General features: G+C 72.1%; 93 protein-coding genes (1 of these 93 cut by a window edge). 44 read left to right on the top strand and 49 right to left on the bottom strand.

Annotation, left to right across the window (positions count from 1 at the left end):
* The 11 genes from ACLBYB_RS22175 to ACLBYB_RS22125 all read right to left on the bottom strand — a co-directional run.
* Window positions 1-370: 1-deoxy-D-xylulose-5-phosphate synthase N-terminal domain-containing protein (locus ACLBYB_RS22175; protein WP_447700067.1), on the bottom strand; the 370-nt coding region annotated here is incomplete at its 3' end.
* A gap of 43 nt (window positions 371-413) precedes the next feature.
* Window positions 414-674 carry an exodeoxyribonuclease VII small subunit gene (locus tag ACLBYB_RS22170; protein ID WP_192711363.1) on the bottom strand — a complete coding sequence of 87 codons (261 nt, stop codon included), beginning with the start codon at window positions 672-674 and terminating at the stop codon, window positions 414-416.
* A gap of 139 nt (window positions 675-813) precedes the next feature.
* On the bottom strand, window positions 814-1,326 hold the full coding sequence (locus ACLBYB_RS22165; protein ID WP_020093937.1) for a tyrosine phosphatase family protein: 513 nt from the start codon (window positions 1,324-1,326) through the stop codon (window positions 814-816).
* Window positions 1,327-1,376: 50 nt separating this feature from the next.
* Window positions 1,377-1,937 carry a hydrolase gene (locus ACLBYB_RS22160; protein WP_447700066.1) on the bottom strand — a complete coding sequence of 187 codons (561 nt, stop codon included), beginning with the start codon at window positions 1,935-1,937 and terminating at the stop codon, window positions 1,377-1,379.
* A gap of 26 nt (window positions 1,938-1,963) precedes the next feature.
* Window positions 1,964-2,578, bottom strand: coding sequence for a DNA-3-methyladenine glycosylase I (locus ACLBYB_RS22155; RefSeq protein WP_091927309.1), 615 nt, complete (start codon window positions 2,576-2,578; stop codon window positions 1,964-1,966).
* Window positions 2,579-2,708: 130 nt separating this feature from the next.
* On the bottom strand, window positions 2,709-3,560 hold the full coding sequence (gene ygfZ / locus ACLBYB_RS22150; RefSeq protein WP_091927310.1) for a CAF17-like 4Fe-4S cluster assembly/insertion protein YgfZ: 852 nt from the start codon (window positions 3,558-3,560) through the stop codon (window positions 2,709-2,711).
* A 101-nt stretch (window positions 3,561-3,661) separates the two neighbouring features.
* Window positions 3,662-3,916 carry a hypothetical protein gene (locus ACLBYB_RS22145; RefSeq protein WP_012320917.1) on the bottom strand — a complete coding sequence of 85 codons (255 nt, stop codon included), beginning with the start codon at window positions 3,914-3,916 and terminating at the stop codon, window positions 3,662-3,664.
* A 159-nt stretch (window positions 3,917-4,075) separates the two neighbouring features.
* Window positions 4,076-4,534, bottom strand: coding sequence for a TIGR02301 family protein (locus ACLBYB_RS22140; protein ID WP_447700065.1), 459 nt, complete (start codon window positions 4,532-4,534; stop codon window positions 4,076-4,078).
* Window positions 4,531-5,067: an NUDIX hydrolase gene (locus ACLBYB_RS22135; protein WP_447700064.1), complete on the bottom strand. Its 537-nt coding sequence runs from the start codon at window positions 5,065-5,067 to the stop codon at window positions 4,531-4,533. Before ACLBYB_RS22135 ends, ACLBYB_RS22140 begins: the two co-directional genes overlap by 4 nt.
* Window positions 5,064-6,248 carry a hypothetical protein gene (locus ACLBYB_RS22130; RefSeq protein WP_447700063.1) on the bottom strand — a complete coding sequence of 395 codons (1,185 nt, stop codon included), beginning with the start codon at window positions 6,246-6,248 and terminating at the stop codon, window positions 5,064-5,066. The genes ACLBYB_RS22135 and ACLBYB_RS22130 overlap by 4 nt, the downstream gene beginning before the upstream one ends.
* Window positions 6,245-6,967 (bottom strand): SDR family NAD(P)-dependent oxidoreductase, encoded by a 723-nt coding sequence (locus ACLBYB_RS22125; RefSeq protein WP_041372745.1) that lies wholly within the window; start codon window positions 6,965-6,967, stop codon window positions 6,245-6,247. Before ACLBYB_RS22125 ends, ACLBYB_RS22130 begins: the two co-directional genes overlap by 4 nt.
* Window positions 6,968-7,141: 174 nt before the next feature.
* Between ACLBYB_RS22125 and ACLBYB_RS22120 the strand changes: the two genes are divergently transcribed.
* The 4 genes from ACLBYB_RS22120 (at window position 7,142) to thiL (ending at window position 9,983) form a co-directional block, all read left to right on the top strand.
* Window positions 7,142-7,729, top strand: a complete 588-nt coding sequence (locus ACLBYB_RS22120) for a carboxymuconolactone decarboxylase family protein (protein ID WP_447700062.1) — start codon at window positions 7,142-7,144, stop codon at window positions 7,727-7,729.
* A gap of 143 nt (window positions 7,730-7,872) precedes the next feature.
* Window positions 7,873-8,367 (top strand): 6,7-dimethyl-8-ribityllumazine synthase, encoded by a 495-nt coding sequence (gene ribH, locus ACLBYB_RS22115; RefSeq protein WP_020093929.1) that lies wholly within the window; start codon window positions 7,873-7,875, stop codon window positions 8,365-8,367.
* Between the two features lie 11 nt (window positions 8,368-8,378).
* Entirely contained in the window at window positions 8,379-8,984 is a 606-nt protein-coding gene (nusB, locus tag ACLBYB_RS22110) for a transcription antitermination factor NusB (protein WP_447700061.1), read from the top strand.
* A 3-nt stretch (window positions 8,985-8,987) separates the two neighbouring features.
* Window positions 8,988-9,983 (top strand): thiamine-phosphate kinase, encoded by a 996-nt coding sequence (gene thiL / locus ACLBYB_RS22105; RefSeq protein ID WP_447700060.1) that lies wholly within the window; start codon window positions 8,988-8,990, stop codon window positions 9,981-9,983.
* Here the strand turns inward: thiL and ACLBYB_RS22100 are convergent.
* The gene (locus tag ACLBYB_RS22100) at window positions 9,903-10,274 is read right to left on the bottom strand and encodes a hypothetical protein (protein ID WP_447700059.1); all 372 of its coding nucleotides are present in this window, start codon (window positions 10,272-10,274) and stop codon (window positions 9,903-9,905) included. The two genes, thiL and ACLBYB_RS22100, sit on opposite strands and share 81 nt — an antisense overlap.
* Before the next feature lie 448 nt (window positions 10,275-10,722).
* Here ACLBYB_RS22100 and ACLBYB_RS22095 point away from each other — a divergent pair, with 448 nt between their 5' ends.
* The 4 genes from ACLBYB_RS22095 (at window position 10,723) to ACLBYB_RS22080 (ending at window position 16,903) form a co-directional block, all read left to right on the top strand.
* Window positions 10,723-12,867, top strand: a complete 2,145-nt coding sequence (locus ACLBYB_RS22095; RefSeq protein WP_447700058.1) for a sodium-translocating pyrophosphatase — start codon at window positions 10,723-10,725, stop codon at window positions 12,865-12,867.
* 194 nt (window positions 12,868-13,061) lie between these two features.
* Complete coding sequence (locus ACLBYB_RS22090; RefSeq protein ID WP_447682529.1) at window positions 13,062-14,153, top strand: alkene reductase; 1,092 nt, start codon at window positions 13,062-13,064, stop codon at window positions 14,151-14,153.
* A gap of 103 nt (window positions 14,154-14,256) precedes the next feature.
* A complete protein-coding gene (locus ACLBYB_RS22085) occupies window positions 14,257-16,170 on the top strand; it encodes a PAS domain S-box protein (RefSeq protein ID WP_132367009.1) in 1,914 nt (637 codons plus the stop codon).
* A 22-nt stretch (window positions 16,171-16,192) separates the two neighbouring features.
* Window positions 16,193-16,903 carry an HAD hydrolase-like protein gene (locus ACLBYB_RS22080; protein ID WP_447700057.1) on the top strand — a complete coding sequence of 237 codons (711 nt, stop codon included), beginning with the start codon at window positions 16,193-16,195 and terminating at the stop codon, window positions 16,901-16,903.
* Here the strand turns inward: ACLBYB_RS22080 and ACLBYB_RS22075 are convergent.
* A complete protein-coding gene (locus ACLBYB_RS22075; protein WP_020093881.1) occupies window positions 16,840-17,337 on the bottom strand; it encodes an outer membrane protein assembly factor BamE in 498 nt (165 codons plus the stop codon). The genes ACLBYB_RS22080 and ACLBYB_RS22075 overlap by 64 nt on opposite strands.
* Window positions 17,338-17,492: 155 nt before the next feature.
* Between ACLBYB_RS22075 and ACLBYB_RS22070 the strand changes: the two genes are divergently transcribed.
* The 12 genes from ACLBYB_RS22070 (at window position 17,493) to ACLBYB_RS22015 (ending at window position 29,008) form a co-directional block, all read left to right on the top strand.
* Window positions 17,493-18,062: a ubiquinol-cytochrome C chaperone family protein gene (locus tag ACLBYB_RS22070; RefSeq protein WP_447700056.1), complete on the top strand. Its 570-nt coding sequence runs from the start codon at window positions 17,493-17,495 to the stop codon at window positions 18,060-18,062.
* A complete protein-coding gene (locus ACLBYB_RS22065) occupies window positions 18,059-18,589 on the top strand; it encodes a YceD family protein (RefSeq protein WP_020093879.1) in 531 nt (176 codons plus the stop codon). Before ACLBYB_RS22070 ends, ACLBYB_RS22065 begins: the two co-directional genes overlap by 4 nt.
* A gap of 144 nt (window positions 18,590-18,733) precedes the next feature.
* Window positions 18,734-19,768, top strand: coding sequence for a phosphate acyltransferase PlsX (gene plsX / locus ACLBYB_RS22060; protein ID WP_091927318.1), 1,035 nt, complete (start codon window positions 18,734-18,736; stop codon window positions 19,766-19,768).
* 99 nt (window positions 19,769-19,867) lie between these two features.
* Window positions 19,868-20,875, top strand: coding sequence for a beta-ketoacyl-ACP synthase III (locus ACLBYB_RS22055; protein WP_056531284.1), 1,008 nt, complete (start codon window positions 19,868-19,870; stop codon window positions 20,873-20,875).
* Between the two features lie 167 nt (window positions 20,876-21,042).
* Complete coding sequence (locus tag ACLBYB_RS22050; protein WP_012320898.1) at window positions 21,043-21,363, top strand: integration host factor subunit alpha; 321 nt, start codon at window positions 21,043-21,045, stop codon at window positions 21,361-21,363.
* 113 nt (window positions 21,364-21,476) lie between these two features.
* Complete coding sequence (locus ACLBYB_RS22045; RefSeq protein WP_447700055.1) at window positions 21,477-21,977, top strand: MerR family transcriptional regulator; 501 nt, start codon at window positions 21,477-21,479, stop codon at window positions 21,975-21,977.
* 79 nt (window positions 21,978-22,056) lie between these two features.
* Window positions 22,057-22,476: a hypothetical protein gene (locus ACLBYB_RS22040; protein ID WP_447700054.1), complete on the top strand. Its 420-nt coding sequence runs from the start codon at window positions 22,057-22,059 to the stop codon at window positions 22,474-22,476.
* 120 nt (window positions 22,477-22,596) lie between these two features.
* Entirely contained in the window at window positions 22,597-23,040 is a 444-nt protein-coding gene (locus ACLBYB_RS22035) for an Ig-like domain-containing protein (protein ID WP_026605036.1), read from the top strand.
* A 218-nt stretch (window positions 23,041-23,258) separates the two neighbouring features.
* Window positions 23,259-25,211: a PrkA family serine protein kinase gene (locus ACLBYB_RS22030; protein WP_091979915.1), complete on the top strand. Its 1,953-nt coding sequence runs from the start codon at window positions 23,259-23,261 to the stop codon at window positions 25,209-25,211.
* Window positions 25,212-25,404: 193 nt separating this feature from the next.
* Complete coding sequence (locus ACLBYB_RS22025; RefSeq protein ID WP_447693683.1) at window positions 25,405-26,706, top strand: YeaH/YhbH family protein; 1,302 nt, start codon at window positions 25,405-25,407, stop codon at window positions 26,704-26,706.
* A gap of 34 nt (window positions 26,707-26,740) precedes the next feature.
* A complete protein-coding gene (locus ACLBYB_RS22020) occupies window positions 26,741-28,312 on the top strand; it encodes a SpoVR family protein (RefSeq protein ID WP_091681862.1) in 1,572 nt (523 codons plus the stop codon).
* Between the two features lie 267 nt (window positions 28,313-28,579).
* Window positions 28,580-29,008: a PaaI family thioesterase gene (locus ACLBYB_RS22015; protein ID WP_447700053.1), complete on the top strand. Its 429-nt coding sequence runs from the start codon at window positions 28,580-28,582 to the stop codon at window positions 29,006-29,008.
* A gap of 106 nt (window positions 29,009-29,114) precedes the next feature.
* Here the strand turns inward: ACLBYB_RS22015 and ACLBYB_RS22010 are convergent, their stop codons facing one another.
* The 4 genes from ACLBYB_RS22010 to glyA form a co-directional block, all read right to left on the bottom strand.
* Window positions 29,115-29,744: a riboflavin synthase gene (locus ACLBYB_RS22010; protein ID WP_447700052.1), complete on the bottom strand. Its 630-nt coding sequence runs from the start codon at window positions 29,742-29,744 to the stop codon at window positions 29,115-29,117.
* Between the two features lie 3 nt (window positions 29,745-29,747).
* Window positions 29,748-30,857, bottom strand: a complete 1,110-nt coding sequence (gene ribD, locus ACLBYB_RS22005; RefSeq protein ID WP_447700051.1) for a bifunctional diaminohydroxyphosphoribosylaminopyrimidine deaminase/5-amino-6-(5-phosphoribosylamino)uracil reductase RibD — start codon at window positions 30,855-30,857, stop codon at window positions 29,748-29,750.
* A complete protein-coding gene (nrdR, locus tag ACLBYB_RS22000; RefSeq protein WP_447700050.1) occupies window positions 30,854-31,387 on the bottom strand; it encodes a transcriptional regulator NrdR in 534 nt (177 codons plus the stop codon). Before nrdR ends, ribD begins: the two co-directional genes overlap by 4 nt.
* Window positions 31,388-31,502: 115 nt before the next feature.
* Window positions 31,503-32,807: a serine hydroxymethyltransferase gene (gene glyA / locus ACLBYB_RS21995; protein WP_012320887.1), complete on the bottom strand. Its 1,305-nt coding sequence runs from the start codon at window positions 32,805-32,807 to the stop codon at window positions 31,503-31,505.
* 541 nt (window positions 32,808-33,348) lie between these two features.
* On the opposite strand from glyA, the gene ACLBYB_RS21990 reads away from it, so the two are divergent.
* Window positions 33,349-33,798, top strand: a complete 450-nt coding sequence (locus ACLBYB_RS21990; RefSeq protein ID WP_447700049.1) for a hypothetical protein — start codon at window positions 33,349-33,351, stop codon at window positions 33,796-33,798.
* A 33-nt stretch (window positions 33,799-33,831) separates the two neighbouring features.
* Here ACLBYB_RS21990 and ACLBYB_RS21985 read toward each other — a convergent pair whose 3' ends face one another.
* From ACLBYB_RS21985 to ACLBYB_RS21965, 5 genes are all read right to left on the bottom strand, one after another.
* On the bottom strand, window positions 33,832-34,149 hold the full coding sequence (locus ACLBYB_RS21985; RefSeq protein WP_447700048.1) for a cupin domain-containing protein: 318 nt from the start codon (window positions 34,147-34,149) through the stop codon (window positions 33,832-33,834).
* 72 nt (window positions 34,150-34,221) lie between these two features.
* Entirely contained in the window at window positions 34,222-35,010 is a 789-nt protein-coding gene (locus ACLBYB_RS21980) for a DUF937 domain-containing protein (RefSeq protein WP_447700047.1), read from the bottom strand.
* 110 nt (window positions 35,011-35,120) lie between these two features.
* A complete protein-coding gene (locus ACLBYB_RS21975; RefSeq protein ID WP_447700046.1) occupies window positions 35,121-36,557 on the bottom strand; it encodes an MATE family efflux transporter in 1,437 nt (478 codons plus the stop codon).
* A gap of 17 nt (window positions 36,558-36,574) precedes the next feature.
* Window positions 36,575-38,548: a monovalent cation:proton antiporter-2 (CPA2) family protein gene (locus ACLBYB_RS21970; protein WP_091681850.1), complete on the bottom strand. Its 1,974-nt coding sequence runs from the start codon at window positions 38,546-38,548 to the stop codon at window positions 36,575-36,577.
* 169 nt (window positions 38,549-38,717) lie between these two features.
* Entirely contained in the window at window positions 38,718-40,334 is a 1,617-nt protein-coding gene (locus ACLBYB_RS21965; protein ID WP_447700045.1) for a glucosamine inositolphosphorylceramide transferase family protein, read from the bottom strand.
* 343 nt (window positions 40,335-40,677) lie between these two features.
* On the opposite strand from ACLBYB_RS21965, the gene ACLBYB_RS21960 reads away from it, so the two are divergent.
* Window positions 40,678-40,977, top strand: coding sequence for a hypothetical protein (locus ACLBYB_RS21960; RefSeq protein WP_020093859.1), 300 nt, complete (start codon window positions 40,678-40,680; stop codon window positions 40,975-40,977).
* A 52-nt stretch (window positions 40,978-41,029) separates the two neighbouring features.
* Here ACLBYB_RS21960 and ACLBYB_RS21955 read toward each other — a convergent pair whose 3' ends face one another.
* Window positions 41,030-41,530, bottom strand: coding sequence for an RT0821/Lpp0805 family surface protein (locus ACLBYB_RS21955; RefSeq protein ID WP_447700044.1), 501 nt, complete (start codon window positions 41,528-41,530; stop codon window positions 41,030-41,032).
* 92 nt (window positions 41,531-41,622) lie between these two features.
* Here ACLBYB_RS21955 and pdxH point away from each other — a divergent pair, with 92 nt between their 5' ends.
* Window positions 41,623-42,246: a pyridoxamine 5'-phosphate oxidase gene (gene pdxH / locus ACLBYB_RS21950; protein ID WP_447700043.1), complete on the top strand. Its 624-nt coding sequence runs from the start codon at window positions 41,623-41,625 to the stop codon at window positions 42,244-42,246.
* Window positions 42,247-42,317: 71 nt separating this feature from the next.
* Here the strand turns inward: pdxH and ACLBYB_RS21945 are convergent, their stop codons facing one another.
* From ACLBYB_RS21945 to ACLBYB_RS21910, 8 genes are all read right to left on the bottom strand, one after another.
* Entirely contained in the window at window positions 42,318-43,001 is a 684-nt protein-coding gene (locus ACLBYB_RS21945; RefSeq protein ID WP_020093856.1) for a 50S ribosomal protein L25/general stress protein Ctc, read from the bottom strand.
* A 189-nt stretch (window positions 43,002-43,190) separates the two neighbouring features.
* Window positions 43,191-44,078 (bottom strand): ABC transporter permease, encoded by an 888-nt coding sequence (locus ACLBYB_RS21940; RefSeq protein WP_056523607.1) that lies wholly within the window; start codon window positions 44,076-44,078, stop codon window positions 43,191-43,193.
* Between the two features lie 2 nt (window positions 44,079-44,080).
* Window positions 44,081-45,016, bottom strand: coding sequence for an ABC transporter permease (locus tag ACLBYB_RS21935; protein ID WP_447700042.1), 936 nt, complete (start codon window positions 45,014-45,016; stop codon window positions 44,081-44,083).
* A 184-nt stretch (window positions 45,017-45,200) separates the two neighbouring features.
* Complete coding sequence (locus ACLBYB_RS21930) at window positions 45,201-46,463, bottom strand: ABC transporter substrate-binding protein (protein WP_447700041.1); 1,263 nt, start codon at window positions 46,461-46,463, stop codon at window positions 45,201-45,203.
* A gap of 17 nt (window positions 46,464-46,480) precedes the next feature.
* On the bottom strand, window positions 46,481-47,476 hold the full coding sequence (locus ACLBYB_RS21925; RefSeq protein ID WP_447700040.1) for an ABC transporter ATP-binding protein: 996 nt from the start codon (window positions 47,474-47,476) through the stop codon (window positions 46,481-46,483).
* Between the two features lie 49 nt (window positions 47,477-47,525).
* Window positions 47,526-48,953 (bottom strand): dihydropyrimidinase, encoded by a 1,428-nt coding sequence (hydA, locus tag ACLBYB_RS21920; protein WP_447700039.1) that lies wholly within the window; start codon window positions 48,951-48,953, stop codon window positions 47,526-47,528.
* A 235-nt stretch (window positions 48,954-49,188) separates the two neighbouring features.
* Complete coding sequence (locus ACLBYB_RS21915; RefSeq protein WP_447700038.1) at window positions 49,189-50,259, bottom strand: GlxA family transcriptional regulator; 1,071 nt, start codon at window positions 50,257-50,259, stop codon at window positions 49,189-49,191.
* The gene (locus ACLBYB_RS21910; protein ID WP_447700037.1) at window positions 50,256-50,816 is read right to left on the bottom strand and encodes an isochorismatase family protein; all 561 of its coding nucleotides are present in this window, start codon (window positions 50,814-50,816) and stop codon (window positions 50,256-50,258) included. Before ACLBYB_RS21910 ends, ACLBYB_RS21915 begins: the two co-directional genes overlap by 4 nt.
* Window positions 50,817-50,935: 119 nt before the next feature.
* On the opposite strand from ACLBYB_RS21910, the gene ACLBYB_RS21905 reads away from it, so the two are divergent.
* From ACLBYB_RS21905 to ACLBYB_RS21895, 3 genes are all read left to right on the top strand, one after another.
* A complete protein-coding gene (locus ACLBYB_RS21905) occupies window positions 50,936-51,649 on the top strand; it encodes an SIR2 family NAD-dependent protein deacylase (protein ID WP_447700036.1) in 714 nt (237 codons plus the stop codon).
* Window positions 51,650-51,931: 282 nt separating this feature from the next.
* Window positions 51,932-52,156 (top strand): hypothetical protein, encoded by a 225-nt coding sequence (locus ACLBYB_RS21900; protein WP_012320868.1) that lies wholly within the window; start codon window positions 51,932-51,934, stop codon window positions 52,154-52,156.
* Between the two features lie 313 nt (window positions 52,157-52,469).
* Window positions 52,470-53,264, top strand: coding sequence for a DUF1194 domain-containing protein (locus tag ACLBYB_RS21895; protein ID WP_447700069.1), 795 nt, complete (start codon window positions 52,470-52,472; stop codon window positions 53,262-53,264).
* Window positions 53,265-53,501: 237 nt separating this feature from the next.
* Here the strand turns inward: ACLBYB_RS21895 and ACLBYB_RS21890 are convergent, their stop codons facing one another.
* The 7 genes from ACLBYB_RS21890 to ispG form a co-directional block, all read right to left on the bottom strand.
* Entirely contained in the window at window positions 53,502-53,885 is a 384-nt protein-coding gene (locus tag ACLBYB_RS21890) for a hypothetical protein (RefSeq protein WP_020093846.1), read from the bottom strand.
* A gap of 74 nt (window positions 53,886-53,959) precedes the next feature.
* Window positions 53,960-56,290, bottom strand: coding sequence for a molybdopterin cofactor-binding domain-containing protein (locus ACLBYB_RS21885; RefSeq protein ID WP_447700035.1), 2,331 nt, complete (start codon window positions 56,288-56,290; stop codon window positions 53,960-53,962).
* Window positions 56,287-56,766 carry a (2Fe-2S)-binding protein gene (locus ACLBYB_RS21880; RefSeq protein WP_447700034.1) on the bottom strand — a complete coding sequence of 160 codons (480 nt, stop codon included), beginning with the start codon at window positions 56,764-56,766 and terminating at the stop codon, window positions 56,287-56,289. Before ACLBYB_RS21880 ends, ACLBYB_RS21885 begins: the two co-directional genes overlap by 4 nt.
* 462 nt (window positions 56,767-57,228) lie before the next feature.
* Window positions 57,229-57,633: a type II toxin-antitoxin system VapC family toxin gene (locus tag ACLBYB_RS21875; RefSeq protein WP_447700033.1), complete on the bottom strand. Its 405-nt coding sequence runs from the start codon at window positions 57,631-57,633 to the stop codon at window positions 57,229-57,231.
* Complete coding sequence (locus tag ACLBYB_RS21870) at window positions 57,633-57,878, bottom strand: type II toxin-antitoxin system VapB family antitoxin (protein WP_447700032.1); 246 nt, start codon at window positions 57,876-57,878, stop codon at window positions 57,633-57,635. Before ACLBYB_RS21870 ends, ACLBYB_RS21875 begins: the two co-directional genes overlap by 1 nt.
* 63 nt (window positions 57,879-57,941) lie before the next feature.
* A complete protein-coding gene (locus tag ACLBYB_RS21865) occupies window positions 57,942-59,960 on the bottom strand; it encodes a potassium transporter Kup (protein WP_447700031.1) in 2,019 nt (672 codons plus the stop codon).
* A gap of 312 nt (window positions 59,961-60,272) precedes the next feature.
* Window positions 60,273-61,598 (bottom strand): flavodoxin-dependent (E)-4-hydroxy-3-methylbut-2-enyl-diphosphate synthase, encoded by a 1,326-nt coding sequence (gene ispG / locus ACLBYB_RS21860; protein WP_447700030.1) that lies wholly within the window; start codon window positions 61,596-61,598, stop codon window positions 60,273-60,275.
* A 384-nt stretch (window positions 61,599-61,982) separates the two neighbouring features.
* Here ispG and ACLBYB_RS21855 point away from each other — a divergent pair, with 384 nt between their 5' ends.
* From ACLBYB_RS21855 to deoA, 9 genes are all read left to right on the top strand, one after another.
* Window positions 61,983-63,110, top strand: a complete 1,128-nt coding sequence (locus ACLBYB_RS21855; protein WP_091681822.1) for a patatin-like phospholipase family protein — start codon at window positions 61,983-61,985, stop codon at window positions 63,108-63,110.
* A gap of 245 nt (window positions 63,111-63,355) precedes the next feature.
* On the top strand, window positions 63,356-65,047 hold the full coding sequence (locus ACLBYB_RS21850) for a methyl-accepting chemotaxis protein (protein ID WP_447700029.1): 1,692 nt from the start codon (window positions 63,356-63,358) through the stop codon (window positions 65,045-65,047).
* Between the two features lie 148 nt (window positions 65,048-65,195).
* On the top strand, window positions 65,196-65,762 hold the full coding sequence (locus ACLBYB_RS21845) for a glutathione peroxidase (RefSeq protein WP_447700028.1): 567 nt from the start codon (window positions 65,196-65,198) through the stop codon (window positions 65,760-65,762).
* Between the two features lie 56 nt (window positions 65,763-65,818).
* Window positions 65,819-66,454, top strand: coding sequence for a sigma-70 family RNA polymerase sigma factor (locus ACLBYB_RS21840; protein WP_447700027.1), 636 nt, complete (start codon window positions 65,819-65,821; stop codon window positions 66,452-66,454).
* 101 nt (window positions 66,455-66,555) lie between these two features.
* Entirely contained in the window at window positions 66,556-67,323 is a 768-nt protein-coding gene (locus ACLBYB_RS21835; protein ID WP_026605029.1) for an anti-sigma factor, read from the top strand.
* Window positions 67,324-67,387: 64 nt separating this feature from the next.
* Window positions 67,388-67,828 carry a cytidine deaminase gene (locus ACLBYB_RS21830; RefSeq protein WP_447700026.1) on the top strand — a complete coding sequence of 147 codons (441 nt, stop codon included), beginning with the start codon at window positions 67,388-67,390 and terminating at the stop codon, window positions 67,826-67,828.
* Window positions 67,821-68,645, top strand: a complete 825-nt coding sequence (locus tag ACLBYB_RS21825) for a purine-nucleoside phosphorylase (RefSeq protein ID WP_447700025.1) — start codon at window positions 67,821-67,823, stop codon at window positions 68,643-68,645. The genes ACLBYB_RS21830 and ACLBYB_RS21825 overlap by 8 nt, the downstream gene beginning before the upstream one ends.
* A complete protein-coding gene (gene deoC, locus ACLBYB_RS21820) occupies window positions 68,638-69,369 on the top strand; it encodes a deoxyribose-phosphate aldolase (protein ID WP_447682559.1) in 732 nt (243 codons plus the stop codon). Before ACLBYB_RS21825 ends, deoC begins: the two co-directional genes overlap by 8 nt.
* Before the next feature lie 2 nt (window positions 69,370-69,371).
* Window positions 69,372-70,670, top strand: a complete 1,299-nt coding sequence (gene deoA / locus ACLBYB_RS21815) for a thymidine phosphorylase (protein WP_447700024.1) — start codon at window positions 69,372-69,374, stop codon at window positions 70,668-70,670.
* Between the two features lie 54 nt (window positions 70,671-70,724).
* On the opposite strand, the gene ACLBYB_RS21810 is transcribed toward deoA, so the two are convergent.
* The 4 genes from ACLBYB_RS21810 to dnaK all read right to left on the bottom strand — a co-directional run bounded on the left by ACLBYB_RS21810 (window position 70,725) and on the right by dnaK (window position 75,246).
* Entirely contained in the window at window positions 70,725-71,042 is a 318-nt protein-coding gene (locus tag ACLBYB_RS21810) for a hypothetical protein (RefSeq protein WP_447700023.1), read from the bottom strand.
* Between the two features lie 109 nt (window positions 71,043-71,151).
* Window positions 71,152-71,790, bottom strand: a complete 639-nt coding sequence (locus ACLBYB_RS21805) for a class I SAM-dependent methyltransferase (RefSeq protein WP_447700022.1) — start codon at window positions 71,788-71,790, stop codon at window positions 71,152-71,154.
* 139 nt (window positions 71,791-71,929) lie between these two features.
* Complete coding sequence (gene dnaJ / locus ACLBYB_RS21800) at window positions 71,930-73,078, bottom strand: molecular chaperone DnaJ (RefSeq protein WP_020093829.1); 1,149 nt, start codon at window positions 73,076-73,078, stop codon at window positions 71,930-71,932.
* A 251-nt stretch (window positions 73,079-73,329) separates the two neighbouring features.
* The gene (gene dnaK / locus ACLBYB_RS21795; RefSeq protein WP_029359089.1) at window positions 73,330-75,246 is read right to left on the bottom strand and encodes a molecular chaperone DnaK; all 1,917 of its coding nucleotides are present in this window, start codon (window positions 75,244-75,246) and stop codon (window positions 73,330-73,332) included.
* A gap of 392 nt (window positions 75,247-75,638) precedes the next feature.
* Here dnaK and ACLBYB_RS21790 point away from each other — a divergent pair, with 392 nt between their 5' ends.
* Window positions 75,639-76,625 carry a hypothetical protein gene (locus ACLBYB_RS21790; protein ID WP_447700021.1) on the top strand — a complete coding sequence of 329 codons (987 nt, stop codon included), beginning with the start codon at window positions 75,639-75,641 and terminating at the stop codon, window positions 76,623-76,625.
* 145 nt (window positions 76,626-76,770) lie between these two features.
* On the opposite strand, the gene ACLBYB_RS21785 is transcribed toward ACLBYB_RS21790, so the two are convergent.
* Window positions 76,771-77,409 carry a YqgE/AlgH family protein gene (locus ACLBYB_RS21785; protein ID WP_091979976.1) on the bottom strand — a complete coding sequence of 213 codons (639 nt, stop codon included), beginning with the start codon at window positions 77,407-77,409 and terminating at the stop codon, window positions 76,771-76,773.
* 186 nt (window positions 77,410-77,595) lie between these two features.
* On the opposite strand from ACLBYB_RS21785, the gene ACLBYB_RS21780 reads away from it, so the two are divergent.
* The 3 genes from ACLBYB_RS21780 (at window position 77,596) to ACLBYB_RS21770 (ending at window position 79,177) form a co-directional block, all read left to right on the top strand.
* Window positions 77,596-77,853, top strand: a complete 258-nt coding sequence (locus ACLBYB_RS21780) for a hypothetical protein (RefSeq protein ID WP_447682562.1) — start codon at window positions 77,596-77,598, stop codon at window positions 77,851-77,853.
* A gap of 111 nt (window positions 77,854-77,964) precedes the next feature.
* On the top strand, window positions 77,965-78,444 hold the full coding sequence (locus tag ACLBYB_RS21775; protein WP_020093824.1) for a peroxiredoxin: 480 nt from the start codon (window positions 77,965-77,967) through the stop codon (window positions 78,442-78,444).
* Between the two features lie 91 nt (window positions 78,445-78,535).
* Complete coding sequence (locus ACLBYB_RS21770; RefSeq protein WP_447700020.1) at window positions 78,536-79,177, top strand: DedA family protein; 642 nt, start codon at window positions 78,536-78,538, stop codon at window positions 79,175-79,177.
* Between the two features lie 6 nt (window positions 79,178-79,183).
* Here the strand turns inward: ACLBYB_RS21770 and ACLBYB_RS21765 are convergent, their stop codons facing one another.
* Together ACLBYB_RS21765 and ACLBYB_RS21760 are read right to left on the bottom strand one after the other, a co-directional pair.
* The gene (locus ACLBYB_RS21765) at window positions 79,184-79,942 is read right to left on the bottom strand and encodes a restriction endonuclease (protein ID WP_020093822.1); all 759 of its coding nucleotides are present in this window, start codon (window positions 79,940-79,942) and stop codon (window positions 79,184-79,186) included.
* A 110-nt stretch (window positions 79,943-80,052) separates the two neighbouring features.
* Window positions 80,053-80,466 (bottom strand): MucR family transcriptional regulator, encoded by a 414-nt coding sequence (locus tag ACLBYB_RS21760; protein WP_020093821.1) that lies wholly within the window; start codon window positions 80,464-80,466, stop codon window positions 80,053-80,055.
* Window positions 80,467-80,860: 394 nt separating this feature from the next.
* Between ACLBYB_RS21760 and ACLBYB_RS21755 the strand changes: the two genes are divergently transcribed.
* Entirely contained in the window at window positions 80,861-83,548 is a 2,688-nt protein-coding gene (locus ACLBYB_RS21755) for a bifunctional acetate--CoA ligase family protein/GNAT family N-acetyltransferase (protein ID WP_447700019.1), read from the top strand.
* A 54-nt stretch (window positions 83,549-83,602) separates the two neighbouring features.
* Here the strand turns inward: ACLBYB_RS21755 and ACLBYB_RS21750 are convergent, their stop codons facing one another.
* Both ACLBYB_RS21750 and ACLBYB_RS21745 read right to left on the bottom strand, forming a co-directional pair.
* Entirely contained in the window at window positions 83,603-84,136 is a 534-nt protein-coding gene (locus tag ACLBYB_RS21750) for a Dps family protein (RefSeq protein WP_020093819.1), read from the bottom strand.
* Window positions 84,137-84,272: 136 nt separating this feature from the next.
* Window positions 84,273-86,138 carry a L,D-transpeptidase family protein gene (locus tag ACLBYB_RS21745; protein ID WP_447700018.1) on the bottom strand — a complete coding sequence of 622 codons (1,866 nt, stop codon included), beginning with the start codon at window positions 86,136-86,138 and terminating at the stop codon, window positions 84,273-84,275.
* Window positions 86,139-86,521: 383 nt separating this feature from the next.
* On the opposite strand from ACLBYB_RS21745, the gene ACLBYB_RS21740 reads away from it, so the two are divergent.
* Window positions 86,522-87,640, top strand: coding sequence for an acyltransferase family protein (locus ACLBYB_RS21740; RefSeq protein ID WP_447700017.1), 1,119 nt, complete (start codon window positions 86,522-86,524; stop codon window positions 87,638-87,640).
* On the opposite strand, the gene ACLBYB_RS21735 is transcribed toward ACLBYB_RS21740, so the two are convergent.
* Window positions 87,627-88,805, bottom strand: coding sequence for an endo-1,4-beta-xylanase (locus ACLBYB_RS21735; RefSeq protein WP_447700016.1), 1,179 nt, complete (start codon window positions 88,803-88,805; stop codon window positions 87,627-87,629). The genes ACLBYB_RS21740 and ACLBYB_RS21735 overlap by 14 nt on opposite strands.
* A 156-nt stretch (window positions 88,806-88,961) precedes the next feature.
* Here ACLBYB_RS21735 and ACLBYB_RS21730 point away from each other — a divergent pair, with 156 nt between their 5' ends.
* Window positions 88,962-89,804: an SDR family NAD(P)-dependent oxidoreductase gene (locus ACLBYB_RS21730; RefSeq protein WP_447700015.1), complete on the top strand. Its 843-nt coding sequence runs from the start codon at window positions 88,962-88,964 to the stop codon at window positions 89,802-89,804.
* A 148-nt stretch (window positions 89,805-89,952) separates the two neighbouring features.
* Here ACLBYB_RS21730 and ACLBYB_RS21725 read toward each other — a convergent pair whose 3' ends face one another.
* Window positions 89,953-90,240 (bottom strand): GIY-YIG nuclease family protein, encoded by a 288-nt coding sequence (locus ACLBYB_RS21725; protein WP_447700014.1) that lies wholly within the window; start codon window positions 90,238-90,240, stop codon window positions 89,953-89,955.
* A 219-nt stretch (window positions 90,241-90,459) separates the two neighbouring features.
* Between ACLBYB_RS21725 and zwf the strand changes: the two genes are divergently transcribed.
* Both zwf and ACLBYB_RS21715 read left to right on the top strand, forming a co-directional pair.
* Window positions 90,460-91,932: a glucose-6-phosphate dehydrogenase gene (gene zwf / locus ACLBYB_RS21720; RefSeq protein ID WP_020093813.1), complete on the top strand. Its 1,473-nt coding sequence runs from the start codon at window positions 90,460-90,462 to the stop codon at window positions 91,930-91,932.
* 122 nt (window positions 91,933-92,054) lie between these two features.
* Window positions 92,055-92,093, top strand: the beginning of a protein-coding gene (locus tag ACLBYB_RS21715) for a hypothetical protein (RefSeq protein ID WP_020093812.1). Its footprint extends 162 nt past the window's final position; only the first 39 of its 201 coding nucleotides appear in the window; it begins with the start codon at window positions 92,055-92,057; the stop codon falls past the right edge of the window.

The raw sequence follows: 92,093 nt of genomic DNA, 5'->3' as shown, positions 1-92,093 counted from the left end.
AGGAGTGGGCGGCGCCGAAGGGGTCGTAGACGCTCTCGGAGCGCTTGGTGAAGCCGGACAGGCCGCCGCCCTGGCGGAGCGTCCGGATGCGGTCGCGGCGCTCGGTGAGGATCTTGTGGGGGTAGCACTGGTGTCCGACGTCCCAGACGATGCGGTCGTCGGGGGTGTCGAACACGTGGTGCAGCGCCACGGTCAGCTCGACGACGCCGAGCCCCGAGCCGAGATGGCCGCCGGTGATCGAGACCGCGTCGATCATCTCGGCGCGCACCGCGTCCGCCACCGCCGGAAGCTCCGACTCCGGAAGACGCCGCAGCGCCGAAGGAGACGGAACGCGGTCGAGAAGTGCACTCTGCTCGGGGGTAATCGCCACGGCATCAACCTCTAACGGATGGGATCGGTTCGACCGCCGAGCCTCAGGACATGTCGAGTGGGGCGACGCCCTCGGGCCGCCCGTCGGCGCCCAGCGTGATCCGCTGGATCCGCGCCTCGGCCCGCTTCAGCAGCGCCTCGCAATGCTTCTTCAGCACCTCGCCGCGCTCGTAGATCGCCACCGACTCGTCGAGCGGCACGTCGCCGCGCTCGAGCCGGCGGACGATTTCTTCGAGCTGTTCCAGCGCCTTCTCGAAGGGCAGGTCGCCGGCGGCGGGGGCCACCTCGGGTCTGCTCGCACTCATCCCAGATACTTCCTTTGGGGGTGTTTGTACGGCGCGATCCCCGGTCGCCACAACCCTGGGGGCCAGTCCGCCGGCCGGGTCCGCACCGTTTTGGACGGCCGCGGCGGCGTTTGCGCCACACTTCGCACCTGCGTTCGGTTCACGCCAGCGCGAGGGTGAACGGCGTGCCCTCGAAGGCGTCGGCGCCGCGCCCGATGCGGGCGATCGCCGCGACCATGCGGCCGTCGCGATCCAGCATCCGGTCGGCGATCGCCACGAAAAGGGCGTTGGGCGTCGCCGAGGGCGAGGCGGACCGCAGGGCGTCGGCGATCGCCGCCTCGTCGCGCTCGGGCGCCAGCGCGCAGGCCGCGATGTAGGCGGCGGCCGTCGAGCGGCTGATCCCGGCGTAGCAGTGGATCACCAGCGGCTTCTCCCGCGGCCAGGTCCGGACGAAGTCGAGAAGCCGGGCCACGTGTTCTTCAGCCGGCAAAACGTGTCCGTCCCGGGCCGCCGCGATGTCGCTGACCCAGATGATGGCGTGGTTCGCGGCGTCGATCACGGCCGGCCGCTCCAGCGGCGTGCCGACATTGATCAGCGTGAGCACGTGGCTCGCGCCCGTGGCGGCGACGGTCTCGGGCAGGCGCGAGAGCGGACAGACGTGGAGGGTCGGCATGGTGGGGCGCCAGTGACCTGCGATCGTGACGGATCGAGGGCGAAGATCCGTCAGGGCGGGGACAGGGCGGTGAAGCGCGCGAGAAATCGCGCCTCGGCCTCGGCGGTCGGCCACGGCTCGGCCAGGGCCGGCACCGGCTCGGGCAGGTCGACCGAGGGGCCGAAATAGCGCTCGGCCTCCTCCGGCGCGAAGCCGGCGAGGCGCACCGCCTCGACGTGGGCGGCGATCCGGTCGGCTCGCTTCACGAGCCGGGCGAGCGCGGGCGAGGGAGCGGCCAGCCCGAAGCGGCGGCGCACCGCCGCGAGCAGGCGCAGCTCGACGCCGCGATAGGCGTCGCCGATGGCGGCCTTGAGCGGCGAGATGATGTCCCCGACCACGTATTCCGGCGCGTCGTGCAGGAGCAGCTCGAGCCCGTCCCGGTCGGTGCAGCCGGGCGCGAGGTGGCGGCCCACCGCCTCGACCAGCAGGCTGTGCTGCGCCACCGAGAAGACGTGCGGCCCGCGGGTCTGGCCGTTCCAGCGCGCGACCCGGGCAAGGCCGTGGGCGATGTCGGCGATCTCGATGTCCCCGGGCGCCGGGTCGAGGAGGTCGAGGCGGCGGCCAGAGAGCATGCGCTGCCACGCGCGCGGCGGCGCGCTCACCGGGACCCGCCGAGCGCAGCGCAGGGCCCGTGCCGGTGGCAGCCGACGAGGTGATCGTTGACCATGCCCACCGCCTGCATGAACGCGTGCACGATGGTCGGCCCGCAGAAGGAGAAGCCCTCGGCCTTCAGGGCCTTGCCGATCGCCCGGGAGACCGGCGTCTCGGTGGCGATCTCCGCGCGGGTCCGGGCCGTGCCCTGGACCGGCCGGCCGTCGACGAAGTCCCACAGGAAGTGCGCGAAGCCGGGGCCGCGCTCCTCGATCCGCAGCCACGCCCGGGCGCCCGCGACGGTGCCCTGGATCTTGGCGCGGTTGCGGATGATGCGGGTGTCGGCCATCAGCCGCGCGACGTCCGCCTCGGTGAAGCGGGCGATCCGCTCGGGATCGAAATCCGCGAAGGCGTCGCGGAACCCGTCCCGGCGGCGCAGGATGGTGATCCACGACAGGCCGGCCTGGAAGCCGTCGAGGATCAGCTTCTCGTAGAGAGCGCGGCCGTCATGCTCGGGCACGCCCCACTCGGTGTCGTGATAGGCGACGTAGAGCGGGTCGAGCCCGGCCCACCAGCAGCGTGGGCAGCCGTCGGGATGGGCGATGAGGCCGGTCTCGGACATACGGCGATGGTAACGAGAACAGGAGCGGAACGCCACCGTCGCGGCGGCGGCCGCACGGCCACCTCGACGGTCCCTTCCGCCGGTGCAAGACGCGCCGCGGTCACGCGGCCCGATCCCGCGCGTCGCGATCCTACCCGGCCGCGCTCGCCGCCGCGTCCGGCATGGCGAAGGTCGCGCAGGCGGGGCGCGCCAGCGTCACGGGCTGGTCGCCCGCGCGCGGGGTCTCGCCGGAGGCGAGTGCGTCGCCCAGTCGGTCGAGGCGGACCGTGGCGAGGCCGCGGTTCCCCGCGGCGCTGCCCGTGGTGCCGAGCACCTTGCCGCCCGCTGTGATCTCGGTGCCGGGCGCGGGCGCGGCGTCCGCGTAGGCGGCCGCCAGGATGCGGGTCCGGGCCGTGCCCCGGTGCTGCATCCGCGAGACCACCTCCTGGCCGACGTAGCAGCCCTTGCGGAAGTCGACACCGCCGAGCTGATCCATCAGCGCCTCGTGCGGGAAAGCGTCGCCGAAGGCGAAGTCGCGTCCGCCCTCGGGCACGCCGAGGGCGATCCGGTGCGCGTGGTACTCGGCCTCGGCGGCGTCCGCCGAGAAGGCGCCCGCTTCGGCGTAGAGACGGGCGCCGAGATCGGCCGCGCGGGAATCGGCCAGCGCCTCCGCGGCGGGCGGGGCCGCGCCGGCCCAGGCCGCCGCGACCGCGACGGTTGGGTCGGCCGCGATGGTCGCTTGCGCGCGCAGGCGATAGAGCGTCAGGCGCTTGGCGAGGTCCGCGGCCCTGTCGGCCAGCACGTCGAACCGGAAGCCGTCGGGGATCCGCGAGACCAGGAAATCGAAGAGGATCTTGCCCTGCGGCGTGAGCAGGGCGCCGAGGCGCGCCTCACCGGGCTGGAGCGTCTCGACGTTGCAGGTCAGGACGCCCTGGAGCAGCGTCGTGGCGTCCGGTCCGGTGACGGTGACCAGGGCGCGGTCCGGCAGCAGGGCGACGGGCATGGGCGGCGATTCCTCGGGGCGCGGACGGTCCGGCTGGCCGGACCGCGGACCCGGGACGTAGTCGCTGACCGCCCGCGCCTCAACCGTCCGCGCTCACGCGCTCAATGCTGGAGCGTCGTGGTGAACGCGCCCCCGCGGATGCGCTCCGGGAATCCCTCCGCGTAGCGGGCCGTGGCTTCTTCGCCGTACGTCGTCACGAGTTCCTGAAAGGCCGCGAACAGGGCGGCCTGGGCCATGCAGTCACCGTCGAGACCATCGAGGCAGCCTTCCGCGAACGCTTCCGAGACGTAACTCAGCGCGACGCGTTTCTCCTCGACATCGACCTCGATGGGGGCGGTGTGAGAGCTGTGCTGCATGGCCGGATACTTCCATTGCGCCGGACACGGGGCCCGGCGGACGCAATGGATGATAAGCAGGTCCCGGCGGCTCGGCCAGCCGAGAATTTCGGATCGGTTAACGCGAGCGCTCAAATCCGATGTTTCGCCGGCATCGCCGGTATGTGTGCTGTACCTGCATCACCCCCCGAAACGCCCGGCCAGAGCGTGCGACAGCCGGTCGCCCTCCGCGACGTACCGGGCGGCCGCCTCGTGGGCCGCGGGCGTGCAGACCCGGTAGGTCAGCGCGTAGCCGCGGTAGCCGCGGTTGTAGGCGCCGGCCAGCCGGTCGCGGCGGGCCGGGGTCACGCCCTCGGAGTCGATCAGCGCCTTCATGCGGGCCGGCCAGTCGGCCGCGTCCGGGGCCGCGCAGAGGTTCCGCAGGAACGCCAGGGCCCCGATGATCTCGGACATGCGCAGCAGGTCGCGGTCGTAGGGCGCGGGCACGTCCGCGGGGGCGGTTGGCTCCTTGGACGGCTCCTTCGCGGCTTCCTTGGCGGGCGCGCCGCTCCGGCCGGAGCGCTGCTGCGCCAGCGCCGGCGCGGAGACCGGGCCTGCCAGGAGCGCCAGCAGGCACAGGAGGGTCGCGGGGCGCCTCACGCCGTCGGCTCCCCGCCTGGCATTCCCGCGCGGTTCGCGTGCCGATCCGCGCTCCCGTCCGTGGTTCCATCCGTGCCCCGGGCCGCCACCCGCGCGAAGGCCTCGCGCAGGGTGTCGACCAGGCCGGGGGTGGTCGGAAGGGTCGCGACCTCCGCGAGCGTCGCCCACCGGGTGCCCAGGGCCTCGGGCCCGGCCACGGGCTCGCCGCCGCACCACAGGGCGGCGTGCGGGTGGACGACGTAGTGGTGGCGGGCCCGTCCGGCCTCGTCCCGGACGATGATCTCGGTGGGCGAGAGCACGCCGACCACCTCGGCGGGCAGGCCGACCTCCTCGGACAGTTCGCGCAGGGCCGCCTCTGCCAGGGACTCGCCCGCCTCCACGAGGCCGCCCGGCAGGGTCCAGACGCCGCGCATCGGCTCGTTGGCCCGCGCCGCCAGCAGGGCCCGCTCGCCGCGGATCACCGCGATCGACGCGCCCACGAAGGGCCGGGCCGGGAACAGCCGGCTGTCGGGATCCGGTGCGCCCGCGGTCACGGCTTGCCCCCGTCCGGTGCCACGACGGCCACCCGGCCGTCGGCGAGGCCGACGAGCAGCCGCGCCGCCGCGCCCTCGCCGAGGACGACGATGCCGGTCTCCGCGGGGGCCGGTAGCGGCACGCGCGCCCGCTCGCGCAGGCCGCCCTTGGCCGCCACGAAGGCGATCTCCGGCCGGCCCGCCACCGGCAGGACGAGCTCGGGGCTGCCGCCGGTCGGAACGGTCACGGCGAGATCCGAATCGCCGTCGCCGGCCGCGTAGCCCGCGGCCTCGCCGGCGGGCTCGATCGCGTCGGGACGCAGCGTCCAGAGCTGGAGCCGGCCCTTGGCGCTGACCGTCGCGGCCTGGGTGGCGCCCGATCCGGAGAAATCCGCGATGCCGGCGATCTTGAGGGGCGGGCCCGGCTGGGCGGGCGTGCGGGCGGCGACGGCCCAGGCCGCGCCCGGATCGCCGGCGGGCCGGTCGATCAGCACGAGGCCGCCGGCATCCGCGCCGGACAGCGTCGCCGCCAGCAGCGCCGGGCGGTCCCCGAGGCGCAACAGGCGCGGCCGCAGCGGCGCGAACACGGCCTCGCCCCCCGCCGGCACCGTCACGGTGGCCACGGGGACGGGCTTCGGATCGGTGCTCACCGCCATCGGCTGGCGCTCGCGGATCGTCAGCACCGCGGCGGCCGCGCCGCCGTCGGGGGAGCGCGTGCGCCCGGTGAGATAGGCGCTCAGGGGGCCCGAGAGGGCGCGGCGCGAGCCCGGCAGGGCCCCGCGCGGCGTCTCGGCGGCGGTCAGCCCCTCGACCGCGTCCCGGCCGATCGGCCGCACGGTGACGCCGCCCTCTGCGAGGGCGAGCACGGCGCCGCCGTCGTCGCCCCAGACCACGGCGATCGGCGCGCTCTCCTCGTCGCCGGCCTGCTGTCCGCCGCCCTGCGCGCCGGCCTTTGCCCCTGCCGTGCCGCCGGTGATCGGCAGGAGCCCGGAGGTCGCCACCGAGACCGCGGCCTCGCTGCGCGAGCCGCGCAGCGCCCGCACCTTGAAGGGCAGGTCGAGGATCCGGATCCCGGGCTCGGCCCGCGCACCCGCGACGGGCGCGGCGCACGCGAGGAGGCCCAGGACGAGCGCGACCCGCCCGCGGCAAGCCGCCGGGTGCCGGCGCGCGGAAGCGCCCCAGGAAGCGACCGATCTGGTCAAACGTGCTGGCCGCCGTTGATGTGGAGCTCGGCGCCGTTCACGTAGGAGGAGGCCTCGGTGCACAGGAAGTAGATCGCCTTGGCGACCTCGTCCGGCGTGCCGAGCCGGCGCTGCGGGATCTGCTCGACGAGCTTCTCGGTGCCGGGCGACAGGATCGACGTGTCAATCTCGCCCGGCGAGATCGCGTTCACCCGCACGCCGAGCGGCCCGAAATCGGCGGCCATCTCGCGGGTCAGGCCAGCCAGCGCCGCCTTGGAGGTGCCGTACGCCGCCCCCGCGAAGGGGTGGACGCGCGAGCCGGCGATCGACGTCACGTTGACGACCGAGCCCTTGGCCCGGGCCAGTTCCTCGCGCAGGCCCCGGGCCAGCAGGATCGTGGCGAAGAGGTTGACCTGGAAGACCCGCTGCCAGGTGTCGAACTCGGTGGCCAGCGCGCCGAGGCGCTCGCCCTCCGGCCCCTTCGGCGAGATCCCGGCATTGTTGACCAGCGCGTGCAGCACCCCGCCCTCGGCGGCGAGCCGGCCCCGCACCTCCTCGACGGCGCGGACCGTGTCCTGCGCGTCGGCGAGGTCGACCTGCAGGTGGTCCTCGGGCCCCATCTCCCAGGGGCAGTTCTCCGGGAAGGCGTGGCGCGAGCAGGTGATCACGCGCCAGCCCGCGGCCGAGAAGCGCTTGACGGTGGCGTGGCCGATGCCCCGGCTCGCGCCCGTGAGCAGCATGATGCGCCGGCGTTCGTTGACGGGGAGGGCCAAAGCCGTAAGCCTCGCTGGCGTTCAGGGATCGCCGCCCGGTCGGGCGCGGTGCGTGCCGGTGAGCCCCAATGGTCTAGGCGCACGGGCACCGGAAATCCAGAGCGGGCCGCGCGTCGGCGCCGGAGCACGGAGGGGAAACGCATGGCCAGCGGGCAGACCAGCGCGGAGCGCATGCCGGAGATCCGGGCCGGCGGCCTGTCCCCGGCGCAGGAAGAGGCGGCGGCCGCGTTCCGGGCCGAGCGCGGCGTCCCGGTCTTCGGGCCGTTCGTGCCACTCCTGCGCAGCCCCGAGCTGATGCTGTGCGCGAGCCGGATGGGCCAGTACCTGCGCTACGGCAGCGTCCTGCCGCTGCGGATCAGCGAGTTCGCGATCCTGGTGGTCGCGCGGGAGTGGAGCCAGCCGGTCGAGTGGGCGATCCACCACCCGATCGCCCTCGAGGCCGGGGTCGCCCCCGAGACCGCGCGGGCGCTGGCCGAGGGGCGCCGCCCCGACACGATGAGCGCCGACGAGGCCCTCGCCTACGCTTTCTCGACCGAGCTGATGCGCAACCGCGCGGTGAGCGACGCGACCTACGCGGCCCTGGTCGCGCGCTTCGGCGAGCAGGGGGCGATCGATCTGACCGGCATCAACGGCTACTACGCGCTGCTCGCCATGACGATGAACGTCGCCCGCACGGCCCTGCCGGAGGGCGGCCCCGCGGCCCCGCCGCTGCCGCCGCTGGTCGGGTAGGGCGCGCCGCCGCGGCCGCGGCGCGGGCCGGGGGCGATCCCGCGCGGCTTGTGGCGCCGGCCGCTTCGGTCTAACCGTCCTCCCCCGTGCGGGTGCCCGATGTGCCGCCCGCCCGTTCCCGAAAACCCGGCCGGACGAGAGCCATGGTCGCCCATACCCGCGCCGATTCGGCGCCCAAGCCCACCGACCCGGCGCTCGCCGGCGCCCGGATCCTCGTGGTCGAGGCGCGCTACTACGACGCGATCGCCGACGAACTCCTGGCTGGCGCCCTGGCGGCGATCGCGGCCGCCGACGCGCAGGCCACCGTGGTCACCGTGCCGGGGGCCCTGGAGATCCCCGCCGCCGTGGCGATCCTGCTCGACACGGGCGCCTACGACGCCGTGGTGGCGCTCGGCTGCGTGATCCGCGGCGAGACCGGCCACTACGACATCGTCGCCGGCGAGAGCGCCCGGGCGCTCATGGACCTGTCGGTGCAGCGCCGCGTGCCGCTGGGCAACGGCATCCTCACGGTCGAGACCGAGGCGCAGGCGCTCGCCCGCGCCCGGGTCGCCGAGATGAACAAGGGCGGCGGCGCCGCCGAGGCGGCGCTCGGCGTGCTCGCCCTGAAGCGTGCGGCCGAAGGCGCGCGCCCGCGATGACGGATACACCCATGACCGGGACCCCCGAGACCCAGCCGGAGACCGGCGCGGAGAATGGCACCGGCACCGCCGGCGCCGCCGCAAAGATCAGCCTGCGCAGCGGCGCCCGCCTCGCGGTGGTGCAGGCGCTCTACGAGATGGACGTCTCCGGCAAGGGCGTGCTCGACGCCCTCGCCGAGTTCGAGGCCTTCTGGATCGGCCAGGAGGTCGACGGGATCGCCCATCCCCCGGCCGAGACCGCGTTCTTCCGCGACCTGCTGCGCGGCACGGTCGAGGAGCAGCGCGCCATCGACCCCAAGCTCGACCAGGCCCTCGCGCAGGGCTGGCCGCTGCGCCGCATCGAGATCGTGCTCCGGGCGATCCTGCGGGCGGGCGCCTACGAGCTGATGTTCCGCCGCGACGTGCCGGCGGCCGCGGCGATCTCGGAATACGTCGACGTCGCCCACAGCTTCTACACCGCCGACGAGCCGGGCCTCGTCAACGCCGTCCTCGACCGGGTCGCCCGGGAGGTCCGGCCGGGCGAGGTCGGGGCCCCGAAGGCCTCGGGCAAGCCGGGCTCGTCCAAGCCGCTCCCCGGCAAAGCTGCGGCTGGGAAACCGTCGGCCGGGAAGGCCTGAGTCTTGGCCGGGCCGGCCCGCGCCTCCGAGGAGGGGCTGATCGCCCGCTACTTCGCCCCGCTCGCGGGGCCGGGCGCCGACGGGCTCCGGGACGACGCCGCCACGCTGACGCCCGCGCCGGGCCACGACCTCGTCCTCACCGCCGACGCCGTGGTGGCGGGCGTCCACTACTTCGCGGAGGATCCGCCGGCCTCGATCGCCCGCAAGGCGCTCGGCGTGAACCTCTCCGACATCGCCGCCAAGGGCGCGGTCCCGCGCGGCTTCCTGCTGACCCTCGCGCTGCCCGACGACTGGACGGAGGCCTGGCTCGCCGGATTCGCGCAGGGGCTCGGCGCGGCGGCCGAGGCGGCCGGCTGCCCGCTGCTGGGCGGCGACACGGTGCGCTCCGGCGGCCCCGCGCTGATCTCCGTGAGCGCGTTCGGCGAGCTGCCGACCGGCACCATCGTGCGGCGCACCACCGCGCGGGTCGGCGACCGGATCTGCGTTACCGGCACGATCGGCGACGCCGCCCTCGGCCTGCGGATGCGCCTGGAGGGCGACGCCCCCTGGGCGGCCAGCCTCGATCCGGCGCTGCGGGCCGAACTCGCCGACCGCTACCTGCACCCGCGCCCGCGGCTCGCCGCCGCGCCGGCCATCCGCCGCCACGCCTCGGCGGCCATGGACGTGTCCGACGGCCTCGCGGGCGATCTCGCCAAGATGCTGGGCGCGGGCCGCACCGCCCGGGTGGCGACGGCGGACGTGCCGCTCTCGGAGGCGGCCCGGTGCGCCTGCGCGGCGGACCCCGCCCTGATCGAGGCGGTCCTGACCGGCGGCGACGATTACGAGATCCTCTGCACCGTCGCGCCGGAGCGCCTGGCGGATTTCCGGGCCGAGGCCGCGGCGGCCGGGATCGCCGTCGCCGCCATCGGCACCGTCACCTCAGGCGACGGCCCGCCGCGCTTCGAAATGCGCGATGGCGCCGAGCGCGTGTTCGCGACCGGAGCCTTCAGCCACTTCTGACGCCCAGATCGCGTCCAGTCCCGAGATCATCGGGCCGGCGGAATCCCCGGCCGGGTGGCCGATCTGGCGCCGGACCTCGCCGATCATCGCGGCGGCGACCACCGGGATCCAGCGGCCGGCCGGGTCCCCGCCCGCGCCCGGCGCCCGGGACAGGGCGCGCTGCAGCACGCAGAGCAGGTCGTCCTGGATCGTGACCGGCTGCGCCGCGACCCGCTCTGCGATCAGGAAGCCGACCGCGCCGCTCAACACCTCGATGGTCGCCGCCAACCTGGCGGCCTGGTCGCTGCTCATGGCGAGTCCCTCGTCCGAATACAACCAAAAATAGAATATCGGTTGGTTAAGGCGACGTTAACGGCCGCTCGAGCCGCTCGCGTTCTTGATGTTCCGGTTCGGGGGACGGGCATCTCCGCTCGCGGGAGCCGCGCTCGGCCCCCTCTCCCGCACGGAAGAGGGGCCTCGCGCCCATGGAACCGGGTGCAGCGGCCGGCGGGAAACCAGATCTGCAACATAATGCAGCATTGCGGGTTCGAGGGCTTTTTAGCCCTCGGGTCGTGAGACCCGATTCCCGGCGTCGCCCGCCGACGCGGCGTTTGCGCTCCCCGGCGAAGTTTGGCAATCAAGGCATTGTTCTGGGAAGGAAAGCCCCGAATCCGAGCGCCGCGTCCCATGGCCGTCGTCCGGCGGCCAAGCTCGACAATCACAAGCCAACGCCAGGCACGATAATAACAAGGACGGTCGAATGATTCCCTTGGTCCTGATCATCGCGGGCGGGCTCTGCGCCGTCGCCTACGGCATCGTCACGATCCTCGACGTGATGCGGCGCGACGCCGGCACGCAGCGCATGCAGGAGATCGCCGCCGCCATCGCCGAGGGCGCGCAGGCCTATCTCCGGCGGCAATACACGACGATCGGCCTCGTCGGCGTCGTCCTGTTCGTCCTCCTCGCCGTCTTCCTCGGGATCAAGGTCGCGGTCGGCTTCCTGATCGGCGCCGTGCTGTCGGGCGCGGCCGGCTTCATCGGCATGAACGTCTCGGTGCGGGCCAACGTCCGCACGGCCCAGGCCGCCTCGACCTCGCTGGGCGGCGGCCTCGACGTCGCCTTCAAGTCGGGGGCGGTGACCGGCATGCTGGTGGCGGGCCTCGCGCTGCTGGGCGTGGCCCTCTACTACCTGTTCCTCACCCGCGCCGCCCATCTCGAGCCGTCGAGCCGCGAGGTGATCGACGCCCTCGTGGCGCTCGGCTTCGGCGCCTCGCTGATCTCGATCTTCGCCCGCCTCGGCGGCGGCATCTTCACCAAGGGCGCCGATGTCGGCGGAGACCTCGTCGGCAAGGTCGAGGCCGGCATCCCGGAGGACGATCCGCGCAACCCCGCCACCATCGCCGACAACGTCGGCGACAATGTCGGCGACTGCGCCGGCATGGCGGCCGACCTGTTCGAGACCTACGCGGTCACGGTCGTCGCCACGATGGTGCTGGCCGCGATCTTCTTCTCCGGCGCGGGCGGGAGCAACCGCGACGTCCTCGAGCCGATGATGCTGTACCCGCTCGCCATCGGGTCGGCCTGCATCCTCACCTCCATCGCCGGCACCTACGCGGTGCGGCTCGGCGCGAACCAGTCGATCATGGGGGCGCTCTACAAGGGGCTGATCGCCGCCGGCGTGCTCTCCATCGCGGCGATCGCGGCGGTCAACATGACCCTGCTCGGCGGCTTCTCGACGAGCTTCACCACCTCGACCGGCCTGACCTTCACGTCGGCCGCGCTGTTCGGCTGCGCGGTGATCGGGCTCGCCATCACGGCGCTGATCGTCGTGATCACCGAGTACTACACGGGCACCAACTTCCGCCCGGTGAAGTCGATCGCCGACGCGTCGGTGACCGGCCACGGCACCAACGTGATCCAGGGGCTGGCGATCTCGCTCGAATCGACCGCGCTGCCGGCCATCGTGATCGTGGCGGGCATCATCAGCACCTACGCGCTCGCCGGCCTGTTCGGCATCGCCATCGCGGTCACCGCCATGCTGGCGCTCGCGGGCTTCATCGTGGCGCTGGACGCCTTCGGGCCGGTCACCGACAATGCCGGCGGCATCGCCGAGATGGCGGGCCTGCCCTCGGAGGTGCGCAAGTCGACCGACGCCCTCGACGCGGTCGGCAACACCACCAAGGCGGTGACCAAGGGCTACGCGATCGGCTCGGCGGGTCTCGGCGCGCTGGTGCTGTTTGCCGCCTACACGTCGGACCTGAACTACTTCATCGCCCATGCGAGCCCGACGCAGTACCGCTTCTTCCAGGGCGTCAGCGTCGATTTCTCGCTCTCCAACCCCTACGTCGTGGTCGGGCTGCTGCTCGGCGGCCTGATCCCGTTCCTGTTCGCCGGCATCGCCATGACGGCGGTCGGGCGCGCGGCGGGCGCGGTGGTCGAGGAGGTCCGGCGCCAGTTCCGGGCCAAGCCCGGCATCATGCAGGGCACGGACCGGCCGGATTACGGGCGGGCGGTGGACATGCTCACCCGCGCGGCGATCAAGGAGATGATCATCCCGTCGCTGCTGCCGGTCTTGTCGCCGGTGGTGCTGTTCTTCGTGATCCAGTTCATCGCCGGGAAGAGCCAGGCCTTCGCCACCGTGGGCGCGAGCCTGCTCGGCGTGATCCTCACCGGGCTCTACGTGGCGATCTCGATGACCTCGGGCGGCGGCGCCTGGGACAACGCCAAGAAGTACATCGAGGACGGCCACCACGGCGGCAAGGGCTCCGACGCCCACAAGGCGGCGGTGACCGGCGACACGGTCGGCGACCCCTACAAGGACACCGCCGGTCCGGCCGTGAACCCGGCGATCAAGATCACCAACATCATCGCCCTGCTGCTGCTCGCCGTGCTGGCGCACAGCTGAGTTCCGCGAAGACCGGATCGGCCGACGGGGCCGGGCTCTCCGCGAGCCCGGCCCTTCCCGTTTCGCCGTGTGCGCCCCCGCACGCGACGGCCAGTCCCGCGGCGCAGCACCTTGGCATCGCGGCGCCGCAGCGCCACCTCGGCGTCGAATTAAAACCCGGACGCGGCCCCCGCCGCACCAGCACGAGGTAACCCATGCCGTCCCTGCTCGACCCGATCCGCATCGGCGCCATCGAGGCGAAGAACCGGATCTTCATGGCGCCGCTGACCCGCGGCCGCGGCACCCGCGAGCACGTTCCGACCCCGATCATGGCCGAGTACTACGCCCAGCGCGCCGGCGCCGGCCTGATCCTCACCGAGGCCACCGGAATCAGCCAGGAGGGCCTCGGCTGGCCCTACGCGCCGGGCATCTGGTCCGACGCCCAGGTCGATGCGTGGCGGCCGATCGTGAAGGCCGTTCACGACCGGGGCGGCAAGATCGTCTGCCAGATCTGGCACATGGGCCGGATGGTCCATTCGGACTTCCTCGGCGGCGCCAAGCCGGTCTCGTCCTCGCCCACCACGGCCCCCGACCAGGCCCACACCTATTCCGGCAAGAAGCCCTACAGCGAGGCCCGCGCCCTGGAGGTGTCCGAGATCCCGCGCCTGCTCGCCGATTACGAGCGGGCCACCGCCAACGCCCTGGCGGCCGGGTTCGACGGGGTGCAGATCCACGCCGCGAACGGCTACCTGATCGACGAGTTCCTCCGCGACGGCACCAACCACCGCACCGACCAGTACGGCGGCTCCATCGAGAACCGGGTGCGGCTCCTGCGCGAGGTGACCGAGGCGGTGGCGAAGGTCGCCGGACCCGAGCGCACGGGCGTCCGCCTCTCGCCGAACGGCGCGATCCAGGGCTGCAACGACTCGAACCCGGAGCCGCTCTTCGTCGCCGCCGCCCAGGCGCTCGCCGATGCCGGGATCGCCTTCTTGGAGATGCGCGAGCCGGGGCCGAACGGCACCTTCGGCAAGGCCGACCACCCGCCGATCGCCCCGGCGATGCGGCGCGTGTTCCGCAACCCGATGATCCTGAACGCCGACTACGACGGGGTCAGCGGCCAGAAGGCGCTGGATGCCGGCGAGGCCGACGCCATCGCGTTCGGCCGGACCTTCATCGCCAACCCGGACCTCGCCGAGCGGATCGCCAGGAAGGCGCCGCTCGCCAAGGACGACGCCGCGACGTGGTACAGCCAGGGCCCCGAGGGCTACGTCGACTACCCGACCCTGACCGAGTCCCGCGCCGCCTGACGCGCCGCCGTCGCGCGCCCTGCCGCGGCCCGGAGGGCTGCGGCAGGAAACCGCGGCAATTCCTTGGCAGCGGGCCGTCGCGCGCCTATGTGAGGGCAGGACCATGGATGTGCCTGCACCTCACGCGCTCGCGGAAGCCGGACCGACCGACGGGCGCTGGCGCGCCGCCGACCGGATCGCCGAACTGCGCGATCTCGCGATCCTCGATTCCGAGCCCGAGCCGCTCTACGACGACCTCGTGCGGGTCGCCGCCTATGTCTGCCGGGCGCCGGTCGCGCTCGTCAGCCTCGTCGATGCCGAGCGGCAGTGGTTCAAATCGGAGGTGGGCCTCGGCAAGCGCGAGCTGCCGATCAATTGCTCGGTCTGCGCCCACACGATCGAGGCCGGCGACCTTCTCGTCATCCCGGACCTGACCACGGACCCCCGGACCACCGAGAATCCCCTCGTGACCGGGGCACCGGCCTTCCGGTTCTACGCGGGTGCGGTGATCCGCGGCAGCCACGGCATCCCGCTGGGCGCGCTGTGCGTGCTGGACCGCGTCCCGCGGCCGGAGGGGCTCGATTCGGAGCAGACCGCGACCCTGCTGGCGCTGGCGCGCCAGATCTCCAGCCTGCTGGAGCACCGCCGGACGCTGGCGCAGGTCGCCGCCCGCGAGGCGGAGATCGCCGCGAGCGAGCGCCGCTTCCGCGTGATGACCTCGGCGATGCCCCAGATGGTCTGGACCACGCGGCCGGACGGGTTCCACGACTACTACAACGACCGCTGGTACGAGTTCACCGGCGTCCCCTACGGCTCCACCGACGGCGAGGGCTGGAACGGTGTGTTCCACGCCGAGGACCAGGACAGGGCCTGGGCGCGGTGGCGCCACTGCCTCGCGACCGGCGAGCCCTACGAGATCGAGTATCGCCTGCGCCACCACAGCGGCGACTACCGCTGGACCCTGGGGCGGGCCATGCCGATCCGGGACGCCGAGGGGCGGATCGAGCGGTGGTTCGGGACCTGCACCGACATCGACGATTTGAAGCGCGCCGAGGCCGAGGCCCGCAAGCTCGCGGCGATCGTCGAGACGTCCAAGGACTTCATCGGGCTCAGCACCCTTGAGGGCGCGATCACCCATCTCAACGAGGCGGCCATGGCCCTGGTCGGCCTGCCCGATCTCGCCGCCGCCCGCGCCAAGAAGGTGCCCGACTTCTTCACCGACGACAGCCGCCGGATCTTGGCCGAGACCGTGATGCCGGCGGTGCGCCGGGACGGGTTCTGGGAGGGCGAACTCGCCTTCCGACACTTCGTCACCGGCGAGCCCCTGGCCGTGCTCTACAACATCTTCCCGGTGCGCGACCCGACCGGGACCGAGCTCGGCTACGCCACCGTCACCCGCGACCTGCGCGAGGCCAAGCGCGCCGAGGAGGCCCGCGACCTGCTGATCCGCGAGCTGTCGCACCGGATCAAGAACATCTTCGCGGTGGTGGGCGGCCTCGCCGCCCTGACCGCGCGGACCGACCCCGCGGCCAAGCCCTTCGTGGCCGCGTTCCGCGAGCGGCTCGGCGCCCTGGCCCGGGCCCACGAATACGTCCGCCCGCACTCCCCCGACAGCGCCCCGCCGGTCGCTGGCCAGACGGTGCTCGGGCTGATGCGCCTGATCATGGCCGCCTACGAGGAGAACGGACGCGCCCGCGTGGTGATCTCGGGGGACGATGCCGAGATCGGCGAGCGCACCGCCACGGCCCTCGCGCTGATCATGCACGAGCAGGCGACGAACGCGGTCAAGTACGGCGGCCTGTCGACGCGGGAGGGCGGCGTCTCGCTGAGCGGGACCCGCGAGGCGGGCCGCTACACCCTGACCTGGCGCGAGGAGGGCGGCCCGCAGATCGCCGGCGCGCCGTCCCGGAAGGGATTCGGCACGGTGCTGGCCGAGCGCAGCGTCGCCGGCCAGCTCGACGGGGCGCTGGAGCACGACTGGGCGCCGGGCGGTCTCCTGATGCGGCTCAGCGTCCCGCTCGAGAACCTGCGGACCTGACGTGGCTCGGATGCCGGCCCGGATGCCGGCCGCGCCCGGGCCGGGTCTCGTCGTCCTCGACTTCGACGGCACGCTGGCCGACAGTTTCGGGTGGTTCTGCTCGGTGCTGAACGGCGTCGCCGACCGCTACCGCTTCCGCCGGGTCGAGGCCCACGAGGTGGAGGAGCTCCGGCTCCAGGGCGCCCGGGCGATCGTCGCCCATCTCGGCATCCCGCGCTGGAAGCTGCCGCTCATCGCCCGCCACATGCACGCGCTGGCCGCCCGCGACGCCGCGCAGATCCCCCTGTTTCCCGGCGTCCCGGCGATGCTGGCCGCGATCGCGGCGGCGGGCGTGCCGCTGGCGATCCTGTCGTCGAATCGCGCCGACACGGTGCGGCGGGTGCTCGGACCGGACAATGCCGCCCGCATCGGCAGCTACGCCTGCGGGGCGTCGATCTTCGGGAAGGCGCGCCGGCTCCGGGCGCTGCTCGCGCGGGCCGGGGTGCCGCCGCACCGGGCCCTCTGCGTCGGCGACGAGATCCGGGACCTCGAGGCGGCGCGGGCGCTGGGCTGCCCGTTCGGCGCCGTGGCCTGGGGCTACACCGACCCGCGGGCCCTCGCGTCCCACGGCCCCGAGCACCTGTTCCCGGAGCCCGGGGCGATCGCCCGCCTCGTGGCGGGCGAGGCCGGTCACATGCCGCGATTCGCGCCCGGCACGACGCTGGTGCCGCTGCCGCTGCCGAACGGCTCGTAGCGGGTCAGGCCGCGGAACAGCTGGCTGAGGAAGGCGCGGTCGGCGCCGCTCGTCGGCGTGGTGCGCTCGATGAAGTCGAAGATCCGGCCGTCCTGCAGGCCGTAGAGCGCCACGCGCTCGACCTTGAAGGCGGGGGTGAAGTACACGGCCGTGACCTTCTGGTCCTCGACCTGCTCGCCCAGGAACATGATCGTCCGGCGGGTGTTCTGCGAGATGTAGTACCAGGACTTGTTGCCGACCGTGGACACGGTCGAGGGCGTGCCCAGGATCTGCAGCACCTGCTCGGGGCCCATGCCGGGCTTGATCGTGGCGAGCGCCGCCTGATCGACCTGGTAGCCGTGGCGCAGCTCCTCGCCGATGCAGCCCGACAGACCGGTTGCCGCGAGGCCGAGCAGGGCGAGGCGCGCGAAGGACTGGACGAAACGGCGCCGCATCGGGCCCCCAGAGAGCGTGTTGACGGACGGGGCGCGACCGTCGCCGCCGGCACGGGGCTCCGACGGCGCTTGCGCCCTGGGCGTGGGTTGCCGTACCGCGGGGTTATGGCTTTGACAAGGCAAGCTTGGCCACAGAGGGCCGGGGTTCGACACCGATGATCGCCGGGCTGTTCCGCCGCGCGGGCGCGCGCCGCCGCGCCGTCGAGGGGCTGCACGTCGCCCTGAGCGAGGCCGCGCGCCGGCCGGGCCTCTACACGGATCTCGGCGTGCCCGACACCGTGGAGGGCCGGTTCGAATCCCTGTGCCTGCACGCGATCCTGGTCCTGCGCCGGCTGAACCGGCTGCCGCCGCCGGCCGCCGAGGTGGCGCAGGATCTGGTGAACTCGGTCTTCACCCAGCTCGACGCCTCCCTGCGCGAACTCGGCGTCGGCGACATGGGCGTGTCCAAGCGGATGAAGAAGCTCGGCGCCGCCTTCTACGGCCGGGCCGAGGGCTACGACGCGGCCCTGGAGGCCGGCGACGCCGCGGCCCTGGCGGCCACCCTCGTCCGCAACGTGCTCGGCGGCGAGGGGGACGGGCGCGGTCTCGCCGCCTACGTGCGGGCGGCCGACGCCGCCCTCGCCGGGGCCGATCTCGACGGGCTGCTCGCGGCCGGGCCGCCCTTCCCGGAGCCCGACGGCTTCGCGCCGGTACCGGCCGGCCCTGACCACGGAGGACGCGCATGAGCCGCGATGCCAGCAGCCGCGATGCCGGCCAGGACGCTTTCCCGCTCGCGCGCTGGGTCAATGTCGAGCGCCTGCCCCAGGGGCGCGGCGCCGTCACCGTGGAGGCGAGCCCGGCCGAGTGCGCGGCGCTGGCCGCCGATTTCGGCATCCCGGGGATCCGCGACCTCGTCGGGCGCTTCGCCATCGAGGGGGCGACCAGCCGCCTCACCGTGACCGGCACCGTGGAGGCCCTGGTGACCCAGGTCTGCACCGTCAGCCTCGAACCCTTCGAGGCGCCGGTCCGGGAGCCGGTCGAGGTGGTGTTCACCGACACCGACCGGCTCGCCGGCACCGATGCCGAGGACGCCGACATCCCCGACCCCCTGGTCGGCGGCCGCATCGATTTCGGCGCGCTCACCGCCGAGTTCCTGGCGCTGGGCCTCGACCCGTACCCGCGCAAGCCCGGCATCGCCTTCGAGCCGGTCGTGGCGGGCGACGAGGCCGGACCCCTCGACGGCCTGCGCAAGCTCCGCGACCGCGACGGCTGAGGCCGCCGCGTCCGGCCGGAACCGCCGGCCGCCCGATTTCATTTGCCCGCCGGGCCGGTATCGCTATGGTCCGCCGCGCCCGGCGAGCCCCGTCCCGCCGCCGTCCGACCCCTTTCCCGCCGAGACCCGCGACCCGCTACCGACATGTCCCAACGCGTGTGCATCTCGCTCGACGCCATGGGTGGCGACCACGGGCCCACCACGGTCGTGCCCGGCGCGGCGCTGGCCCGGGAGCGCCATCCCGGCACCACCTTCCTCATGTTCGGCGACGAGGCGGTGATCGCGCCGCTGGTCGCCAAGGAGCCCCGGCTCAAGGACTGCGTGGAGATCCGCCACACCAGCGTGGCCGTGGCCATGGACGACAAGCCGAGCCAGGCGGTGCGCCAGGGCCGGGGCAAGTCGTCCATGTGGCAGGCGATCCAGGCGGTCCGCGACGGGCAGGCCGATGCCTGCGTGTCGGCCGGCAACACCGGCGCCCTGATGGCGATGTCCAAGATCTGCCTGAAGACCATGTCGGGCATCGAGCGCCCGGCCATCGCCTGCCTGTGGCCGACCGTGCGCGGCGAGAGCGTCGTGCTCGACGTCGGCGCCACGATCGGCACGGATGCCGAGCACCTCGTCGAGATGGCCGTGATGGGCTCGGCCATGGCGCGCATCGTGTTCGACCTCGAGCGTCCGACCGTCGGCCTGCTCAACGTCGGCACCGAGGAGATGAAGGGCAACGAGGCGGTCAAGGAGGCTGCCCGGATCCTGCGCGAGATGGAGAGCCCCGGCCTGACCTATCACGGCTTCGTCGAGGGCACGGATCTCGGGCGCGGCACGGTCGACGTGGTGGTGACGGAGGGGTTCACCGGCAACATCGCCCTCAAGACCGCCGAGGGCACCGCCAAGCAGATCGGCACGTATCTCCGCGCCGCCATGACCCGGACGCTGGCCGCCAAGATCGGCGCCCTGTTCGCGCGGCAGGCCTTCAAGGCCCTCAAGGACAAGATGAACCCCAGCCGGGCCAACGGCGGGGTGTTCCTCGGCCTCGAGGGCATCGTCATCAAGAGCCACGGCTCGGAGAACGCGCAGGGCTTCGCCGCGGCGATCGATCTGGCGCACGACATGGCGCGCCACGACATGATCCGCACGATCCGCGAGATGCTCGACCAGACGGCGGCGCTGGCGCCGGCCTGACGCCGGCCCCGGGCCTCCGTCGACGGACGGGATGGAAATCGGACGCCCGCGGCTTCACAACCGGCGATTGTGAAGCTGGGTCGTCCGGGAAGGACAATGATGGCAACCCTCCGCACTGACCCCGAGCAGCACCGGCGCGTCCCCCCTCTGCGCTCGGTGGTGGTCGGGACCGGCTCGAGCCTGCCCGCGCGGGTGGTGACGAACGCCGACCTCGCCGAGCGGGTGGACACGTCCGACGAGTGGATCGTCCAGCGGACCGGGATCCGCCAGCGCCATCTCGCAGGGCCCGACGAGACCACCTCGGTCCTCGGCACGCGCGCCGCCAGGGCGGCCCTCGACGATGCCGGGCTGAGCGCGGACGACATCGACCTCGTGATCTGCGCCACCTCGACGCCGGATCACACCTTCCCGGCGACCGCGACCCAGATCCAGTCAGCTCTGGGCATCCATCAGGGCGCGGCCTTCGACCTGCAGGCGGTGTGCGCCGGCTTCGTCTTCGCGGTCTCGACCGCCGACAAGTTCCTGACCACGGGGGCCGCCCGCCGGGCCCTCGTGATCGGCGCCGAGACCTTCTCGCGGATCGTCGACTGGGAGGACCGCACCACCTGCGTGCTGTTCGGCGACGGGGCCGGCGCCGTCGTGCTGGAGGCGCAGGAGGGGGCCGGGGACCGCGGCGTCCTCAGCGCGAGCCTGCGGTCGGACGGCCGCCACCGGGAGAAGCTCTACGTCGACGGCGGCCCCGGCTCCACCGGCACCACCGGCCACCTGCGCATGGAGGGCCGCGACGTGTTCCGATTCGCCGTCGGGCAGGTCACCGACGTGATCGTCGAGGCCTTCGCGCAGGCGGGCATCACCGCGGAGGAACTCGATTGGTTCGTGCCGCATCAGGCCAACCGCCGGATCATCGAGGCCTCGGCCGACAAGCTCGGTGTCGCCCGGGACAAGATCGTCCTGACGGTGGACCGCCACGGCAACACCTCGGCGGCCTCGATACCCCTGGCCCTCGACGTGGCGCGGCGGGACGGCCGCATCCGGGCGGGCGACCTCGTGATGATCGAGGCGATCGGCGGCGGGTTCAGCTGGGGCGCCGCGCTGATCCGCTGGTAGCGTTTCGGGCGGCGCGCCCGAAACGATTCGCTGTCCCGGCGCGGTTGACCGGGGGCGGAGCGCCGATTAGCGTGCCGGATCATAGGGATACGCCTTCAGCGTTCGGCGCGGCCAAGGGTGCTGCGCCATGCGTCATGGGGCGAGCGACGCGGGCGAGGGGACACGGCATGGCAGGCAAGACGGTGACGCGCGCCGACTTGAGCGAGGCCGTCTACCACCAGGTGGGCCTGTCGCGGACCGAGTCGGCCGCCCTCGTCGAGACCGTGCTGTCCGAGATCTGCAGCTGCCTCGCGAGCGGCGAGACGGTGAAGCTGTCCTCGTTCGGCTCCTTCGTGGTCCGCAGCAAGGGCAAGCGCGTCGGCCGCAATCCCAAGACCGGGGTCGAGGTCGCGATCGAGCCGCGGCAGGTGATGGTGTTCAAGCCCTCCAACGTGCTCAAGGCCAAGATCAACGGCCTGAACGGCGCGGGCGAACACGACGACGACTGAGCGCGCCGCATTGCGGCCGCGTCGGCGAGCGCTTCGGGCGGGCTCTTCAGGCTTGAGTGCGGCCCCGCGAGCCGGCAAGATCGGGCCGCTTCGCCCCGCTCCGTAAGACGCCCATGCCGCCAGCCCTCGCCGCCTCGATTGACGAACCGCCGACCGGGATCGGCGAGAAGAGCGCCCACGCGTTCCGGACGATCAGCGAGGTGGCCGAGGAACTCGACGTGCCCCAGCACGTCCTGCGGTTCTGGGAAACCCGCTTCGGCCAGATCCGCCCCGTGAAGCGGGCGGGGGGGCGCCGCTACTACCGGCCCCAGGACATCGAGCTCGTCGCCGGCATCCGCCACCTCCTGCACGTGCAGCGCTACACCATCGCGGGGGCTCAGCGGGTGCTCAAGGAGAACGGCGTCCGCTTCGTGCAGGCCGTCGGCCGCGGCGAGGCCGTGGCGGCCGAGCCGCTGCTTCAGGAGGTCGAGACCGAGGCGGGAGCCCGGAGCGGGACCGGGGGCGCGACGTTCGGCGCGTCGGACCGGGCGGCCCTGGCCGGGGCCCTGGACGAGCTGCGCGCCTGCCGCGCCCTGCTCGACGGGCTGCGCGACCTGCCCGACATGGAGGCCTGAGCGGGCCTGCCAGGCTCGACGACCCCGGCCCCGCGCGCGGCGGGCGAACTTTCCGGCAACACGTCGCGTTGTCGCCCGCATGGCCGCGCCCAAACCCAAGTTGACGCCCAGCCAGGAACTGATGGCCCGCATCATGCGGATCGTCCGCTCCTGCCCGGAGGCGGCGTCCGAAGTCCTGGAGCTGATGTTCCTCGTCAGCCAGATCGAGGCGGCCACCGGGGTCGACCGGGACTATCGCGACGCCAAGCGGGTGATCAGCCGCCTGCGCAACCCGCTCTGGGAGATGGGTCCCACCGACCGGGAGAAACTCCTGGCGGCCGCCGAGACGATTCGCCGGGCCTGCCGGCTGGCCGAGGACGAGATTCCCCCCGTGCCGGTGGCCGATGCCGGGGAGCGGGCGCGGGTTGAGGGGCGGCTCGCCGCCGCCCTGGCCGGCGAGTTCGACGCGGCGCAGATCGCCCGCATCACCGGGATCGTCGCGGCGGCCCTCCAGAATTAACCCGCCGCCCGAGCCCTCGACGCCCGTGCGCGGCGTCCCCACATGGTCTCCACCGATGAACGGGACATCCGGACGCGTGTCCGGGGAGAGGTCCCGGGTCGGCACTGGAGAGACGCTGCCATGATTGCCCTACGTCCGCTCGCCGCGCTGCTCGCAGGGAGCATGGCACTGGCCGGGCCCGCCCTGGCCCAGACGCCGTCCAGCCGAACCAAGACGGTGGCGCCCGGCAAGACGGTCCGCATCGAGATCGCGCCCAACCTCAAGAAGGATTGTTCTCCTGGGCCGATGCCGGAGTTCAAGGTCTCGGGCCCGCCGAAGAACGGGTCGGTGATCACCAAGGTCGGCAAGCTGAAGACGCCGGCGAGCTACCGCTGCCCCAACAAGGAAGCGGCCGTCCAGGCGCTGTTCTACCAGCCCAACAACGGATTCACCGGCACCGACGAAGTGACGTTCGAGGTCAAGAGCTCCGACGGCCAAGTCCAGACGCAGACCGTCAAGATCACGGTCGGGGGCGCGGGGACCAAATCAGGAGACGACGGCAAGAAAGAGGGCACGGATTTGTGAGCAGGCTCCGGCCGAAACGGTATCTGCCCAGTCCTGCCGCCCGGGCAGCCGTCCGGGGGCGTCACGGAGTCTCGTCCGTGACGCCTTCAGCGCTCCTGAGTGTTGCATGCAATCGACATGCCGGGCGCCATGCTCGCCGCACTGCGACAAAAGCGGGCCTGTCGGTTGCATCCGAGCCGAGACAGGATGAAGCTGTCACGGTCTGAGAGGGTTATCGAATGCCGATGCATGCGACGAACGACCTTTTCCAGAGCTTCGCCCGAGGGTACGAGGCCCGCCGCGACACGGAGATGACGCTCTCCGAGTATCTCGAGGCCTGTCGCGACGAGCCCCTGATGTACGCCTCGGCCGCCGAGCGCATCCTCGCGGCGATCGGCGAGCCGGAATTCGTGGACACCGCCAGGGATTCGCGCCTCGGCCGGATCTTCATGAACCGGACGATCCGGACCTACCCGGCCTTCCGCGAGTTCTTCGGCATGGAGGAGACGATCGAGCGGATCGTCTCGTTCTTCCGCCACGCCGCGCAGGGGCTGGAGGAGCGCAAGCAGATCCTCTACCTGCTCGGGCCGGTGGGCGGCGGTAAGTCGTCGCTGGCCGAGCGGCTGAAGCTCCTGATGGAGGTTCACCCCGTCTACGTACTCAAGGCTGGGGACGAGGTGTCGCCGGTCTTCGAGAGCCCGCTGGGCCTGTTCGACCCCGAGACGATGGGCGAGGAGATCCAGCGCCGCTACGGCATCCCGCGCCGCCGCCTGACCGGCCTGATGAGCCCCTGGGCGCTCAAGCGCCTCGACGAGTTCAACGGCGACATCTCGCGCTTCAAGGTGATCAAGGTCCGGCCGTCGCGCCTGCGCCAGATCGCCATCGCCAAGACCGAGCCGGGCGACGAGAACAACCAAGACATCTCCTCCCTCGTTGGCAAGGTCGACATCCGGCGGCTGGAGACGCTGTCGCAGGCCGATCCCGACGCCTACTCGTACTCGGGCGGCCTGAACCGGGCGAACCAGGGCATCCTCGAGTTCGTCGAGATGTTCAAGGCGCCGATCAAGATGCTGCACCCGCTGCTCACCGCGACGCAGGAGGGTAACTACGTCGGAACCGAGAATATCGGCGCGATCCCGTTCACCGGCGTGATCCTGGCGCACTCGAACGAGGCCGAGTGGCAGACCTTCAAGACCAACAAGAACAACGAGGCCTTCATCGACCGGATCTACGTGATCAAGGTCCCGTACTGCCTGCGCGTCACCGAGGAGCAGCGGATCTACGAGAAGCTGATCTCCGGCTCGGAGCTGTCGGACGCGGCCTGCGCGCCCGGCACGCTGGAGATGCTGGCGCGGTTCTCGGTGCTGTCCCGGCTCCGCGAGCACGCCAACTCCAACGTCTTCTCCAAGATGCGGGTCTACGACGGCGAGTCCCTGCGCGAGGTCGATCCCCGCGCCCGCTCGATGCAGGAGTACAAGGACACGGCCGGCGTCGACGAGGGCATGGACGGGATCTCGACCCGCTTCGCCTTCAAGGTGCTGGCCGCGACCTTCAACCACGACACCACCGAGGTCTCGGCCGACCCGGTGCACCTGATGTACGTTCTGGAGCAGTCGCTGCGCCGCGAGCAGCTCCCGCCCGAGACCGAGAAGAAGTACCTGGAATTCATCAAGACCGAACTGGCCCCGCGCTACGCGGAGTTCATCGGCCACGAGATCCAGAAGGCCTACCTCGAATCGTACCACGATTACGGGCAGAACCTGTTCGACCGGTACATCGACTACGCCGACGCCTGGATCGAGGACCAGGACTTCAAGGACGCCGAGACCGGCCAGCTGATGAACCGGGAGCTGCTGAACCAGGAGCTGACCAAGATCGAGAAGCCCGCCGGGATCGCCAACCCGAAGGACTTCCGCAACGAGGTCGTGAAGTTCGCCCTGCGCTCCCGGGCGCAGCACGGCGGCCGCAACCCGAGCTGGACCAGCTACGAGAAGCTGCGCGAGGTGATCGAGCGGCGGATGTTCTCCCAGGTGGAGGAGCTGCTGCCGGTGATCTCCTTCGGCTCGAAGAAGGACGGCGAGACCGAGAAGAAGCACGGCGAGTTCGTCGAGCGCATGGTCGCGCGCGGCTACACCGAGCGGCAGGTCCGCCGCCTGGTGGAGTGGTACATGCGGGTGAAGCAGGCCGGCTGAGGGGCGACGGGGCCCGGCCCGTCCGATGGATCGGCCGGGCCCCGTACCGACCCTCCGCCGCCACAGTTTCGGACGACCGGCCGGCGAAGATCGCGGCCCTGCTGCCAAAGAGGGATCCTTCCCTCCGGTGACGGCATGGTACGACAAGGGTCCGGACCCGGCCGGAGCACGCGGACGAGGGTTTTCGCAGCGGATGCACATCGTCGACCGACGTTTGAACCCGGGCGGCAAGAGCCTCCCGAACCGCCAGCGCTTCCTGAGGCGCGTGAAGGACGTGGCCCAGCGCGCGGTGCGCGAATCCGCCCGCGAGAAGGACATCAAGGATCTTGGCAAGGACGGCCGCGTCACCGTGCCGGCGGACGGCGTCCGGGAGCCCCGCTTCTCGCGCCAGCCCGGCACCGGCCTGCAGGACCACATCCTGCCCGGCAACAAGACCTACGTGGAGGGCGACACGATCGAGCGCCCGCCGGGCAGCGGCGGCGGTCGCGGGGCCGGCGAGGGCGGGGAGGGCGGCGAGAACAGCGAGGACGCGTTCCGCTTCGTGCTCACCCGCGAGGAGTTCCTGGAGCTCTTCCTCGAGGATCTGGAATTGCCGGACCTCGCCAAGCGTCGCCTCGCCATCGTCGAGACGGAAGGGTTGCGCCGGGCGGGCTACACGGTCACCGGCTCGCCGGCGAACCTCGCGCTCACCCGCACCCTGCGCAACTCGATGTCGCGGCGGATCGCCCTCAAGCGCCCGAAGCCCGACGAGGTCGCGGCCCTGGAGGCCCGGCTCGACGCCCTCGCCGAGGGGCATCCGGAGCGGCCGGACCTGGAGCAGGCGCTGTTCCGGCTGCGCGAGCGCGCGAAGCGCATCCCCTACGTCGACCCGATCGACCTGCGATTCCGCCGGTTCGAGCCCTATCCGCGGCCGATCGCGCAGGCGGTGATGTTCTGCCTGATGGACGTGTCCGGCTCGATGACCGAGCACATGAAGGACCTCGCCAAACGGTTCTACATCCTGCTGCACATCTTCCTGACGCGCCGCTACCGGCACGTCGAGATCGTGTTCATCCGCCACACCGACCGGGCGACCGAGGTGGACGAGGAGACCTTCTTCGGCTCCCGCGAGACCGGCGGCACCCTGGTCTCGTCGGCGCTCGTGGAGATGAAGCGCGTCATCGCCGAGCGCTACGACCCGAACGACTGGAACATCTACGCGGCCCAGGCCTCGGACGGCGACAACGTCTCCTCCGACGGGCCGACCTCCACGGAGCTGCTGCGGTCGCACATCCTGCCGGCCTGCCAGCACTTCGCCTATCTGGAGGTGGGCGACGAGAATGGTCCCCGCGCCGGCTTCGTCGAGCACCGCACCACCCTGTGGCGGACCTACGAGGCCATCGCCAAGGCCGGCGGCCCGATCGCCATGCGCAAGGTCAACCACCGCCGGGAGATCTACCCGGTCTTCCGCGAGCTGTTCGGGCGCAAGGAAGGCCGCGCCGAGGCGGAGGCGTGATGCCGTCGCACGCATCGACCGATCGGGAGGCCGCATGACGCTCGTCAAGGCACGCACGCCCCAGATCATCGCGGGCAACCAGAAGCCGCTGTTCACCGGCAACGACTGGGATTTCGACACGATCCGGCGGATCCACGACGCCTGCGAGGCGGTGGCCGGGCCGCAGCTGGGACTGTCGTGGTACCCGAACCAGATCGAGATCATCACGGCCGAGCAGATGCTCGACGCCTACGCGTCGATCGGCATGCCGCTGTTCTACAAGCACTGGTCGTTCGGCAAGCACTTCGCCCAGCACGAGGCCGGCTACCGCCGCGGCCTGATGGGGCTCGCCTACGAGATCGTCATCAACTCGGACCCGTGCATCTCCTACGTCATGGAGGAGAACACGGCGACGATGCAGACGCTGGTCATCGCGCACGCCGCCTTCGGCCACAACCACTTCTTCAAGAACAATTATCTGTTCCGGCAGTGGACCGACGCCGAGGGCATCCTCGACTACCTCGACTTCGCCAAGGGCTTCATCGCCCGCTGCGAGGAGCGCTACGGCCACCAGGCGGTGGAGCAGGTGCTCGACGCCGCCCACGCGCTGATGAGCCAGGGCGTCCACCGCTACCCGCGCAAGAAGCGGCCGGACCTCGCCTCCGAGCAGCGGCGCGAGCGCGAGCGGATCGAGCACGGCGAGCAGATCTACAACGATCTCTGGCGCACCCTGCCGCAGAAGATCGGCACGGCGCGTCCGGACGCGGCCGCCGAGCGGCGCAAGGCGCTGCTCGAACTGCCGCAGGAGAACATCCTGTATTTCCTGGAGAAGGCCGCGCCCCGCCTGCGCCCCTGGCAGCGCGAGATCCTGCGCATCGTCCGCCTGGTGGCCCAGTACTTCTATCCGCAGCGCCAGACCAAGGTGATGAACGAGGGCTGCGCCACCTACTGCCACTACCGGATCATGAACGCCCTGTCGGAATCCGGGCAGATCACCGAGGCGGCCTATCTCGAGTTCCTGCAGTCGCACACCAACGTCATCCGGCAGCCGAACTACGACGACCGCTCCTACGGCGGCCACAATCCCTACGCGATCGGTTTCGCGATGATGCAGGACATCGCCCGCATCGCCGAGCAGCCGACCGAGGAGGATCGGGCGTGGTTCCCCGACATCGCGGGGGTCGGCGACGCCATGGCGGTCCTGCGCGACTGCTGGGAGAATTACCGGGACGAGAGCTTCATCCAGCAGTTCCTGTCGCCCAAGCTGATGCGCGACCTGCGCCTGTTCCACGTGGTCGACGATCCCGACGAGCCGGAGCTGCGGGTGGAGGCGATCCACGACGAGCGCGGCTATCGCAAGCTGCGCCGCTCCTTCGCGCGGCAGTACGACGTGGCGTGGCTCGATCCCGACATCGAGGTGGTGGACGTGGATCTGGAGGGCGACCGGCGCCTGATCCTGCACCACAAGGCGATCAACAAGATCACCCTGCAGAAGGACGACGCCAAGCGCGTGCTTCAGCACCTCGCCGACCTCTGGGGCTACGACGTGGTGCTCAAGGAGGTCGAGCCGGCCACCGGCGCGGTGCTCGGCGAGATCACCGCCAGCGCGCGGCCGATCTTCTTCTGAGCGGGACGGCGGGAGGGCGCCTCCCGCCCCGGTTCCCCGTCCTGATGTGGCGTCCGGCCGAAACCCTCGATGGCGGCAGCCCTCCGTCATCACGGGCGCAGCGAAGTGACCCAGGGTTGCGCGACTTCCGTGTGTGTAGCGCCGACTGGATCGCTTCGCGCCGCTCGCCAAGACGGCACCGGCCGATCGACCGGGACCTTCCGATGGGGACGGCGATTCCGAAGGCCTCGTGATTGCCTCGGCGGTACCGCCGTGCTGCATGGGGCGATGACCGCCACGATCCTCACCCTCGCCGAGACCAGCGACTTCCTCGACCGCGAATTCCCGCAGATGCAGGCGGGCGGGCGTGCCTACCACCTCGAGGCCGTGGGACCGCTCTCGGCGCGGATGCGGCTCGAAGCCCACGAGCGCTTCCTGCGTCCCGGCGCGACCGTGTCGGGGCCGGCCATGATGGCGCTCGCCGACTACGCCCTCTACGCGGCGATCCTGGCCAATATCGGTCCGGTGGCGCTCGCGGTGACGACGAGCCTCACCTTCAACTTCCTGCGCAGGCCCGCCATCGGGGATCTTGTGGCCGAATGCCGGCTGCTCAAGCTCGGCCGGCGCCTCGCCGTCGGCGAGGTGTCGATCACCGCCGCGGGCAACCCCGACCTCGTCTGCCACGCCACCGGCACCTACTCGATCCCGCCGCGCTGACGCGCCGTCTTCGCGAGCGCAGCGAAGCAACCTAGGGCAGCGCGTGATTGCCAGACGGGGCGTGTCGCTGGGTTGCTTCGCCGCGCTCGCAATGACGGGGGCCGGCTCAGCCGGCACGCGCCTCGGCGAGCCGGGCGGCGTAGCGGGCGATCAGGTCGACCTCGAGGTTGAGCCGGTCCCCCTGCCGCCGCTCGCCCCAGGTGGTGACCTGGAGCGTGTGCGGGATTAGCAGCACCGAGAACAGGTCGTCCGCGACCGCATTCACGGTGAGCGAGGTGCCGTCGAGGCAGACCGAGCCCTTCTCGGCGATGAACTTCTTCACGGCGGCCGGGGCCCGCAGGGTGAAGCGCTCGCTGGCGCCCCAGGCATCGGCCGTCACGCTCACGCGCTCCACGATCTCGGCGAGGCCGTCGACGTGGCCGGTGACGAGATGGCCGCCGAGCTCGTCGCCGATCTTCAGGGAGCGTTCGAGGTTGATCCGCGTGCCCGCCACCCAGCTGCCGACGGTGGTGCGCGCCAGCGTCTCGGCGGCGGCGTCGACCGCGAAGACGCAGCCGCCCGCGGCGGGCTCCACCGACACGGCGGTGAGGCACGGTCCGGCGCAGGCGATCGAGGCACCGAGCGCGATCGTCGCCGGATCGTAGGCGGCGCGGATCGCGATCCGGCGCAGGTCACCGTCGCCCGAGACCGAGACCGAGACGACCGTGCCGATGGCGCTGACCAAGCCCGTGAACATCGCTTACGTCCTGTTGCGTTCGTAGGTCACGGCCGTGTCGGGCCCGAGCTGCAGCCGCTCGGCCTCCCGGAACCGGTCGCCCGCCAGGGCTTCCGCCAGGGCCGGGCCCAGGGCCGGCAGGCCGCCCGCTGCGCCCAGCTCCGCCGGCCCGGTGACCAGCGTGCAGGCATCGATCAGATCGGCCCGGGCCAGCGCCTCCGCAAGGCGGGGGCCGCCCTCGCTGCACAGGCGGGTCAGGCCGCGCTCGCCGAGACGCGCCAGGGCCGCCGGGAGGTCGATCCCGCCGGCCGCGTCCGCCGCTACGGTGGCGACTTCGACGCCGAGGGCCTCCAGGGCCCGCCGCGCGTGGGCCGGGGCCGAGCGGGTCGTGAGCACCAAAGTCGGCGTGTCGCGGGCGGTGCGGGCGAGGACGCTCGCCGGGGAGAGCCGCAGATGCGTGTCGAGCACGACCCGCAGGGGCGAGCGCGTGCCGAGGCCCGGCAGCCGCACGGTCAGCGACGGGTCGTCGGCCCGGGCGGTGCCGATGCCGATCAGGATTGCGTCGGCGTGGGCCCGCCACAGGTGGACCGCCCCGTCCGCCACCGGCCCGGTGATCCGCAGGCGCTCCGGCCCGGCGGAAGCGCAGAAGCCGTCGCGGGTGCGGGCGAGCTTGAGGTGCAGGGCCGGGCGGCCGCGGGTCACCCGGGTGACGTGGCCGACATGGTCGCGCGCCGCCTCCTCCCGCATCAGCCCGGTCTCGACCGCGACGCCGCCCCGCCGCAGGAGGTCGTGGCCGCGCCCGGCCACCCGCGGGTCGGGATCCTCCAGGGCGCTGACCACCCGGGCGATCCCGGCAGCCAGGATGGCGTCGGTGCAGGGCGGCGTGCGGCCGTGATGGGAGCAGGGCTCCAGGGTGACGTAGAGGGTCGCGCCGCGGGCGGCCTCGCCGGCGGCGGCGAGCGCCACGGGCTCCCCGTGCGGGCGCCCGCCCGGCGCCGTGGCTGCCGTCCCGAGGATGCGGCCGGTTTCGGGCTCGACCACGACGGCGCCGACCGACGGGTTCGGCCAGGTGGTGCCGAGCCCGCGTCGGCCCAGCGCCAGGGCGAGGCGCATGAAGTTCGGGTCGCCGCTCATAGACGCCCGGCGCGGCGCCGCCCCGACGCCTCGGGCTCCGGGTCGCCCTCCGGACCCGGCGCGGCCGCCGGTACCGGCGTGCCGTCGCTCAGCGTGCCGAGCAGCTCCTCGAAGTCCCGGGCCTCGCGGAAGTTCTTGTAGACGGAGGCGAAGCGCACGTAGGCGACGTCGTCGAGGCCCTTCAGCCCCGCCATCACCAGCTCGCCGATCGCCTCGGAGGTCACCTCGGGCTCGCCGGCGCTCTCGAGCTGCCGGGTGATGCCGCTGACCAGCCGCTCGATCCGCTCCGGATCGACGGCGCGCTTGCGCAGCGCCACGTCGATGGAGCGCTGGAGCTTGTCGCGGTCGAACGGCACGCGCTTGCCCGAGCGCTTGAGCACCACGACTTCGCGGAGCTGCACGCGCTCGAAGGTGGTGAAGCGGCCGGCGCAGTCCGGGCAGACCCGGCGGCGCCGGATCGCGGCGCCGTCCTCGGAGGGCCGCGAGTCCTTCACCTGGGTCTCGGAGCCGCCGCAGTAGGGACAGCGCATGGATCTCGCTACTCGGGCATGAAAACGGCCGCGGACCGGTCGGATCCGCGGCCGTTTCCTAATCCACCGCGGGCCGGCCCGGAAGACCGGCCCCGCCTCAAGCGGCCCTCTTGCCTCAGCCGTAGATCGGGAACCGGTCCGTCAGCGCGTGGACGCGGGTCTTGACGTCGGCCTCGACCGCGCTGTCGCCGGCCTCACCCTTGGCGGCGAGCCCGTCCAGCACCTCGACGATGAAGCCGCCGATCTGCTTGAACTCGGCGACGCCGAAGCCGCGCGAGGTGCCGGCCGGGGTGCCGAGCCGGATGCCCGAGGTGATGGTCGGCTTCTGCGTGTCGAAGGGGACGCCGTTCTTGTTGCAGGTGATGTGCGCCCGCGACAGGGCCGCCTCGGCGGCCTTGCCGGTGAGGCCCTTCCGCTGGAGGTCGACCAGCATCAGGTGGTTGTCGGTACCGCCCGAGGTGATGTCGTAGCCGCCCGAGATCAGCGTGTCGGCGAGCGCCCGGGCGTTCTCCACCACCTGGCGGGCGTAGATCTTGAACTCGGGCTTCAGCGCCTCGCCGAAGGCCACCGCCTTGCCGGCGATGACGTGCATGAGCGGGCCGCCCTGGAGACCGGGGAAGATCGCCGAGTTGAACTTCTTGGCGAGCGCCTCGTCGTTCGTCAGGATCATGCCGCCGCGCGGGCCGCGGAGGGTCTTGTGGGTCGTCGTGGTGGCGACGTGGGCGTGCGGGAACGGCGACGGGTGGACGCCGGCCGCCACGAGGCCCGCGAAGTGGGCCATGTCGACCATGAAGTAGGCGCCGACCGAGTCGGCGATCTCGCGGAACTTGGCGAAGTCCCAGTGGCGCGGGTAGCCCGAGCCGCCGGCGATGATCACCTTCGGCTTGTGCTCCTGGGCGAGCTGGGCGACCTGCTCCATGTCGATCCGCTGGTCCTCGCGGCGCACCGTGTAGGAGACCGGCTTGAACCACTTGCCCGAGACGTTCGGCGGGGCGCCGTGCGTCAGGTGGCCGCCGGCGGCGAGGTCGAGGCCCAGGAAGGTATCGCCGGGCTGCATGAGCGCCAGGAACACACCCTGGTTGGCCTGGGAGCCGGAATTCGGCTGCACGTTGGCGAAGCCGCAGTCGAACAGGCGCTTGGCGCGCTCGATGGCGAGATCCTCGGCGATGTCCACGAACTGGCAGCCGCCGTAGTAGCGCCGGCCCGGATAGCCCTCGGCGTACTTGTTGGTGAGCACCGAGCCCTGAGCCTCCAGCACGGCGCGGGAGACGATGTTCTCCGAGGCGATCAGCTCGATCTCGTGCTGCTGGCGGCCGAGCTCCTTGGCCACCGCCTCGGCGATCTCGGGGTCGGCTTCCGTCAGCGGGGCGGCGAAGAAGCTGTTGGAGAAGTGCTTGTCGGCGGCGGTACCGGCGCTCATGGTCTGCCTCTGTTCTGGTAGGGGCGATGCCCGGCCTTTCGTCGGCGTGCACGGGCGGGCGTTGAAGGTGGGATTCCTACACGCGCCGAGGGCTCAGGCCAAGCACAGGCATTTTGCTCGCGCGCCAAGAATAATTTGTCGCAGCCTGCCGCGGCGACCTCGAGAGTGATGCCGGCATATTTTCCTTCTCTGCCACCAACGGCTCGATAAAAGGAAAAAAGTCATGGAATAAATCATGAACGTTTCGAGGGTCAGAGACGCGATGCGGTACTGTGATCTGCCGGATGTCCTGGATTATTCCATCGCTGAGCTTCGGCTCGGCCTGGCCTTCATCGCGCGACGGCAGGACCAGCGCTGCCCCGGTTCAAGCGATCTGGGATATCAAGACCGGCAAGGCGCAGTAGACGCCGGCTCGCGCGCGCGAACTGCGCAGAGATGTCGGCGTCGATGACAGTTTTCCCGTCATAGAGGTTCACTTGAGACGAGGAAACTCGGTCAAGGGACTGTCAATATCCGCGATCCTACTCGGAGAGAGGTTGCCATGAGCATGGAAGCCTACGCGCTCTGCGCGGGCGCGATGCCTGGCGTGGCGGAATGGCAGGCGGCCATCCACGAAAACGGGTTCGATCTGAAACTCGACGCCGCGCGCATACCGCCGGCCACGCAAGGGCATCTGCCCGCGACTTGGCGGCGCCGCGAGGCCGGCTTCGAGTGCCAGATCATTCCGCTGTCGGATCTGACGGACACCTATACCGACATCGACTTCGGCGGGCCGTGGACGTGCGTCTATGCCTTCTACTTCGCCACGCTCCCGGCTTGCGTCGGGGCGTGGATGGCTGTCGCGGCCTGCGCGGCCCAGTCGGACGGTATCGTCTTCAATCCGCAAGAGGGGCAGCTGCTCACCGCCGAGGGCGCGATCCGCTACGCGCGCGACACGGTGGCGCGCATCGTCAGTCTGGAGGCGCAGTTCGACGCCTCGGCGGGCGGCTGAGGCCTGACGGCGTGTCGCGCTGCGGCGGCGCCGTCAGGCCCGCGGGGCGAGGTTCGTCTCGATCAGGACCGTCTCGGTCTCGAACGCGGCCGCGTGCCACGCCCCGGCCGGGAAGTGGAACACGCTGCCGGCCGAGAACGGCTCGCGGCCCCGCTCGGTCTCCAGGATCCCCGAGCCCGAGAGCACCTGCACGAACTGCTCGTGATCGTGGCTGTGCGCCAGCGCCGAGACGCCGGCCGGGACGACCACGCGCACGAGGCTGGCGCCCGAGCCCGGGATCGTGCGCTTGGCGACGCCGTTCCCGCCGAGGCTCTCGGCGCGGTCGTCCCAGGCGGTCAGGTAATCGCTCATCACGGGTCTCCTCGCCGGCAGGGTGCCGCTCCGATCGGTCGGGTCAACGCCCGCCCGGACCCCGCCCCCGCGTCAACCGGTCCCGCCGGGCTGGCGGCCGCGCCGGCCCTTGCCGGCCGCGGGGTCGGCCGGCGCCGGATCCGGCCGGGCCGGGCTGCCCGACGGCGCCGGAGGCACGGCGCTCGCGGACGGCGTGCCGGAGGTGGGCCAGAAGGTCTCGAACAGCTCCTGCATCGCCCGGATGTTGTTGCCCTGAACCTCGGCCCCGGTGCGCAGCATCTGCTGGAACATGTCGGAGCCGGCCTCGCCCGCGCTCGCCTGCGGATTGGCGGCCGGCTTGGCGGCGGGTCTGGCGGCCGGCTTCGGCGGAGCCGGCGGCTCGACCGCCGGCATCATCGCCCTGGCCATCTCGGCCCAGGCCGGGCCGAACGGGAACGGCACGGGCGGCGGCGGCGCGCTCGGTCGCGCCGGCTCGGCCTGCGGCTGGTTCAGCATGACGTGGACGATGCTCGCCACCACGGCGCCCGCCATCATCGGCAACATCTGGCGCAGGACCTGCGCGCCGACGCCGCTCGTTGCCGAGGCCTGCCGCAGCACCGCCTGCATCAGCTGCGCCGAGCCGAACATCTGGCCGAGGGCCTCGAACCCCTGCGCCGGCGCCGGCTTGGCGGCCTCCAGACCGAACATCCGCGCGAAGCCGGTCGGGTCCAGGCCGACGCTGCGCTGGAGGCCGAGCGTCAGGGCCGGCATCAGCGCCTCGAAGGCGCGGGCCGTCTGCTCGGTCGTCAGGCCGAACGGCTGGCCCATGGCCTGAAGCCCGGCCTCGCCCTGGGCCTGGAACATCTCGAGCGGGTTGAACATGACGCCTCGATCCTGTCCCGGCCGGGACCGCCCGGGACAGGGCATCGTGACCCTTTGCGCGGGGAAATACCAGTTCCCACCCGCGGAACTTGTGCCTCCGCGCCGCCGTGTCAGCTCAACGGCTCGGGATGAGCGTGGCCCGGCGGCAGCGGCGCCGCCCGGTGGGGCGCCTCGGCGGCGACGTCCGGCTCCGGCCGGCGCGGGCCGACCCCCTCCAGCCGGTCGACCGTGCGTCGGGCGAGCAGGATGCCGAGCGCGCCGAAGACCAGGGAGCCGACCCCCATCCCGGCCACCACGCCGCGGGGGCCGTAGAGCGACGCGCCGAGCATGGCCGGCGGGATCGTTCCGAGCGTCGCCCGGCCCCAGTTCAGCAGCGTCGAGCGCAGCGGGAAGCCGAGATTGTTGAAGGCGGCGTTGCCGAGGAACAGGAGCCCGTTGAAGAACCAGATCGCGCCGCCGACGAGGCAGAAGAAGCCGAACAGCTCGGCCGCCACCCCCTGCAGGCCGAACAGGCCGGCGAGCCATCCCCGGGCCAGCGCCAGGAGGAGCCAGACCGCGGCGCAGTAGGCCAGAGTCACGCGGATCGCCGCGCCGAGCACGCCGCGCATCCGATCGAACAGGCCCGCGCCCCAGTTCTGCGCCAGGATCGGGCCGATCGCCCCCGACAGCGCGAACAGGCCGCCGAAGGCCACCGGCGTCAGCCGGTCGATCACCGACGCGGCCGCGACCGCGTCCGCTCCATAGCCGGCGAACAGACGCGCCAGGAAGGCGCTCGCCACCGAGGGGGCGAGGTTCGTGAGCACGGCCGGGCCCGCGACACCCGCCAGGGCGGCCGCGTCGGCCGGCAGGTCGGGCAGGCGCGGCCGGCCGAGGAGACCGTGCCGGGCGACGCCGCGGACGCCCACCGCCACGAAGGTCGCACGCGCCGCGCAGACCGTGATCGCCGCGCCCGTGACGCCGAGGCCGGCCCCGAAGATCAGCAGCGGATCGAGGAGCGCGGTGATCACGGCGCCGGCCAGGGTGACCGACATCGCCTGCCGCGCCTCGCCGACCGCGCGCAGCAGCCCGGTGAACAGCATGCCGGCGGCGAGCAGAAGGTTCGACGGCAGGGTGATGTAGAGGAACAGGACGGCCACCCGCAGCGCCTCGCCCTGCGCGCCGATCAGGGCCAGGAGCGGGCCGGCCAGCAGCGCGATCAGCCCCGCGATGAGGGCGGCCACGAGGCTGCCGAGGACCAGCGCCGAGGTCGCGAGGCGCCGCGCCGCCGCGCGGTCGCGCGCGCCGACGGCCTTCCCGACCAGGGCGCCGGCGGCGATCATCAGGCCGATATTCACCGCCGTGGCGAAGAACTGGACGATGCCGGCGAAGCCGACCGCCGCCGTGAGGTTCGGGTCGCCCAGCGTCGAGACGTAGAGCAGCGACAGGAGATCGACGACGAAGATCGCCATCAGCCCCACCGAGCCGGTGGCCGCCATCACCACGACGTGGCGGAGGATCGAGCCGGTGACGAAGCGGCCCGCCTCCGCCGGGGGCGGCCCGTCGGACATGTCAGACATCCCGCCCGTCACGCATCCCGGGCGCTGCCTTCCGCCTCGAGCTCGGCCTCCGGATCGGACTCCTCGGCGGCTTCCGTCTCCTGCGGGGCCAGGGCGGGCTTCTCCAAGAGCCGCTCGGCGGCCTCGCGCCGGTCGCTGCCCACGAGGTCGCGGGTCTCGGTGCTGAGCGCCCGGGCCGGCCGGACCGGGGCGGTCAGCGGCTCGGGCTTCAGCCCGGCCGCGGCGCCGCGCATCCAGCTGGACCCGTCCGGCAGGGCGCCCGCCTGCTGCAGGACCAGCCGCGCGATGTCGCGCTTGCGCACGTCGTCGGTCCGGGCCGTGGCGGCCTCCGGCGACAGGCCGAGCCCCTCCAGAGCCGCCCGCCCGAAGGCGAGGGCGGATTCGGCGGTCTCGCGGATCTGGTAGTCGACGTCCCGGTTCATCAGCTCCACCGCGTGCAGGCGGTCGTAGGCCCGCACGAAGGTCCGCACGCTCGAGAATTCCTCGTGGACGATGTCGACGATCTTGAGGGCGCCCTCCCGGTCGTCGACGCAGATGCAGACCAGCTCGACCCGCCCGATCCCGGCGGCGCGGAGCACGTCGAGGCGCGTGCCGTCGCCGTAGTAGATGCGGAAGCCGAAGCGCGAGGCGGCGCGCAACTGCTCCACGTCCTTGTCGATCACCGTGACCGGGATGCCCTCGGCCATCAGCACGTGCGTCAGCACCTGCCCGAACCGGCCGAAGCCGATCACCAGCACCCGCGCGTCGCCGCTCTCGGACAGCTCGGTGGAGGGCTCCTCCAGCGCGAAGGTGCTGCGCGCGTTGCGCCGCTCGATCAGCTTGTCGAGACCCTTGGCGGCGATGGGGCCGATCAGCATGGTCAGCGCGGCGAGCGCCACCGCGAAGCGCGTCGCCGTGACGCCGGTGAGGCCGAGATCCTGGGCCTGCGGCAGCAGCACGAAGGCGAACTCGCCCGCGGGCGCCAGGACCGCGGCCCCCCGCAGGGCCCCGAGGGTGTCCGAGCCGAACAGCCGGAACAGGCCGGCCACGATGGCGACCTTGACCAGGATCGCCGCCAGGGTCGCGCCGAACAGGGCCGGCCAGACCTCGCGCACGAGCGCGCCGTCGATCGACATGCCGACGCTCATGAAGAACAGGCCGAGCAGCATGCCGCGGAACGGCTCGATGTCGGCCTCCAGCTGGTGGCGGAAGTTCGACTCGGCGAGCAGGATGCCGGCGAGGAACGCGCCCATCGCCATCGACAGGCCGACCTGCTCCATGAGCAGCGCGGTGCCGAGCACCACCAGGAGCGCCGCGGCGGTCATCACCTCCCGGGCGCCGCTCGCCGCGAGCAGCCGGAAGAACGGGTTCAGGCCGTAGCGGCCGACCAGCACCACCGCGAGGATCGCCGCGAGCGCCTTGCCGGTGGAGACCGCGGCCTCCCCGAGCCAGGAGACGTCGGTCGCCTCGCCGGCCGAGGCCAGCAGCGGCATCAGCGCCAGGATGCCGACCACCGACAGGTCTTGGAACAGCAGGACCGCGAAGGCGCGCGCGCCGTAGGCGCTGCCGAGATCGCCCCGCTCCTCCAGGAGCTGCAGGGCCACCGCGGTGGCCGAGAGGGCGAGCGCGAGGCCGATCACCGCGGCGGCGCCGAAGCTGAGGCCAGCCACGAGGCCGGCGCCGCCGAGCACGAGCGCGCAGACGACGAGCTGCGCGGCGCCGAGGCCGAAGATGTCGCGGCGCATCGAGACGAGCTGCGACAGGTGCAGCTCTAGCCCGACGATGAAGAGCAGGAGCACCACGCCGATCTCGGCGACGCTCGCGGCCGTGTCGGGCTCGGCGATCAGCGACAGGCCGGAGGGCCCGATCAGCACGCCGGCCACGAGGTAACCGAGCACGGCGCTCTGCCCGATCAGCCGGAAGATCGGCACGCCGATCACGGCCGCCGTGAGGAAGGTCAGGACCGGCGGCAGGAAGCTCGCATGTTCGACGGGGCTCGCCATGGTGATCGTCCCGGCGGTTCTGCTGGATCGGCGCGGCTGAAGCTCCCGCTTAGCGCGCACGGGGCCGGGATGCGAGCCGTAAGCGGGTGCCGTTCGGCACCGACGGGCCCGCGCGGGGCGGTTCGGCCCCGGCTCGGCCCGAGAGGCGCGCTCAGCCCGAGAGCCGCGCTCAGCCCAGCAGGCGGGGGCGCGCCCGGTGCGATCCGTCGATGAACTCGAAGCCGCCGGCGGCGCTCAGCATGTGCAGGCGCGTGCCCGGCCAGGCCGCACCCGGGCAGAGGCGCGTCTCGACCCGCTGGGCGTAGGCGTCCTCGTCGAGGCGCAGGATCCGGGCGAGGCCGAGCGCCGCGCCGTAGCCCTGCCGGCAATCCTGGACGGGCCGGATCAGGCCGCCGTCGCGCGCCACGATCGGCCCCGCGGCCCGGGCGGAGCCGATGTCGATCAGCACCGGGTTGTGCCGGTGGGGAGTCCAGGGCCCGCGGAAATGCGGCGCGTGCCAGAGATGGAGCGTGTCGGAGTAGCTGCCGCCGCCGGCCCGGACCGTGGCGAACATCCACCAGCGGCCGCCGTGCTGCAGCAGGGTCGCGTCCCCGGCCACGACCCCGTCGAGGAGCACCGCCTCGTGCACCCAGCCGCGCGGGAAGTCGGTGGCCCGGTAGAGGTCGATCGTCCCGGAGGCGTGGGATTCCGGGATCATCCAGACCTGCCCGTCCGCCTCGAACACGAACGGGTAGGAGAGGTGGGTCTCCAGCTCGAGCACCGGCTCCGGGCGGCCGCGGGGGCCGTTCGCCCCGAAATCCACCGCGGCGATCACGCCCTTGCCGCGGCGGTAGTCGAATTCCTCCACGAACAGGGTCACGGCGCCGTCCCGGGCGATCGCGAAGGGGTCGGCGTAGAAGCGGCGCCCGTCGTCGGGAAGGACCTGCCAGCCGCCTTCGGGATGCCGGCGCAGGTCGATCAGGTCGGGGCCGACGATCCGCCGCCAGCCCACCCGCCAGTGCGGGCCGTGGAAGCAGAGGGCGTAGAGCCGGCGGGCGATCTGCCGAGCGAGCCCCCCGGCGGCCCGGCGGCGTGCGCCCAGGCCGCCGAGGTCGTAGGCGGCCGCGGGCCGCAGGGGTGCTCCGGCGCCGTCAGGGAGCGCCGTCGAGGCGGCGCCGTCCAGGGCGGCGAGGATCAGCGTGATGGTCCGCGCGAGGTAGCCCTCGAAGGCCGTGAGCATCACCGTGTGCGATTCCGTGCCGAGGCGGCCGACCGCCACCGGCGCGCCGTCCGGCCCGCGCAGGGCCGCCACCGGCGCCCCGTGGGCGAACAGGGCGGCGAGGAGGCCGGCCTCGCCCGGCATCCCGTCGTAATCGAGCCGCCAGGCCGGCGCCGGGCCCGAATCCGCGGGGCTGTCCGAGAGGTCGAGGACGAGGTCGGCGGCGCTCCAGACGGGCTCCGCGCCGTCGGGGCTCGCCTCGTAGGGGGCGAGGGCCACCGGCTCCGCCGCGGTCGCCAGGCCCGGCCGCGGCAGGCCGTGGATGGCGGCCTCCAGGCGGAACAGGAGCTCCGCGTTCGGCGGCAGGCCCTCCGCGTGCTCGACCCAGGCGACGCGGATCCGATGGTCGGGCCGCTGCCCGAGCTGGTCGAGGAGCCGGATGTGCCAGCCGCGCAGGGACCGGCGGTCGAGCCGCACGACGATGGTCCGGGTGCGGGCGCGCGTCCCGGAGGGCGACGGCTCCGCCCGGGCGGGAGCCCGGCCACCGGTCGCCGACGGCCGGTCCGTGCCTCCGATCACCCGCTCCATCAGCCGGTCGGCCCCACGCCCCGCGTGCCGGATTTCGTATCGACGCTCACGGCGGCCAGACCCGGGATGCGCCCGGCTTCGACCCTCGATACGGTCGAGCCAGGCTCGAATGCTGTTACGCCGCGCCACGATCAAGCACGGCCGAGTGGTTGTCTACCGGTTCAAGCTTAACGCACGGGACGATTTCTGGACGGTGAACCGAAAAAATCGAAACGCAGTCCATCAAATAAACGCGTGTTGCCGGGTCGTGATACAGTGTCGCGAGGCCGTGGCGGTTCGCCGAGGGGAACCCCACCTCCAGCTGGACCGTTCGCCAGTCAAGGACGTGGTGCGGAGACAGGACATGACGCGCAAGACGCTGACGATGCCCCTCGCGGCGATGCTCCTCGCCGCCATTCCGGGAACGGCCTTCGCCTGGGGCGGTGGCGGCGGTGGCGGCGGCGACAGCGGGAGCGGCCTCTCCCCCTACGCGGCGCTGAGCGGCAACGACCGCTCGGCCGGGGTCAACAACGGCAATTATCGCGACCCGGCCCTCGACCCCTACATCCGGACCTACGATCCGGAGGCTGCGGCCCGCTACGCGGCGCCGCCGGCCGCGCAGCCGCGCCTGCGCGTGCGGCCGTACTACGGCTACCCTTACTGAGGCGATCTGCCTGAGGCGATCCGCGGAGGCCGTCGCGCGACGGCCTCGTCGTTCAGGAGCGTCCGAGGCCGCTCGCGGCCCGGACGCGCTTGAGCGTCCACGGTCCGCCCGAGAGCTTGCAGCCGGTGCCGCGGACGAAGCGGCTGCGGGTCGGCGCGATCACCGATGCCAGGAAGTTGCGGCAGATCAGCTCGTCCGAGACGTACGGGAGCCCGGTCGGATTGACCGACCCGTGAAGCCCGGTCTCCGGGTTGTCCCACTTGACCGGCCGCCCGTTGCCCTGCGGATCCAGCGCGACGCCGAGGGCGGCCCGCGCCCGGCGCCAATCCTCCTCGGCGAGGTCGTCCCCGAAGCTCACAGGCCGCTTCTCGATGCTGCCGGTGACGGTCGGCTCCTCGACGACGCGCGGTGGCGCCGCCGGCGGATCGCCCCGGAAGACCAGCAGGGGCTGGCTGCAGCCGCACAGGGCCATCGCCACCGCCATCGACACCACCGACACGGACGCGCAGATGCGCGAACGCCGGCTTGGCCCTTTACACGCGCATCCCCGCATTACACCTGACTCACGACGGGCTATTCGCTCGACCGAACATGCCGATGTCGGTGCCCCCTCAGGCCCTGGACGCGGCAGGCAGGAGTCTTGGCGTGGATCAGTTAAGGACCGATGACCCGAAGAGCGCGGACTTCACGCTGAGCGAGGATCCCGTCGGGCTGTTCGCCGCCTGGATGAAGGAGGCCGAGGCCTCCGAGCCCGAGGACGCGAACGCGATGGCGCTCGCCACCGCCGGATCGGACGGGCTGCCGGATGTGCGGATGGTCCTGCTGAAGGGCTTCGACGCCCGAGGCTTCGTCTTCTACACCAACACGCAGTCCACCAAGGGGGAGGAGCTGGCGCAGAACCCCCAGGCGGCCCTGGTGCTGCACTGGAAGAGCCTGCGCCGGCAGGTGCGGGCCCGCGGGCCGATCACGCCGGTCACGGCCGCGGAGGCCGACGCGTATTTCCAGAGCCGCCGCCGCGAGAGCCGGCTCGGGGCGATCGCCAGCCAGCAATCCCGCCCGCTGGCCGACCGCGCCACGCTGATGAACGCGGTGGCGGAGCTGTCCGAGCGGTACGGCGACGGGCCGATCCCCCGGCCGGAGCACTGGACCGGATTCCGGATCGCGCCGGTGAGCGTCGAGTTCTGGCAGAACGGCGATTTCCGCCTGCACGACCGGGTCCGCTTCACCCGGACGGGCGCGGGCTGGAGCCGGGCGCGGCTCTATCCCTGACATCAAGCCGAAACGCAGAGAGCCTCGGCAGGGCCGGGGCTCTCGCGTCGCGTGACGGGTGGCGCTGAGGCTCAGGCCTCCTCGCCGTCCTTCTTCTCGTCCTCGGCGGACTCCTCGGCCTTCTCCTCGGCGGCCTCGGCCGACTGCGCCTCGGCGATGGCGGCCTCCTCGGCCTCCACCTCGGCACCCAGCACGGTCGGCGGCACGATGTTGGCCACCGGGTCGGTCTGCTCGCCGGTGTAGGTGCCGGCCGGGATCTTGATGTCGGAGACGTGGATGACGTCGCCGATCGCGCGGCCGGTCAGGTCGACCTCGATCGCGTCCGGGATCTGGTCGGGGGCGACGTCGAGGCTCAGCGTGTGGGCCACGATGTTGAGGGTGCCGCCGAGCTTCTTGATGCCGGGGGCCGCGTCCTCGTTGACGAAGTGCACTGGCACCTCGACCGTGACGGTCTGGCCCGAGACGACGCGCAGGAAGTCGACGTGCAGCGGCACGCCGGTCACCGGGTCGAGCTGGAAGTCGCGCGGGATCGCGCGGACCTTCTTGCCGCCGGCGTTGATCTCGAACAGCGTGGTCTTGAAGCCGCCGGCGTAGATCAGGGTGCGGGTGCGGATGAGGTCGACCGCGATGGATTGCGGCGGCTGGCCACCCCCGTAGATGACGGCGGGAACTTGGCCCTGGCGACGAACGGCCCGGGCGGCCCCCTTGCCGACCCGGTCGCGTGCCACGGCCTCAAGCGTCTTCACAGCGCTCATGGCGTGATCCTTTACGATTGCTGGAGCCGGAAAACGAAAAGGCCGCCCCTGGCGGACGGCCACATCCTTCCCGGCGCGCCCCTGCCTCCAAGGGTGTCTCGGGGGCGCGCCGTGCGCATACACGGGCGGGGGCGGATTGGCAATGCGGCGGCGCCGCCGACCCGCGGCGGCCCGGCCGTCCGGCATCGATCACAGGCCCGCCAGCGCCCGCCGCGCCCGGCGCTTCTGCAGCCACAGGGTCAGGCCGAGCGCGGTCCCGATCACCAGCGCCGAGACGGCCGTGGTGACCGTGCCGAGGGCGTAGATCTCCGGCGTCGTCACCGTGGTGGTCAGGCCCTGCAACTCCAGCGGCAGGGTGTTGCGGCCGCCGATCGCCTGGCTGGTGCGGGCGAGCTCGTCGAACGACAGGGTGAAGCCGAACAGCGCGACGCCGACGAGCGCGGGCGCGAGGATCGGCACCACCACGTGCCGGAGCGTCTGCGGGCCGCTGGCGCCCAGGTCGCGGGCGGCCTCCTCGTAGGCGGGGTCGAACCGGTTGAACACCGCGAACATGATCAGCAGGCCGAAGGGCAGCGTCCAGGTGAGGTGCGCGCCCAGCGCCGAGCTGTAGAGGCCCATCAGCGTGCCGTGGTCCTGCAGGAACCCCCAGCCGGTGGCGGCGGCGAGCGCCTTCACGGCGTCGTCGAGGAGCCGGAACTCCAGGCCGATGCCCAGCGAGACCACGATCGAGGGCACGATCAGGCTCGAGACCGCCAGGGCGAAGACGAGGCCGGCCCCGCGAAACCCCTTCCGGAAGGCGAGGCCCGCGTAGAACGCGATTCCCACGGTGAGCGCCATGACCACGAGGCCGAGGGCCAGCGAGCGCCGCAGCGCTGCCCAGATGTCGATCACGCCGACGCCTTCCCACAGCTTGGCGAACCAGTGGGTCGAGACGCCGTTCATCGGGAAGGTCAGGCCGCCGGACGGGCCCTGGAAGCTCAGCGCCAGGATCGTCAGAGTCGGCCCGTAGAGGAACAGGACGTAGAGGGCGAAGACCGCCGCCAGCAGGTAGAAGGCGCGGCCGCGGGGCTGGTCCATCGCTACAATTCCCGCCGGAGGTCGATCATCCGGGTGAGCCCGAGGATCATCAGCAGCACGGCGGCGAGCAGCACAACGGCGTTGGCGGCGGCGGCCGGGAACTGCAGGTAGGACATCTGCACCTGGATCACCTTGCCGACGCTGGCGATCTGCTGGCCGCCCATCACGCCCACGGTGACGAAGTCGCCCATCACCAGGGTCGTCACGAAGATCGTCCCGATGGCGATGCCGGGCTTGGCGAGCGGCAGGATCACGTTCCACAGGATCTGCGCGCCGGACGCGCCGCCGTCGCGCGCCGCCTCGATCAGCCGCCGGTCGATGCGCGCGAGGCTGTTGAAGATCGGCACGATCATGAACACCGTGTCGAGGTGCACGAAGGCCAGCACCACCGCGAAGTCGGAGTAGAGCAGGCCGTCGATCGGCTGCCGGATCAGCCCGAGGGTGCGGAGCGTGTCGTTGACGAGGCCGTTGCGGCCGAGCAGCGGGATCCACGAGATCATGCGGATCACGTTCGAGGTCCAGAACGGGATCGTGCAGAGCAGGAACAGGCCCATCCGCACCGTGCCGGAGCGGATGTGTAAGGCCAGGAAATACGCGATGGCGAAGCCCAGCGGCAGGGTGATCGCCAGCGTCAGCGCGACGAACTTCACCGTGGAGAGGTAGGTGCGCAACGTCGTGCAGAGGTCGGCCGACAGGCAGCCGTCGAACACGTCGGCGTAGTTCTGCAGGGTCAGGGCCGGGATGATCTCGTACTCGTTGTACTCCCAGAGGGAGACGATCCCTGTGAGCACCAGCGGCACCACCAGGAAGACCAGGAAGACGAGGGCCAGCGGCGCGGCCTGGAGGTAGGCGAGGGCGCGGCCGCGCGGGCGCGCCGCGACGGCGGGCGCCGCGGTCCGCTCGGCAGTCGCGGCGGCGGGCAGGGCGAGATCGGTCATCGGATTTGCCCGCCGCGCGCCGGCGCAGCCGGTCCCCTTCGCGGACCCCGCGAGGCGCGAAGCGCCCCCTCTCCCGGGCGGGAGAGGGGACCCGCGTTCCATCCGGCGACCGCGTCGATGCGCCGGGCGGGCGTCTCCGAGGCCCCGTACAGGGAGGAGGGTGGGGAGGCGGCGCCCACCGCCCTCACGCCGCGATGAACTCGTTCCACTTGCGCACCATGTAGGTGTTCTCGTCCATCACGGCGTTCCAGCAGGCGACGGCGCCCATCCGCGCGTCGAAGGAGCCGCCATCGCGGGTGGCGCCGGCCTTCTCGATCAGGGTGCCGTCGGGGCCGAGGATGTCCTTCTCGGCGGGCTTCCCCTCCATCCAGAAGGCCCACTCGTAGGGCTGCATGTTCGCCTGGGCGGTCTCCAGCACGGCCGAGTAGTAGCCCTGCCGGTTGAGGTAGGCCCCGGCCCAGCCGGACAGGAACCAGTTGATGAAGTCGTAGGCCGCGTCGAGCTTCCTGCCGCTCAGGGTCTTGGGGATGCCGAAGCCCGAGGCCCAGGCCCGGTAGCCCTCCTTCAACGGCTGGTAGGTGCAGGGCACGCCCTGCGCCCGCACCTTGGTGACGGCGGGCGACCACATCGACTGGATCACCGTCTCGCCCGAGGCCATCAGGTTCACGGATTCGTTGAAGTCCTGCCAGAAGGCGCGGAACTGGCCGGCGCGCTTGGCCTCGATCAGCACCTTGATGGTGCGGTCGATCTCGGGCTTCGTCATGTTGCCCTTGTCGCCGTAGGTGTAGTCGCCGGTCGCCTCCACCACCATGGCGGCGTCCATGATGCCGATCGACGGGATGTTGAGGATCGAGGCCTTGCCCTTGAAGGCCGGGTTCAGGAGTTCCTTCCAGCTCGTGACGGGCACCTTGATCAGGTCCGGCCGGATGCCCAGCGTGTCGGCGTTGTAGACGGTCGGGATCAGCGAGATCCACTGGGTCTGTTCGCCGGCAAATTTTTTGGAGTCGATGCCCTCCAGGTAGAAGACCTTCTTGGGCGCCGTGCCCTGGTCGCCGATCTTCTTGCCCGCCACTTCCCCCTTCGTGAAAACGGAAGAGATCTTGTCGGCAAGCTTGATCCGCTTGGCGTCCATGCCCTGCAGGTTGCCGGCGGGCAGGATCTTCTTGAGGCTGAAATACTCGGTGTCGATCAGGTCGAAGGAGTTCGGCTGGGTGACCGCGCGCTTGGTCACCTCGTCGGTGACCACGGGGATGTACTCGATGGTGAGGCCGAGATCCTCCTTCACCTTCCGGGCGATGTCGGCGGACTGATTCACCGCGGTGCCGAGGTAGCGCAGGGTGACGGGCTCGGCGGCGTGGACCGCCGGGAAGCCGGTCACCGGCGTCGCGGCGAGCGCGGCGGCCCCCTTCAGGAGCGTGCGCCGGCTCGGCTTCTGTGGCAGGTCCATGGTCGTCTCCGGGGCTGTCAGGCGTCGAGGCGGTGGGCGGCGGAAACGTCCCAGCCGACCGGGATCGTGTCGCCGAGGCGGAGCGGGCGGGCCGCGAACGCCGCGTCGCTGAGGATCGCCGTGAGGGCGGCGGGGCTCTCGGGCGCGCGCTCCAGCCCGTCGGCGTCGAGGCCGACATGGACGCTGGTGCCCTGGTACTCGACCGCTACCACCCGGGCCGGCAGCGCGCCGGGGCCGGCCGCGGCGCCGAGCCGCATCCGGTCGGCCCGCACGGCGACGAGACCCTCCGGCAGCCGGATCACGTTGTGGCCGCCGATGAACCGGGCCACGAAGGCGGTGGCCGGACGCTCGAACACGGTGCGCGGGTCGGCGGCCTGCTCGATCCGGCCGGCATTCATCACGACCACGAGGTCGGAGAGCGCCATCGCCTCCTCCTGGCTGTGGGTGACGTGGATGAAGGTGAGCCCCAGCTCGGTCTGGATCCGCTTCAGCTCCACCCGCATCCGCACCCGCAGGAACGGGTCGAGGGCCGAGAGCGGCTCGTCGAGCAGCAGCACCTTCGGGCCGGTGACCAGGGCGCGGGCGAGCGCCACGCGCTGCTGCTGGCCGCCCGAGAGCTGGGCCGGCAGGCGCTCGGCGAGGTGGCTCATCTGCACGAGGTCGAGCATCGCCATCGCCTTGGCGCGGCGCTCCGCCCTGCCGATGCCGCGCATCTTGAGGCTGAAGGCGACGTTGTCGCGCGCGTCGAGATGCGGGAACAGCGCGTAGCTCTGGAACATCATGGCGGTGCCGCGCGCGGCCGGGGCCGCATCGCCGACCGCCTTCGGGCCGATCACCACGTCGCCGGCGCTGGCGCGCTCGTGGCCGCCGATCATCCGCAGCGTCGTGGTCTTGCCGCAGCCGGAGGGGCCGAGCAGGCAGCAATAGGCGCCGGACGGCACCTTCAGGTCGATGCCGTCAACCGCAATGGCCGCGCCGTAGCGCTTGGTCAGGCCGATCAGTTCGACATCCATGCGGTGCTCTCCCCGGAGGTTGCAGGCAAGCCGCGGGCCAGCGTCGCCCTCAGGTGCCCCGCCGCTCGGCCGGATCGACGGCCCGGTCGAGCACCCGCCCGCGCCCCGGCTCGGACAGGACCCGGCCGTCCTCGGCGATGACCTGCCCGCCCGCGATGGTCATGACCGGCCAGCCGGTTACGTCGAAGCCTTCCCAGGGCGTGTAGTCGGAGCCGTGGTGCAGGTTCGCCTGGCGGATGGTCTCGCGCCGGTTCGGGTCCCACAGGGTCAGGTCGGCGTCGAAGCCCGGGGCGATCGAGCCCTTGCGCGGGTAGAGCCCGTACAGCTTGGCGTGGTTCGTGGCGGTGAGCGCGGCGAACTGGTTGAGGCTGATCCGCCCCTTCGAGACGCCCTCCGAGAAGAATACCGGCAGCCGCGTCTCGATGCCGGGAATGCCGTTCGGGATCCAGCGGAAGGAGGTCTTCCCCCGCGGGTTCCGCTTGCCCTGCGGGTCGTCGTAGCGGAACGGGCAATGGTCGGATGAGACCACGTCGAAGATCCCGCGGCGGATCCCCGACCACACCGCCTCCTGGCTCTCGACGTCCCGCGTCGGCGGCGAGCAGACGTACTTCGCCCCCGCCATGAGATCCTCCTGGCCGAGACCCTTCATGTCCTCGGCCGTGAGGGTGAGGTATTGCGGGCAGGTCTCGGCCCGGATCTTCAGGCCCCGCGCCTGCGCCCAGGCGATCTGCTCGGTGGCCTCGCGGCCCGAGACGTGGACGATGACGATCGGCAGGTCGATCAGCTCCGCGTGGCTGATCGCCCGGTGGGCCGCCTCCCGCTCGACGATCTCCGGGCGCGACAGGGCGTGGCCGTAGGGCCGGGTCTCGCCCGCTCGCTCCAGCCGCTCGCTCAGGTAGCGGATCGCGTCGTAGCCCTCGGCGTGGACCATGACCCGGGCGCCCTGCCGCCGCGCGACGTGGAACACGTCGAGGAGCTGGCGGTCGTTCAGCACGAGGTCGTCGTAGGTCATGAAGACCTTGAAAGAGGTGTAGCCGTCGGCCACCAGGGCCGGCAGCTCCTGGCCGAGCACCGCCTCGGTCGGGTCCGAGATAATCATGTGGATCGCCACGTCGACGTGGCACTGGCCCTCGGCGCTGGCCCGGTAGGCGTCGACGGCGCCGCGCAGCGAGGCGCCCCGGGGCTGGAGCGCGAAGGGCATCACGCAGGTGGTGCCGCCGGCCGCCGCCGCCCGGGTGGCGCTGGCGAAGTCGTCGGCCATGACGATGCCGGGGCCGGAATCCTGGGCGATGTGGACGTGGCTGTCGATGCCGCCGGGCAGGACCAGCAGGCCGGAGGCGTCGATCACCCGGGCGGCGTCGGCGATGCCCTCGGCCACCGCGACGATCCGGCCGCCGCGCACGCCGATATCGGCCCGGACCGTGTCGCTCGCCGTGACCACCGTGCCGCCCCGGATGGCAAGGTCGAATTCGGGCATGCCGCTCACTCCTCCGCGCCAGCGGGCGCGCCGGGCCGATGCACGGTCCGCGCCGATTCGGGCTGACCGGTTCGGCACGGCAGGACGTCACAGGCTGCTGTTCGGGTCCAGCGGGCCGCGAGCGGCACGGCCTGACGCACGCGGTTCCAGCCGAAGCCTTCGGCCGTCGTCGCTCTCCCGTCATCACGAGCGCAGCGAAGTGACCCAGGGGCGCGCGACACCGGAAAGCGGAGCGCTACCCTGGATTGCTTCGCTCCGCTCGCAAGGACAGGTGTCTAGCGGGGTGCCTCGGTCGGACCGGCGCGGACGCCCCGTCCGCGGGTCCGGCACGCAGGCGCGACGGCGCCGCTGCGTGGAACTGCCGCCAGACGCGGCGCATGTGCCGGGCGGAGCCGAAGCCGGCGCGCTCGGCGACCCGCTCCAGGCCGAGGTCGCTCTGCGCGATCAGATCCCGGGCCAGCGCGACGCGGGACCGGTTGACCGCGTCCGTCACGGTCATGCCGGCGTGGAGCCGGAACAGCCGCGCGAGGTTGCGCGGGCTCGCGCCCGCGACCCGGCCGAGCAGCGCCGGCGACCAGTCCCGGGCCGGGTCGGCGGCGATCGCGTCCTGGGCCCGGTGGACCGCCGGGTGCAGATGGCTGCGCCCCTCGAGCCAGGGCGAGAGCTGGGGATCGTCGGGCCCGCGCCGCATGTACACGACGAGCGTCCGCGCGACGGCGACCGCCGTCGCCGGGCCTGCCCACTCCGCTACGAGGTGCAGCATCAGGTCGATGCCGGCCGTGACGCCGGCGCTGCTGAACCGGTCGCGGTCCTGCACGAACAGGCGGTTGTCCAGGACTCGGGCCTCGGGGGCCGCCGCCCTCAGCCGGTCGCAGCTGGCATGGTGGGTGGTGCAGGCGTAGCCGTCGAGGAGCCCGGCCCGCGCCGCGAGCAGCGCGCCCTCGCAGACGGTCGCCACGATGTGGCCCGGCCGGACCGCGCCGCGCAGCCACGCGACGATCTCGGCCTCCGCGTCGGCGTCGGCCGCTCCGGCCGGCCCGTCGCCGAGCACCTGCGTGGCGGAGCCCGGCAGGAGCACGACCGTCCCGTCGGCCACCGTCTCCGGCAACGGTCCGGCACCGCCCAGGTCGAGCCCGATCGAGCAGCGGGTGAGCGCCCGCGGCGCCGCGTACGCCACCGCGAAGCCGACCCGGTCCTGGACGGTGCCGGCGATCCGCAGCACCTCCAGCGGGCCGGCGAGGTCGAGCAGCAGCGCGCGCGGCGGCAGGACCACCAGGACCGGGATGTGCCGCGCCGCCCCGCTCACGCGGCGACCGGCAGGTCCGGGCCGGCCAGCGCCTGATCCACGGTGGCGATCCGGGCGAACCGGTCGGTCAGCACCAGCTCGGTGCGGGCCTTGATCTCGTCCGCGCCGAAGCGACGGCCGTCCGGGTGGGTCATGGCGAAGGTCAGGGTGGCCTCGGTCACGTAGTCGACCTGCCAGCCGCTGTCGGAGGCGTGGCGGGCCGTGGTCTCGCAGCACTGCTCGGTCCGGATGCCCGACACGATCAGCCGGCGGATGCCGTGCTGCGTCAGCCAGCCCGACAGGCCGCTATCGACCAGGGCGCTGTGCCGACGCTTGTGGAACGTGGCCGTCGGCGCGATCACGATCGGCTCGAGGGTGCGGACTTGGCCGGAGGCGATGGCGAACGGTCCGCTCTCGGCCACGTGGAACACCTGCAGGACCGGGATCCGCCGCGCGGCGGCGCCGTCGATGAGCGCCTGCAGGCGCGCGGTGAAGGGCGGGACATCGGCGTCGTTCCAGAAGGGCCTGTGCCGAAAGGATTCCTGGACATCGATGACCAGCAGCGCAACATCGGACATTTCAAGTCTCCCGTTCGGTGAAGCGAGCCGCAGCATTCACCGGCAGACTCGAAGGGAAAGAAACCGTACCGCCAACGAGCGGACATATCCGGCCATTCTCGGGCGAACAGGAGCCGCGCGTGAGCGACCATCCCAAGACGATCTTCGTGCTGACCGGGGCCGGCGTCTCGGCCGAGAGCGGGCTCGGCACGTTCCGCGACCGCGGCGGGATCTGGGCGCGGTTCGACCCGATGAAGCTCGCCACACCGGAGGCCTACGCGGCCGATCCCGACACGGTGCTCGACTTCTACGACCATCGCCGCCGCGGCGTGGTCGCGGCCCAGCCGAACGCCGCGCACTTCGCTCTGGCGCGGGCCGAGGCGCGGAGCGCCGACCGGGGCGGGCGGCTGTTCCTGTGCACCCAGAACGTCGACGACCTGCACGAGCGGGCCGGCTCGCGCGCGGTCACCCACATGCACGGCGAGTTGCTCAAGGCGCGCTGCTGCGCCTGCGGCGCGGTCATCCCGTGGCGCGCCGACCTGAGCCGGGCGGACAGCTGCCCCACCTGCGGCACTCCGGGCCGGCTGCGGCCGGACGTGGTCTGGTTCGGCGAGATGCCGATGCACCGCGACGCGATCGAGGCGGCGCTCTCCGAGGCCGACCTGTTCGTGGCCGTGGGCACGTCGGGGGCGGTCTACCCGGCGGCCGGTTACGTGCGGCAGGCCCGCGCCCTCGGTATCCCGACCTGCGAGGTCAACCTGGAGCCGTCCGACAACGCCGACGCCTTCGACGCGACCCGCTACGGGCCGGCGAGCGTCGCGCTGCCGTGCTACCTCGACGAGCTCGGCCTCTAGCGGGGCGACCGGCCGGCGGCGGGGATTCGGGACCGGCCGCGGACGGGGTCGACCACGCGGTGTTCGCCGTCGGGCTCGCCAACCTGTTGCGCGAGCGGGGTTTCTCGGCCCGTGATCCGCCGGACCGGGCCAGGATCAAAATCTTAAATGACGCGAATCACATCGGCGCGAGCTGTCAAGAACTGGTCGGGCAGTTGCCCACGGGTTACAACAGTCAAGCTCGGGATCGGCGTCGCGGCCTACCCGAGCGTTCGTTGAAGCCACAAGGGGAAGCAACTACCCATGCAGCACTTCACCGTAACCGACCGCGAGCGTGACACCGTCCTGGCGGCACTGCGCTATTACCAGTTCTACCGGATGCAGGGTCATCCGTTCGACCCCCGTCAGGATCATCTGATCGACACCATCGCCGGCCGGGCCGGCGAGGCGCTGGACCTCGCCGAGATCGACGATCTCTGCGCCGGCCTGAACGGCAACCCGCACGCCCTCGCCGCCGCTGCGGCCTGAGGCAGCTTCCGGGGCGGCCGAGGCCGCCCTCGACGACCCCGCGGCCGGCCCAGGGACGGGGCCGGAGGACGAGCAACCTCCGAGATGAGCGGGCCACCGCCGCCGGAGCAAACCTTCCTCACCGGGGCCGGGCTTCGCGCCCGAACCACACCCTGCCGACGCGCATCCGGGCCTGCCCCGCGGCGCGTCGGTCCGACGGGTGGGTCCGCGCGGCGGGCCCCCCGAAAGGCCGGTTTCGCGCGACGCCGAAACGTGGCCTAACGGATGCGCGGCGGCCGCAGGGCCGCGCCTTCCGGGAGCGCCGAGGCCGATGATGCGGACGGGTTCGCGACGGATCCGCCGCGGCGTGCTGCGGGGCGCCGGCCTCCTGCTCCTCGGGCTCGCGTCCGCCACACCCGAGCCCGTTCAGGCCGCGCCCGAGAGCGTCGCCACCGCGCTGGTCGTCTCCGTGGACGTGTCGCAATCCGTCGACGACGCGCGCTTCCGGCTGCAGATGGAGGGCATCGCCGAGGCCCTGGAGGACCCGTCGGTCCTCGGCGCGATCACCGGCAACCCGGGCGGGATCCTGTTCGCGATGGTGACCTGGGCCGACCGGGCGACCCTCGCGGTCGGCTGGCGGCGGATCGCCGGCCGGGCCGACGCGGCCGCCGCCGCCGCGCTGGTCCGAGCCACCCCGCGTCAGGCGGGCGAGTTCACCTGCCTCGGCCAGATGTTCCGCACGGTGACCGCCGCCGTGCTCCCGGCGCTGCCGGTCCCGGCCGAGCGCGTGGTGGTCGACGTCTCCGGCGACGGGATCGACAACTGCACCGACGCCGACACCCTCGCGGAGGCGCACCGGTCACTGCTCGACACCGGCGCGACGGTCAACGGCCTGCCGATCCTGGTGCCGGGCGAGAACGACGTGGTCGGGGCCGGGGCCTACCGGGCGCCCGGCTACGGCCTGCTCCCGACCCCACTGCCGCCGGCGCGCACGAGCCTGGAGCAGTGGTACCGCGCCCACGTCATCGGAGGCCCGGGCGCCTTCCTGCTGGCGGCCGCCGGCTACGGCGACTTCTCGCGGGCGCTGCGGCGGAAATTCGTGATCGAGATCAGCGCGCTGGGCCGGTGACGGGGCTCTCCCCGGACGTACGTCACGCGGATCGAATCGCCCTCGCGGCCGGCCCTGAGCCAACCGTGACGGGCCGGCTCGGGCCTGACGGAGGCTGGGGTATGACGCGCTCCGTCATCATGAACGAAGGGACCCAGGGCAGCGCGACCTCGGAAGGCTTGGCGTGACCCTGGGTTGCTTCGCTCCGCTCGCAAAGACGGTGGGACAGAAGTGGATAACCGGGAAGCGTATCAGCCCTCAGGGTGCCTTCTTCAGCTGCTGCTCGGCGCGGGTGAGCGCCGCCTCGCACGCCTGCGCGTCGCCTTTCTGATCCGCCGTGCGCGCCTCTTCCAGGGCGACCTTCGCCTGCTGGGCGGCGTCCGCGCCCTGGCCGGCCTGGGCCGACTTCTCCGGCGGCGCCTGCGGCGACTCGTTCGCCCGTTGGCCCTCCGTCCCGGTGACACCCTCGCCGCCGCGCTTGGCGGCGTTACCCTGGCCGCTGGTCGAGGCGGAGATCGACTGGGTCAGCTCGGACTGGACCCGCTTGGAGACGCCCTCGATCCGGTCGCCGCAGGGCGAGGCGAGGGCGGGGGCCGCCGTCAGGATCAGGGTCAGGCAGGCCGTCAGGGCGGGACGCATCATCGGGTCGAGTACTTTCCAAGAGAATGGGGCCGCGGGTTTCCCCACGGCCCCAACGCCTCGCGACGGGTGACGGTTCAGGCGCTCAGCTGATCGCGAATCGGCAATTGCCGGACCCGCCGGCCGGTGGCCGCGAAGATCGCGTTGGCGATGGCCGGCGCCACCGGCGGCACGCCGGGCTCGCCGACGCCGCCGAGGGGACCGTCCCAGCGGCCGCTGGGCACCAAGTGCACGCGGACCGCCTTCGGGGCGGCGTCGATCCGGAGGACCTCGTAGCCGTCGAAGTTGTTCTGGACCGCCCGGCCCTGCTTGAAGGTGATCTCGGAGGTGAGGGCGAGCCCCATCCCCATGACCACGGCGCCCTCCATCTGCGAGCGGATGCGCTCCGGGTTGACCTGCGGGCCGCAATCGACCGCGATGTCGATCGCCTTCACCTGGACCTGGCCCTTGTCGTCGACCTCCACCTCGGCCGCCACCGCCGTGTAGGTGACGAAGCTGTAGTGGCCGGCGATGCCGAGGCCGGTGCCCTTGGGCATCTGGCGACCCCAGCCCGCGCCCTTGGCGGCCGCCTCGATCACGCCGCGCAGGCGGCCGGTCTCGATCGGGTAGCGCTTCGGGTCCTCGCCGTAGTTCCAGACGTCGCCGATCTCGGTCGGGCTGATCTTGCGATCGGGTCCGATGAGCGCGAGCAGGTACTCCTTCGGCTCGCGGCCGGCGGCGTGCGCCAGCTCCGACACGAAGGACTGGATCGCGAAGGCGTGCGGGATGTTCGACACCGAGCGGAACCAGCCGATGCGGGCATGCGCGACGGCCTCGGGGTTCTCCAGCCGCATGTTCGGGATGTCGAGCGGCGTGTTGACCAGCCCCATCCCGAGCTCGAACGGCAGCTCGTGCTTCGGGTCGGGCGCGAAGATCGAGCCGATCGTCGGCGCCACCGAGCGGTGCAGCCACGCCACCGGCATACCCTTGTCGTCGAGGCCGGCCTCCAGCCGCTCCACCGAGATCGTGTGGTAGAAGCCGTGGTGGAGGTCGTCCTCGCGGGTCCAGGCCAGCTTCACCGGCGCGCCGTCGACGGCCTGCGAGCAGAGCGCCGCCTCGACCACGTAATCGGGCTTCGACTTGCGCCCGAACCCACCGCCGAGCAGCGTGACGTTCACCTTGACCTTGTCGTCGGGCAGCTTGAGCGCCTTCATCAGGCGGTCGTTGGCGGCCTGCGGACCCTGGACGCAGGCCCAGGCCTCGCAGAACCCGTCCTTCACCCGGGCTACCGCAGCCGGGGGCTCCATGGGGGCCTGGGCGAGGTGCGGCACGAAGTACTCGGCCTGGACCTTGGTCTTGGCCTTGGCCATGGCGCCGTCGACGTCGCCCTGCGTGCGCACGACCTTGCCGGGCTTGCGCGCGGCGGCCTCCAGCTCCTTGCGGAACGCGTCGGTATCGTAGCCGGCGTTCGGGCCGTCGTCCCAGGTGATCTTGAGCGCGTCCCGGGCCTTCAGGGCCGCCCAGGTGTTCTTGGCCACCACGGCGACGCCGCCGAGCGGCATGAACTCCGAGGGGATCGGGGTGGCGTCGATCTTGAGGATCTTCACGACGCCCGGGACCTTCTTGGCCTCGCTGTCGTCGAAGGACTTCACCGTGCCGCCGTAGACGGCCGGGCGCGCGACGACCGCGTACAGCATCCCGTCGAGCTTGGTGTCGAGGCCGTAGACCGCCTTGCCGGTGGTGATGTCGAAGTTGTCGATCAGACCGACCTTGCCGGTGCCGATGTAGCGGAAGTCCTTGGGATCCTTCAGCTTGACGTCGGTGGGCACCGGCAGCTCGGCGGCGGCCTTGGCGACCGCGCCGTAGCCGAGGGTGCGGCCCGACTTGGCGTGGGTCAGCGTGTGGTTGACGGCCGTCACCTCGGAGGCCGGCACGCCCCACTGCTTGGCCGCCGCCTGGATCAGCATCAGCCGCGCGGCGGCGCCGGCGTGGCGGAAGTGCTGGAAGAAGTGGCGGGTCGAGCGCGAACCGTCCGTGTCCTGGTTGCCGAAGCGGCTCTCGTCGCCCCAGGCCTGGACGACCTTCACCTTCGCCCAGTCGGCCTCCAGCTCGTCGGCGACCGTGAAGGCCACAGAGGTGCGGATGCCCTGGCCCATGTCGGAGCGGTGGTTGGTCACCGTGACGGTGCCGTCCGGCGCGATGGCGACGAAGACCTTCGGGTCGTCGCGCCAGCCGTGCGGCATGCCGTCGGCGCCGAACTTCTGCTCCTTCTGCTCCTTGGTCTGGGTCTCGTCGGCCCGGGCCGGGCGCAGCGAGAGGGCCAGAACCAGGGCGCCGGCGCCGCCGAGGATGCCGCGGCGGCTGACATTGTCGAGGGCCGGCGTGGTGCCGGCGGCGCGCTCAGCGGTGAGCTTGGCGTCGTGGATCACAGGCGCTCTCCCATACTGGCGGGCGCAGTCTGGCCGGCGGCCTGATGGATCGCGGCGCGGATGCGCGGGTAGGTGCCGCAGCGGCAGATGTTGCCGCTCATCGTGGTGTCGATGTCGTCGTCGGTGGGCTTCGGCGTGTCCTTGAGGAGGGCGGCCGCCTGCATGATCTGGCCGCACTGGCAGAAGCCGCACTGGGCGACGTTCTGGTCGCGCCACGCCACCTGCACGGGATGGTTGCCGTCCGGCGACAGACCCTCAATGGTCACGACCTCCTGGCCGGCGGCCGCCGAGACCGGCGTGATGCAGGCGCGGGTCGCCGCGCCGCCGAGATGGATGGTGCAGGCCCCGCAGAGCGACACGCCGCAGCCGAACTTGGTGCCGGTGAGCCCGAGCTCGTCCCGCAGGTACCACAGCAGCGGCATGTCGGGGTCGCCGTCGAAGCTGCGCGCAGCCCCGTTCACGGTGAGTTTGATCATCGTTGCGTCCTGTCTGGCGGCGCCGGAGCGGCGATCAGTCGGGTCCGAGCCGGGCCGGGGGCCTCGGCCGGCTTAGCCGGCTCACGTTCCCCGGTGCGGACAGGCCGCGGGGCGAACGCTCAAGCTCAGAATAATAAATATTCTAAGGCACGCGGCGGGGTCGGCGCAACGCGGGGACGCGGCCGGTCATCCCCGAGCCTCTGCGCCCCGGGCATGCCGCGTGCGGCGGCGCACATGGGCGACCATCGATGCGGAGGCGCGGGCGGGTCGATTCAGGCCGGCAGCCCGGTCAGCCGCGCGCCGTGGCCGCGGTTGGTTCGAAGCGCGAACGCATCGTTACGCCCCGACATAGCGTGTCGATCCTCAGGCGTTTCGCTCGCGAGGACGGCGTTTCGCGTCCAACTCAGAGCCCCTGGCACTGACCCATTCCGGATGCAACCGAGGCACGTCGGTCGCAGACCGTCACGGCACGGTCTCCAGATCCGTCCTGCGGAACTCGTCGGCCGTGGCCAGGATCGGCGTGCGGTAGAACCGTGCCGCCGCGTAGTGGAGACAATCGCCGAGGTTGAGGCCGTGGCGGCCGGCCCGGTATCGATGCGCGGCGGACAGGGCGAGCGCCGTCGTCTCGACGGCCGGCGGCAGGTCGCAGATCTCGATGCCCCTGGCTTCCAGAAATTCGAGGACGATCGGCCCGACCGCCTCGACCGTCATGTCGAACTTGTCGGGCCGCGCGAGGGCCAGCACCGTTTCGAGGACGGCAACGGGCGACGTTCTGCACTGGCGTGCCGAGGCGAGCGCCGTGGAGATCCGCTCGGCCTCGGGCTCGTCGGCGAGCAGGGCCACGATCGCGGACGCATCCACGAACATCAGGCGCTTTCCCACATCGCGTCATACGCGTCCCGCGCGAGAGGCACGCGGGCGGTCTCGCTGAGCGCAACCCCGTGCTTCTGGCGCACCCGTGCGGCGGTCTCCCGCGGGGACTCCTCCCGGTGGCGGCGCTCGATCGCCTCGCGCATGGCGATGACGATCGCCTCGGTGATGCCGACTCCCACCAGGGCGGCGAACCGGCGTGTCAGCGCGTCGGCCTCGGGATTGTTGACGTTGATCGGCATGCGGTCGGCCCTCGGGCACGATGTAGATAAGCTCTTCCGCCGATCTACACCAGCGTGCGGCCCTCAGACCGTCACCTGCGTCCCGACCTCCACCACGCGCCCGGTCGGGATCTGGAAGAAGTCCGTCGCGTCGTTGGCGTTCTTGGCGAGGGTGATGAAGATCCGGTCCTGCCAGAGCGGCATGCCGGAATGCGCCGCCGGCCGGATCGAGCGGCGCGACAGGAAGAACGACGTCGCCATGATGTCGAACTTGAAGCCCTGGCGGCGCAGCAGCACCAGCGTCTTCGGGATGTTCGGCGTCTCCATGTAGCCGAATTTCATCACGACCTTGTAGAAATGCGGGCCCACCGGCTCGATCCGCACCTTGTCGGCCTCGTTCGAGCGCGGCGTGTCCACCGTCTCGACGGTGAGGATCACGTTCTTCTCGTGCAGCACCTTGTTGTGCTTGAGGTTGTGCAGGAGCGCCGCCGGGGCGATCTCGGGATCGCTCGTCAGGAACACCGCGGTGCCGCGCACGTGGTGGGGCGGGCTCTTCTCCAGCATGCCGACCAGCTCGACCAGCGGCACGTCGGTCTTGCGGGTCTTGTTGAACAGGATCGTCACTCCGCGCACCCAGGTCCACATCAGGATGATGAGGCCGCCCGCGAGCAGCAGGGGTACGTAGCCGCCCTCCACGACCTTGATCAGGTTGGAGAGCAGGAACAGGAACTCGAGGACGATGAAGGGCAGCATCACGGCGGCCGCCGCGACCGGCGACCACTTCCACATGCGCCACATCACCAGGAAGGTCAGCGAGGCGGTGAGCAGCATCGTGCCGGTCACCGCGATGCCGTAGGCCGAGGCCAGCGACGACGAGGTCTTGAACAGCACGGCGAGCAGCACCACGCCGAACATCAGGAGGGCGTTGATCTGCGGCAGGTAGATCTGGCCGGCATGCGACTCGGAGGTGTGGCGGATCTCCAGCCGCGGCAGCAGGCCGAGCTGGATCGCCTGCCGGGACAGCGAGAAGGCGCCGGTGATCACCGCCTGGCTCGCCACCACGGTGGCGATCGTGGCGAGCACCACCATCGGCAGCAGGCCCCAGGCGGGCACGAGCTGGAAGAACGGATCGGCCGTGTCTGGCTTCTCCAGCACCAGGGCCGCCTGCCCGAGATAGTTGAGGGCGAGCGCCGGGAAGACGAGGCAGATCCAGGCCACCTGGATCGGCTTGCGGCCGAAATGGCCGAGATCGGCGAACAGGGCCTCGGCCCCGGTCACCGCCAGGAACACCGCCCCCAGGGCGATCAGCGCGCCGCTGCCGTGGCCGAGCAGGTAGTGCACGGCGTGCCAGGGATTGAGCGCGCGGAACACCTCCGGGTGCAGGGTGATGTGCGGCAGCGCCGCGAGCGCCATGGCGAGGAACCACACGACGGTCACCGGCCCGAAGAAGGCCGCCACCTTCCCGGTCCCGCGGTTCTGCACGAGGAACAGCGCGACGATGATCACCACGGTGATCGGCAGGACGTACTCGTCGAGGGCGGGCGTGACGAGCTTCAGGCCCTCCACCGCCGAGAGGACCGAGATCGCCGGCGTGATCACCGCGTCGCCGTAGAACAGCGAGGCGCCGAGGAGCCCCAGCATGAACACGATGCGCGAGCCGCCGAGCGCCTTCCGGGCCAGCGCCATCAGCGAGAGGATGCCGCCCTCGCCGTTGTTGTCCATGCGCAGCAGGATCGCGACGTACTTGACCGTCACGATCATGAAGAGGGCCCAGAGGATCAGCGACACGGTGCCGATCACCTCTTCTGGCAGCAGGATGCCGTCGGTCCGGGCCGGGACCAGCGCCTCGCGGAACGCGTAGAGCGGGCTGGTGCCGATATCGCCGTAGACGACGCCGACGGAGCCGACCAGCAGCGTCCAGAACCCAGCATGGCCGTGCTGGGTCTCGGCCTTCTCGGGGGCGTCGAGGCTGCCGGCGGTGGCCGGCCCGTGCGTCGGCGCCAGGGCGCCGGTCTCGTCGGCGGCCTGGGCGGCCGCGCGCGCGGCGTCGGGGGCTGCGGGCGCGGGCTGGGGGGCTACGCCGGGTGCGAAGGTTTGGCTCATGCGGATGTCGGAAGCTCGGGCGTGGCCGGCGCTTCGCGGTTCGGCTCAGGGGCCAGTCGGGGCCGGGCAGAAAACGCGAAGACTCCGCCGAACCGTGCGGGCCGGCCACCGGGCCGACCGCTCGCGGGATCGTGCGGCCTTGCTATCATGCCCTCGTGCGCCCGGAAACCGTGTGCACCCGCGAAGAACGCGGAGCTGGGTCTCGGCACGGCGGGCCGCCCCGCCGACGTTAACGGGACGCGCGGCGCCCCGGAGCGACGGCGGGAGGCGACGCGGTCTCCGTCTCGCGGGACCTGCGCGTCGGCCCGCCCGTCACTCGGCGGCGGTGCGGTTCCCGCCCTGGCCGAATCGGCGCTCGATGTAGTCGATCACGATCGTCTCGAAGTCCTTGGCCAGCGTCGGGCCGCGGAGCGTCATCGCCTTCTTGCCGTCGATGAAGACCGGCGCGGTCGGGGTCTCGCCGGTGCCGGGCAGCGAGATGCCGATATCGGCGTGCTTCGATTCGCCCGGGCCGTTCACGATGCAGCCCATCACGGCCACGTTCAGCCCCTCGACGCCCGGATAGGTCTTCTTCCACTCCGGCATGGAGGTGACGATCCAGTTCTGGATATCGCGGGCGAGTTCCTGGAACGTGGTCGAGGTCGTGCGGCCGCAACCCGGGCAGGCCGCCACCATCGGCACGAAGGTGCGGAACCCCATGGTCTGCAGGAGTTCCTGGCTCGCCTTGACCTCGACGGTCCGGTCGCCGCCGGGCTCGGGGGTCAGCGAGTACCGGATCGTGTCGCCGATCCCCTCTTGGAGCAGCACGCCGATGGCGGCCGAGGCGGCCACGAGACCCTTCGATCCCATGCCGGCCTCGGTGAGGCCGAGATGGATGGCGTAGTCCGAGCGGCGCGCCACCTCGCGGTAGACGGCGATCAGGTCCTGCACCGCCGAGACCTTGGCCGAGAGGATGATCTTGTTCTGCGGCAGGCCGAGCTCCACGGCGCGGTCGGCCGAGCTGATCGCCGAGCGGACCATCGCCTCGCGCATCACCGCCCGGGCGTCGATCGGCCGCGCCGCCTTGGCGTTCTCGTCCATCAGGTGAGTGAGCAGCTCGCCGTCCAGCGAGCCCCAGTTGGCGCCGATCCGCACGGTCTTGTTGTGCTTGATCGCCTGCTCGATGATCGCCGAGAACTGCGTGTCCTTCTTGTCCTTGAAGCCGACGTTGCCGGGGTTGATCCGGTACTTGGCCAGCGCCTCCGCGCAGGCCGGATGGTCGGCGAGCAGCTTGTGGCCGATGTAGTGGAAGTCGCCCACCAGCGGCACGTGGACGCCGATCCGGTCGAGGCGCTCGCGGATCTTCGGCACCGCGGCCGCCGCCTCGTCGCGGTCGACCGTGATGCGCACGAGCTCAGAGCCGACCCGGGCGAGCTGGGCGACCTGCGCCACGGTGGCGTCGATGTCGGCCGTGTCGGTGTTGGTCATCGACTGGACGACGATCGGGGCGCCGCCGCCGACGGTGACCGCGCCCTCGCCCTCGCCGACCGTGACGCCGACGGTGCGGTGGCGCGGGGCGGGGCCGGCGATCTCCGGTCCGCCGCCGGCCAGCGGGTTGTCGGCGGGGTTCTCGGAACGGGTGGCTTCCATGACTTCCATCGTGGACTTTCGCGGGCGCGCCTCGCGGGTGCCGGAGCCGTGACGGCTGCCGGGCCGGTCCCGGGGACACGCCTCGCCGGAACTTCGGGGCTGCCGCGGGTTAGCTGCGGACGACCCGGCGCCGCGTCAACCCGGCGCCGCGCGGGGCAGCATCGCGCAGGACAGCATCGCGGCTGTCATGTCGTATCCGGGCGCGGATGTCGAGTTTCCTGCACGTCCCGGAGGCACCCGCCGCCGTCGCCAGCCGGTTTTCGTCGGACTCTGTTGCCGATTCGCTCAGGCCGGGACAGGTGCCGGCGCGGGGCGGACACCCCGCCGCGATCCCGTCGCACGGTTGATGCTGCATCGCAGCATCCCATCTGTGTGGTGGATCAGGAGGCCGACATGAGCGAGCAATTCGGTGGCGCCGAGCCGCACAACCCCGCCACCGCCGTTCCCGAATCGCCCGTCACCGACGCGATCGAGGCGCAGCCGGCGCAGGTGCCGGGCCCCGCGCTCGCCGGGCCCAAGTTCGAGAAGCCGGTGGCGCTCGCCCTCCAGGGCGGCGGCGCGCACGGCGCCTTCACCTGGGGCGTGCTCGACGCGCTCATCGAGGACGGCCGCCTCGGCTTCGAGGCGGTGACGGGGGCGAGCGCCGGGGCGATGAACGCCGTCGTCCTGGTGGATGGCTGGCTGAAGGGCGGCCCGGACGGGGCCCGCGAGGGTCTGGAGCGATTCTGGCGCGAGGTCAGCCTCGACGGCGACCTGGGGCCGGCCCAGCGCAACCTCGTGAGCGGCCTGTTCAGCCTGTGGAAGGGCAACCCGGTGGCCGAGTTCTGGGCCAAGATGCTGGCGCCGAGCCCCTACGTGTCGAACCCGCTCAACATCAATCCGCTGCGCAAGGCGCTCGCCGAGCAGGTCGATTTCGACCGCCTCCGCGAGGCCGACACGGCGGGCCTGTTCGTCTCGGCGACCAACGTCTGGACCGGCAAGCTGGCGGTGTTCGAGCGCGAGCGCCTGACCGTCGACCATCTGATGGCCTCGGCCTGCCTGCCCACGGTCTTCCAGGCGGTGGAGATCGACGGCGTGCCCTACTGGGACGGCGGCTACCTCGGCAACCCGCCGCTCTACCCCCTGCACCGCGGCGCCCAGACCCGCGACATCCTGCTCGTGCAGATCAACCCCGTGGAGCGGCGCGAGACTCCGCGCACGGAGGCCGAGATCCGCGACCGGCTCAACGAGATCACGTTCAACGCGAATCTGATGCGCGAATTGCGGGCGATCGACTTCCTGGACGGGCTGATCGAGGAGGGCACCCTCGGCCAGGGCCAGTACCGCCGGGTCCTCGTGCACCGGATCGACGGCACCGACGCCCTCGAGGATTACAACGCCGCCTCCAAGCTCGACGCGCGCTGGACCGTGTTCAAGCGCCTGCGCGACAAGGGCCGCGCCGCCGCGCAGGCTTGGCTCGCCGAGAACTACGAGCGGATCGGCCGGGATTGCACGGTCGACCTTCAGCAGGCGTATCAGTGATGGGCCCTTCGGGCCGCGTACGGATAATTGATCTCAATATATTTTTCTGTCGAGATCTGTCAAATATTGTCAGATCTGGTAGATTGTCGGCCTGCCGTTCGGTGGAAGGACAGGAGCTTGCGTAGATGTATCTTGGTCGGGCTTCGAGTTAATAAAAATTCTCTTCATAAGCGACGATGAAGCGTCTACGGGCAGAGCGCGGTTGATGAGGCGGCGACTCACTCACCGCGGGGAGAGCCCGAGACATGTCATTTCGTATGTCCGACTACAGGATCAGCATCAAGATCGCCCTTGTCATGGGCGCGATGCTCATCGTTACATTGGTCGTGGCCGGCATAACCTTGCGGAACATCGGTGACATCCGGGAGGCCCAGGACCGGATCGAGCACACGCAGGCGGTGCTGGAACAGGTCGAGCGGATGAGCCTCGCGATGGTGAATCGGGAGACCGGCCTGCGCGGCTACCTGATCGCCGCGGAGCCGCGCTTCCTCGAACCCGAGACGGCCGGACGTGAGGCCTTCGCGGCGGCCTGGTCGGAGATGCGGCGGCTGGTGGCGGACAACCCCGCGCAGCAGGCACGCTTGGCGGACCTGAAGTCCCTGGCTGAGCGCTGGGGCAGCGCGTTCGCGGATCGCGAGATCGCCCTGATGCGCGATGCCGCGACGCGGGAAGAGGCGCGCCGGATCATGATCTCGGGCGTCGGCAAGGCGATCATGGACGAGATCCGCGCCAAGACGGCCGAGATCGCCGACACGGAGCGCGCGCTGATGAACGGCCGGGCTCAGGCCGCGGCGGCGGCCATCGCGGCGACGCGTTCGGCGAGCCTGATCGGCCTCGGCCTGATGGCCGGCATCGGGCTGATCGGTCTGGCGCTCCTGCAGATCGGCATCGCCAAGCCGGTCCGCGCCATCACGGCGGCGATGACCCGGATGGCGGCGAACGATCTCCGGACCGAAGTGCCCGGAGTCGGCCGCGATGACGAGATCGGCGCCATGGCCGATGCGGTCCGGGTCTTCCGCGACGGCCTCGTCCGAGCCGCGACCCTCGAAGCCGAGGCTGCGCAGGCCCGTACCGCCCTCGATGCGCAACGCAAGGCCGCGATGGTCGAGATGGCCGACGGCTTCCAGGCGGCGGTCGGCGGCGTGGTGCGGGCCGTCTCGTCGGCGGCGAGCGAACTCGAATCCACGGCCGCGCGCATGAGCTTCGCCGCGTCCGAGACGGCCGACCAGTCGACGACGGTCGCGGCGGCGGCCGAGCAGGCGGCCACGAATGTCAGCACGGTGGCCGCCGCCGCCGAGGAACTCGGCACGACCATTCACGAGATCGGCCGTCAGGTGCAGACGGCGGCCGGCTTCGCCGACACGGCCGTCGCGGAGGCCGGACGATCCGCGGACCTGATGCGCAGCCTGCGGGAGAGCGCGACGCGGATCGGCGACGTGGTCGGCCTCATCTCGGGCATCGCCGGCCAGACCAACCTGCTGGCCCTCAACGCCACGATCGAGGCGGCCCGCGCCGGCGCGGCGGGTCGCGGCTTCGCGGTGGTCGCGAGCGAGGTCAAGGAACTGGCCGAGCAGACGGCGAGAGCCACCGAGGAGGTCGCCCGACAGGTCGGCGAGATCCAGTCCTGGACCGGGGACGCCTCCGACGCGATCACGCGGGTCGTCAGCCGCATCAACGAGATCAGTGCAGTGTCGAGCGGGATTGCCGCGGCGGTCGAGGAGCAGGGCTCAGCGACCCAGGAGATCGTCCGGAACGTCGGGCAGGCGGCACTCGGGACCGGAGCCGTCACCAACAACATCACGGCCGTGGCCCGCTCGGCGGAGGGGGCCGGGAGCGCCGCCGCACAGGTGCTCGAGGCGGCGTCCGGGCTGCTGGGGCAGGCTCAACAGCTCGACGCGGAAGTGGGCCGCTTCCTCGACACGGTCCGGACCGGTTGAGGCCGCCCGTCGGCCTTCCGATCCGCCGGCGGTCGAGCCTGCGTCGAAACGACCGTCGCGGCGCATGAAACCGTGGCGGGTCGGGCGCGTTGCCGCGCGGAAAATCGCGCGCCCAGTGGCGCGACGAGGTCGCGAAGAGGTCACCGCCATGACGCTGCTGCGCCGCGAGGCCCTGATCCTGATCGGTGCCGGTCTCGCCGGCGGCGCCCGCGCCGCGGAGCAGCCCTCCGGGACCGCGCGGGCCACGGATTTCGCCTTCGAGACCCCGGAGGCCGCGCCGATGCCGCTCTCCGCCTACGCGGGGAAGCCGATTCTCGTGGTCAACACCGCGACAGCCTGCGGCTATGCCGGGCAGCTCACCGGGCTGCAGACGCTCTGGACGCGGTTCGGCGATCGCGGGCTCATCGTGCTGGGCGTCCCGTCACCGGATTTCGGCAACCAGGAACCCCTGGACGGCCCGGCCATCGCGGAGGCGGCGCGGAGGAATCACGGCGTCACCTTCCCGCTCACGGCCAAGACCCGGGTGAAGATGCCGGGCGCCCACCCGTTCTACCGCTGGGCGGCGGCCGAGCGCCCCGCCGAGACGCCGCGCTGGAACTTCCACAAGTACCTGATCGCCCGCGACGGCACCCTCGCGGCGGCCTTCGCCACGCAGGTCGAGCCGACCGATCCGCGGGTGATCTCGGGGATCGCCGCCACCCTCGACCAGGCCTGACCGCGACGCCGGGCCGGCAGGCGGGATTAAACGCGCGAGCCCCACGTTCACACATCATGGCATCGGACAAGAACAAGCGCCCGGACCTCCTCGATCTGCTGGTGCCCCTGCGGCGCTACGCGCGGTCGCTCACCCGCGACACGCTGCGGGCCGATGACCTCGTGCACGACACGCTGGTGCGGGCCCTGGAGATGCAGGGCTCGCTCCGGCCGAACACCAATCTGCGCACCTGGATGATGACGGTGCTGCACAACGCCTTCATCGACGAGCAGCGCCGCCGGCAGGTGGAGGCGCGGCACGCCGACACGCTGGTCCGGATGACCGAGGACATGGCGCCGCCGGCCCAGGAGGGTCAGGTGCGCCTCGCCCAGATCCGGCAGGCCTTCCTCAAGCTTCCGGAGGAGCAGCGCGCCGCGCTCCACCTCGTCACCCTGGAAGGCATGGCCTACGCCGACGCGGCGGCCGTGCTCGGCATCCCGATCGGCACGCTGATGTCCCGTCTCGGCCGCGGCCGGGCGGCCCTGCGCGCCTTCGAGGAGGGGACGCGGACGGACCGCGGCTCCGACGAGTCGGAGCCCGCCAAGACACCCGAGACGCGGCGCGGGCCGCCCTCCACCCTCCGGCTCGTCGTGTCCGACGAGCCGCGGGAACGGTCCGCCTGGCCTCTGCGACGCGCTGTCGGAGAGAGCTGAGCACGGAGCTGATGAAGGACCGGCACCCGCGGGCGCCGGTGCCGACTGACGATTGCGACCGGCGGATCGCCTCCGGGCACGCTGGATTCGAGGACCTCACGATGATCGATCCGATCACAGACGACGATCTCATCGCCTTCGTCGACGGCCAGATCGACCCGATGCGCCGTCTCGACGTCGAGGCGCACCTCGCGGCCAATCCCGAGGCCGCGGCCCGGGTGATGGCCGAGATGCACGATCGCGACGCCCTCAGGGCCTGCTTCGAGCGCGTTCCGGGGCCCGGGCCGGACCGGAACATGGTCCTGGCGCGCCGCTTCGACCGGAACCTGCGCTGGCGCCGCGTCGCCTCGCGTCTGAAGCGGGCCGCCGCGATCGCGGTGCTCGTGGGCGCGGGCTGGCTGGCCCACGACGAGATCGGCCGCTTCGGCGTTCCCGACACCCTGGCGGCGACCCCGGATCCGGCCCTGATCGCAGACGCGCGGCAGGCCCGGGTCGTGGCGCAGCTGCGCAAGAGCATCGGTGGCCAGGCCGACGATCCGGTCTACGACCGGGCGCGCCTCCGCTCGGCGACCGGCATCGACCTGCCGGCCCTGCCCGACGGCTGGCGGGTGCGCGACATCCAGGTCTTCCCTGCCCGGCACGGCACCGGGATCGAGGTCGCCCTCGAGACCGAGCGCTTCGGCGAGGCGTCGCTGTTCGCCACCCGCGGCATCCGCGGCGGACCGACGACGCTCATCACCGGCTCGGACGACGGCGACGTCGTCTCGTGGAACGCGGGCGACACCGCCTACGCCCTGAGCGGCCCGCGCAGCGACGCGGACCTGCGTCAGGCGGCGAGTCTCCTCGGCGCCGGTCCGGCGACCCGCTGAGCGCCGCGCCGGACTCCCGCCCGGGGCCTCGACAGGGCGCCCCGGCGGGTGCCAAAGATCGGCCATGCAGGCCGCGGATCCAGCACGGGACCCAGCACGGGACGATGACGGGCTCGCAGCCCTGTTCGAGGCGGCGCGCGCGGTGCGCGCGCACGCGCACGCACCCTATTCCCGCTTCCCCGTCGGGGCCGCGCTGCGCGACGAGCGCGGCGCGATCCACGCCGGCTGCAACGTCGAGAACGCCGCCTACCCGGTCGGAACCTGCGCGGAGGCCGGGGCGATCGCCGCCATGGTGGCGGCCGGCGGTCGGCGCATCGCGGCGATCCTGGTCTGCGGCGACGGCAACGGCCCGGTGACGCCCTGCGGCGCCTGCCGCCAGCGCATCCGCGAGTTCGCCCGGCCGGACACCCCGATCCACGCCGCCGGTCCGGGCGGGGTCGCCCGCACCTTCACGCTGGCGGAGCTGCTGCCGGAATCCTTCGGCCCGGAGACGCTCGGTGAGTGAGGCGGCCGCCCGCGACGCCCTGCGCGCCGCCGGCTTCGCGGGTCCCTACGCCTGCGCGGTGGTGACCGGCACCGGCCTCGGCGGGATCGCGGCGGCCCTCACGGACGCGAGCGCCGTCGACTACGCGGCGATCCCCGGATTTCCGGGGCCCGGCGTCAGCGGCCACGGCGGCCGGCTGCATCGCGGCCGCCTCGCCGGGCGGCCGGTCCTGATCTTCGAGGGGCGGGCCCACGCCTACGAGCGCGGTGACCCGGCGGCGATGCGGGTGCCGCTCGCCTGCGCCCGGCACCTCGGCGCCCGCCGCCTGCTCCTCACCAACGCCTCCGGATCGCTGCGGCCCGCGACCGAGCCCGGCTGCCTCGTGCTGCTCGCCGACCACATCAACCTCTCCGGCCTGAACCCGCTGATCGGCGAGGCCAGCGACGCCCGGTTCGTGCCGATGACCGAGGCCTATGACCCGGATCTGCGGGCGCGGCTCCGCGCGGCGGCCGGGGCCTGCGGCGTGCCCCTGGGGGAGGGGGTCTACGCGTGGTTCTCGGGCCCGAGCTTCGAGACGCCCGCGGAGGTGCGGATGGCCGGCATCCTGGGCGCCGACCTCGTGGGCATGTCCACCGTGCCGGAGGTGATCCTCGCCCGGTTCCTCGACCTGCCGGTGGCGGCGGTCTCGGTGGTGACGAACCTCGCGGCCGGCATCGCCGGCGGCGCGCCGCACCACGCGGAGACGAAGGCGGTGGCGGCCCGGGCCGCGGAGGATCTCGGCCGCCTGGTCCGGGCGTTCGTGGCCGGCCTGCCCGACGGAGAGACAGCCGATGACTGACCCCGAAGCCGGCGCGGTCGCCCGCCGGGCCCTGCCGCTCCTCGACCTCACCGATCTCGGCGAGACCTGCACCGAGACCCGGATCGACGTCCTCTGCCGGGACGCGAAGCGCGGCGGCGTCGCGGCGATCTGCGTCTGGCCGCGCTTCGTCGCGCAGGGCGCGCGGGCGCTCGCGGGCACCGAGATCCGGATCGCCACGGTCATCAACTTCCCCGCGGGCGGCGAGGACTGCGCCCGCGCCACCGACGACACCGCCGAGGCGCTGCGCGACGGCGCCGACGAGATCGACCTCGTCCTGCCCTACGGCGCGCTGCTGCGGGGCGAGGCGGCGGTGGCCAGCGACATGGTCGAGGCCGTGCGCGACACCTGCGGATCCGCGACCCTGAAGGTGATCCTGGAGACGGGCGCGCTCGCCGAGCCGGAGCGGATCCGGGAGGCCAGCCGGATCGCCCTGGAGGCGGGCGCCGACTTCCTGAAGACCTCCACGGGCAAGAGCCCGGTCTCGGCGACCCCGGAAGCCGCCGAGGCGATGCTGGCCGAGATCCGCGCCGGCGGCCGCGCCGCGGGCCTGAAGGTCTCCGGCGGCCTGCGCAGCGTCGCCGACGCCGCCACCTACCTCGACCTCGCCGACCGGCTGATGGGTCCCGGCTGGGTGAGCCCGAGAACCTTCCGGCTCGGGGCGAGCAGCCTGTTCGAGACCCTGATGCGGGCACGGACGCTGTGAGCGTGCGGCTGCCTCAGGAGACGATCCGGGCCAAGCGCGACGGCCAGCCCCTCGATCCGGACGAGATCGGGGCCTTCATCCGCGGCCTCACCGACGGCACGGTCGGGGAGGGGCAGGCGGCGGCCTTCGCCATGGCGGTGTTCTTCCGCGGCCTGTCGCTGCCGGAGCGGGTGGCGCTCACCCGCGCGATGGCGGAATCGGGCCGGATCCTCGCCTGGGACCTGCCCGGGCCCGTCCTCGACAAGCACTCCACCGGCGGCATCGGCGACGCGGTGAGCCTGCCGCTCGCCCCGATGGTCGCGGCCTGCGGCGGCTACGTTCCGATGATCTCGGGGCGCGGCCTCGGCCATACCGGCGGGACGCTGGACAAGCTCGGCAGCATCCCGGGCTACGACGCCACGCCCGGGCTCGACGCGTTCCGCCGGGTCGTCGCGGAGGTCGGCTGCGCCATCATCGGCCAGACCGCCGAACTCGCGCCCGCGGACCGGCGCCTCTACGCGATCCGCGACGTCACCGGCACGGTCGAGTCCCGCGACCTGATCACCGCCTCGATCCTGTCGAAGAAGCTCGCCGCCGGGCTCGACGGGCTCGTGATGGACGTGAAGCAGGGCTCCGGCGCCTTCATGGCGGGCGTGCCCGAGGCGCGGGCGCTGGCCCAGAGCATCGTCACGGTTGCGGAGGGGGCCGGCCTGCACACCGCCGCGCTGATCACCGACATGGACGCGCCGCTCGCCAGCGCGGCCGGCAACGCCGTCGAGGTCGCCTACGCGCTCGACTACCTGACGGGCGCGCGCCGCGAGCCGCGCTTCCACGCGGTCACGGTGGCGCTGGGCGCCGAGATGCTGGTCGTGGGCGGCCTGGCGCCGGACCGCGACAGCGCCGCGGAGCGGCTGGAGCAGGCCCTCGCCTCGGGCCGGGCGGCCGAGGGCTTCGGCCGCATGGTCGCGGCGCTCGGCGGGCCGGGCGATCTCCTGGAGCGGCCGGCCGCGCACCTGCCGGCCGCGCCGGTGCGACGGGCGGTCCGTCAGGACGGGACCGTCGCGGGGATCGCGACGCGGGCGCTGGGCCTGGCGGTGATCGGGCTGGGCGGCGGCCGCACGCGGCCTGAGGATCCGGTCGACCCGCGGGTCGGCTTCACGGATCTCGCCGGTCCCGGATCGTCCGGCGGGCTGCTCGGGATCGTCCACGCGGCCGACGAGGCCGCCGCGGATCGGGCGGAGGCCGCGCTGCGGGCGGCCTACCGGATGGGCGACGCGCCGCCGGCGCGCCCGCCCGTCCTCGAGCGGGTGGGCGCCGGCTAGCGGGCGCGCCCGGCCATCACGGATCCGTGGCCGGGCGCGGCGGGCTCGGAGCCCTTACCAGCGGCCGTAGCCGTGGCGATGGCCCCAGCCGCCGTGGTGATGGTGACGCGGGCCGAAGCCGCGGTGCCCCCAGCCGTGATGGTGGCCCCGGCCCCAACCGTAGTGGTGATGGCGCGGGCCGTAGCCGCGGTGGCCCCAGCCGCCGTGGCGGTGCCCGTAGCCGTAGCCGTACTGGACGGTCTGGACGTCGCCGGCTTCCGCCTGCAGGCCGGCATCGCGGCCGAGGGGCGCGGCCATGGCCGGCGCCGCGAAGGCGAGTCCGCCGAAGGCCAGGGCGGCGGCCAAACGGGTCCGAGCGGTCTTGGTGAACATCGGCGTTCTCCTGATCCACGCCGGTCGCCCTGTGGCGTCCGGCCGTGTCCCAGGTGTGCGCCTTTCCAGTTGACGCAAACGTGACCTGTTCGCTCAGGCCGTGTTCAGGTCAGGGTCGGCGGTAGACCCAGACCCGCGCCGGCGGCAGGTTCAGCCAGACCCGGTTGGAGCGATCGGCGGTGTAGCTGCCGGCCTCGCAGCGGGCCGGAATCGGCGGAAAGACCGCGTAGGTGAACTGCACGAAGGGCGCGCCCGGCCGCATCAGGTCGTGGGCGGTGTTCAGCAGGTCGAGCCGCTGCTCCAGCGGCTTGGTGAACAGCGGCAGGCTCGAGATCGTCGCGGCGGCGGGCTCCGTCAGCACGTCCTGGAGGCTCGCGCGCATGTTGTAGGCGTCGCCCTGGATGACCCGCACGCCCGGGAAGCGATGGGTCAGGAGGCGGCAGAAATCGGGGTTGAACTCCACGAGGATCAGCCGCTCCGGCGCGACGCCGCGCCGGATCAGCGCCTCGGTCACAGGACCGGTGCCGGGGCCCAGCTCGACCACGGGCCCTTCGAGGCGCGGGTCGACGTAGGCCGCCATGGTCCGGGCGAGCATCTTGCCCGAGGGCGTCACGGCCCCCGTGACCAGGGGGCGCTCCAGCCAGGACCGCAGGAACCGGGCCTCGTCCTCGAGGGGGTCGCGCCGCGGCCCGAAAATCGCGCTCCTGCCCGCAGGAGCCTTCGCGTTGGGACGGCGGAGCGGCGGCAAGTCCTGGATTCCTTGATGCCGGATGAGAATGAATGGCTAGGGACGGCGCTGTCTTACAGTCAAGCCGGCGCCGCGCCTAGGGGATGCAAGCCACGCCGGCCGCTTGCATAACGGGTCTTCCCGGGATTCGGATCCGGCCTCACGGCCGGACCGCGCCCCCGAAGAAGTCCCGCACCTTCGAGAAGAAGCCCGCGGACTCGGGATGGTTCTCCGGGGAGGCCGACTGGTCGAACTCCTGGAGCAGCTCGCGCTGGCGCTTGGTCAGGTTCTGCGGGGTCTCGACGAAGACCTGGATGTAGAGGTCGCCGACCTCCCGCGAGCGCAGCACCGGCATGCCCTTGCCCTTGATGCGGAACTGCTTGGCGGTCTGCGTCCCCGCCGGGATGCGCACCTGCGTCTGCGAGCCGTCGATCACCGGCACGGTGATCTCGCCCGAGAGCGCGGCCGTGACCATCGAGATCGGCACCCGGCAGAAAAGGTCGGCGCCGTCGCGCTGGAAGAACTCGTGCTGCTTGATCGACAGGAAGACGTAGAGGTCGCCCGCCGGCCCGCCGCGCAGCCCGCTCTCGCCCTCGCCGGCGAGCCGGATCCGCAGCCCGTCATCGACGCCCGCCGGCACGTTGATCGAGAGGGTGCGCTCGCGGTTGACGCGCCCGGCGCCCTGGCAGGCGGTGCAGGGGTCGTCGACGATCTCGCCGCGGCCGTGGCAGTTGGGGCACGTCCGCTCGATGGCGAAGAAGCCCTGCGCCGCCCGGACCCGTCCGTAGCCCGCGCAGGTCGGGCAGGTCCGCGGCTTCGAGCCGGGCTTCGCGCCGGACCCGTCGCAGACCTCGCAGGTGATCGAGGTCGGGATCTTGATGGTCTCGGCCTTGCCGGTGAAGGCCTCCTCCAGGGTGATCTCGAGGTTGTAGCGCAGGTCGGCCCCGCGCTCGCGGCCCGGCGTGCCGCCGCGTCCGCGGCCACCGCCGGCGGCCCCGCGGCCGTCGCCGAAGAAATTGTCGAAGATGTCCGACATGAAGTCGCCGAACTCGTTGCCGAATCCGGGACCGCCGGCCCCGCCCTGGCTGAAGGCCGCGTGGCCGAACCGGTCGTAGGCGGCGCGCTTCTGGCCGTCGGAGAGGCACTGATAGGCCTCGTTGATCTCCTTGAACTTGATCTCGGCGTCCTTGTCGCCGGGATTCCGGTCGGGATGATAGGTCATCGCGAGCTTGCGGAAGGCGACCTTCATCTCGCCTTCCGTGGCGGTCTTGGTGACCCCCAGGATCTCGTAGTAGTCCCGCTTCGACATCCCGCCCTCAGGTGCCTTCCCGTCCCGTCCCGTACCCCGGGCCGCGACGCTTCTCTACCACCGCGCCGCCGTTCCGGAAGGCCGCGACGAGCCCGGAAACCGGAGGCGCCGACGACGCGGATCCGCGATCGGCCGGCGGCTCCCGGTTCCGGGCCCCGCAGGCCCGGAATGACGGAGCTTCTGAATACGCTTCTCACGCAAAGGCGGGGCCGGATCGCTCCGGCCCCGCGCGGTCGTATCAGATCCGCGCCTCAGGCGCGCTTCTTCTGGTCCTTCTCGTCGACCTCCTGGAAGTCGGCGTCGATGACGTCGTCCTTCTTCTCGGAGGCCGCCGCCTCGGCACCGGCATCCGGGCCGGCCGCCTGGTTGGCGGCGTACATGGCCTCGCCGAGCTTCATCGAGGCCTGCATAAGGTCCGTGGTCCGGGCCTTGATGGTCTCGACGTCGTCGCCCTCCAGCGCGGTCTTGAGCGCGGTCATCGCGGTCTCGATCGCGCCCTTGTCGGCGGCCGGGACCTTGTCGCCGTACTCGGTCACCGACTTCTCGGTGGCGTGGATCAGGCTCTCGCCCTGGTTCTTCACCTCGACGAGCTCGCGCCGCTTCTTGTCGGCCTCAGCGTTCGCCTCGGCGTCCTTCACCATCCGGTCGATGTCGGCGTCCGACAGGCCACCCGAGGCCTGGATGCGGATCTGGTGCTCCTTGTTGGTCGCCTTGTCCTTGGCCGTCACGTTGACGATGCCGTTGGCGTCGATGTCGAAGGTCACCTCGATCTGCGGCATGCCGCGGGGCGCCGGCGGAATGCCGACGAGGTCGAACTGGCCGAGCAGCTTGTTGTCGGCCGCCATCTCGCGCTCGCCCTGGAAGACCCGGATCGTGACCGCGTTCTGGTTGTCCTCCGCGGTCGAGAAGGTCTGGGACTTCTTGGTCGGGATCGTGGTGTTGCGGTCGATGAGCCGGGTGAACACGCCGCCCAGCGTCTCGATGCCCAGCGACAGCGGGGTCACGTCCAGCAGCAGCACGTCCTTGACGTCGCCCTGGAGCACGCCGGCCTGCACGGCGGCGCCGATGGCCACGACCTCGTCCGGGTTGACGCCCTTGTGGGGCTCCTTGCCGAAGAAGGACTTCACCACCTCCTGGATCTTCGGCATGCGGATCATGCCGCCGACCAGCACCACCTCGTCGATCTCGGAGGCCGACACGCCGGCATCCTTGAGCGCCTTGCGGCAGGGCTCGATCGTGCGCTGCACCAGATCGTCGACGAGCGACTCGAACTTCGCGCGGCTGAGCTTCAGCGCGAGGTGCTTCGGGCCGGTGTTGTCGGCGGTGATGTAGGGCAGGTTGATCTCGGTCTGGGTGGCCGAGGACAGCTCGATCTTGGCCTTCTCGGCGGCCTCCTTGAGGCGCTGGAGGGCGAGCTTGTCCTTGGTCAGGTCGATGCCCTGCTCCTTCTTGAACTCGGCCGTCAGGTACTCGACGATCCGGTTGTCGAAGTCCTCGCCGCCCAGGAAGGTGTCGCCGTTCGTCGACTTCACCTCGAAGACGCCGTCGCCGATCTCCAGGATGGAGACGTCGAAGGTGCCGCCGCCGAGGTCGTAGACCGCGATCGTGCCGGACTTCTTCTTGTCGAGACCGTAGGCGAGCGCCGCCGCGGTCGGCTCGTTGATGATGCGCAGCACCTCGAGGCCCGCGATCTTGCCGGCGTCCTTGGTGGCCTGACGCTGGGCGTCGTTGAAGTAGGCCGGGACCGTGATGACCGCCTGCGTGACCGGCTGGCCGAGATGCGACTCAGCAGTCTCCTTCATCTTCTGAAGGGTGAAGGCGGAGATCTGCGAGGGCGAGTACTTCTTGCCGTCCGCCTCGACCCAGGCGTCGCCGTTGTCGCCGCGGGCGATCTTGTAGGGCACGAGGCCCTTGTCCTTCTGGGTCATCGGGTCGTCGTAGGTCCGGCCGATGAGCCGCTTGATGGCGAAGAACGTGCGCTCGGGGTTCGTGACCGCCTGGCGCTTGGCCGGCTGGCCGACGAGCCGCTCGCCGTCGTCCGTAAAGGCGACGATGGACGGCGTGGTGCGCGCGCCTTCCGAATTCTCGATGACCTTGGGCTGCGTGCCTTCCATCACGGCCACGCAGGAATTGGTGGTGCCGAGGTCGATGCCGATAACTTTACCCATGGTGGGATCCCTCTTTGTGTCGCGTTCAAGCAGACCGCCGAGCCCCGAAGCAGCTCGGCCCATGGCGGTGTCGGGGGTGATGTGAGTATGGGACCCGGGCCGGATCAAGGGCCGTGAACGGCTGAAACCCAGCGCGCAATCCCGCGTCGAGGGCGATATAAGAAGCCCGTTCCGGGCCCGCAAGGCGAAGCCTGCGCGGCGGGATCGGCCCCGCGGATCCGGGCCATCCCCTTGGCATTCCGGCAGGATCTCGCCGCACGGCCGGCGCCGGCCCGGTGGCGTGGCTGCATTTTGTTGCTCCGCTGCCACGTCGGCGCCATCGACGGCGTGTTAACGTTTCGACAAGGGGTTGCGCGTGGCCCCGCCACTTCGTGTCCCCGTCGTAGAGTCCGATGCGCCCGACCCGCAGCCTCCTGCTCCCGATCCTGGCGGTCGCCGTCGCGGCGCCCGGGATGCTCGTCGCGCCCCCCGCGCGGGCCCAGAACTTCTTCGAGCGCCTGTTCGGCATCAAGCCGGAGCGGCCGCCGGTGCCGCCGCGCGGCCTGCCCGAGCCGGCGCCCGTCCCGGGAGCGCCGGGCGAGCCGGGCCCGCCCGCGGCGGCTCCCGACGCGCCCCGGCCCGCCCCCGCCCCGGCCCGCCCGGTCGTGCTGAAGACGCCCTCCGAGGACGGCGTGATCGGCCAGGAGCTGCAGCTGAACGGCCTGTCCGGGTCCCTGAAGCTGGAGCGCTCCGGCACGGCCGTCACGGCCCGGATCAAGCTGCCCGGGACCAAGATCTCGCAGCCGGCGGATTCGTGCACCGTCCCGCTCGCGGGCGGCAATCCGGTGGCGCTCACCGCCGAGGGCAAGCCTGAGGGCGTGCCGCGCTTCGAGGCCGCCGGGGCCGAGTGCCCGCTGCGCTTCGACGTGACCGACGGCGGCGTCCTGGTCTCGAGCCTGGGTTCGGGCCCGGTCTGCACCTTCTCGGCGGCGGATTGCGCGACCACGCCGGTCGGCCTCTGGGGGCCGGGCGCCGCCACCCTGATCCCGCGGGCCGGCGAGTTCGACACGGCCCGGGGCGTCGCCGACAAGGCCGTACGGGACAATTACAAGCTGATGACTCAGCGGGCCCGGCGCGAGGACGTGCGGCCGATCGTCAGCGAGCAGGCGGCGTTCTCCTCGGACCGGGAGCAGCTCTGCCGCACCTACGCGCGCGAGGGGACGCACGGGTTCTGCCATCTGCGGGTGACGGAGAACCGCGCCCTGGCCCTGGCGACCCGGCTCGGCGCCAACACGGCGACGCCCACCGCCGCCGTGGCCCCCCGGCGGCCCCGGCCCAAGCCGGCGGTCGAGGGCATGAACCCGGATGCGGTCGGCGGCGGCGACGCCGTTCCGGAGTAAGACCGCCCCGTAACGGCCCGGCGCAACCGTCTTTGCGAACGGAGCGAAGCAGCCCAGGGTAGCGCGAGGCTGGCCAGCGTAGCGTTCCTGGATCGCTTCGCTCCGCTCGCAAAGACGGCGTGCCGCCCCGGCGAGCGCGGTCGGGTCAGGCCCGGCCGGCGGTCATCGACAGCATCGCCGGGTCGATGCCGTTGGCCCGCAGGGCGAGGTCGTACTTGGCGTCGAGGTCGGCGTTGAAGATCAGGGCCGGGTCGGCCGGGCAGTTGAGCCAGCCGTTGGCCATGATCTCGCTCTCCAGCTGCCCGGCCTGCCAGCCGGCGTAGCCGAGCGCCAGCACGGCGCTGGCCGGCCCCTCGCCGCTGGCGATGGCGCGGAGGATCTCCACGGTCGCGGTCAGGCAGATGCCGTCGTCGATGATCAGCGTCGATTGCTGGATGTGGAAATCGTCGCTGTGGAGCACGAAGCCGCGCCGTCCCTCCACCGGGCCGCCCATCAGGACCGGCATGTGGCCGACCCGCTCGCGCAGGCGGATCGCGTCCGCCTCGGGCGCCACGTCGAGCTGGACCAGCAGGTCCGGCATGCTGATGTCGGTCGCCGCCTTGTTGACGATGATGCCCATGGCCCCGTCGGCGGAATGGGCGCAGATGTAGATCACCGAGCGCGCGAAGCGCTCGTCGGCCATGCCGGGCATGGCCACGAGGAACTGCCCGTCGAGGAAGTGCGGGCCCGCCAGCTCCGTGCGGAGCGGCGCCGCCTTCCCGGCCTGGGACGACGCTGCCGACATGGGATCGGGCCTGCGGTGCGGAGGGTGCGCCATGCGTCCATGCTACGCCGCGCCCCTCCGTTGTCCAGCGGGCAAAAGGGACGCAGCAAGCCTCCCCCAAGCTTGTGCGGGTCTCAATCCCTGTCCCACAATACCCGGGTCGGTCCGCGTCGCGGCCGGCGCAGTCACCGTTGAGGCTCGCTGGTCATGGCGGATGTCGCACCCTCTCCCACCTTCGACATCGAGGAGCAGCGGGCGCGGATCGAGCGGTCCCAGGAGGAGACCCGCAAGTTCGTCGCTGAGCAGCACAAGCTGATCGCCGAGCAGGCGAAGCTGCTGGCCGAGCAGGCCAAGCTCGGCCGTGACCGGGCCCTGGCGCCCTGGCAGGTGGCCCTCTCGGGCATGGCGGCGGGAGCAGCCTTCTTTGGGGCCGGGGCGGCCTTCATCAAGCTGATCGGCCCGTGAGGGCGGTGCAAGCCGGAGCTGGCCGCATCCTCGACAGGCACCCCCTGCCACGCTAGGTCAGGCGCGCTGCTCACGCGCGCCATCCCAGCGCGCGACAACGAGGGACCCGCGATGATCCAGGTCGGCGACCACCTGCCCCAGGCCACCTTCCGGGTGATCGGCCCCGAGGGCCCGATCGCGCGCACCACCGACGACGTGTTCAAGGGCCGGCGCGTGGTCCTGATCGGCGTGCCGGGCGCGTTCACCCCCAGCTGCCACCGCAACCACCTGCCGGGCTTCGTGACCCACCGGGACGAGATCCTCGGGCGCGGTATCGACGCCATCGCGGTGACGAGCGTCAACGACGTGTTCGTGCTCGACGCGTGGTCGAAGGCGAGCGGCGCCGAGGGGCTGGAATTCCTCGCCGACGGCAACGCCGATTTCGCCAAGGCCCTCGGCCTGGAGATGGACGGCACCGGCTTCGGCCTCGGGATGCGCTCGAAGCGCTACTCCATGCTGGTCGAGGACGGCGTCGTCCGGATCCTCAACGTCGAGGAGACCCCCTCGAAGGCCGAGGCGTCCGGCGCCGAGGCACTGCTGAAGGTCCTCTGAGGACGCCGCCGGCCGCAGATCGGCCCTCTTAAGGCCACGTTCCGTCCGCTTGTGTCGCCGGGCTCTGCCCGGAGACCGGCCCGAGGACCGCATGGCCTTCCTGAACGACCTGCCCATCGCCGACCTGATCGCGAATTACGGATACATCGCGATCTTCGTGATCATCACCCTCGAGAGCGCTGGCGTGCCGTGCCCCGGCGAGACGGTGCTGATCTCGGCCGCCGTCTACGCCGGCAGCACCGGGAACCTGAACATCGGCCTGGTCATCGCCGCGGCGGCGACGGCCGCGATCCTGGGCGACAATGTCGGCTACTGGGCGGGGCGGCGCTGGGGCATGCCGCTGCTGCTCCGCTACGGCCATCTCATCGCCCTCGACCACGGGCGGCTCAAGCTCGGCCAGTACCTGTTCCGCCAGCACGGCGGGAAGATCGTGTTCTTCGGCCGCTTCACCGCGATGCTGCGCGCCTACGCGGCGGTCCTGGCCGGCGTGAACAAGCTCGACGCGCGCCGCTTCATGGCCTTCAACGCCCTCGGCGGCGTCGTCTGGGCCGGCAGCATGGGCATCGGCTCGTACTATTGCGGGCGCCAGATCGAGCATATTGTCGGCCCGGTGGGCCTGACCCTGCTCGCCCTGGTGGTGTTCGGCGGCCTGGCCCTGTGGCTGTTCGTGCGCCGCCACGAGGCGCGCCTGCTCAACGAGGCGGAGATCGCCATCCCCGGCCCGCTCGCCTGACGGGCATCACGTCTCCGCGAGGTCGAACGCCTCGATCGCCTCGAGGGCGTCGTGGTGCAGGAGGAGGACGCCGGTGGCCGTGGCGAGCCGGCGCGCCGCCGGCGTGAAGCCGGCGTTCGACACCACGGCGGCCCGGTCCCCGTCCCAGTAGCGCAGGGCCGCGGCGGCTTCCTGCACGGCGGCGTTGCCCACGGGCTTGCTCAGCCGCTTGCACTGCACGACGAGGCGCAGCCCGTCCCGCACCGCCACGATATCGGCGCCCTGGTCGCCGCTCGCCGGCGTCCGGTGCGCCCGCCAGCCCGCCCGGACCAGGCGCTCGGCGCAGTAGCGCTCGTAGTCCAGCCCGTCCCCGGGCGCCTCGTCCTCCTCCGGGAGCGCGACGGCGGCGGCCTCGGCCTCGACGATCGCCAGCATCCGCGCGTGCTCCGCCTCGGCGAGGTCGGCGAAGCGCGGGCCGAGCTGCGGCAGGACGGTCCGCTCGAGGAAATAATCGCGCTCGCGCAGCCAGCCGTCCTCGATCCGGTTGCCGTAGGGGTCGGTGTAGCTCTCCTGCCGCCGCCGCAGCGCCAGCGTCTCGGCATGGGCGCGGGCGATCCGGCGCACCCGGGCCCGGAACCGGCGCGGGCGCCCGAGATGCCGCAGCAGGACGAGCGCGAGGGCGAGTCCCGTCGCGGCGAGCGCCGGCCGGCCGTACCAGAGCCCGAAGGGGAGGCCGATCACGGCCGTCCAGAACAGGCGGGCGACGAGGCTGGGCTTGCCGGGCATCGGGTCTCGGGGGCGCTGACGGGCCCCCGACCCTCGCAAGCGCGGCTTGCCCGATGCCTAACCCGCCTCCGAAAGCTGTGGACGCGGGCGCGGATGAGAGCGCCGCGCCGTCAGCCCTTCCGGCGCTGGTGGCCGAGGCCCATGCTCTTGGCGAGGCTGGACCGCGCCGCGGCGTAGTTCGGCGCCACCATCGGGTAGTCGGGCGGCAGGCCCCACTTTCCCCGATACTCCTCGGGCGTCAGGTTGTAGTGCGTCCGCAGGTGGCGCTTCAGCGACTTGAACTTCTTGCCGTCCTCCAGGCAGACGATGAAGTCGGGCTGGACCGAGCGCCGGACCGGCACGGCCGGCCGCAGCTGCTCCGCCGGCGGGGCGGACGGCTCGCCGAGCCCGTGCAGCGTCGCGTGGATGGCCGCGATCAGCCCCGGCAGTTCCGGCGCGGGGACCGGATTGTTGCTCACGAAAGCCGACACGATGTCGACGGACAGCGTGAGATAGTCCGGTTGCCCTTCACCCGTGGCGTCCATCCCGTAACCTCCACTCGATCCCAGCCGGCCACCGACGCCGGCCGGGATCTGTCTCTGCTCGACCCGATACAGGGTAGTTAATGGGCAGTTACTATGGTGGTGTGAATTCAATAGCAAGTCCAATCCACACATGCCCACAAGTGCCGTCTTAGAGTGGATAAATGGCGCCCGATATTGAACAAAAGGAGGTCTGGAGACCGCACTCGCGTCGACCACGCGATTTCCGGCCGGCGCGTGCCGACCGGGCGTTGCAGGCGCGCCCGATCGCGCCATCTGGGAGGGCGGCGGGCGCCCCGGCGCCTCGTCCGTTCGGACGTGAGCGAGAGGCCAGATGCGTGCCGCCAGGAACGGCCTGCGGGACCGCGTCCCGTGACGATGTCGTGAGCCGCCGGTCGTGAGCACCTACCGGTTCGACAAACTGCTGGCACCCCGCTCGATCGCCCTGGTCGGGGCGGTGGGCCGCGAGGGCTCGCTGGGGCGCAGCGTGCTCGACAGCCTGCGCGCCGCGGGCTTTCCCGGCGCGATCATGCCGGTCCAGCCCGACCAAACGAGCGTCGAGGGGCTGGCCTGCGTGCCGCGGGTCGCAGATCTGCCCGCCGCCCCCGACCTCGTCCTGATCGCGGTGCCGCCGCCGAGCGTGCCCGAAGTCGTCGCGCAGGCCGCCGCGATCGGCGCCGGGGCGGCCGTGATCCTCACGGCGCGGCTCGGATCCGGGCCGGAGGATCCCGGTCCGGTCGCCCACGGGATCGCCCGCGCCCACGGCCTGCGCCTGCTCGGGCCCGACAGCGCCGGCTTGGCGGTCCCGGGCGCGAGGCTCAACGCCAGCCTGTTCGCCCAGGCGCCCGAGGCCGGCGACCTCGCCCTCGTCTCGCAATCCGGCACGGTCGCGGCCGCCATCGTCGCCTGGGGCGCCCGCCACGGCACGGGCTTCTCGGCGGTGCTGTCGCTGGGCAGCGTCCTCGACATCGGCGTGGCCGACTGCCTCGACCACTTCGCCGCCGATTTCCGCACCCGCGCGATCCTGCTCTGCCTCGACCGGGTCGCGGATGCCCGCCGGTTCATGTCGGCCGCCCGCGCCGCGGCCCGGGCCAAGCCCGTCGTGGTCCTGCGGGCCGGCCGGCACCGGCCCGACACCCGCGCCGCCGTCACCCATACCGGCGCCCTGGCCCGCCCGGACGCGGTCTACGCCGCGGCCTTCCGGCGGGCCGGCCTGCTGGCCGTGCCGGACCTCGACGCGATGTTCTCCGCCGTGGAGACCCTGGGGCGACAGCGGCCGTTCCCCGGCCACCGGCTGGCGATCGTGTCCAACGGCCGCGGCATCGGCCTCCTCGCGGCGGACCGACTGATCGAGCGGGCCGGGACCCTGGCGGCGCCCGCCGAGGCGGAGGGCCGCGCGCCGGGAAACCCCCTCGACCTCGGCATCGACGCCGCCGGTCCGGCCTTCGCGTCCGCGCTGACGCCGCTGCTGACGGACCGGACGAGCGACGCCGTGCTGGCGATCCACGTGCCGACGACCCGCTCGGAGGCCGGCGCGGTGGCCGAGGCCGTCGCCGCGACGGTCAAGGCCGCCCGCGCCGGCCAGACCCGCAAGAAGCCGGTCTTCGCGGTCACGCTGGGCGACGCGGAGGCGGCGCGCGAGACCTTCGCGCAGGCCGGGATCCCGCATTTCACCACCGATTCCGAGGCGATCGAGGGCTTTCTGCACCTCGTGCGCTACCGCGAGGCCCAGGACGACCTGATGCGCACGCCGGACTCGCTGCCGCGGGACTTCTCCCCCGACACGGCGCGAGCCCGCTCGATCGTCGCCGGCGCCCTGCGCCAGGGCGCCGCGTGGCTCGACCCGGTGGCGGTGAACGGCCTCCTGCAGGCCTACGGGATCCCGACCGTCCCGATCACGCTCGCCCCCGACACGGACGCGGCCGCTGCGGCCGCGTGGCCGATCATCGCGGCGGGCGGGACGGTGGCGCTGAAGGTCGTCTCGCCGGACATCGTGCACAAATCCGACATCGGCGGCGTCCACCTCGACCTGACCAGCGAGGCCGACGTCGCGGAGGCCGCCCGCAGCATCCTGGCCCGCGCCCGCCGGGAGCGGCCCGACGCCCGGGTCACCGGCTTCGCCGTGCAGCCGATGGTCCGCCGCGGCCAGCGCCGGGAGCTGATCGCCGGGCTCGCGGAGGACGCGGTGTTCGGTCCGGTGGTGGTGTTCGGCCGGGGCGGGACCGCCGTGGAGGTGATCGACGACCGCGCCCTCGGCCTGCCGCCGCTCGACCTGACCCTGGCGCGCGACCTCATCGCCCGAACCCGGGTCGCGCGCCGCCTGGAGGCCTACCGCGACGTGCCGGCGGCCGATCTCGGCGCGATCGCGCTGACGCTGGTGAAGCTGTCCCAGCTCGCCGCCGACCTGCCGCAGGTGCGCGAGCTCGACATCAACCCGCTCCTGGCCGACGAGACCGGCGTGCTGGCCCTCGACGCCAGGGTCCGGATCGGGCGCGCCGAGCGCGGCGACCACGGCAGCGCCCACGGCCGCGGCCACCCGCGCTTCGCGATCCGGCCCTATCCGGCCGAGTGGATCCGCGCGCTCAACCTCAAGGACCGGACCGTGCGGGTGCGGCCCGTGCGCCCGGAGGACGAGGGCCTGTTCCTGGCCTTCTTCAAGGGTCTTGACCCGGAGGACCTGCGGCTGCGGTTCTTCGGGCCGGTGCGCGAGTTCAGCCACGCCTTCCTGGCCCGCCTGACGCAGCTCGACTACGCGCGCGCCATCGCGTTCGTGGCCACGGAGATCGGGCCGGGCGGCGGCGAGCGCATGCTCGGTGCGGTCCGGCTCCACGCGGACGCCAACCACGAGAGCGGCGAGTACGCGATCGCGGTGGGCCGCGGCGCCCGCGGGACGGGCCTCGCCTTCGCGCTGATGCGCCTGATGATCGACTGGGCGCGCTCCGAGGGGATCGGCCGGGTCGAGGGCACGGTGCTCGCCGAGAACCGGCCGATGCTGGCGGTGTGCCGCCGCCTCGGGTTCACGCAGGGGCGCGACCCCGACGATCCGGGCCTCGTGAAGGTGCACCTCGATCTCGCCGCCGGCTAGCGGCGCGGCGAGGCCCGACCCGGCGCCGGCCGCGCCGGTGCCGGGGGGCGCGGCTCAGTGGCCGCTGTCGGTCGCGTTGCGGGTGGTCTCGTAGAGGAACCACGTCCGCTCCTCGGACTGGTCGATCCACTCCTCGAGCTGCGAGGTGGTCGCCACGTCGCCGGCCTCGTCGGTGACCCCGTGGAGCGTCCGCATGTTGGCGGTGAGGGCCTTGTTGTCGTCGCGCAGCTCCTTGAGCATGTCGAGGGGCGAGACGTACTCGGCATCGTTGTCGGCCACGCGGGTCAGGCTCTTGGCCTGGCCGAGCGAGCGCAGGACCGTGCCGCCGATCTTGCGGGCGCGCTCGTTCACCGCGTCGATGATCTCGAAGATCTGGGCCGACTGCTCGTCCAGCAGGAGGTGGTAGTCGCGGAAATGGGGTCCGCTCATGTGCCAGTGGAAGTTCTTGGTCTTGATGTAGAGGGCGAACAGGTCCGAGCTCAGGACTGTCAGGCCCTCGGCGATCGTCCGGACGTCGCTCGGATCGAGGTCGGTCGGGGTGTTGAGGCGCGCGCTCTCGATGCGGCTGCTCGGCTTGGCCTTGGCCATGGTCGTCTCCAATGCGATTCGCTGGCTCGGCGCGCCGCTCCGTCACGCCGCGGAGGGGCGGACGCGCTTTCTGCAGGCCAATGACCGGCCCGCCGGGATGTTCCGGCGTGCCGAGAATCACATAGCTGGGTTGGCTTTAGCGGGTAGGTTCGACGGATTCCAAGCTGCGGTGCTCGGTGGCAGGCCGCTCCGGCGACGGCTTCGCGGGTGCGGGCCTGACCGGCGCGGGTCCGACCGTCGCGGGCTTGGCCGCGGCAGCCCGCGCGGGAGCCGGCTTCGCGTCGTGGGCGGCACCGGGCCGGGGCGGGGCCGGCGCGGTCGCGGGGGCCGGCTTCGCGGCGTCCGCGCCCGCCGCGGGCGGGATCGCGCCGGTGGCGGCGGGCTCGGGCGCCGGCGTGTCGAGGTTGTAGATGTCGTCGCGGAAATGCGCCTTCCCGTCCGGCGTGGCGAAGCCGGTGAGGTACACGAAGGTGACCGGGATCGGCTTGGTGAGCTTGATGTCGCGGCGCTCGCCGTCGGCGATGCCGGTCTCGATCTCGATCGGGCCCCAGCTCGTGCCGGGCCCGTTGGGGCCGTCCGTGCCCTGCAGCAGCCAGCCGACCAGCTCCTTCACCTGTCCGACCCGGACGCAGCCGTGGCTGTGGAAGCGGACGCTCGCGGCGAAGAGCGACTTCGCCGGCGTATCGTGCATGTAGACGGCAAAGCGGTTCGGCATGTCGATCCGCACCTGGCCCAGCGAATTGTCGAGGCCGGAATCCTGGCGCAGCGTGTAGTTGACGGCCTTCTGGCCCGCCCAGTCGATCCGGGTCGGGTCGACCTCGCCCGCCGGGCCCAGGATCCGGATGCGGTTCTTGGCGAGGTAGCCCGGGTTCTTGCGCATCGCCGGGATGATCTCGTTCTTCACCACCGAGGCGGGGACGGTCCAGGTCGGGTTGAAGTTGATGTCGGTGATCCGCGTCTCGACGGACGGCGTCGCCTTGTCGGGGGAGCCGACCACCGCGACGTAGCGGCGCGTCACGGCGCCGTTCTCCACCGCCTCCACGGCGGCGGACGGGATGTTGACCACCACGTAGCGCTCGCCGAACGGGAATTTCGAGCCCATCAGCCGGGCCGCGGAGGCGGCGAGCTGGCGCTGGCGCACCGCGGCCGGCACGTTGAGCGCGTTGATCGTGAGCCGGCCAAGGATACCGCTGTCGGGCAGGCCGTGGCGGCCCTGGAAGGCGGCGATCGCCGCCACCAGGGGCGGGTCGAGGCGGTCGTTCGCGGGGGCATCCGCCGGCAGGTCGCCGGTCAGCGTCAGGTGGTGGCGCAGGGCGGGGATCGCCGGGTGGCGCTCGCCGGGCTTGAGGCGCGCGAGATCGTCTGGCAGCCGCTCCCAGCCCCCGGCCTCCGCGAAGGCCGCGTAGCGCTCGGCCGCCCGGAGCGTGTCGAGGAACGTCCGCGGTGTCAGCGTCGGGTTCGGATCGGCGGAGACCTTGGCGTAGACCAGCGGCGCCGGCTCGCGGGACCTCTTCGCCGCTTCCTGAGGCTTGGCCGGCTGGGACTTGGTCTCGGCCGATCGGGCGTCCGACGCCTTGCTATCCGACGCCTTGCCGTCCTGGGCCTTCGCGTCCTGTGCCTTCGCGTCCTGCGCTCTGGCATCCTGCGCCTTGCCCTGCGCCGGGACGGGCTCCGGCGCGGCCTCGGTCGCCCGGGTCTCGGCTGGCCTGGTCTCGGCCGGCCTGGTGTCGGCCCGCTTGGCCTCCGCCGGCTTGCCGGCCGCGCCCTTCGCCTCACCCTTCGCCTCCGGTGCGCGGGGCTCCTGGCCCTTCGCGGTCTCGCCCGCGGCGGGCGGCACCGCGACCGGCGCGGCGAGCGGCGGCACCGGCGCGGGGCCGCCCTGCGCCGCGCCGGTCCCCTGCGCCAGGGCGACGCCGGGCGCTCCGAGCAGGGCCAGCAGGGACAGGCCCGCACCCAGCGCGGCGTGCGGGCGGGCGTGACGGCGGGGCTGGACCGGGACCATACGCAACACTCCCGACGCGCTCAGGCGGCGCGACCGGGCCGGATGATGGGCCGGCGTGGTTACCAATCTCCTCCGACCCTGAAAGCGGGCAGGATCGGGATTCACGATGCCGCCATTGATTCATCCGCGTGTAACGTCGCGGATGTCGGTCGGCGTGAACGTCCCGCTCATACATTCGTGCGTTGCTGGTTCCGGCGCCCGCGTCTTTGCGCGCGGAGCGAGCGATCCAGACGGCGCGACGCCGCCCGTCGTCGCGCTGCCCCGGGTCACTTCGCTCCGCCCGCGATGACGGAGTAGGACACCTTCATCGAAGCGTTCCGTCGGACACCGCAGGGCCAAGCCACCACGGCTGCCCAGGCCCGGACAGGAGATCGGTCCCCAGCATGCCGGATTCCGGTGATCCGATCCCGAGGACGATGCCCTACCTGCCGCAGCTCGACGGGGTGCGGGCGCTCGCCATCCTGATCGTGTTCGCGGCCCATTGCGGCTACGGCCACGTGGTGCCGGGCGGCTTCGGCGTGACCGTCTTCTTCTTCCTCAGCGGCTACCTGATCACCACGCTCCTGCGGATCGAGCGGGCGCGGACCGGAACGGTGTCGCTTCCCGCCTTCTACCTCCGGCGGAGCCTGCGCATCCTGCCGCCCATGTACCTGACCCTGCTCGCCTCCGGCGCGCTCTACGCGGCGGGGTGGCTCGACTGGATGCCGGTCGCGCCGGCGGCGGTCCTCGGGCAGGCGACCTTCCTGACGAACTATCCCGGCCTGTTCGGCACCGAGGCGGTGCTGCCGGTGCCGCTCTGGAGCCTCGCCATCGAGGAGCACTTCTACCTCGTCTTCCCGCTGGTCTTCCTGCTCTGGCTCGGGCGCCTGCGGCCGCGCCGCGCGGCCCTGGCCTGCCTGGGGCTCTGCGCGGCCGTCCTGGCGATCCGGTGCGTCAACGTCTGGCGGCTGCCGGATTACAGCCTGAACTACAGCTGGACCCACACCCGGATCGACGCGATCCTGTTCGGGTGCTGCCTCGGGCTGTGGAACAACCCGGTGGTCCCGGCCGACCGCGCGTGGCGCCCCGCGCCCTGGCACGTCGCGGCGAGCCTCGCGGTGATCCTCGGGACCCTGGCGGTCCGCGATCCCGCCTTCCGGGAGAGCCTGCGCTACACGCTCCAGAGCGCCGCCCTGTTCGTGCCCTTCGCGTACCTGCTGCACGGCGAGGGACCTCTGGTGCGGCTGCTGGCCAGCCGGCCGATGCGCCGGCTCGGGCTCTGGTCCTACAGCTTCTACCTCGCGCACATGACCGTGGTGGCCCTGGTGCTGCACCTGCGGCCCGGGCTGCACGGCGTCGGCCTGATGCTGGCGGCCTTCCCGGTGACCCTGCTGTGGTGCTGGGGCATGTACGGCCTCGTCGAGCGCCCCTGCGCGCGCCTCCGCCGCCGGCTCCTGGCGGACCGGCCGCCGGAGCCGAGCCTGGCCGAGGACGGCCGCCGGGCCGGCGTCACGCCCGCCTGAGCTTCTCGCGGGCGGCCCTGTGATCGGGCGCGGCCTCGAAGGCCGCCTTGATGGCGTGCCACAGGGGCTTGCGCCGGAACTGCGCGTCGAGCGGCAGCGCCCGCTGCGGCAGGCCGTCGGGCCGCTTGCGGTAGGGGTGGTCGTTCAGCCACGTGTCCGGGTCGTAGATGTCCCAGGTCAGGACGTCGAGGCAGGCGGGCTCGTCCAGCACCACGTCGAGGTAGCGGCGGGCGTAATCGGCCACCATCCGGTCGCGGGTCGCCACGTCGGACGGGAAGGCGCGGTCGTCGATGTCGAGCTCGGTGATCTCGATGCCGAGGCCCATCTGGCCGATCTCCCGCAGGAAGCGCCGCAGCTGGCCCTGATCGATCGGGATCGTGCTGGTGAGGTGCGACTGGAGCCCGAAGCGCCGGATCGGCACGCCCCGGGACCGCATCGCCTCCAGGCGGCGCAGGACCTTGGTGCGCTTGGCCTCCATCCAGGGCACGCCCTGCTCCACCGCGTCCTCGTTCCACGTGCCGGCGGCGGCCGGATCGGTCTCGTGCAGGATCCGGAAGGCGAGGTCGACGTAGCCGGGGCCGATGGAGGCGAGCCAGGGCGAGTCGCGCAGGCCGCCGCCGCGGTCTGGGTCGGACTCGTTGCCGAGGATCTCGTTGACCACGTCCCAGGCGACGATCTGGCCGCGGTAATGGCCCGCCACCGTCTCGATCCAGCGCCGCATGAAGTCCTCGGCCTGGACGGCGCTCGCCCGGCCGAGCAGCGGTCCGACCCAGGGCGGCAGCGCCGCGTGCCAGACGAGCGTGTGGCCGCGCATGCGCTGGCCGTTTCCCCTCGCGAAGCGCAGGATGGCGTCGCCGCGGGCGAAGTCGGTCTTGCCCGGCGCCGGCAGGACCTCCTCCATCTTCATCTCGGTGCCGCAGACGAGGATACCGCATTCCCGCGCCACCGCCTGCCGGTAGGCGGGCGTCGCGTCGAAGCGGTGGAACGGCACCTCGCAGCCGTATGTCAGGCCCTTGGCGGCCGCGGCGGCCTGGAGGCTGTCGGCCGACCAGGACGGCCGGCCGAGGGGACCGAACCCCGCCGGGCCGGCCGCGCGCGCTGCGCCGGCGAGGCCGAGGGCGGCCGCGCCGGCGAGGATCGACCGGCGGTGCGGGAGAGGGGGCATCCGGGTGCTTCGTTCCGTGACGTGCCCGCCACCCTAGCAGAAGCCGCCGCGGCGGCGATCCGCAGGTTCTGCCGGGGCGGCGCGGGACCGCGGCGTGAACTCGCCTTCCGCCCGGGGCGCCCCATCTGATGGGCGCCCGTCAGCCGAGGATCCGTCATGAGCCAGCACCCCGCGATCAGTCCGGGCCGCAGCGCGGTCGTCACCGGGGCTGCGAGCGGCATCGGGCTCGCCGCCGCGCAGGCCTTCGCCCGGGCCGGCATGAACGTCTGGCTCGCCGACCTGCCGGGGCCGGCCCTGGACGCGGCCCGGGCCGCCGTCGCCGAACTCGCCGCCGTCGAGGTGCGCGCCGTGCCCACCGACGTGTCGGACCGGGGCGCCGTCGAGGCCCTGGCGACCGCCGTCTCCAAGGGCGGGCCGCCCGCCCTGGTGATGCTGAATGCCGGGATCGAGGCCGGCGGAAAACTGTTCTCCGACGCCGACACCTGGACGCGGATCCTGGGCACCAATCTCGGCGGCGTGGTCAACGGCATCCACGCCTTCGCGCCCGGCATGATCGAGGGCGGCAAGCCCGGGGCGATCATCGTCACGGGTTCGAAGCAGGGCATCACCACCCCGCCGGGCAACGCGCCCTACAACGTCTCGAAGGCGGGCGTGAAGGCGGTCACCGAGGCGCTCGCCCACGAGCTGCGCAACCGGGAGGGCTGCCACACCACGGCCCACCTGCTGATCCCGGGCTTCGTCTACACGGGCCTCACGAAGGCCCGCGGCGTCGCCGAGAAGCCCGCCGGGGCCTGGACGCCCGACGAGACCGTGGCCTTCCTGCTGGACCGGCTCGCCGCCGGCGATTTCTACATCCTCTGCCCGGACAACGAGACCACCCGCGCCCAGGACGCGAAGCGGATCGCCTGGGCGTCCGGCGACATCGTCGAGAACCGGCCCGCCCTCTCGCGCTGGCATCCGGACCACGCCGAGGCGTTCAAGCGGTACATGGCGGGGTGACCCGCGCGGCCTCGCGCTGCCCTGGGTCACTTCGCTCCGCTCGTGATGACGGAGGAGCGAGACCCGCTGCGTGACTGCGCGGGATGCCGCGATCGCCGTCTTTGCGAGCGCAGCGAAGCAATCCAGGGATCCGCGACGCCGGACCCGTTCACGCGAGATCGGGATACAGGTCGTTCCAGTCCGGATTCATCGCCTCGATCAGCGCGAGCTTCTTCTTCCGTGAGCCTGCCTTGATCTGCTTCTCGCGGGTGATGGCCTCATTCATCGTCGGATAGCGCTCGTACCAGACGAGGCGTTGGCAAGCGTAGCGGCTCGTGAAACCGGCAAGCAGCGCCTCCCGGTGCTCGTGGACCCGCCGTGCGAGGTCCGAGGTCACGCCGGTGTAGAGCGTGCCGTTGCGCCGGCTCGCCATGATGTAGACGGCCGGCTCGCGCATCGTGCTGTCCTTCGGCGGCGCCGCGCTGCCCTGGGTTGCTTCGCTGCGCTCGCAAGGACGGAGCGTGGCAGCGTGGACTTGCCCGGATCTGTCCCGGCCGCCCCCTGAACCGGACAGCGCTGGCCTGCGCCCCTCGTCTGGCGAAGCCCTTGCACACGGGCTAGGTCAGTGCGACGCAGCCGCCGCACGAGACCAGCGCACGACACCCGGGAGCCGCACTTGGCCACGATCATCCCCGTCGCTTCCTTCGACTGCGTCGTGTTCGGCGCCACCGGCGATCTGACCGCGCGCAAGCTCCTGCCGGCCCTGTTCTACCGATTCCGCGACGGCCAGATCCCCGAGACCAGCCGGATCATCGGCGCCTCGCGCTCGGAACTGTCCCTCGACGCCTTCCGCGAGCACGCCCGCGACGCGCTCAAGCGCTTCGTGCCGGCGGCCGACCTGTCCGACGACATGCTCCACCGCTTCCTCGACCACGTCGACTACGTCGCGGTGGACGGGGCCGGCGACAGCGGCTGGACCGACCTCGTCGCCAAGCTCGACGAGCGGCCCGACCAGGTCCGGCCCTACTACCTCGCCACCTCGCCCGACCTCTACGGCTCGATCTGCCGCAACCTCGCCGCCCACGGGCTCGTGGGGGAGAAGTCCCGCGTCGTGCTGGAGAAGCCGATCGGCAAGGACCTGAAATCGGCCCGGGCGATCAACGACGCGGTCGGCGAGGTCTTCCCCGAATCGCAGATCTTCCGGATCGACCACTATCTCGGCAAGGAGACGGTCCAGAACCTGCTCTCGCTCCGCTTCGCCAACACGATCTTCGAGCGGCTCTGGACCTCGGACGTGATCGACCACGTCCAGATCACGGTCGCCGAGACGGTGGGGGTCGAGGGCCGGGCCGGCTACTACGACACGTCGGGCGCGATGCGCGACATGCTGCAGAACCACATCCTGCAGCTCCTCTGCCTCACCGCCATGGAGAGCCCGCTCAATCTCGAGGCAAACTCCGTCCGCGACGAGAAGCTCAAGGTGCTGCGCGCCCTGAAGCCGATCACCAGCCAGGACATCCCGCTGGTGACGGTGCGCGGCCAGTACGTGGCGGGCGCCGTCGACGGCAAACCGGTCGAGGGCTACCTCGCCGAGCTCGGCCACGAGAGCCGGACCGAGACCTTCGTGGCCATGAAGGTCGAGATCCAGTCCGGGCGCTGGGCTGGGGTGCCGTTCTACCTGCGCACCGGCAAGCGCCTGCCCCAGAAGCTGTCCGAGATCGTGGTGCAGTTCCGCGCCTCGCCGTTCTCGATCTTCCCCGAGGAGGCCTTCGGCCGCGAGCCCAACCGCCTCGTGATCCGCCTGCAGCCGCAGGAGGGCATGAAGCTCGAGGTGATGACCAAGGATCCGGGGCCCGGCGGCCTGCGGCTGCGCCCGACCGACCTCGACATCTCCTTCGAGGAGACCTTCAAGCAGCGCTACCCCGACGCCTACGAGCGCCTGCTGATGGACGTGGTCCGCGGCAACGCGACGCTGTTCATGCGCCGCGACGAGGTCGAGGCCGCCTGGGCCTGGGCGGACGGCGTGCTCAAGGCCTGGGCCGACCGGCCCGAGGCGCCGCGGCCCTACCCGGCCGGGAGCTGGGGCCCGACCGCCGCCATCGCGCTGATCGAGCGCGACGGCCGGACCTGGCACGAGGAGCTGCGGTAAGGACGTTCGGCGGCCCACGGCCAAGCTGCCTTGATACCGTCAAGCCGGATGTGAAATCTGTCGGTGCAGCCGGCGACCGCCCCGCCAGAGGGTGGAGACGGCGCAGCACGAGGGATCATCACATGCTGGACCATCATCGGGACGCGGCCGTCCAGGCCGAG

Source organism: Methylobacterium sp. D54C, from assembly GCF_053345595.1.
Note: the sequence above shows the minus strand (reverse complement) of the source record. Positions and strands in the feature narration are given on the sequence as shown.

Coding starts and splice junctions, on each gene's coding strand:
- ACLBYB_RS22170 (WP_192711363.1), bottom strand. CDS start 674: ATGAGTGCGAGCAGACCCGAGGTGGCCCCCGCCGCCGGCGACCTGCCC.
- ACLBYB_RS22165 (WP_020093937.1), bottom strand. CDS start 1,326: ATGCCGACCCTCCACGTCTGTCCGCTCTCGCGCCTGCCCGAGACCGTC.
- ACLBYB_RS22160 (WP_447700066.1), bottom strand. CDS start 1,937: ATGCTCTCTGGCCGCCGCCTCGACCTCCTCGACCCGGCGCCCGGGGAC.
- ACLBYB_RS22155 (WP_091927309.1), bottom strand. CDS start 2,578: ATGTCCGAGACCGGCCTCATCGCCCATCCCGACGGCTGCCCACGCTGC.
- ygfZ (WP_091927310.1), bottom strand. CDS start 3,560: ATGCCCGTCGCCCTGCTGCCGGACCGCGCCCTGGTCACCGTCACCGGA.
- ACLBYB_RS22145 (WP_012320917.1), bottom strand. CDS start 3,916: ATGCAGCACAGCTCTCACACCGCCCCCATCGAGGTCGATGTCGAGGAG.
- ACLBYB_RS22125 (WP_041372745.1), bottom strand. CDS start 6,967: ATGCTGCTCACGGGCGCGAGCCGGGGCATCGGCCACGCCACCGTCAAG.
- ACLBYB_RS22120 (WP_447700062.1), top strand. CDS start 7,142: ATGGCCAGCGGGCAGACCAGCGCGGAGCGCATGCCGGAGATCCGGGCC.
- ribH (WP_020093929.1), top strand. CDS start 7,873: ATGGTCGCCCATACCCGCGCCGATTCGGCGCCCAAGCCCACCGACCCG.
- nusB (WP_447700061.1), top strand. CDS start 8,379: ATGACCGGGACCCCCGAGACCCAGCCGGAGACCGGCGCGGAGAATGGC.
- ACLBYB_RS22100 (WP_447700059.1), bottom strand. CDS start 10,274: ATGAGCAGCGACCAGGCCGCCAGGTTGGCGGCGACCATCGAGGTGTTG.
- ACLBYB_RS22095 (WP_447700058.1), top strand. CDS start 10,723: ATGATTCCCTTGGTCCTGATCATCGCGGGCGGGCTCTGCGCCGTCGCC.
- ACLBYB_RS22090 (WP_447682529.1), top strand. CDS start 13,062: ATGCCGTCCCTGCTCGACCCGATCCGCATCGGCGCCATCGAGGCGAAG.
- ACLBYB_RS22085 (WP_132367009.1), top strand. CDS start 14,257: ATGGATGTGCCTGCACCTCACGCGCTCGCGGAAGCCGGACCGACCGAC.
- ACLBYB_RS22080 (WP_447700057.1), top strand. CDS start 16,193: ATGCCGGCCGCGCCCGGGCCGGGTCTCGTCGTCCTCGACTTCGACGGC.
- ACLBYB_RS22075 (WP_020093881.1), bottom strand. CDS start 17,337: ATGCGGCGCCGTTTCGTCCAGTCCTTCGCGCGCCTCGCCCTGCTCGGC.
- ACLBYB_RS22070 (WP_447700056.1), top strand. CDS start 17,493: ATGATCGCCGGGCTGTTCCGCCGCGCGGGCGCGCGCCGCCGCGCCGTC.
- ACLBYB_RS22065 (WP_020093879.1), top strand. CDS start 18,059: ATGAGCCGCGATGCCAGCAGCCGCGATGCCGGCCAGGACGCTTTCCCG.
- plsX (WP_091927318.1), top strand. CDS start 18,734: ATGTCCCAACGCGTGTGCATCTCGCTCGACGCCATGGGTGGCGACCAC.
- ACLBYB_RS22055 (WP_056531284.1), top strand. CDS start 19,868: ATGGCAACCCTCCGCACTGACCCCGAGCAGCACCGGCGCGTCCCCCCT.
- ACLBYB_RS22050 (WP_012320898.1), top strand. CDS start 21,043: ATGGCAGGCAAGACGGTGACGCGCGCCGACTTGAGCGAGGCCGTCTAC.
- ACLBYB_RS22045 (WP_447700055.1), top strand. CDS start 21,477: ATGCCGCCAGCCCTCGCCGCCTCGATTGACGAACCGCCGACCGGGATC.
- ACLBYB_RS22040 (WP_447700054.1), top strand. CDS start 22,057: ATGGCCGCGCCCAAACCCAAGTTGACGCCCAGCCAGGAACTGATGGCC.
- ACLBYB_RS22035 (WP_026605036.1), top strand. CDS start 22,597: ATGATTGCCCTACGTCCGCTCGCCGCGCTGCTCGCAGGGAGCATGGCA.
- ACLBYB_RS22030 (WP_091979915.1), top strand. CDS start 23,259: ATGCCGATGCATGCGACGAACGACCTTTTCCAGAGCTTCGCCCGAGGG.
- ACLBYB_RS22025 (WP_447693683.1), top strand. CDS start 25,405: ATGCACATCGTCGACCGACGTTTGAACCCGGGCGGCAAGAGCCTCCCG.
- ACLBYB_RS22020 (WP_091681862.1), top strand. CDS start 26,741: ATGACGCTCGTCAAGGCACGCACGCCCCAGATCATCGCGGGCAACCAG.
- ACLBYB_RS22015 (WP_447700053.1), top strand. CDS start 28,580: ATGACCGCCACGATCCTCACCCTCGCCGAGACCAGCGACTTCCTCGAC.
- ACLBYB_RS22010 (WP_447700052.1), bottom strand. CDS start 29,744: ATGTTCACGGGCTTGGTCAGCGCCATCGGCACGGTCGTCTCGGTCTCG.
- ribD (WP_447700051.1), bottom strand. CDS start 30,857: ATGAGCGGCGACCCGAACTTCATGCGCCTCGCCCTGGCGCTGGGCCGA.
- nrdR (WP_447700050.1), bottom strand. CDS start 31,387: ATGCGCTGTCCCTACTGCGGCGGCTCCGAGACCCAGGTGAAGGACTCG.
- glyA (WP_012320887.1), bottom strand. CDS start 32,807: ATGAGCGCCGGTACCGCCGCCGACAAGCACTTCTCCAACAGCTTCTTC.
- ACLBYB_RS21990 (WP_447700049.1), top strand. CDS start 33,349: ATGAGCATGGAAGCCTACGCGCTCTGCGCGGGCGCGATGCCTGGCGTG.
- ACLBYB_RS21985 (WP_447700048.1), bottom strand. CDS start 34,149: ATGAGCGATTACCTGACCGCCTGGGACGACCGCGCCGAGAGCCTCGGC.
- ACLBYB_RS21980 (WP_447700047.1), bottom strand. CDS start 35,010: ATGTTCAACCCGCTCGAGATGTTCCAGGCCCAGGGCGAGGCCGGGCTT.
- ACLBYB_RS21975 (WP_447700046.1), bottom strand. CDS start 36,557: ATGTCCGACGGGCCGCCCCCGGCGGAGGCGGGCCGCTTCGTCACCGGC.
- ACLBYB_RS21970 (WP_091681850.1), bottom strand. CDS start 38,548: ATGGCGAGCCCCGTCGAACATGCGAGCTTCCTGCCGCCGGTCCTGACC.
- ACLBYB_RS21965 (WP_447700045.1), bottom strand. CDS start 40,334: ATGGAGCGGGTGATCGGAGGCACGGACCGGCCGTCGGCGACCGGTGGC.
- ACLBYB_RS21960 (WP_020093859.1), top strand. CDS start 40,678: ATGACGCGCAAGACGCTGACGATGCCCCTCGCGGCGATGCTCCTCGCC.
- ACLBYB_RS21955 (WP_447700044.1), bottom strand. CDS start 41,530: ATGCGGGGATGCGCGTGTAAAGGGCCAAGCCGGCGTTCGCGCATCTGC.
- ACLBYB_RS21945 (WP_020093856.1), bottom strand. CDS start 43,001: ATGAGCGCTGTGAAGACGCTTGAGGCCGTGGCACGCGACCGGGTCGGC.
- ACLBYB_RS21940 (WP_056523607.1), bottom strand. CDS start 44,078: ATGGACCAGCCCCGCGGCCGCGCCTTCTACCTGCTGGCGGCGGTCTTC.
- ACLBYB_RS21935 (WP_447700042.1), bottom strand. CDS start 45,016: ATGACCGATCTCGCCCTGCCCGCCGCCGCGACTGCCGAGCGGACCGCG.
- ACLBYB_RS21930 (WP_447700041.1), bottom strand. CDS start 46,463: ATGGACCTGCCACAGAAGCCGAGCCGGCGCACGCTCCTGAAGGGGGCC.
- ACLBYB_RS21925 (WP_447700040.1), bottom strand. CDS start 47,476: ATGGATGTCGAACTGATCGGCCTGACCAAGCGCTACGGCGCGGCCATT.
- hydA (WP_447700039.1), bottom strand. CDS start 48,953: ATGCCCGAATTCGACCTTGCCATCCGGGGCGGCACGGTGGTCACGGCG.
- ACLBYB_RS21910 (WP_447700037.1), bottom strand. CDS start 50,816: ATGTCCGATGTTGCGCTGCTGGTCATCGATGTCCAGGAATCCTTTCGG.
- ACLBYB_RS21900 (WP_012320868.1), top strand. CDS start 51,932: ATGCAGCACTTCACCGTAACCGACCGCGAGCGTGACACCGTCCTGGCG.
- ACLBYB_RS21895 (WP_447700069.1), top strand. CDS start 52,470: ATGCGGACGGGTTCGCGACGGATCCGCCGCGGCGTGCTGCGGGGCGCC.
- ACLBYB_RS21890 (WP_020093846.1), bottom strand. CDS start 53,885: ATGATGCGTCCCGCCCTGACGGCCTGCCTGACCCTGATCCTGACGGCG.
- ACLBYB_RS21880 (WP_447700034.1), bottom strand. CDS start 56,766: ATGATCAAACTCACCGTGAACGGGGCTGCGCGCAGCTTCGACGGCGAC.
- ACLBYB_RS21875 (WP_447700033.1), bottom strand. CDS start 57,633: ATGTTCGTGGATGCGTCCGCGATCGTGGCCCTGCTCGCCGACGAGCCC.
- ACLBYB_RS21870 (WP_447700032.1), bottom strand. CDS start 57,878: ATGCCGATCAACGTCAACAATCCCGAGGCCGACGCGCTGACACGCCGG.
- ACLBYB_RS21865 (WP_447700031.1), bottom strand. CDS start 59,960: ATGAGCCAAACCTTCGCACCCGGCGTAGCCCCCCAGCCCGCGCCCGCA.
- ispG (WP_447700030.1), bottom strand. CDS start 61,598: ATGGAAGTCATGGAAGCCACCCGTTCCGAGAACCCCGCCGACAACCCG.
- ACLBYB_RS21855 (WP_091681822.1), top strand. CDS start 61,983: ATGAGCGAGCAATTCGGTGGCGCCGAGCCGCACAACCCCGCCACCGCC.
- ACLBYB_RS21850 (WP_447700029.1), top strand. CDS start 63,356: ATGTCATTTCGTATGTCCGACTACAGGATCAGCATCAAGATCGCCCTT.
- ACLBYB_RS21845 (WP_447700028.1), top strand. CDS start 65,196: ATGACGCTGCTGCGCCGCGAGGCCCTGATCCTGATCGGTGCCGGTCTC.
- ACLBYB_RS21840 (WP_447700027.1), top strand. CDS start 65,819: ATGGCATCGGACAAGAACAAGCGCCCGGACCTCCTCGATCTGCTGGTG.
- ACLBYB_RS21835 (WP_026605029.1), top strand. CDS start 66,556: ATGATCGATCCGATCACAGACGACGATCTCATCGCCTTCGTCGACGGC.
- ACLBYB_RS21830 (WP_447700026.1), top strand. CDS start 67,388: ATGCAGGCCGCGGATCCAGCACGGGACCCAGCACGGGACGATGACGGG.
- deoC (WP_447682559.1), top strand. CDS start 68,638: ATGACTGACCCCGAAGCCGGCGCGGTCGCCCGCCGGGCCCTGCCGCTC.
- ACLBYB_RS21810 (WP_447700023.1), bottom strand. CDS start 71,042: ATGTTCACCAAGACCGCTCGGACCCGTTTGGCCGCCGCCCTGGCCTTC.
- dnaJ (WP_020093829.1), bottom strand. CDS start 73,078: ATGTCGAAGCGGGACTACTACGAGATCCTGGGGGTCACCAAGACCGCC.
- dnaK (WP_029359089.1), bottom strand. CDS start 75,246: ATGGGTAAAGTTATCGGCATCGACCTCGGCACCACCAATTCCTGCGTG.
- ACLBYB_RS21790 (WP_447700021.1), top strand. CDS start 75,639: ATGCGCCCGACCCGCAGCCTCCTGCTCCCGATCCTGGCGGTCGCCGTC.
- ACLBYB_RS21785 (WP_091979976.1), bottom strand. CDS start 77,409: ATGTCGGCAGCGTCGTCCCAGGCCGGGAAGGCGGCGCCGCTCCGCACG.
- ACLBYB_RS21780 (WP_447682562.1), top strand. CDS start 77,596: ATGGCGGATGTCGCACCCTCTCCCACCTTCGACATCGAGGAGCAGCGG.
- ACLBYB_RS21775 (WP_020093824.1), top strand. CDS start 77,965: ATGATCCAGGTCGGCGACCACCTGCCCCAGGCCACCTTCCGGGTGATC.
- ACLBYB_RS21770 (WP_447700020.1), top strand. CDS start 78,536: ATGGCCTTCCTGAACGACCTGCCCATCGCCGACCTGATCGCGAATTAC.
- ACLBYB_RS21765 (WP_020093822.1), bottom strand. CDS start 79,942: ATGCCCGGCAAGCCCAGCCTCGTCGCCCGCCTGTTCTGGACGGCCGTG.
- ACLBYB_RS21760 (WP_020093821.1), bottom strand. CDS start 80,466: ATGGACGCCACGGGTGAAGGGCAACCGGACTATCTCACGCTGTCCGTC.
- ACLBYB_RS21750 (WP_020093819.1), bottom strand. CDS start 84,136: ATGGCCAAGGCCAAGCCGAGCAGCCGCATCGAGAGCGCGCGCCTCAAC.
- ACLBYB_RS21745 (WP_447700018.1), bottom strand. CDS start 86,138: ATGGTCCCGGTCCAGCCCCGCCGTCACGCCCGCCCGCACGCCGCGCTG.
- ACLBYB_RS21740 (WP_447700017.1), top strand. CDS start 86,522: ATGCCGGATTCCGGTGATCCGATCCCGAGGACGATGCCCTACCTGCCG.
- ACLBYB_RS21735 (WP_447700016.1), bottom strand. CDS start 88,805: ATGCCCCCTCTCCCGCACCGCCGGTCGATCCTCGCCGGCGCGGCCGCC.
- ACLBYB_RS21730 (WP_447700015.1), top strand. CDS start 88,962: ATGAGCCAGCACCCCGCGATCAGTCCGGGCCGCAGCGCGGTCGTCACC.
- ACLBYB_RS21725 (WP_447700014.1), bottom strand. CDS start 90,240: ATGCGCGAGCCGGCCGTCTACATCATGGCGAGCCGGCGCAACGGCACG.